Here is a 115,343-nt window from a genome sequence, read left to right on the forward strand (position 1 = left end):
GGTGTCGATGCGCAGGTCGGACGGGTTGATCTGCACGGCCTGGGCTTCGTCGGGCTCGGGCAGCACGGCCACGGTGCAGGCGCTGGTGTGGATGCGGCCCTGGGTCTCGGTGGCGGGCACGCGCTGCACGCGGTGGCCGCCCGATTCGAACTTGAGCCGCGAATAGACGCCGTCGCCGGCCACGCGCGCGATGATTTCGCGGTAACCGCCGAGGTCGGATTCGCTCGCCGACACGATTTCGACCTTCCAGCGGCAGCGCTCCGCGTGGCGCGAATACATGCGGAACAGGTCGGCTGCGAACAGCGCCGATTCGTCGCCGCCCGTGCCGGCGCGGATTTCGAGGAAAACATTGCGGCCGTCGTCCGGATCCTTCGGCAACAGGGCGCGCTGAAGATCGGCCTCGAGCCGTGCCATGTCGATGGCCGACTGATCGATCTCGGACTGCGCCAGTTCCTTCATGTCAGGGTCGGTCAGCATTGCGCGCGCGGCATCAGCGTCGTCACGCGCCTTGCACCAGGCCTGATACAGCGCGATCACCGGTGTCAATTCCGCATGTTCGCAGGTAAAGCGGCGGTAGCGGTCGATGTCAGACGTCACGTCGGGATCGGACAGCGCGGCGTCGAGGTCGGCCAGACGTTGCGAAAGATGATCAAGCTTGTCGGCGATGCGCGGTTTCATGCGGGATGTTCGGGGATCAGAATGGGGGCGCAGGGGAATCCCAGCGCAGGAACGGGCAGGCGGTGAGCGCCGCTAACCTTCGCGGTCGTGCAGCGGATACAGGCGCTGCACCAGGTCCTCGATCTGGCCGCGCGCTTCCGAAGGGGCTTCGTTTAGCAGGCGGGTCGGGCCGTGCATCAGCTTGTTGGTGAGGTTGCGCGATAGCGTGTCGAGCACGCGGTCAGGCGCCTCGCCGCGGGTCAGGGCGCGCAATGCGCGTTCAAGCTCCAGCATGCGCATGTCTTCAGCGTGACCGCGCAGCGCGCGGATGGCCGGTACCGCTTCGCGTGCCTGTACCCACTGCAGGAAGTTGGCGACCCGCGCATCGATGATGCCCTGCGCCTCGACCACGGCGGCCTGACGCGATTCCAGACCCGAATCGACGATCTGCGCCAGATCATCGACGGTGTAGAGGAACACATCGTTGAGCTTGCCGACTTCGCCTTCGATGTCGCGTGGCACCGCCAGGTCGACCATGACGATGGGGCGGTACTTGCGCGCCTTCAGCGCACGTTCCACCAGACCCAGACCGATGATGGGCAGCGGACTGGCCGTACAGGACAGCACGATGTCGAATTCCGACAGCCGCTCGCCGATCTCGTCAAGCTTGACCGCCGACACCTTCAGATCGGCCCGGGTGAAGCGCTGCGCCAGTGCCTGCGCGCGCTCGATCGTGCGGTTGGCGATCACCATGCTGCGCGGCGTACAGCCCGCAAAATGGGCCGCGCACAGTTCCATCATTTCGCCGGCGCCGATGCACAGCACGCGCTGCGACGACAGGCTGCCGAAAATGCGTTCCGACAGATGCACGGCTGCGGCGGCCATCGACACGATGTTGGCGCCGATCGCGGTCGTCGAGCGCACTTCCTTGGCCACCGCAAAGCTGCGCTGGAACAGCTTGTGCAGCAGCGCCCCCAGCGTGCCCGCATCTTCGGCGACGCGCACCGCCTGTTTCATCTGGCCGAGAATCTGCGGCTCGCCGAGCACCATGGAGTCGAGGCCGCTCGCCACGCGGAAGGCATGGCGCACTGCCTGGGGCTGCTCCAGCCTGTAAACGTAAGGTGCGATGTCGGACGGCGCGATGCGGTGGTACTCCGCCATCCAGTCCAGTGCGCTGTCGGGGTCGTTGGTCGCGCAGTACAGCTCGGTACGATTGCAGGTCGACAGGATCGCCGCTTCCTGCACCGGCCGGCCGCGGGTCAGTTCGCCCAGCGCGTCCGGCAGTGCTTCCGGCAGGAAGGTCATGCGCTCGCGCACCGCAAGTGGAGCGGTGTGGTGATTGAGACCAAGCGCGAACAGGGACATGAACGGGGAGCGACGCCTGCGTGATTGCCGACGGGTCGGGACGACACCATCAGGCGCGCAGATTATAACAGCGGCCGTTGCAGCACCAGACCGGCCGCAGCCTGGCTCGGCTCAGCGTTGCACGGCAATCATGGCGGCCAGGTGAGACGCCGGGATGGCGTAGGTGATTCCGCTCGGTTGCGCCAGCACGCTTTCCTTGCCGGCCTTGACCAGCACCATGTTGATGATGCCGATCACCTCGCCCGTGTCCGGGTCGAATACCGGGCTGCCACTGTTGCCCGGATAGGCCGTGGCATCGAGCTGGAACACCGGAAAGCTGCCGCGTGCAAGCCGATTGCGGTTGGGCGCGTTCAGCTGGCTTACGTTGTCGACCGGAATCACGATGGGGGTGATGGCCGACACGATGCCGCGGTGGGTCACCGGGGTGAAGCCCAGCACACTGCCGATGGGGAAACCGGTGAACGCGATCGACTGGCCTTCACTCACCCGGGATGAATCGCCCAACGCAAGCGCCGGCAACGGCGCGCCCTGGATCAGCAGCAGCGCGAGATCATGTTCGGGGCTGGAGGCCACGATGCGCGCCTCGCGTATCTGCGGCTTGCCGTCGACCTGCGCCAGCACCGACAGGATTTCGAGCTTTTCGTCGTCGAGCTTCACGCTGGCCACATGCGCATTGGTCGCGATCAGTGTGCCGTTGCCGACGACAAAACCTGTGCCTTTCAGCTCGAAAGCCGGCGCTCGCGAGCGCATCAGCGTGCCAACGACGACGATGGACGGCTTGATGCGGACAATGGCGTCGGGCAGTGCAGCATGCACCAGCAGCGGCGCCGACAGCAGCGCCGCGCAGGCGCGACGACGCCCGGCGTCAGCCACGGCGCGACACGATCTTCGGCAACACCGGCGACGGCGTGGTGACGCGATGGTCGTAGGGATGGTCCGGCTTGTTGAACAGGCTGCGGATGCGCTTCACGTATTCGCGGGTTTCGCGGTACGGCGGCACGCCCTTGTAGCGGTCGACCGCACCCTCGCCCGCGTTGTAGCCGGCGGTAGCGAGTTCGACATCACCTTCAAAGTAGGCCAGCAGCCAGCGCAGATAGGCCAGCCCGCCGCGGATGTTCTGCACCGGATCGTAGGCATCGCGCACATTGAAGCGCTGCGCCGTTTCCGGGATGAGCTGCATCAGGCCCTGGGCGTTCTTCGGCGATTTCGCCTTCGGGTTGAAATTCGACTCGGTGCCGATGACCGCCAGCACCAGATGCGGATCGATGTCGAAAGTCGGTGCCAGTTCGCGCACGATTTCGATCACCTTGCGCCGGTCCGGCGTGGTGCCGAAGGCGGCTTCGAGATCGGGAGCGATGCTTGCGATCGCAACCGGCTCGGGCTCCGGCGGGTCGCGCATGCAGTCGGGCAGTTCGCGCGTAGGCTCACCGGTGAAACGCAGCATGCGCTGCGCGTGTTCGTGGCCCTGCCGCGCGGCAAGGTCGAAAAAGGTGGCGGCCAACGCATCGTCGCGCTCGACCCCGCGACCGTTGGCGTACATCCAGGCCAGATTGAATTGCGCTTCCGCTTCGCCGAGCTTGGATGCCTGGCAGTACAGCGCCGCTGCGCGCGCCGGGTCACGACTGACGCCCTCGCCGTGTTCGAACAACCGTGCCTCGGCGAGCAGCGAGCGCGCGGCGGCTACGGGTTCGAGTGCGAACGCAGGTGCTGCCGCGCACAATGCGATGGCGAGTTGAACACTGCGACGCAGCCAGGCGCTCATGATCAGGCGGCCGCAACCGGTGCAAAGCGCGCGATGTACCAGTCCATCGCCTCGGCCAGACCGCGACTGACGTCGTGACTTGGTACGTAACCCAGCAGCGTCTGCGCGCGGCCGATGTCGGCCAGCGAATGACGCACGTCGCCTGCGCGGAAGTCCTGGTGCTGCGCCTTTGCCTTTGCAATGTCGGGAAAGCGAACGACAAGTTCGGCGCGCATGGCGTCGAACAGCTGGTTCAGCGTCGTCTGGCGGTGCGCCGCCACGTTGTAGACGGTGTTCACGGCGTCGGCGCGCGTCGTCAGCGCGGCGAGCAGGTTGGCCTGAACCGTGTTGTCGATGTAACAGAAGTCGCGGCTGGTTTCGCCGTCGCCGTTGATGCGCACGGTGTCACCCAGCAGCAGCGCACGCGCCCATTTCGGAATCACCGCCGCGTAGGCACCCTCCGGATCCTGGCGCGCACCGAACACGTTGAAATAGCGCAGGCCGACGCACTGCAGTCCGTAGCAGCGGCCGAACACATCGGCATACAGTTCATTCACGTATTTGGTGACGGCATACGGCGACAGCGGCCGGCCGATGACATCTTCCACCTTGGGCAGCGTCGGCGAATCGCCGTAGGTGGAACTGGAGGCCGCATAGACGAAGCGCGACACGCCGGCATCGCGTGCGGCCACCAGCATGTTCAGAAAGCCGTTCACATTCGAATCGTGCGTCGCCAGCGGATCGGCCAGGGAACGCGGCACCGAACCTAGCGCGGCCTGATGCAGCACGACATCGACACCGGCACAGACTGCCGCACAGGTGGCCAGATCACGGATGTCGCCACGCACGAACTCGAGCCGGGCACGTTGCGCAGCCGTTACGCCGGCCATGACCTCGTCGAGGTTGCGCTGGTGACCGGTCGAGAAGTTGTCGAGCGCGACGACTTGCTGATCGGCCTGCAGCAGCACTTCGACCAGATGCGAGCCGATGAAGCCGGCGGCACCGGTCACCAACCAGCGTCGCGGTTGCGCCGACAGCGCTGCGACGACGCCTGCGGGGAGTGCGGACAACTGCGTCACGCCGGACTCACAGACGCCACACCGCAACACCCTGCGCACGCAGCGCTTCGGCATCGAACTGGCACTTGATGTCGGCGACAATGCCGCCCGGCTTCAGCTTGGACACGAAATCGCTCAGCGGGCGGGCAGAAAACTCCTTGTGCGACACGGCGGCCACGATGGCTTCGACCTTCGGCAGGTCATCCCATGACTTCAACGAAACGCCGTACTCGTGTTCGGCTTCCTTCGTTTCTGCGACCGGGTCGTGAACCAGCACTTCGATGCCGTAGGTTTCGAGCTCGCGGATCACGTCGATCACGCGCGAATTGCGCAGGTCGGGACAGTTCTCCTTGAAGGTGAGACCGAGCACGATTGCCCGGGCGCCCTTGACCGACGCCCCGCTGCGGATGAGCTGCTTGACGGTCTGCTCGGCGACGTACTTGCCCATGCCGTCGTTGATGCGGCGGCCGGCCAGGATGACCTGCGGGTGGTAGCCCAGCATGTCAGCCTTGTGCGTCAGGTAGTACGGATCGACGCCGATGCAGTGACCGCCGACCAGACCCGGACGGAAGGGCAGGAAATTCCACTTGGTGCCGGCGGCACGCAGCACCTCTTCGGTATCGATGCCCATCTTGCCGAAAATGATGGCCAGCTCGTTCACGAAGGCGATGTTGAGGTCGCGCTGCGTGTTTTCGATCACCTTGGCGGCTTCGGCCACCTTGATGCTGGACGCTTCATACACGCCGGCGGTGATGACGCTCTTGTACAGATCCGACACCTTGCGCAGCGTTTCCGGGCTGTCGCCCGACACCACCTTGACGATCTTGGTGACCGTGCGTTCCTTGTCGCCCGGGTTGATGCGCTCGGGCGAATAGCCGACGTTGAAATCATGCGGCCACTTGAAGCCGGAAAACTTCTCGATCACCGGAATGCACATTTCCTCCGTCGCACCCGGATAGACGGTCGATTCGAACACTACGGTGGCGCCACGCTTCATGTGGCGACCGCAGGTTTCCGAGGCACCCACCAGCGGCGAGAAATCAGGCTGGTGCGCATCATCGACCGGCGTCGGTACGGCGACGATGATGAAATCCGCATCCTTCAGCGCCGCCCCATCGGTACTCACCGTCAGCTGCGTTGCAGCGCGCAGGTCCTCCGGGCTGACCTCGCCGGTCGGATCATAGAATTCCCGGTAGGCCGCAATCTTGGCGGCCGACATGTCCACGCCGATGGTCGGCATCTTCTTCCCGAACTCGACCGCCAGCGGCAGCCCTACATAGCCCAGGCCAATCACAGCAACTGTCGTCATCACTTCTTTCCCCAATTCGCAATCAAAGGTTCTTCATCAGTTCGGACACTTCCGCCGACCGCGCAAACTTGCCACCCAGCGCCACCAGTGGTTCAAGTTCCTTGCGTGCTTCCGATTTCCTGCCTGCCTTGACCAGCCGCTGTGCGAGATTCAGTCGCAGATCGTGCGCAGCGGGTGCTGCGGCGACGGCCTGCTTCAGCATCGTCAGACCACGCTCGATTTCACCGTTGTCGAACAGGATGGTGCCGTACGTGTCGAGCACGGCCGGATTGTCGGGCGACGTCGCATAGGCCCGCTCGGCGTAGTCCATCGCCTTGCTGTCATTGCGCTGTGCAGCCAGCCAGGCCAGGTTGTTCAGCACGATCGGATCGTTCGGCACGCGCTTGAGCAGCGCTTCATAACGCTGGCTTGCCTCGTCATAGCGCTTCTGGGAAAGCGCGTACTCGGCAAGGTAGGCGGGCACGGCGTTGTCTTCCGGTTTGTCCTTCATCCAACCATCGACGACGGTCTTCGCCTCCGCAGCGCCATCGCTCGAACGAATGAGAGCGCCGTGCAGCCTTACGACATTGCGTGCGTTGCGCTCACGCGCAAGCGCCTCGCGATAGGGCTTCACTGCCGCGTCAGCCTTGCCCGACTTGGCAAGCATTTCACCTTCCATCGCATACCCCAACGCCAGATCGGGATTCTGGCGTTGAATATCCCGCGTGACCTTCAACGCATCATCAAGCGCGCCGCGATCGAGGTGGATCGATATGAGCATGTTCTGCGCATCCAGCGACCTGGGCTCCAGTGTCAGCGCCTTGCGTACGTTCTGAAGCGCTTCGGATTCGCGCTTTGCGACCATCTGTGTAGCGGCAAGACGCAGCAGTGGCTGCGCGCTCGAGGGCGAACGCGCGACCAGCTTTTCTTGCGTCAGAATTGCTGCATCGGTCTCTCCGGCCAGCGCCTGGGTCGATGCAAGCAATTCAAGTACTTGCGTGTCGTTCGGCAAGGCCAGCGCGGCGTCGTTTGCAGCCGCCAGCGCTTTCTTCAGCTCTCCCATGACAGACAGCAACTGGACGAGCGCTATACGCGGCGCCACCAGCTTGGCGTTTGCCTTCACCGCCTGATCAAGCAGCTGCAAGGCTTCCGGCGCGCCTTCCTTGGTGCGTGCTTTCAAGCCGGCCAGCGCAAGCAGCGCATCCGGATGCTGTGGCGACTTCGCCAATATGCTGCGGAAGCGGGACTCGGCAGCAGCCGCGTCCTTGTCCAGCAAATCCATCCGGGCAAGGTTGGATGCCGCCGGGAAGAATGACGGTTCTATTTCAAGCGACTTCTCGAAACTTGCGCGGGCCTTGGCGGAGTCCTTCTTCAGCAAGTAGGCCGTCCCCCTCAGATTCGGGGTCATGGGGTCGCCCGGTTTCTTCTTTTCCAGTGCATCGATTGCGACAAGCGCCTTGTCAGCGTCGCGATTGCGCAGATGTGCAACGATCAGAAGGACATCGGGGCGCGTGTCATCCGCCTCCAGGCGTACTGCATTTTCGAGTGCTGCGATGCCGCCCGTGCGATCTCCCGCAGCCAGGCGGCTCAGTCCCAGTCTGGATTGAGCCGCCGAGTCATCCGGCTTGAGCCGGGCTGACGCCGAGAAAGCTTTCTCGGCTTTTTCGGTATCCCCTGCCATCAGAAATACCTGCCCGGCCAGCGCCTGTACTTCGGCGTTCTCGGGGAGCTTCTGCAACAGCGGGTCCAGGGTCTGCTGCGCTTTTGCCACCCGCCCCGTCTGCAGATATGAGCCGATGAGTATCTTGCGGATGAACAGCGAATCGCCACCTGCGGCCAATACCTTTTCGCCGTACTGTTCGGCCTGTGCGTAAGACTTCAGCTCGAATTCGGTCAGGGCCGCAAGTCCGAGTGCCGGAACGTAGTCCGGCGCAATCGACAGCAGCTTGTTCAGCGTTTGCCTTGCCTCGGCGAACTTGCGTTCCTTGACCAGCAGAAAACCATCCAGGTAGAGCGCTTCGGGCGCTTTGGGAGCCGCTTTCTTCAACGCGTCAAGCTCGGTACGGGCTTCGGCGAACTTGTCCTGATTGGCGAGTGCGTGTACGACGATGTAGCGCGCACGAACATTGTCCGGCCTTATTTCATAGACTTTACGGTAGGACGCCATCGCCTCGTCGAACTGCCCCTTTGCGGTCTTCAACTCGGCGTCCAGGAACCAGGCGTTTTCGTCGGCCCGATCAGCAGCAATCACGTTGTCGAGCAATCGACGCGCACCCTCGACGTCCCTGGTGACTGCCGCCAGCCTCGCCTTGCCCAGACTGGCGTAGAGATGCTGATTGTCGATGGCGATCGCCTGATCGAAACTCGCCGCCGCCGCTTCATTGTTTCGGGTTGCCATGTACGCATAGCCGAGCGCCGCCTTCAGATCGGCTTCGGACTGCGGCGTGGGCATTTTCGTCGAAGCAAAATTCGAAATGACGTCGACAAAGCTTCCGCTTTCCACCATGGCACGCGCCAGCAAGGGAACGACCTCGCCCTCGTCGTGATTCAGGTCGCGCGCACGTTGCAGTTCCTTGATCGCCGAAGGCATGTCGCCGAGCTTGAAATTGACGCGTCCGAGCTCGTAGCGCGCAGCGGCGTTGCTGGCGTCCTGCTGCAAGGCGTTCTTGAGCTGAATGGAAGCCGTTTGGTAATCACTGCGCGAGATGGCAGCACGCGCTTCGGCGACGAGTTCTGCAGGCGGCAGGTTCCTGTCGCATGCAGCGAGCAGCGCAACGCAACACAAGGCCGTCGCCAGGCGGCTCATCGGAACGCGTGCGCGCGGTAGAAATCGATTCAAGACAGATACTCCTCGCGCTCTTAGCGCAAACCGAAACGGTTCATCAGGTCATAGAGGGTCGGGCGGCTGACACCGAGCACTTCGGCCGCCTTGACCATGTTTCCATCCACCCGCGCCAGCACGCTGACGACAGCGCGTCGCTCGGCTTCTTCGCGGATCTGCCGCAGATTGAAAAAAGCGTCCTCCTGATCAGCCGGCTTGAGCCCGAGATCGGCCGCCGTGATCTGGCTACCATCGGCCATGATGGTCGCCCGCTTGATGCAATTTTCGAGTTCACGCACGTTGCCGGGCCATTTGTGTGCTTCGATCGCGGCAACCGCCTCGCGTGACAGCGTCAGTGCGCTGCGCCCCTGCTCGCCGGAAAAACGCTTTGCAAAGGAATGTGCAAGCAGCGCGGCATCACCTTCGCGCGCGCGCAACGGCGGTATCGTCACGACGATCTCGGCCAGGCGGTAGTACAGATCTTCGCGGAACCGCGCTTCACCGATCAGTGCCTGCAGATCCTGGTGCGTGGCACAGACCACCCGCACATCGATCGGAATCTCGTCGCGACCGCCGAGACGTTCAATGACGCGTTCCTGCAGAAAGCGCAGCAGCTTCGCCTGGAGCGCACCCGGCAAGTCACCGATTTCGTCGAGGAACAGCGTGCCCTTGTTGGCGACCTCGATCTTGCCAGGCGTCTGCTTGGTGGCACCGGTGAACGCACCCTTCTCGTAGCCGAACAGTTCGCTTTCGAGCAGGTTGTCAGGGATGGCCGCGCAGTTGATCGCCACGAAGCGCTCGTTCGCCCGATCCGAGCGGTCGTGCAGCGTCTTCGCCAGCACTTCCTTGCCGGTACCGCTTTCACCGAGCAGCAGCACGGTGGCACGCGTGGCCGATACTTTCTCGATCGTCCGCAGCACGCGCAGCATGTCCGCATCGCGCGTGATGAATCGCCCCTCGACACCCAGATGCTGATTGGCCAGCCGGATGTTTTCCGACTGCAGATCGTGCAGTCTGAAGGCGCGCTCGATCAGCAGCGATAGCATGTCGGGCTCGAAGGGCTTGGCGTAGAAATCGTAGGCACCCATGCCGATCGCACGCAGCGCATTGGCTCGGTCGTTCTGGCCAGTCAGCACGATGACCTTGGACTGCGGCGCAAGCGCCATGATCTCGCCGAGCAGCGCCATGCCTTCGGTCACGTCGTCGGGCGCTGGCGGCAACCCGAGGTCCATCGTGATCACGGAAGGTTCGTGGCGCCTGATCTGCGCCAGCGCCGATTCGCGGTCGCTGGCCAGTACGACTTCGTAGTCATCGAAACTCCAGCGCATCTGCTTCTGCAGCGCCGGATCGTCTTCGACGATCAACAGTGTCCGCCCCTTGTCTGCCATGTCACTCCCGGTCAAGCAACGGCTGCTTCAGCCGCCTGCAGAGGAAAAACGAGCCGGAAAAGACTGCCCCGACCCGGTTCGCTGGTCACTTCTATCCGCCCGCCCAGATCGTGGACGTAGCGAAAACTTTCGTATGCGCCGATCCCCATTCCGTTCGCCTTGGTTGACTGGAAGGGTTTGAACAACCGCTCGCGCATGAACTCTTCGGTCATGCCGCAACCGGAGTCTTCGACCTCGATCACGACAGCGGCTTCCATGCGGCGCGCACGGATACTGACTTTACCGTTTTGCGGCGTGGCATCCAGTGCATTCTGCACAAGATGCCCCACAACCCTCTCTATACGATCTTCATGGGCGCGCACCATCAGGCCGCTTTCCGCATCGAGTTCGAGTTCGCAGCCGCTGCGTGCCCGGGCGCGGTGCAGTCGCTCGAGCAGAGGTGTCAGCTCGACCGGCGCGGCCTGCTCGATCGGCTGGGTGCCGGAGCGCAACTGCAGCAGCATGCCGTTCATGCGACCGACGGCGTGTTCGATGGTGTCCATCATGTCCTGCTGGAACTCGGGGTTGTCGTGATGCTTTTTCGCATTGCGCAGCAGCAGGGACAGCTGGGCGATGAGGTTTTTCAGGTCGTGCACGACGAAGGCGCTCATCTTGGAAAAGGCCTCGAACTTCTTGGCCTCGATCAGCGCTTCCATGGCCTGGGTCTGATTGAGCACACCGGCCACCTGGCGCCCGGCTGTCTTCAACAGGTCGCGCACCTCCCAATTCAGATCCAGCAGCGCGCGCGGTCGGCACAGCACGACGAAGCCGAGCGGCATGTCTTCGCTGCCGAGCGGGCAGATGAGCCAGACGTCCGGCGTCTGCGCGACCCACTCAGGGAGCCTCAGATTGCCGTACACCCCGGGGCGCGAACGGTGCTCTTCGACGTTGATCACCCACATCTTGCCCAGCAGCAACTGGATCAGCGCGCTGTCCGCCGGCTCCCGCGCATCGATCATGGGTACGTTCAGGCGCGCCGCAGGTGCGTAATGACCGGTTTCGCTGCGCAACCACAACATGCCGCCCGGACTTTCGACCAGATCGGCCATGACGCGGATCGAGGCCTGTCGGAGCGCGTCGACGCTGGACGCGCTGTACAGGGTGTCGGCCAGCTTCAGCCACTCGGCCCGATAGTCGTAGCGCAAGCTGAAGAAGTGCTTGTTGATGAATACGCGCAGCCACGCCCGCACGCTGCCGGAGGCGATCGACGCGAGGAATCCGAGGGCGCCGGCCGCCAGTACAACCGTCTGCATGGCCTGGCCCCACTCGCCGCCAAAGTAGCGCACGTAGTAACCGGCCAGCGCGATGATGAGCAGCGCCCCGCCGGATATGACCAGTGCCGAGGTATGGAATACCGCGTCGCGTGACACATTCAGCCGGATCGACCACTCGCTGACGCGGGCCGATGACACGGCAAACAGCGGAATCGCCAGCGCGTGCACCAGACCGCGCGAGGCCCACAGCGTCGCGTCCTGCTGCCTGAACATCAGCGATTCGGAAAAGAAGTACAGGTCGAACGTGATCGAGAAAGCGAGGCCCAGCGTCATCGGCTTGATGCCCCAGCGCCACTGCTGCGGGGTGTTGCGGTAGAACTGTTCGATCATCACCGCGCCGAGCAGGCTCAGCCCGAGTCCGCACGCCATCAGCCACATCACCGATGCCACACCGGTTGGCACCAGCCAGGACAGCACGACATAGCCCGCGCCGCAGGGCAACGCGGAAATCAGTACAAAACGGAGAAGCCAGGAGGGCCGCTTGAGCAGTGTGGGCAACGGCCGGCGGCCTTCGGGATCGATGACGCACGCCGCGAGGAACAGCAGGAAAAGCAGTGTATGCAGCGCATCAGCCGCATAGACCAGCGTACGCAATACGGCGTAGCCCTTGAGCACGCTGGCCGCCGCAAGTGCGCACCACACGGCGCCCGACAACATGCAGACGGACAAAAGCCGGGCACGCGGCGACTGTCGCGCGCCCATGATCAGCTGCAGCCCGAACAAGGCGAAACCGACCGCTGCCACGCCATAGGCGTACAGCGCAAACGTTACGGGGAAGGATTCCATCGACGGGCCGGTAGCGTGAGGGGTAACCGCTGCATTGTGCCCGCCGGCAGGGGGCGCGTCACCGGAGGCGCCCTACCGAAGACACCCTGCCGAAGGCACCCTGCCGCGCGCCTGGCGACGTGTCGCGTCGATTCAGCGCGCGCCGTCGCCGGTGAGCACGACGCGCACCGTCTGCAGCAGCACCAGCATGTCGAGGAACAGGGTGTGGTTCTTGACGTAATACAGGTCGTACTGCAGCTTCTGCACCGCGTCATCCACCGAAGCACCGTAGGCGTAGCGCACCTGGGCCCAGCCGGTGATGCCCGGCTTGACCGAGTGACGCGCGGCGTAGAACGGGATCTGGTCGGTCAGCTGATCGACGAAGTAAGGACGTTCCGGACGCGGCCCGACAAAACTCATGTCGCCGTGCAGCACGTTGAAGATCTGCGGCAGTTCGTCGATGCGCGTCTTGCGGATGAAGTGGCCGACGCGGGTGACCCGGTCATCGCTGTTGCTTGCCCAGCGCGGCTTGCCGTCCGCTTCCGCATCCAGACGCATGCTGCGGAACTTCAGCACCTTGAACGTACGGCCACCCTGGCCAACACGCTCCTGACGGTAGATGACAGGGAAACCGGATTCCAGCGCGATGGCGATGGCGGCCAGCAACATCACCGGCGCCGTCACGATCAACAGCACCGACGCTGCGAGCACGTCGAACAGCCGCTTCACGACCGTCCGGCCGATCCCCTGGCGGAAGCCGTCGCCGTAGATCAACCAGCTGGCGCGTAACGAATCGAGCCGCACCTGACCGCGCATCCGCTCGAAAAAGCTCGACAGGTCATTGACCGTCACGCCGGCCAGTTTGCAGTCCAGCAATTCACGCAGCGGCAGCACACCGCCCCGACGTTCGCGCACTGCAACAACGATTTCATTTGCGCGGTGATCGCGCGCCAGCTGCATCACGCAACTGCCTTCCGGCATCACCATGGCACTCGGTACTTCCACTGAAGTGTCTGCCCCGACCGACACGAAGCCGACGATGGTGTGCGTCGCACTGGCCGACGTCGAAACACTGGCCCACACCGAAGCGGCCTCGGAGCCCGTGCCGACGACCAGAATGCGGCGCGTAAACATGCCGGCACCGTCGGCCTGCACGAAAGACGCCGCGCGCAGCAGCAGGATGCCGCCAAAGCCGAGACATAGCGAAACATCGAGCGCCGGCATTGCCATGCTGCCCTGCGGCAACAGTCGGAACACCATATAAGCCACCGGGAGGCCCAACAGGAAGGCAAACAGCACGCGCCCGACGAGTTCCGAAAGATTGCGCGGCTGCTCACTCTGATACAGGCCGAGCGTGCTCATCAGCACGGTCATCACGGCAGCGAAGACCGCTGCCGGAACGAGTGCAGGCAACAGCGATTCGAGGCTGCCCGGTGCACTGATCCACGCCGCGCCAAAGCCGGCAATCAACAGGACCAACGCTTCGGCAACAAGTCTCATGAGCGTTACGGACGGAACATAGTGACTGAACAACCTGACCACGGTAGACCCCTTTTCGAGCTGCTCATTTTGATTCGCGTCGTGTCATGCAACGGGTTGCCGGAAGCGACGCGTTGAGCGGTGGAGCGCGAACGATATGTGCGGCGAGGCCTTTCGAGCGTGAATATCATCACGAGACGCAGCCGCACTAAGGGGATGTGATAACTGAAGCACGTTGCGAAGCCGTTTCAGGGCATCACAACGCGGTTCAGGACACAAAAATCCACATAAACAGGGGGTGTTCTGCCACTTTCTGGCTGCGACTGGATGCCTTCAGACGAGCAGTTCGGCAGGTTCCGGATGGGCGAGGAAGGCAGTCGGACTGGCGCTGTAGCCGTAGGCACCCGACTGGAATACAGCGATCAGGTCGCCAGGGCCGGCCTCGGCCAGATCGACCTTGTCCCCAAGCACATCAAGCGGTGTACACAGCGGGCCGACCACGTTGACCTTCTCGTTCGCAACGCCATCAATCCGGTTTGCCACGGCTACGGGAAAGTTGCGGCGGATCACCTGGCCGAAATTTCCCGATGCCGCCAAGTGGTGATGCATGCCGCCGTCGACCACGATAAAGATCTGTCCGCGCGAAACCTTGCGATCGAGCACCCTGCATATATACAACCCGGCCTCACCCACCAAGTAGCGACCAAGTTCGAGCACAAGATCCGCACCGGGCAGCGTCATGCGGGCGTCTGCTACCACGCTGGCCAGTGCAGCGCACACGGGTTCAAGCTCCAGCGGTTGCTCACCCGGGAAATAGGGAATTCCAAAGCCGCCCCCGATGTTCAGAGTTCTTGGAGGTGATGGTGCGTCCGAAGCAAGTCGGAGCATCAGTTCGAAGCTTCGTCGCTGCATGTCAATCAGCGCGTCGGCGTTCAGATTCTGAGATCCTGCGTATATGTGGAAGCCCTCGAACGCAAGACCAAGCGACCCGATGCGCCGAAGCAATTGGGGCACTGCCTCCGCATCGACACCGAAAGGCTTGGCACCTCCCCCCATCCGCATACCCGAAGAACGTATTTCGAAATCCGGGTTGATGCGTACGGCCACACGCGCTGGCCAGCCGGATTCTTCCGACAGGCTGGCCAGCAGTTCAACTTCGCGACTGGACTCGACATTCAGCAGGACACCTGCCGCCAGTGCCTGTCGCAATTCCTCCGCAGTCTTCCCCGGGCCGGCAAAACTGATGCGCGACGGCGCCATGCCGGCGTCCAGTGCAATTCTCAATTCACCGCCGGATGCCACATCAAGCCCATCCACCCGCGGCGCCATGAAACTGACAAGCGCCGGCATCGGATTGGCTTTCATGGCGTAATGCAGTTGCACGCCAGCCGGCAGCAACCGACGCAGCAAGCCCACGCGGGCGTCGATCAGGCTGCGGTCGTACGCGTAAAAAGGAGTGTATCCGGCCATCGCGGCCACTCGGGAAACCTTCTGGCCGTTGATCAACAGTTCGCCGTCAGCGCGCGAAAATGCATTGGCAGGGGCGTACGGCGCAGCATGGATGGCGTTCACGATCAAGGTTTGATTCCAGCGGAAAGATTCAAGCGGCGACAGGCGTCGGCTTCGATGGCGGTCCGATCAAGTTTGCCGTTCGGGTTGCGAGGCAGCGCGTCGTCGAACACGATGAAATGGGTCGGCACCTGGTAGGCGGGCAGCTGCGTTCGACACAGCGCGCGCAGCGCGTCGATATCCGGTGCACCGGAAAAGTACAAGGCGGCGGCGATGACCTGCCCAAGTTCGGCATCTTCGACGCCGAACGCGACGCATTCAGCCACCCAACCGGTCAGCAGCAGCGATTCTTCTATCTCCGTCGGACTTACGCGGTATCCGGACGTCTTGATCATGTCGTCGCGACGGCCCACGAAGTAGAGAAAACCTTCCTCGTCCATACGGACCGTATCTCCGGAAAACACCACGATCTCATCGCGCAGCAGGCCGGGGGGATTCACCTTCGCGGCTGCCGGCAAAGGGCGGAAGCGTTCGGCCGTTCGCGCGGCATCGTTCCAGTAGCCCTGCGCCACCAGCGAACCCCGCTGTACAAGCTCCCCGACTTCCCCAGGCGCACACTGGCGACCGTCCTCCCGCAGCACGAGCACTTCAGCATTCGGAATGGCACGCCCGATGGAATCGGGCCGCAGATCCACCTGCTCGGGCGGCAGATAGGTCGCACGGAAGGCTTCGGTCAGACCGTACATGAGGAATGGCCTGGCGGAAGGCGCACGTGCGCGCAGCGCGTCCAGCGTGACACGCGGCATGCGCCCGCCGGTACTCGCGAAGTAGCGCAGGTGCGAATCGATGGATTCCGGCCACGGCAACTGAACGATCTGCATATATAGAGGAGGCACGGCGGTCAGTCCGGTCACCCGCTCGACAGCCATCGCCTTTACGACGTCGCGGGCCATCAGGTAGTTGATCAGCACCACCCGCGCACCGCTCAGGAATCCGGTGGTCAGTTGCGAAAACCCTGCATCGAAGGATAGCGGCAGCGCCGCCAGAATCGTATCGCCCGCGTGGTTGCCGAGATAGCTCACCACACTGCACGCGCCCGAGACCATGTTCCGGTGCGACAGCACCACGCCTTTCGGCTGTCCCGTGCTTCCGGACGTATACAGGATGGCCGCCATATCGCAGTCGATCACGCGGTGCATTGCACGCGCCGGCGCATCGATGAAGGTCGCCCATGGCAGGGCGCCCGGCGCATCGCCATCGACCAGCACGGTATGCGCCAACTCCGGGCATGCAGGCTGGAGCGTGCCGAGCGCGGCAAGCCGGAAGGTTGACGTAATGAGCACACGAGCACCGCTGTCGCGCAGGATGTGACCGACCTGCGCCGCCTTGAGTAGCGGATTGATGGGCACGAACACGGCACCGCAGGCGGCGGCACCGAAACTGGCCACCACGGCTTCGAAACGCTTTTCGAGGAAGATGCACACCCGGTCGCCGCGGCACACGCCCAGCGCCAGCAGGCCGTTCGCACACGCCTCAACCTGCTGCGCCAGCATGGCGTAGGAAAGATCGACACCATTTGCGCGCAGCGCGCAAGCATCGCCATCGCGGGCGGCTGCATGTTCGACCAGATGGTTCACTAGGGTTGGAACGGGCATGGAGGGCAATCGGCAGGACGCAAAGAAGGCAAAACCTATACTATCGTGCGCCCGGAGCGACGCCCCGGAGTGACAACTTCAAACCACACGCCCTCGAGACGGCGGAATACAGGGAGAGCAGAGTGGATACGCGGCATACCTTGCGCGAACTGCTTCGGCAAGAGCTGGATCTCGGTGCGCGCGCCGACATATTGGCTGACGACACGCCTCTGCTGGGCGCCATTCCCGAACTCGATTCGATGGCTGTCATCGCAGTGATCACGGCACTCGAAGAGCAGTTCGGTGTAACACTGGACGACGCCGATATCGACGGCAGCACCTTCGCGACCTTCGGTGCCCTGCATCAGTTCGTCACCGAACATCTCGCTGACTGAAGCCGCCGGCAGGACGGGTCACACCGGTGCGGCCAACGCAGCGAATGCGGCAGCCAAGGTCAACGCTGCAAGCAGCCCGAAAATCTTGCGCCTGCGTCCTGGACGATCAAGTCGGTAGCGCAGTGCCAGCAGACGTGTCCACAGACGCGGATCGATCAGGTCACCGCCCCTAACGTAGTGTTGAGCCAGTTCCGCCACCGTCACAAACCGCAAGCCGGGCTGCGCGCGCAAGGCTGCCGACACCAGATCGCCGATGGCACGAACGCTTTCCGCGTGCTGCGCCGACGCGCCGACAAAATTCGATCGATGGGTTTCCAGCAACAGTGGCCGTCGCTGTGCCCACTTCGTGGCCAGACCCGCCAGCCCGCGCCCGGTTCGATGCCCACGCACCGGTTCGAAGTAGTCATTGCGCACGATGGCGAGCAGCCCGGATGCGCAGCGCTGACCGTTGCGATAGTAGACACCTGCATCCACCGGCAGGCCGTCCGTGCCGCGCATCTCGTAGCGCTCGCCCGGCGTCACCAGCACGGCGAGGCCCTGCTCCGCCCAAGCACGCTCGACGCATGCGTTCCAGACGAACGTAGGCGGCACCACCACTTCGGGAAGGGCACCAAAACACTGCCTGAACATCGCAACCTCGTCCGCGACGCGGACGAGGATGTCGCCTTTGTCCAACGCCTTCGAAGGCAGCACGGACGCATCGGTCCAGCGGCTTTGCAAGGGTGACGGCAGCTGTTCCGTTTCCACGAACGGCGCGCCGGCCAACCAGACGCCCACCTGCGGATCCATCTGAACCGCGCGCGTCAGCACCGCCGGGTGGTAATGCTCCATGCCGTGCAGCTGCAGATCGAACACCCCGGCACGCACACCCTGCGCCATCGCGTCGCACACCGGCTTCAGCCGAGCATCTTCCAGCGTGACCCGCGCCGCGCCCAGCGCCTCATCGGGCGTCCTGGCCGCCCCCGGACCGGCCAGGATCACGCCGAGCGTCATCACCGGATGTCGTCCGGTCAGATCGCGATGCCGCGCCAGTTCCGCCGCGATGTCGCGCAACGCGTCGGCCTGTTCGAGCGGCCCGTAACCCCAGTCGTCGCCTTCGAACACCACGACCGGATGGCGCAGGCAGGGCTCTGCCCAGGCGGTAGCGATTTCGCGCCGCAAGAAGTAGATCGCCACTGCCCACAAGAAAACCACAGCCAACAAGCCGTACATGATGCGCAACCCTCCGGGCGCAGACTTTCTCACAGATCGAATGTGCGGAATGTGCCGAGCGGGTGCGTTCGTGATTCAGGGCACTACCCGGAGCAGGCTCGTCGCCCTAAGCTTCGGGTTGCCGCAATCCGAATCCGCCTCGCAGCCGATCAGCCGCGCGATCCTGCCGCACGGCGCAGCCGGGTACTGCGCAATCGCAACGAACAACATCATCGTCCGCCCATGTCAGACACTCCGAAGCGCGGTCAGATACTCATCGGCTTGCTGGCGTACTCCGCCCTGATCGCCTACGGCAGTCTGTATCCTTTTTCCGGCTGGACGACCCACGAAAACACGTTTGCCTTTCTGGCCACGTGGAACATAGGCGCGCTTTCGCTTCCCGACCTGGTCGTCAATTCGCTGATCTACCTTCCGTTGGGCGCAGGTATCCGGCTTGCAACCGCACGCTGGCCGCTCGTCGTTTCCGTCCTGTTCGCAACGCTGATCGGCGGAGCGCTGAGCCTGAGCGTCGAGACCTTGCAATCCCATCTGCCGCAGCGCGTATCATCGTTGTCGGACTTCATTCTCAACACCAGTGGCGCGCTCGCCGGCGCCGTGCTCGTCGGGCTGCTGAATCCGCGGGGCCAGTTCTACGCGACAGCGAATGCATGGCGCGTGCGCGGTTTCCAGCCGGGTCACGAAGCCAACCTGGTGCTCGCCGCGTTGTTCGGCTGGTCACTTTCCCAGCTTTCACCTTTCGTGCCATCGCTCGACGTCGGTTCGATCCGGTCCGGGCTTGCGCCCTTGGCATCCGTGTTGACGGACCCGTCGCGCTTCTCTTCTTCGCGTGCGCTGACCACCACGCTGGAAATACTGGCGCTCGCGCTGCTCGTGCGCGATGTGCGCAAGCACCCGGTACCGGTAGGTCGCACGCTGCGCCGGACCATCTTCGGCGTGCTTGCGCTCAAGGTGATCATCGTCAGCCGGCAGCTGTCCGCCGAGGCGCTGGCGGGCGCCGCCATCGGCCTGTTGATCGCGCTTGCCTCACCCCGGGCGCTCAAGCCGCATCGCCCGGCAATCAGTCTGCTGGCCATCCTGATGTCGCTGATCATCAGCGAGCTGGCGCCCGAGAACGGCGCGTTGCGAACGCTCAACTACGTGCCATTCGCGGCACACATGGAGAATGCGATGCTCGGACTGAGCGTCATCGCCGACACCGTGTGGCCCTACCTGCTGATCGTCGCAGCGCTCTGCCGGCTCAGGCCTGCGTCGCACGCCTGGTCGGTGACCGTCGTGGCGCTGTGCGCGATTTTTGCCTTTGCGCTGGAATGGATGCAGCAGTACGTACCCGGCCGCACGCCGGATGTCACCACGGCGGTCATTGCCCTGATCACCGCCGTGGGTGCTGTCCGCTACCTGTGCGGCGGCGCAAAGCCTTCGTATGAAACACGGCCCGGGCGTCTGGAAGCAAAACGCGCTTCAAATCTTGCCGCACACCTTGCCGTGATCGTATTCGCCTTGGGACTGACCACGGCGTGGTCGCTCGGCCGCAGCCCCGACGAGACGGTCATCGCGTCCCAGTCGAAACCCATGCTGCCCGCAGCCGAAACCTTGCGGGAACCGGATCTGCCCGGCTTTCGCACAGGCCATCCACGCCTGCCGCATCCCGATGCACGCGACATCGCCCGCCTGCAGGCAGAAAACCCGGATTACATCCGGGAGGTTCTCAAGCGGGCCGGAGGCGGGCGCGGAAATCTGAATGACGCGATCCTCGCGGAAGCCCTTTCACCCGGCAGTCAGGATGTACGCGCCATCGTCGAACAAGTGCTCCGGCTCCAGCCCGCCTGGCGCGGCCACGAACAGACCAAACCCATCGCCCTGGCCTACGACTGGCTTCACCACCGCATCCCCCCCGATCTGATGCCCAGACTGCGGGACAAGGTGATCGAAGCCTGCAACTACCAGATCAACGTCATCCGCGTCGAGCGCATGTCGCCCTACAATGTTTTCCTCTACAACTCGCCCCTGCAGGCCCTGATGGCCTGCGCACTGTCCATCTACCGGGACGACCCGCGAGCGGCGCCCGTCATGGCCTTCACCCACGATTACTGGATCAACCGCGTGCTGCCGGTATGGCGTCAGGTGGGCGGGAAGAACGGTGGATGGCACGAAGGCGGTGAATATGTGGGCATCGGCATCGGCCAGGCCATCTACCAGTTGCCCGCCATGTGGCGGTCTGCAACGGGCGAGGACTACATCGCCAGGGAGCCCGCAATCCGCGGCTTTCTCGACTTCATCGTCTATCGGCAGCGGCCGGACAAGGCCGCATTCAGTTGGGGAGACATCGCCTTTGTCGATCGCAAGCCACCGGATGCAGTGGCGCTCGCGATCGAATTGCGTCACCCCGCGGCCTATTCGATCTGGGCAGGGCGCAGCGCCCCCCCGCAGCCGACCTCATGGCCCTGGGGCCCCTTGACCGACAACCTCCTGTTCAATCCGGCTGCGGACCGGACGCTGCCGCTGAGCCACCATTTCGACGGGCTCGGCGTACTCGTGGCACGCAGCAGCTGGGAGCCGGATGCGACCTACGTGAGCTTCAAGGCCGGCGACAACTACTGGTCACACTCACATCTGGATCAAGGCGCGTTCATGATCTACAAGGCGGCCGATCTCGCGCTGGACAGCGGTTGCTACTGCGAGTACGGCAGCGATCACCACTTGAACTACACGTACCAGACCATCGCCCACAACACCCTCACCGTCACCGACCCCTCCGACACGGCACCCATGCCTGCGCGCAAGGACAAGCCGCCACGCCCCATCGCGAACGACGGCGGTCAGCGGCGCATCGGCTCCGGCTGGGGCGGCGACGCAGCGCCCCTCGACAGGGGGGAGTGGGAAAGCAAGCGTGAGGCCTATCACACCGGCCGAATCAGCCATTTGTTCGAGCAGGACGGCCTGACCGTTGCCGTTGCTGACATCACACCTGCCTACACGAACCCTTCATCCGGAAAGGGACGATTCGCCGAACGTACCCGACGGGTCGAACGCGCCTGGCGCGTCTTCGCTTATGACCGGCACAGCGACACCGTCGTCGTGTTCGACGACGTGGTTGCGACCCGGGCGGATTTCGTCAAGCGCTGGCTGTTGCACAGCCAGACCCGGCCCGTCGTGTCCGGACAGAACTTCACGATCGAACGCGCAACCCCCGCAGGCCCTAGCCGCCTGATCGGCACCGTTCTTCACCCCGCCGCACCGATGCTCTTGCCGATCGGCGGCCCCGGGTTCGAATTCTTCGTCGATGACCGCAATCACGACAACAGCGGCAAGGTGCTGCTCGACATCGCCAGACGCAAACCGGGCACGCTCGAAGCCGGAAACTGGCGCATCGAGCTGAGCCCGTCACAAGCGAGTACAGGCGACCAGTTTCTGGTAGTGCTGCAGCCAACGCTGGGAGATCAGGTGCCGGCAATGGTGACGTCGGTGAAAGACGGAATTGGCGCCGAAATAAGAACTTCCGAACGTACGCTGCGCTTCACCTTCGAACCAGGGCGCATCGGAACGACGATTGAGATTTCCGCTGACGGCAAGACCACTCGGCAGGAAGTTTTCGGCAGCAGCACCCCTGTTGAATCAACTGGATGGATCGCCGAAGTACTCCGTAGAGTAAGAAGTTTTCACTGAGCGCGGCGGCGAATGCGCTCGATTGTGATCCAGTGCTGAGCGTCCCGTGGCCAAGGTCGAAGACACTCGCGAAGCGGGCACAACGCGCTACCGCGAGAGCAAACCGATCCGGCATGATCCCGAGTTTCTGGCGGATGACGCGACACGCAGACCTTGCACGCTCGTATTCACAGAACGACTGAACAATGAATGGCATCAGAAGAACGTGGCTTCCGTTCGAGCTTGGAGCGACCCCCTGGATCACTCTGGCACTCCTCCTTGTCTTTGAGTTGGTACTCCACAGCGATGCATGGGTACTGCGCTATCGATCTGTCTTTGCCGTCGGGCGCGCCAGCGACAAAGTCGATTTCGTGGCAAGGCAACTACCAGAGGTGCTCTTCGTCGGGAACAGCCGTGCCGACAATGGTCTGTCGCCCCAAGCATTCGTCGCCGGCGCCGGACTGAACAAGCCCACGGAAGTTTTCAATCTTGGCGTGCCCGGCGCGAACACGCTGGTACTGAAGGGCGTCGTGGAGCGCCTGCTCGATGAAGGAATGACTGCCCCTGCACATGTCTTCATCACGCTCGACGAAACACTGTTTCAGGACGAAGACTCGCTTGGCTACTACGGATTCCTTGCCTCGCGCAGCGACATGCTTGAACACGGCTTCTACGGCGCCTTGTTCGGTTCATGGCTTCGCACCTGGTACTACAGCGGCAATCTGCGCCAACTTCGCGAGCCGGAAAAGTTGCTGCGTTTCGTAAGTGCAACGTTCTCGAACATCGACCCCATCGGTGGCAGTGCAGCGCAGACCCGCGGCTATCGCAGGGGCATCAGCGGGGGCTTCCAGACCCGCGCACAGCTCATCGCGCAGGAGGCAGGCACCCGTGCGCCGCCCGACCCGCGAATGGCGAACACCCTTGGCGCTCTCGTAGAACGGCTGGTCAGATCGGGGAGCCGTGTCTATCTTGTTGCCGTACCGATGTTCGAGCGTGCTTCGTCCTTTGGGCCGACTGCCGCGCCCAGTGAGTATTCGAAGGTTCTGTCACTGCTGGAAGCCCGCGGCGCCCGCTGGCTCGAGGTACCCCTTGCCAAACGCCTGGGCCCCGAACATTTCGCCGACCCCGGCCATTTGAACGACGGCGGCGCAGTGCTGTTCAGTTCGGCACTTGGAAGTGCCTGGCAGAAGTTGGCGGACAAGCGATGATCTTCAGCCAGCCAATCTTCTTCGTCTTCCTCGCCGCCCTGCTGTGCGTCTACAGCCTTTGTCGCACGCACACCGAGCGTGCCGTGACACTGCTCGTCGGTAGCCTTATCTTCTACGCGTCGTGGAAGCCTGCCTACCTCATCCTGCTGGTCTTGTCGGTCAGTCTGAATTATCTGTTCTACAGCGCGCTTGCACGCACGCGCAGCAAGCCGCTGCTGGTGATCGCGCTGGTGCTCAACCTCGCCTTGCTCGGGTCGATCAAATATCTGGGCATGTTGATCGACAGCGCCATTTCGATAGCCGCGCTTGTCGATCATACAGACACCGGACTGGACAGCAGCTGGACGCATTGGGCACTGCCGCTGGGCATCAGCTTCTACACCTTCCACATGCTGTCGGTGATGATCGACGTGTATCGGGGCGAGTGGAACACGCGCATTTCCTTCCGTGCCTGGTGGCTTTACATCAGCTTCTTCCCGCACATGGTCGCCGGCCCCATCCTGCGTGCATCGGAACTGGTGGAGCAACTGGAGCGTCTGGGGCCGCTACAAGCGCGCGATCTCAAGCTCGGCGCGCTCATCTTCATGGGCGGGCTGATCAAGAAAGTCCTGTTCGCCGACAACTTCGCCGGCCTCGCCGATGAACTGTGGACCAACCCGGAACGGCTCGACACCGCTACCGCGTGGCTGGCCGTCACTGCGTTTGCGCTGCAGATCTATTTTGACTTCTCGGGCTACAGCGAAATGGCGATCGGCCTCGCACGTGGTTTCGGGGTGACGCTGCCGCGAAACTTCCTGTATCCGTACATCAGTCGCAACCCGCAGGAGTTCTGGCAACGCTGGCACATCACGCTGTCGCGCTGGTTGAGGGATTATCTGTACGTGTCGCTCGGCGGAAACAGGTCTGGTCAAGCACGGACGATCGTGAATCTGATGATCACCATGGTACTCGGTGGCCTGTGGCATGGCGCGGCATGGAACTTTGTGATCTGGGGTTTCCTGCACGGTAGCTGGCTCGCCGCACATCGCATTGCCAAGCCATGGCTTCCCAAGCCGCAGTCGTCATTCGCAAGAACCGCTTACGCGTTCGCCAGTTGGGCAGTCAGCCTGACCATCGTATGGGTGACCTGGGTGTTCTTTCGAGCGGCGGGGACCGACTTGGCATTAACGATGTGCACGCGAATGTTTGGATTATCCTCAAGCGATGGCTCTCCCCCGGAGGTACGCACCTATGTCTGGGCACTGACCGCAATAACAGGGCTTCTGGTGCTGCTCGAGACAAGACTTGTCTCATTCGCCGATACGAAACTGGATCAATGGGCTCAGGTTCCGGCACTTTTTCGCGGCACCCTCTACGCCGCAATCATTCTCGCGGTGATTGTCTTCGGCGGCAGCACCCAACGGTTCATCTATTTCGACTTCTGATAAATCAGCCAGTGCGAGCTCACGCAGCCCGCCCATCCCGATGTCGGAGCCGATCTTTCGAAAGAAGCGTTGCACTGGGGAAACACTGATTTAACCCTGTCCCCGTAGAATGCCCAAGTCATCCCGATACGCGCAACCGTCCCGATGAAACAGCAGACCAGCTTCGCCGACCTCGAGTACTCGGCGCGTCGCAAGCCGACGCGGCGCGAGAAGTTTCTGACCGACCTGGATCGTCTGGTGCCGTGGCCGCAGTTGGTGGCATTGATCGAGCCGCACTACTACCGCGGCGAGCGCGGTCGTCCGCCGGTCGGGCTGGAGACGATGCTGCGCATGTACCTGTGCCAGAACTGCCTGGGCCTGTCGGACGAAGGGATTGAAGACGCCATCGTCGACAGCATCGCGGTGCGTCGCTTCGTGGGCATCGACCTGATCGAGCGTCAGGCGCCGGATGCCACCACGCTGCTGAAGTTTCGCCGCCTGCTCGAACGTCACGACATGCCGGTGCGCATCTTTGCGCTGATTCGCGAACAGCTCGGTCAGCAGGGGCTGATCCTGCGAGAAGGCACCATCGTCGATGCCACCTTGATTGCCGCGCCGCCCTCGACGAAGAACAAGGAGGGCGAGCGCGACCCCGACATGCACCAGACGAAGAAGGGCAACCAGTGGTACTTCGGCATGAAGGCGCACATCGGTGTGGATGCGCACACCTGGGTGGTCCATTCGATCGCCACCACCGCGGCGAACGAGTCCGATGTGAGCCAGACGCACAAGCTGCTGCACGGTGAAGAGAAGCATGTGCATGCCGACGCCGGTTACCAGGGCGCGAAGAAACGCGAGGCACTGAAAGATTGCTTAGCCGAGTTTGTCATCGCACGCCGCCGTTCGACTTACAAGAAGCTGGACAAGGCTGACCCGAGACGCCAGCTCATCGAGAAGGCGGAGCATGCCAAGGCGAGCATCCGCTCGAAGGTCGAGCACGTGTTCCACGTCGTGAAGAACCTGTTCCGGCATCGCAAGTGTCGCTACAAGGGACTGGCGAAGAACACGGCGCAGTTGCAGGTGCTGTTCGCGATGGCGAATCTGGTGCTGTCGCAGCGAACGCTGTGCGCGCCGTACAGGACAGGTGCGTCCTGAAGGCGAGAAATCGGGGCGATGAGCCCAGAAAGGGCCCCGGATCGGTGATTCGGGAGTGAAAAACGGGTGAAATCCGATGTCATGACGACGCGAATTTTGCGAACACGACTTCCGGAATGGAGAATCCCGGAAGGGTGGCTTTGATCAGTGTTTCCCTGGCGCCTCGTGCAACACGACGCCAACGTCACGCCCGGACCCTGCGAAAAGGAAGAACCGATCTGCTACTGGACCACCCGCTTACCTGAAGCGCCAGAGGCACACTGCAGCCACCAGCCGGAAGAGAAGGCGCGCTCCGTATGGACTCATACCGTATCACGCGAGCGGCTAGCCCGCTCCCAACGTGACGCGCTAGGCGGACCTCGAAGTGGGCTCGTGGCATCATGAAAGCAGTCGGTTGCATGCGCCACAGCCCGGATCTCGCACTCCTGACCAACCGCCCCAGCGCATTGATTTTGAAACAAGACTTCTTCAAACGAAGAAATCACCCTTATACAAGTGATCCGCCGGCACCAGCCGCTAAATTCCACTTGATTGGCTTCCAAACAGGAATCTCAGCTTTTATGCGACCAGTCTGATGAGAACGCAATCAAACCTATTGGCACTGTCGATTGCCTGCATTCTGTTCATTATTTTTTTTTCGGCGTCCCGGCCCACTTGGGCACAGGCCGGACTTTCCGAAGCATATGTTCTAACGGAAGACGACCTGGCATTCATGCCACAATTCTGTCGCGCAAAAGTCACCAAAAAACTACCAAAAAATGTATATGAGGGTTGGAGCAATAAGTTCGGCCCCGAAAATTGGTTGCATATGCACCACTACTGCTTCGGACTGAAGGCACTCCAGCTTTCCTATTCGAATTTCCGGGACTTGACATCTCGCACATACCAGGCACGCGTCGCCGAAACTGAATTCAACTATGTGCTCAGGCATTCCGAGGAAGATTTTTACATGCGACCGGAGATATTGGTGCACCGAGGTCGGGCTCAAACACTCGCTCGCGCATATGAGCCTGCAAAGAAAAGCTTTGAAGAAGCATTGAAAATCAACCCGAAATCAGTGGACGCGTGGGTTGCCCTCGGAGATCTCTACAGCTTGATCGGGCGTAAGAACGACGCCATAAAAACACTTGAGCAAGCAATCGAAGTCACTGGCGAGGAGCAAAACAAAAAAATTCTTCTCAGATTGAACGATTTACGCTCTACCAACAGCCAAAGTAAAAAACCAAGCCTTCCCGCCGAATAACATGAGCCTGAAACAATCAATACGAAACAGCTCCAAGTGGCTGGTCGGAAGCAATCTCATATCCCAGATAATACAATTCTTGTTCGGGATAATTCTGGCGCGCCTTCTGGTACCCGCCGATTTCGGAATGATCGTAACGATTCAAATATTCACCGGATTCGTAAGCTTGGTTGCATCGGGTGGGTTAGGCCAGGCTCTGATCAGATCAAAAGAAGCTGGAGAGCGCGATTTTCAAGTAGTTTTCAGCGTACAACTGGCGGTAGGAATAGCAATCTATGCGGGATTTTTCCTGATCGCACCGTGGTTTGCGAAGTGGTTCGGATCACCGCTGTACGAAGACTTGCTCCGCATATCGGCGATAAGCTTCCTGATGCGCCCGTTTCTCAATCTGCACAATGTCTGGTTGCACAGAGAAATGCAATTCAAGGCAACCTCAACCATCAGCCTGGCTGCCAATCTATTGAGCGGTGTTTCAAGCATAGCGATGGCGATGGCAGGTTTCGGCGTCTGGAGCCTTGTTCTGAGCGGTTTGCTGGGAAGCGTGTTGAACTGCGCCCTGCTCATGCGCATTACTCCAATGCGAACAAAATTTATTTTTGATCGCGGCATTGCCCGACGGCACAGTGGATTCGGGATCAAAATAACGCTAAATGATTTCATCAGCTACATGCGCCATCAGACCAGCAACTTCATTCTGACGAAACTGGCTGGCCCAACGACGGTAGGGCTATTCAACAAGGGCGACAGCCTGGCCAAGCTTCCTTTCAACACAATAAGCGGGCCGATTTATCAGCCTGTTTTCCGATCAATGGCTGCGGAACAGGATAACCCTGACAGAATCAAGTATCTGTATTTCCGGATGGTTTCCCTGCTTCTGCTGTACACGATGCCGATCTATGTTGGGATGTGGTGGCTGGCGGAACCTCTCATCGTCACTCTGTACGGAACTCAATGGGCAGGCGCCGCCATTCCGCTCGAGATCCTCTCGCCACTCGGATTTCTCTATTGCATCGGCCATCCCTGTGGCGCGGTGCTCGGCGCGACCAATCGAGTAGGCCGCGAAGTCGTCGTGCAAACAATTACGTGGATTATCGTTGGCGTAGGTTGCTACGTTGGATTGCAATGGGGCCTGGCGGGAGTTTCATTCGGGATCGTCTTGAGCCAGGTGTATTCGACTACGCATATGTACCTGCTTTCGAACGCGGTGATCAAGGCGACCCCGCGCGAGCTGATCTCTGCACTTGCACCCGGGATCATGCTTAATTCAGTTCTGGTGGGCACCATCATCCTGATCGATGCTGTCTTGCCGGCTGGGTTCCGGTCTGATTCGACGGCGTTATATATCCTTGTAACAGCAGTACTCGGCGGCCTGGTGTATGCAGCGGTCTTTCTTTTCTTTCCGATGAATGCCCTGCGTGACGAAGCGAATCGCTGGAAAAGAATGCTTCGAATCGCGGCTTGAAGCAGCGTTCGAAACCGAATAGATCCGCCTTGAAAGTCAGCTGAAACAAGAATAAAGCATGCCCTCAATTGATTTGACATCGCTTTTCGCCGGACAGATGGAATTCGCCTCGGACCGAGACTGGAAATCTTCTGACTTCAATCGCCTAGATTACGCCACAGATTCAGACGTATATTTTCTGATTGACAGTTTCTCGGACAGCCCGGCTGTCTGCGCATTCATCCGCTGTACTTCAAGTGGAACGTTTCGCTTGTCTCTGGAGGGTGAGTACTGCCTCGCCAAGTGCGCGGCTGGCGGCTGGATTCTGAAACCGTACCGGGTCACAGATGATTTTTTCTGGCTTCCAGCGCCCCCCATGAGCCGTAGCCTGGACCAACAAGGACATATTCTTTCTCACAAGCCGGCACTTGTCAGCGGCGCGGAAGTCAGTCCGAAATCTGTGTCACTGGAGTTTGAGAACACTGACACGAACGTCGTTGACATCGTGGCGTGGAAGTTACCCGAATATTTATTGGCCGATCTTCAGCAACTTGATCACATGGAGCGTCGTTCGTATTTCCTCTGGAGCTCACACACTGCATACAAGATCCCTGCGGATGTGTATCTCCATCTGGTTAACGGGCATGTGTATGAAAATCACGAAGTCTGGCCAAAATACTGGCGCGTATGCTCGGAACTTGATGCCTACGCGCTTTACGTGACGCTGTCTGGCCTGTTGCGCGGAACCGGGAAAAAAATATACGAGCTCATGCGGCGGCAGATTGTTTTTTCCGTCGTTGCCCGTCAAAACAGCGACGGCGGCTGGTATCACGGCGAATGGACCGATGAAATGGAGTCGCACTATCGACTCCATGCGGCCGGAATGCTCCTGCTTGCTGCGTATTTCGAAGAAATACAGGATCCCGTCGTAGGGGAAGCCATCAAGCGAGCATGCGCATTTGCGGCGACGAGAATTGATCGCATCAATGCGGGTGTCTGGTACTTGCATGATTCGCTCGAGGAGACCGAGGAGACCCTCAAACGCTATCCGTTCCGCTACGAGATCAGTCGTGCTCTTGGAAAGTCACCCAGCAATCTGATGGTTCTCAACACGCACCTGGACACGAATGTTGCGATGGAGCGATGCCGGCGGGTCACCGGTGACGCGGAGTTCTCTTCATTGATCGAATCGGCACGTGAAACATCCGTTGCCGTATGCGCCATGAAACCGGCTGAATGGTTGTACCGGCCGCTTTTCCGCGCGATTGGACTTACCCTGCTTCCCCCAAGTGCCGGTGCAGCTTTGCCCTTGCCGCTTCGCGCGATCAAGAGAATGACGTGGAAATACATCATTCCCCTGTTGCCGCGGATCAAGGCGCGCTTTCCGCGGTTTGTCATGCCCGGGGGATTCATCGAACGTGATCTTGCCCAGCATTCTTTTTCGGTTCGTTATCAACCTGTTAATCTCATGGATCTCGTTCGCACGCGGCGGATTTTCGGTGAAGAGGCGCTTGATCCGTTGCTGGAGGAAAGTTTTGCCTTCACGCAGCACAGCGGCATCAAGGAGCGCTGGAAGGAATTTGCAGGCAAGGAGGATGATTCCCTCGGTTTTTGGGCTGAGGCGCTCTATCACATGTGCCTCCTTGAAGACGACCGTCGCTATCGCGCGTGGCTTGCCGATGCAGTGATCTATCTCGACGACGCCCGGCTTGGGCTTTCGCCTTCGTTGCTTGGCTGCAATGCAGAAGCGGTTGCGCCAAAACTGCAGACCCTGTGCCCACGCCCCTCCGACCCGCGGCTTTGCGTGACCAATCTGAGCAAGAGCCCACAACTTCTTGAGTATCTTGTTATCAACCCCAGCCGCGAAGACGTCGTTCTCGAGTGGGAGCTCGCCCCTGTTGGACCGGTCGAGTGGCTCGACAGTGGAGATACTCGTCGCGAAGAGAAACGCATCATGGTGCCCGCGCGTGGCTGGGTGCAGGGTGTCACGGCTTCTCAGGTTGAAGTCGAGCGATGACCCGGTCGTAAACCCGCTGTTGCGAAAGTATGTGATGCCGGCTCGGCTCACTTTTCCTGGACAGGTTTGGTGCCGCCATTCCCTTAACGAATCTGAATCGATCGATGCCATCAAATACCCAAGCTGACACGTCGCAGCGCGCACGCCTCATCGCCTTTCACCTTCCCCAATTTCACCCCACGCCCGAAAACGACGAGTGGTGGGGCAAAGGGTTCACGGAATGGACCAACACGGCAAAGGCGGCTCCGCTCTTCCCCGGGCACTATCAACCGCACATTCCTGCTGATCTTGGTTTCTACGACCTGCGCCTGCCCGAGGCGCGTCATGCGCAGGCCGAGCTTGCCAAAGAGTACGGCATCGGGGGGTTTTGCTATTACCACTACTGGTTCGGTGGGCGCCGGATACTCGAGCGGCCCGTCAATGAAATACTTCTTTCGTCGGAACCCGATTTTCCGTTCTGTCTGTGCTGGGCAAACCACAGCTGGAATACAGTCTGGCAGGGTACGAATTCGATGCTGGTCGAGCAGGTCTACCCCGGCATGGAGGATCATGCTGCCCATTTCGACTGGCTGTTGAAGGCGTTCACCGACCGCCGGTATCTGACCGTCGATGGCAAACCGATCTTCCTGATCTACAAGCCGGACGACATTCCCGATATTGTGCGCATCACCGATTTCTGGCGCGAGCGGGCCCTTCAGGCAGGTCTTCCTGGACTGTTCCTGATCGGCGTGTCACATCGCAACGAGAAGTGGGATCCACGCACCCGCGGCCTCGATGCCTCGACGATGCAGGCGTTGCCCGCACGCGACGGACGGATTCCCCGCCGGTATCTCAGCACGAAGATGAAGCTCGCAATGCAGGGCAACAAGCACGAACTCACGATCTGGGACTACGAAGAAATACTGCCCAGCCTGCTTCGCTCGAACAAGCCGGAGTGGAGGGACTTTCCCCTGGTACTGCCGAATTGGGACAACACACCACGCATGGGCATGCGGGGACTCGTGTTCCACGATGCGACGCCCGAGCTTTTCCGGGGTCACCTTCGGGAAGCCCTCGACCGCGTATCCCCTCATCCGGACAGCGAGAAGATCGTATTCCTGAAGGCCTGGAATGAGTGGGCCGAAGGCAACCACGTCGAGCCCGATCAGAAATGGGGACGTGCCTGGCTGGAAGTCATCCGCGACGAACTTCGCGCATGAGCGGTTCGGTCGCGGAGCGCCCGCTGATTTCGGTCGTCATGCCCTGCTACAACGCCGGGCCCTATCTTGAGCAAGCGGTGTCGTCGGCGCTCGACCAGATCAACGTCAGGACCGAAGTTGTGCTTGTGGACGACGGTTCAACCGACGATTCGCTCACTGTGGCCGAGTCGCTTGATGCGCGATATCCGGGGCGCGTCACAGTGCTGCGCTCGGATCGGCGTGGCCCCTATCCTGCACGCAACCTTGCGCTGAAGCAGGCGCGGGGAACCTTCGTTGCCTTTCTGGATGCCGATGACTGGTGGGAGCCGGATGCGCTTTCAAAGCTTCTGGATGCAATCAGGGCTGCCGATGTCGATCTGGCCTACTGCGGCTGGCAGAACGTGGGAGAGGGCGTGGAATCTAAACCCTACATACCCGCAGCCTACGAACAGGAAGACATGGCCGCCCATTTCGTGCGCACTTGCCCATGGCCCATTCACGCAGCCCTCCTCAAGCGAGAGGTGGTCGATGCATTGGGAGGCTTCTGCGAAGAACGCTTCTCGTCGATGGATTACCACTTCTGGCTACGCGTGTACGGTCGCACCGAGCGCATCGTACGGGTACCCGAAGTGCTGGCTTATTACCGTTGGCATGGCAGCGGACAGGTGTCGGCAGTCAAATGGCGGCAAGTTCTTGATGCGCTTTGGGCACAGAAGGACTTCCTGGCAAGCTACCCGGGCCGCGTCGCTCATCTGACACCCGAGAAACTACTGGATTTGACGGAAGGTCGCATACTCCGGGAAGCGTATCGCGCACTCTGGAAGCGGGACCTGGCTTCGGCTCACACACTGTTCCGTCACGCGAGCCAGTCGGGGATCGGGAAAATGGCCGACATGCGGTACATCCTCACTGCAAAGCTGCCGCTCTCCCTGTACAAAGCCATATTTTCGCTGCGCGACAAATTCGGAAGTGGCACACACGGCAGTCAGTGAGGCACGGCCTGACCTTGGCGCCGCTTGGATGGAACGCACAAAGGAACAGCCGTGACAGCACGGAAGCAGACCGCAGAACGCATCCCCGTACTGATGTACCACCGCGTTGGCGACACAAGCAACGCATGGGAAGCACGCTACGGAATCCGCCCGGAAGACTTCCGCGCCCACATGCAGGCACTGGCCGATGTTGGCTACCGTGCAGTCACAATAGATGACATGGTCAAGTGGCTTGAGGGCGACCTCACGCTGCCGGAGGGTGCATTCCTGCTTACGTTCGACGACGGCTTCAAGGGCGTCATGGATCACGCCATGCCGGTGCTGCAGCAACTTGGCTGGCCGGCGACCGTCTTCCTGGTCAGCGATCTCATCGGAAGCCGGGACGAATGGACACGGACATCCAACCCTTCGGGCCAGACGCACCCCCTGCTCGACGCGGACGATATCCGCACGATGAGCGCAGCCGGGTTCAGCTTCCATTCGCACACGCGCAGCCACGCCAGCCTTCCAACGCTGGACGATGATGCCCTGGCCGACCAGCTGGCCGGATCGCGGCGCGCGCTGCAGAACCTGCTCGGTCATGATGTGGATTACATCGCCTACCCGTTCGGTCATCTGGACGAGCGGGTCGAGGTCGCAACGCGCGCTGCCGGCTACAGGGTAGCGTTTTCGACACAACCCGGATTCAACCGCAACGACGTGAACCGCCTGCGCATCCGCCGCCTCGACGTGTTCGGTACCGACACGCCCGCGATGCTGCTGCGAAAGGTCAGGCTCGGCAGCAACGATGGCACGCTCGGCAATGCGGTGCGCTATTACTTCCGGCAAATCACCCGACGCCTGCCCGGCGCGAGCCGATAAGGGGCCGCGCGACATGACCCAGCCCCGCTACTCCGTTGCACTGTGCACGCACAACCATGCAGACCGTCTTGAATGGACGCTTGCAGAGCTTGCGTTGATGCGGTTGCCGCAGGCCCCGATCGAGTTTCTGGTCATCGACAACGGATGCCGCGACGACACGCCTCGGCTTCTTGCCGCGCACCGCTGGCCCCCGGGATTCAATGCGCGCATCGTCCGCGAGGACAAGCTCGGTCTATCGAATGCGCGCAACCGCGCTATTGCCGAAGCGCGAGGCGAATACATCATCTTCATGGACGATGACGAAACCGCCGATCCGGACTGGCTGTGTGCTTTTGAACGATTGATCGATGCCCATGCACCTGATGCCTTCGGCGGCCGCATCAAGGTGCTGTTCGAGGACTCTCGGCCGCCCTGGCTGAGTGACGAACTGCTGGGTTTTCTGGGCGAATTGAACAGATCGGACTCGATCGTGCCACTGACATCTCCCGATACGTCTTTCTATGGCGGCAACTTCGGGTTCAGAAAGACCGTGTGCGAAACGGTCGGCGGATTCGATTCGATGCTCGGACGCAAAGGTGGCGACAACACCGGCGGCGAAGAAGTCGACTTCTACCGCCGGCTTCTGGCAGCAGGATTCGGCGTGTGGTGGACGCCCGATGCGGTCATCCATCACCGCATCCAGGCAGCAAAGCTGAATCGCGGCTACTTTCTCGACTTGCACTACAAGCAGGGGCGAGTCGACGGCACGCGCAGCCGCCGGACAGAATCGCGCTGGCCGCCAATCTATATCTACGGTCAGTTGTGGCGTGCGTTTTCCGTGGCCATGCGTCAGGCGCTGTCGCAAGGACGTGACTCCAGCCTGCGCAAGGAAATGAATGTGGCTTACTTCATCGGTACGCTGTCGGGCTGGATCCGCCCGCGAGATGCAGGCCGCTGACATGGAAACGCGACCTGCATGCGACGTAACGGTCGTCATCTGTACGCATAACCGGATGTCGCTGCTGCGGCAGGCGCTTGACGCGCTGCGTGTCGCGCCCCCTCCGGACGACCTGACCGTGGATCTTCTGATCGTCGCGAACGCCTGCAACGAAAGCACGCTGCGCGAACTGCACGATATCGAGGCGCAGTGGGCGCCTCACTCACTCGGGCTACGTGTTCTCGAAGAGCCGGTAGCCGGGAAGTCGCATGCGCTCAACTCGGCACTCGCGACGCCGCTTGCCCGGCACGTGTGCTTCATCGATGACGACCAGGTGGTCGCACCGGACTACTTTCACGCGCTGTCGGCGTTGATCCGGCGAAATCTTGACTACGGCATGTACTGCGGCTGGATTCTGCCTGCGTGGGACGGGTCCGAACCTTCCTGGGTGCACCTGCGCGACGAGTACAGGATTCCGGTGCGCCCTTTCCCAGAGTACGACTTCGGCGAGACGGAGACGGAAATCACCGGGGAAATGAAGATACCGAGCGGTGGAAACATCATCATCCGGCGCGATGTAATCGAACGCACGGGCCGCTTCTCTGCTGAGCTGGGTCCGACCGGACACAACCTGATGGGCGGCGAGGACATCGATTACATCCGGCGCGCCCTGCAGGACGGATGTCGCCTGCTCTATGTACCTGGCTTGCGACAACGCCATCTGCTGGAACCGGAACGGATGACCACCCGATACATGATGCGGAAATGCTTCCTGCGCTCTTATTCATCCATCCTGATACACGGCGGAGCAGAAGGGATTCGCATGGTGCCATCGCTGCTGCGCAAAGGCGTTACCTATGCATTGCATGCGGCATTCAGCACGAACAGTGACCGTCGCTTCTACTGGCTGATGAGACTGGCAGCCACAGCAGGCGAAATGAGGGCGCAATTCGGATGATGACCGGCGTGAATAAGGAAATCGCCCCGAAGCGCCCGGGACCGCACGCATCCGACTCGTCGCTGCTCTTCTTCACGCCGTCCTACCGCAACGATATCGACCGGCTGGTGCTGCTTCGTCGCAGCATGCGCAAGTTCTATCGCGGCTCCGCCCAACATGTGGTGGCCGTTCCGGAATCCGATCTGGCCTTGTTCCGAACTGCGTTGCGCGATGACGACTGCACGCTGGTGTCGCAACAGAGTCTCGTCGACCGTCGTTTCTTTCCGACAGCCCTCTACAGTCTGATCGATCGTTACGCGCACGGTCAGGCGTGGCGCTTCGCGAAGCACGCGGGCAAGGGCGGCTGGATCATTCAGCAGATTGCAAAACTGAACGCAAAAAGCCTGAAGGAACGCGGGCCCATCCTCGTACTCGATTCTGACCTGTTTTTCTTCCGGTCATTCGACGACGCCGATCTGCTGGCCGATCGCGGCCGAGTGCTGGTGCGCATCACGCCGACGACGGAATCGGGCAGACACCGCAAGCACATCGCCGGTGCACGCAAGTTGCTGCGTCTGCCCGAAGGAAGCACCGAGCACCACTACATGTCCTGCCCGGCCATCCTGCAAGCGGAGTGGCTGCACGAACTGGCCCGCCATCTGGAACAGCTCCATGACAAACCTTGGCAAGATGTGCTGCTGGCCGAAGACACGATGTCCGAATATTCGATCTACGGCGTGTTCGTCGAAGAGACACTGAAGCCGTCCGACCTCGTCATCCATGACCGAAGTTTCAATCACATGCTTTGGGATACCCCTTCTTACGCACGTTTCTTCGCGGACCCTCAATCGGTGCTGACCGAAGATCCATCAAAGGTCTGTGTCGTTGTTCAGTCTGCGTTGAAAGTACCCGCCGACGAGTACGCTCAGGCACTCGAAAAAATACTCGGGAATCAATGAATCGACCCGCATGCGCTCGTGCGTAATTCGCCGACCAAGTGGTGGACGAACATCGCAGCATCGACGTTTTCAAGGAAAGAAGTGAGACGACATCGGACATGACACATTTCGCTGTCTGCGCAGTTCGTGAACGGGGTGCCGAAGCCGCTGGTTCGCGGGTACCGATGAAAGTGATCGCCCGGATGAACTACCGCTGTGGCGAGCTCGAGATATTTATCTGCAGAGCTGGTGATCCGCTCTCGAGACCCTGGTTTAAGGTCGGTAGTCACCCGAGTCATCGTCGGACTTGACCGGCACTGAATGGATTTATTGGCTTTGGGCATCCGGATGGAAATCGTGATCTACCGACCGAAAAGCTCGCTGGCGCAGCGCGCCATAGCCCGGACAGAAACATGAACCGCATAACCATTTCAAAACTTCTCAAGGTCACCGATCCTGAAATCGTCCGAAAGAACCTCGTTCATCTGAAGCGCGAGATGGCCGGGCTGTATTGGGACCTTACCCGGCCGACGCCGCGCCCGCCCGTATTTCTGGTCGGCTGTTCGCGCTCGGGCACCACAGTCACCTTCGAAACCATCGGCGCGTCGTCGGATCTGGTCAATCTCGGCTTCGAAATCCCGCAGTTCTGGAATGACCTCTACGGGCCGCTGAACAACGGCTGGCATTCCGAAGCAGCGGGCCCGGAACACGCCCGACCAGAACATCGCGATGCCGCACTGCGCTTTTTCTATCGCCGGTTGGGCGGCGGGCGAATCCTCGACAAGACCTGCATAAACGTCATGCGCGTCGGCTACCTGCATGCTCTGTTTCCGGAGGCAAAGTTCGTTTTCATTCAGCGTGACGGACGCGACAATATCAGTTCGATGATCGACGGCTGGCGTCTCGGCCGTACCGACGGTGATTTCCACCTCTCGCAGTTTCTCGGCGATTTCCCCGAACCGGTGGCGATCAACCATGGCGAGTACACCGACTGGGCTTTCTTCCTCGCGCCCGGATGGCGAACCTACAACCAGGCGCCGATTGAAGAGGTTTGCGCCTTTCAGTGGATCAGCGCCAACCAGCTCGCGCTTGATGCGGCGGCGCTGCTTCCTCCCGACCGCTGGATACATCTGCGCTACGAAGATCTGTTCGAACGCCCTGTCGACATGTTCCGCGACGTCTACGCGCGGCTTGACCTCGCATTCACATCGGACATCGAGCAGCGCTGCCGCACCCTGGATCAGCGCCCGACCAGCATCGTCAAGGGCAAGCCTGCGAAGGCGAAGTGGAAGCAGCAAAACCCGGAATTGATCGAGCGCATACTTGATCGTATCGAGCCGATGCAGCAACGTCTCGGCTACGACACTGGAGCATGAACACACCTCACATCAGCGTCGTCATCCCCGCCTACAATGCAGCATGGTGCGTGGCACGGGCAATCGACTCAGTACTCAGCCAAACCTGGAACGATTACGAGGTCATCGTCATCAATGACGGATCGACCGACGAGACCGCTGCAGTCCTCTCTGGCTACCGCGATCGCATCAACGTACTGACGCAGAAGAATGCCGGCCTCTCCGCCGCGCGCAACGCAGGCATTGCTGCCGCGCGAGGAGAGTGGATAGCGTTTCTCGACGCCGACGACTGGTGGCTACCCGCCAAGCTTGACGCGCAGGTGGAGTTGGTCAGGACCTGCCCGAATATCGGTTTCTGCTCGACTGCGGCGCTCATCGTTTCTCCTGAAGGGAAGACACTTGAGCGCTGGGATGACGCAGGTGCCAACGGTGAAATCCTCCGTAACATCTTCGTGACAAACGCGACCGTCGCTGGCAGCGGTTCGGCCGTGATGGCACGACGTAGCCTGTTCGATCAGATCGGTGGCTTTGATACCGCGCTGCGCAGCCTTGAAGACATCGACATGTGGATGAGGCTTGCCGCCGTCGCCCGCTATGCCTGCGTGCGCGAGCCGATGACCTGCATCGTTCGCTCACCCGGCAGCATGAGCCGCAACCGCGAAGTGATGCGCAGCAGCGCCGTGAATGTGATGACCAAGAACCGTGATCTGCTGGGGGCGCGCGATCGCGGTGCCTTCTGGCGCATGGCCATGGCCGGAGTACTGGCCGACTACGCCAAATGGCGCTATCGCGACGGGGAGCGCGCGGCAGCATTGTTCGATCTGGCCGAAGCGTTCGCTCTTGCACCCGTTTCACGCGGTCGCCTGCTGGTATCGCTGGCGCTGGCGATGCTGGGTGGCCGCAAGGTCTGACGAACGCATGCTCAGCGTCGTCATACCCGCGCACAACGCTGCCCGATGGATTGTTGAAGCGATCGTCAGCGTCAAGGCGCAGTCGTTTGCGCCACTGCCGGACATCATCGTTGTCACCAGCAACTGCACCGACAATACGGCGGATCTGGCGCGCGCGGCCGGCGCTCGCGTCATCGACAGCCCTGCCCCGGGCCCGGCCGCAGCGCGCAATGCAGGCGTCGCTGCCAGTAGCGGTGAATTCATCGCCTTTCTTGATGCGGACGATCTTTGGCCACCGAACAGCCTTGCTTCCAGAGTCTCGCTGCTGAATGACAAGGCGGACGCAGCGATGGTGTTCGGCGACTGTCGCCAGTTCGACGATATCGACGGCCAGTATCTTCTGCGTCCCGAAACCCTGTTTGCAGAAAGCGGACTGGACGCGGACTTCTTCGGAGATACGGCGTATATGACCGATCCGCTCGACAAGCTGCTCGACGCGGGTTTCGTGACCACTGGCTCAGTCGTGATGAGACGGCAGGCTTTCGACGCACTAGGCGGTTTCGATGAATCGCTGCAGCACGTAGAGGATCTCGACCTGTGGTTGCGCGCTGCCGCGCGTTTCCCCCTACTGTGGCACCCCGATCTGGCACTGCTGCGGCGCCGGCACGACGCCAACTTGTCTCATGACACGCCCAGCATGCAAATCGCCTACATCCGTGTGCTGACGAGGCTGGCGAACACGCTGCCGGCTGGTCACCTCACGGTCCGCATCCGCGCGCTGCGTCAGCGTGAGCACCGTGCCCTGGCGCGACAAGCGCTCACCAGCGGGCATGCACTGAGGGCCATGAAGCATTGCTGGCTGGCTGTCACACGATGAACGACGGGGCCTACGGCTGTTTCGATCCAAGCACCGGCTCGCTGTCCCCGGCCACGGGCTGGGTGTCGCTTGGCGGTGCGTTACCGAACCTGATGATCGCGGGCGTGCTTTTCTGCTCGGACCGCATGGCCGATCCGCTCAGGTCCGGAATGGCAACGGACGCCGACGGTCACTACGCGCTGGCCGCCATTGATGGATTGCGACGCACACTGGTTCTGGCGCGTGATGCAGCAGGGGCGATGTCGCTGTTCCATCATCGAGACGCATCGGGTTGCATACATTTCGCCACCCGGCTCGATGCGCTGCTAATCCGGCTGCGGACTGCCCCGACGCTGTCGCAGCGCGGGCTCGACGAATACCTGCGCTTCCTCGACATCGCTGCACCCAACACCCTCTACGAAGGCGTTTTTGCACTTGAAGCCGGCCAGACTCTGGAATTCACGGCGAGCGGACATCGCGAACTCAATGCAGCATTACCTGAGGTCACGCCCCCGGCCACTTACGATGCGGCGTGCGATGAGGTCGATCGACGCCTGCAAGCTGCGATAGATCGCCGCCTCGCCGGCAGCGTCGCACCCGCGGCGTTTCTCAGCGGTGGCCTCGACTCGGCGCTGCTTTGTGCTCTGGCCAGCAAAGCCGGTCATCGCGTCTCTGCGTTCACGGTCGGCTTCGATACACCGTCACTCGACGAATCGGCGACGGCGGCAGCCATTGCAGGTCATCTGGGCCTTGAACACCACGTACTTCGACCTGATGGCGACGCGCTCGAAGCCGTGTTCGAACGTGCGCATGCTCAAGCCGAACAGCCCTATTGCGACCCAGCAGGCATGCCGACACGGCTGCTGTTCGAAGCCTGCGCCCGGCAGTCCGATTGCGTGCTGGACGGCACCGGCGCCGAAGCGCTGCCCGGCATGATGCCGGCGCGCTGGCGGCGCATCGCACATGACTGGGTGGCTTACCTTCCCCCGGCTTCGCGGCACGCGATTGCGCGTGCGCTTGGCCGGCTGCCGGCAATAGCCGGCTACGCGCGACTGTTCGAATTCAACGTTCGGCAGGATCTTTTCATACGCTGGAGCGGCTTTACCGCGGATGACATCACCCGCCTGACCGGCCGTACCCCCGATTTTTCCCTGACGCGCTTCTACACCGCTCATGCCGCACTGCGCGGCGCGTCGCACCTGAAGCGGCTGTCGGTTCTGCAGGGAACGGCAACACCAGACGATCGTATCCACCAGGCTTCCATCGCAACGGGCTTGCGTGTCGAGCACCCCTTTGGCGCGCCCGATGTCACGCACCTGCTGCAGGCACTGCCCGAGGACTGGTGCTGGCGCCCCGACAGACCGAAGCGACTGCTGCGCGACCTGCTAGCGCGTCACGTACCTGAAACCATCTGGAATACACCGAAGCGTGGCTTCAACATCGACCTGACCGGATTGCTGCGCAGCAATGACCACCGTCTGCTGCGTCGTCATCTGGGAGATCCCGCGGTCATCGCACAGATGCCGCTTGACGCGACTGAGGTCGTTCGATGGCGCGATCGGTTCATCGAAGGCGACGATGCGGTGACTCACCGTGTGTGGGCGCTGTTGAATCTGTCTGCGTGGCTGTCAAGCCGCCGCACTGCGGCATCCTCCCTCGTCGGCGACGCTTTGTCTCGGCTACAGTAGTGCCCAGTCAAGTACCCGTCCGCCCCCGGCCTGCATGAGCCTGCCCAGCGCATCGACCACCCGCCATCTGCAACACAGCACGCCGGTTGCAGAAGAACCGGCACGCCCACTGCGCGTGCTCATGTACTCGACCTACTTCCCGCCGGAATTCAGTGGTGCGGCGCAACAGGCGCTGATGCTGGCACGGCAGCTTCGGCGACTGGGCCACCATGTCGAGTTCGTCACCGTGCGCTGGCGCGACCTGCCGGAGCAGGATGTCGTGGATGGCTTTCCGGTCACACGCCTCTATGCAGGGCGAGGCAGCAAACATCGCGAGCTGCGGCTGTGGGCTAACCTGTGCGCCTACGTATGGCGGCGACGGAAGGATTTCGACCTGCTGCACAGCCACGGCGCCTATTACACGAATGCCATCGTCGGGCCGCTCGCCCGTGCCGCCGGTCTCAAGTCCATCGTCAAGGCGAGTCTGGCCAGCGATGACCTGCACAGCGTGGGTCATTCACTGTCCGGTCGGCTGCACCTCGCGCTGCTGCGGCAAGTGGACGCCTGCGTGGCGATCAGCGGCGATCTGACCCGCGAATTCCGGGACTGCGGCGTTCGCCGCGAACGCATTCACTATCTGCCCAACGGTGTCGACACGACGCTGTTCCATCCAGCCGGCGATGACGTCCGATCAGCCTTGCGCGCGCAGCTCGACCTTCCGCTCGATCAACCACTGGCGCTTTACGCCGGAGTCATGGACGGACGCAAGAACATCGAGTGGCTGGCCACACAATGGGTGGAGCACGATGCGTTCGGCACCGAAGCGCTGCTGGTGGCGATCGGCCCGCAAAGTCGCGAAGATCCGGAAGGCAAATTGCTGGCGCGCCTGCAGGCCCTGCAGGACAGCGCGCCTCGTCGCTTCCGTCTGCGCCCCTACAGCGCGGGCATCGACACCTATCTGAGAGCGGCCGACCTGCTGGTGCTGCCGTCGCGCCGCGAAGGCCTGCCTAACGTCGTGCTTGAAGCGATGGCGTGCGGCCTTCCCTGCGTCGCCGCCGACGTGAGCGGAACGCGCGAACTGATCAAGCCCGGGGAAACGGGTTTTACCTATCCGCCGGGTGACGTCGCTGCACTGGCGACCGCCGTGACCGATGCCTTGTCCCCCGATGGCCGCAGACTCGGCGCCAACGGCCGGCGCGTCACCGAACAGTTGTTCTCGCTGGAGGCCGTCGCGGGCAACTACTGCCGGCTTTACGCCGATCTGCTTGGAACAAAACAATGAAGATGCGCCGTGGCACCACAGTCACCGGCAGCGTCCGGCTTGAAAAGGAACAATGATGAGCAAGATTTGCGGCTGGCTTGAAGCCACGCGTGCCGGCTCGCCACGGATGTCCGATCCGTCGGCTGGCATCCGCCTCATGGGCGATCGGCTCGGCGGTCTGTCGTCGTCTGCGCTGCAATACCGGCTCGGCACAGGGTGCGCGACTGCCGTGCGCGCGACGCCCGGTGAAACTGAAGTGTGCAAGGACGGCGGGCTGTTGCTCGCGCTGGCCGGACGCCCCACCTGGTCTGACGCAGCGTTGCGCGAGCGCGCCGCGCACACCGGCATGGCCCAGTCGGTGCTGCATGCATGGCGCGAACGCGGACATTCGCTGCTTGAACACCTGCACGGAAGCTTTTCGATTGCCCTGCTCGACAGTGACCGCGGCGAGGCATTGCTGGCAATCGACCGCGTCGGCACGCACACGCTCTGCTACGCGCGGCGCAGCTCGACGCTGGTGTTCGGCGCCACCGCCGATGCCGTGACGGCACACCCCGAAGTCGCGGCCGACGTCGACCCGCAGTCGGTCTATGACTATCTCTACAGTCACATGGTCCCGGCGCCTGCGACGATCTACCGCGACGTGTGGAAACTGTTGCCTGCGCAATACCTGCACCTGAGGGGCACGACGGCAGAAACCGGCTTCTACTGGAGCATGCCTTACGACGAAGCGGCAGGCGACGACTACGAACGCCACGCGGCGCGCTTCCGCGAACTTCTTGAACAGTCCGTTCGAGGCATCGGCACCGGAGAAGAGGTCGGCGCCTTCCTGAGCGGCGGGACCGACAGTTCGACCGTCGCTGGCGTCATGGCACGCGTAGCCGGACACGGCCCGCACACCTACTCCATCGGCTTCGATGCGGACGGCTTCGATGAAATGGAGTACGCCCGAATCGCGTCCACCCATTTCGGCTGCAGGCCCCATGAATACTATGTGACGTCAGCCGACGTCACACAGGCGATCCCGAAGATCGCAGCACACTATGATGAGCCTTTCGGGAATGCGTCGGCCGTGCCGACCTTCTTGTGCGCGCGCATGGCTCGCGACAGCGGTCGCACGCTGATGCTCGCCGGCGACGGCGGTGACGAAATCTTCGGGGGCAACGCCCGCTACGCCGACCAGGAGGTTTTCGAACGTTACGGGCGCCTGCCAGGCCCGCTGCGCGGCGTACTGGGCGGCGTGTTCGGCAATCTGCCCGATGCGCTGGCGATCGGCGTATTCCGCCGCGCGCGCAACTATGTCAATCGCGCCCGAATACCTCTGCCCGATCGCATGGAAGTGTTCAATCACGTCGAACGCGAAGGTGCGAGCCGGATATTGCAGGATCGCCTGCTGTCCGGACTCAATCCGCACAGACCCCAGGAATTCGCACGCGAGGTGTACGGGCGCACACGTTCGACCGCGATGGTCGACCGCATGATGCATCTCGATCTGAAACAAACACTGGCGGACAGCGATCTGCGCAAGGTGTCGCGCATGTGCGAACTGGCAGACATCGACGTGCGCTATCCGCTGCTCGATGAACGGCTCATGGCGTTCTCGGCCCCATTACCCGCGAACTACAAGGTACGCGACGGTCAGTTGCGCTGGTTCTTCAAGGATGCGCTGAAGGACTTCCTGCCGCAGGCGGTCCTCACGAAATCGAAGCACGGCTTCGGGCTGCCGTTCGGATTGTGGATGCAGCAGGATGCACAACTCGGCCGCCTGGCAAAGGATTCGCTCGATGCACTGGTAGAGCGCCGCGTGGTGAAACCCGAGTTCGTGCAACATCTTCTGGAACGACACCGCAGCGAGCATGCCTCGTATTACGGCGTGATGATCTGGGTGCTGATGATGCTCGAACAATGGCTGCAGTCGCATCCGCAGGCCCGACTGGACACCTGAGTCATGACAGCGACCGACCCTTCCGCGAAAGCGCCCGACGCGCGCTATCTGGTGATCACCGAGCTGTTCCAGCCGACCAAGGGCGGAACAGCTGTGTGGTTCGACGAGGTCTATCGCCGCATGGGCGGCGCCGGCACCCACATCCTGACGGCAGACGTCGAAGGTGCGGACGAACATGACCGCTCGAGTCCGAACACCATCCATCGGCTCGGACTGAAACGCTACGAATGGATGCGCCCGGAATCCCTGCCGGTCTATGCGGAGTTCTTCCTCAAGGCCGTGTCGGTCGGATTGCGCAATCCGGTCACGCAGATTCACGCCGGGCGTGTGCTGCCGGAGGGACTCGTGGCCGTGCACGCCGGACGCCTGCTGCGCGTGCCGGTCGTCATCTACGCCCACGGAGAGGAAATCACGACCTGGCGGCATCCGCGCCGGGTAAAGGCGATGACCAAGGCCTACACCTCCGCGCAACTGGTCATCGCCAACGGCGAATTCACACGCAACCTGCTGCTCGACATGGGCGTAGCGCCCGACCGTGTGGTCATCATCAATCCGGGGGCAGACACCCTGCGTTTCCGACCCGGACTCGATGGCAGCGCGCTGCGCGCCTCAATCGGGTTGCAGCCGTCATCCCGGCTGGTGCTGTCGGTCGGGCGATTGTCGCGCCGCAAGGGCTTCGACCATGTCATGCAGGCCATCCCCGACCTGGTCAGGCGCGGACTCGATGCTCATCACGCAATCATCGGCAAGGGCGAGGATCAGCAGTATCTCGAGGACATGCGCGCCAACTCGCCGATGCCGGAGCGCATTCACCTCCTGGGCGGCGTCAGCGCAGACGATCTGCCGCTCTGGTACGCCGCGAGTGATCTTTTTGCGATGCCCAACCGCGACGTGGGCAACGACACCGAAGGTTTCGGCATGGTCTACATCGAAGCCGCCGCCTGCGGCCGGGCCTCGCTCGCCGGCAATGCAGGCGGTACCGGCTCGGCGGTGCTTCATGGTGCAACCGGCTTGCGCTGCGACGGCGAATCGGTCGCCGCGATCAGCGAGGCACTGTTCGCCCTGCTCGATCCCGCGAGCGATTTCGGCGCGCAATGCGCCGCGCGTGCGCAGGAGCGGGCACATCGCGAATTTTCATGGCAGGCGGTGATGGAAAAGACACGCATCGTCTGTGACCAGTTACGTCGCTGAGCCGCCGGGCCGTTCAACCCATCGACGTCCTTAGCACAACTCTAATAGTTCTGACGGGCAAGCGCTGACCCGCGCTTTTTCCAGGGCCACGGAAGATCAAGGCGACCTCCCTTCAGGAAGCCTTCGGGACGGGTTCTGGACCATTCGTCGTCGGAAAGGCCTGCGAGGCGCCGCTTGATGAGCCAGGTTGTCGAGGCGACTGCCACGATCAGCATGTAGTAGTAATCGAAGTATGCGAGACCGAGAAACTGGCCGGCTGTCGCATAGGCGATGAGACTGACCTGCACCATACGCATCATGTCGGCCACCCACGAGATGTCCGGCATGCGACGTGCCTGTCGGGCGGACCAGCCGGCACTGAGCCAGGTAAACAATCCCAGGGTGAAGAACAGCGTCAAACCAATGAAGCCGTGTTCTCCCAGGACTTCGAAGGTAATGCTGTGGACGTCCCGGACATTCGATGGATCGGGCGCGTACATGGAGAACGTCAATGACTGCCAGCAATCGAAGCCTCCGCCGAATATTCGGTCCTTGGCCATGTTGAAACTTGTCCACCACGCATTCACACGGCCAATAGCCGATGCATCCTCGTCGTGCGTCTTGATGGTACCCATGCGCTCATACCATGACTCAGGCATGAAGGCCGCTATCGAAAGCCCCGTCAACGCGATCAGGAATCCACTGAACAACTTGTTCCGGCTGTTGATCCAGACGAACGCCGTCATTGCCGCCATGCCCAGCAGGGCGCCGCGCGATTGCGTACCTATCGCAGCGAACGCGGTCAGTACAGTCCATACCGTCATGAAGAGCTTGAGCGGTGGATTGACGACACGCGAACGAACGAAGAACAGCAGAGGCACGGTCATCGCCATGGCCAGACCGATTTCGTTGTTGCCCTCGATGAACGTTCCAGGTGGTCCCTGGACACGATTCGAGCCACCTTTCAAGATCGTGAAAATACCGCCCTTGAAACCGTAGAAGCCGATGGATGCTGCGCACATGCAGATCAAGGCTTCGATGCGGTCGAAGCTGCGCATCAGGATGAGCGCCACGAAGATCATCAACTGAATCTTCAGCACTTTTTCCAGTTGTGCGACAGCCACCACTGGATACATTGAAAAGATGGTTGTGACGCACATCCACAGCACGAAAATCAGCAGGACCACCGTTTCCCGGGTCCAGATTATCTTTTTGATTTCCTTGGAAAAAAGCAGCGCCACGAGCGTGGTCAGCGCGACGATCATCGCGAACGGCAGGTTCAGTGCAAAGCCATAGGCCATGCGGTGCGGATTCATCAGGCTGAGCCAGGTGAACAGCAATATGCCCAACCATGGGAAGCGCAGCACGAAAGGCAACACGCCGAAGACGGCGAGCGTGACGACGATGTCACGCATGTCCCACCACCGCGATCACGTCTTCACCTTGCTGATGACATAGCGGAACTTCCCCGATCCCTCGGCCGGAATCTGGTCGACGTGTTCGACAACGACATCCACCGCACTTCCGAGACGCGCCTGCATACCCGCGCGTATCCGTTCATCACCGTCCTGCGGAAAGTCGTCATCGGTGACGATGCGTACGCGCGTGAGTTCGAGACTTTCCTGCTCGATGCGGAAAGCGCTCACGCCGGGCATGTCGCGCACCACGTAGATGAGCGCCAACCCGTGCATCACGGTACCGTCCTGCGCGACGATGAAGTCCGTGCTGCGGCCTTCGATTTTCTGCAGTACCGGCAGCGTGCGGCCGCAGCCGCAGAGCTGTTCGCCCAGCGTGCCGACATCGCCGGTGCGATAGCGGATGAAGGGAAAATCGCCGGTTGCGAGGTGGGTCACCACTATTTCTCCGGACTGGCCGGGCGGCAACACGCGCCCGTGCGCATCCACGATTTCGACAATAATGTCTTCGGCGGTGATGTGCATCGATCCATGCGGGCACTGGTGCGCGATGAACCCTGCGTCGCGACCGCCGTAACCGTTCGCCACAGGGGCGCCGAATACCTGCTCGATCAGTGCCCGCTGATGGTCGTACAGCCGCTCGGACGTCACGAACACCACCTTGATGCCCAGATCGTCCAGCCGCTCTCCGGTGCGTTGCGCGTAGCGGGCAATGTGCGCGAAAGCCGACGGATAGCCGAACAGCATGCGCGGACGCATCGCGCGAAACTGCTCAATGAAATCGGCCACTTTCCGGTCCGACATTTCGAAGGCGGGGAACAGTCGGGTACGCATCAGGGCATCGCGCCAGCGGCGGATCCGGTCCTGCGAGCCAAGCTCGATCGGACTGCCCCACAGCACCACTTCCGGATCACCGATATCGACGCCCCACCAGCGCGTCGCCCGCCACTTGGCGGCGACATCGCGACTGACACGCTCGGAACCGATGAAGAAGATCAGCGGTACGCCGCTTGAGCCACCCGTGTTGAAGCGCACCAGTCCGCGCGCGTCATCGGCCTTGAGCGCCTCCGTGTGCTCGCGGATCAGCGGCTTGTCGAGAAACGGGAGCCGCTGCAGATCGGCGGTCGACGCGACACTTGCCGGATCGAACCCGATCCGGGCGAACAGATCCCGGTAATACGGCACATGGGAAGCGGCGCGGACAAGCAGGGACCGCAGCCGCTCGACGCGATGCGCTTCGAGCCTTTCGGGCGACCACCATTGCGACTGCTCAAGCGCGCGCCGATCAGCCACTGTGGTGTGTCCCTTCAGCTTTTCCTGCAGCGGAAAAATGACCGAAGAGATTAAATTCGGGAAGCGCCGCGCCTGTGCCATCAATGAGGAAATGTGGATTGTTCGGGCCCGCTGCCGGGCGGAGAAAAACCGCCGCACCGGGAGGACGAAGACTACCTTTTGTCGGGCCTGCGGTCTGTGGCTGGCAGCACGGTGCTGTAGGTATCGGCCAGGCGCCGGCGCACCGCTGGCCAGGAAAACTGTGCGACGTGCGCCAGCCCGGCTTCGTGCAGTCGATGGACCAGCCCGTCGGTGGTGAACAGCCGGATCAGCGCGTCGGACATGGCCTGCGGATCACCGGACGGCACCAGAAGCGCAGTTCGACCATCTTCCACGAGGAAGGGCACGCCGCCGACATCGGTGCTGACGACAGGTACGCCGCAAGCGAGGGCTTCGAGCACCGAGTTGGGCGTGTTGTCCACACGGGACGGATTGATCATCACGTCCGCACTTCCATACAGGGCGACCACGCGATCCCGGTCGAGACGGCCGGCGAAAACGATGGATTCACGCAGTCCGAGTTCGAGTGCAAGCGCTTCGAGCCGTGATCTTTCCGGTCCTTCACCCGCGAGCGTCAGATGCGCCCCGGGGAATTGCCGGCGAAACAGAGCGAGTGCACGAATGGCTGTTTCGTTATCGTAGATCGCTTCGAGATTGCGGGTGACCACCAGGTGCGGAGCGGTACCGCTCGGACGGGGCGGTGTCGACAAGAAGCGCTCGACATCAACGGCGTTCGGCAGGATGGTGGCCGTCATGCCGAAACGCCCGAAAACACCCTGCAGGAATCCGGATGGCACGGCCAGAAGGGCCGCCTTTGCCATGGTCAGTCTGACCAGGGCGGCGTGCTTCATGAGAAAGGGTTCAGCCTCGCCGCCGCGATAATTCACGATGACAGGGCAAGCACGCAGCCAGCCGATCCAGATGGCGGGTGCCGCGAAAAGGTGCCACGACCAACCGGAGTTGGCCATGACATGCATGACGTCGTTGCGAGCGGCAGCGCGCCACAACGCAGCGAGGTAGGGCAGCAAACGCGCGATGGCGCGGACGCCCGGCAGGCCGCCGAGCCAGGCCGGCCGGTAGGGCGCGTTGGTCTGGACCAGTTCGACCTTTGCGCCCTCCAGGGCAAGCTTGTCGGCCAGCTGACGTGTCTGGTTTGCCATGCCGCCCGCCGGTGGGGGCAACGGCCCGACCAGCATCAGCCGCAGACCGTCGAAGCTCATGCGGCGGCAGCTCTCCGCAGGGCGCCGTATACATCGCTATAGCGCGCAACGGAAGCCTTCCATGTGCGCTCGTTCTCGACGAATCGTCGGCCGGCCGCCCGCAGCTGGGGCCAGCTTTCGTGCATGCCGAGCAGCCGCAGCACGCTGCGTGCGAGATCGTCGGCGTCACCGGCCCGAAACAGGATGCCGGTCTCGCCGTCGCGAATGAGTTCGCGGTGGCCACCGACATCGGATGCCACCAGCAGCCGTCCCTGGGCCATCGCCTCGAGCGGCTTGAGCGGTGTGACGAGCTCGGTCAGGCGCATCGAATGGCGCGGATAGACCAGCACATCGACCAGGTTGTAGTAGCGCTGCACATCGGCGTGCGGTACCCGGCCGGTGAAGATCACGTGTTTCTGCAGACCGAGGTCCCGGGCGAGTTGCTTCAGGTTGGCTTCCTGCGGGCCGCCGCCAGTCAGCAGCAGGGCGACATCGGGTGCCATTTCGAGGATGGCCGGCAGCGCGCGCAGCAGCAGGTCCAGCCCCTCGTAGGCGTAGAAGGAGCCGATGAAGCCAAGCACGCGTTTGCCGACCACCCCGAGTTCGGCGCGCAGCGCCTCGTCGCCCGGGACGCCGAAAGCGAAATTCTCGACATCGACCGCATTGGGAATGACGGTGATCTTCGATGCGGGTATGCCCCGCCCGGCGAGATCGAGCCGCAAGCCCTCGCAGATGGTCGTGACCGCATCGACTGCACGCACGGCACGCGTTTCCATCGCGCGGGTGGCGCGATAACGCAGGCTGCCTTCGGTGGTGGTGCCGTGATCGACAGCCGCATCTTCCCAGAAGGCGCGTATTTCGTAGACCACGGGGATGCCCAGTTGCCGGCCGACGCGCAGTGCCGGAAAGGCATTCAGCACCGGTGAGTGCGCGTGCAGCACATCGGGCCTGATGTCGCTCGCGACCTCGAGCAGACGCTGTTCCAGCGCACGCATCTGTGCGCGCTCGCGCAGCACCGGTACGCGTTCGAGCGTGCCTGGCGACCACGGTGTGCGGTGAAAGATCAATCCGTCGACGTCTTCCACCAGCGGCCCGGGCGCTGTGTGCTTGACGCCGGTGACGTGGTGCGTATCCCAGCCCAGTTTGCGCTGCTCGCGCAGGATGGCGGCGGTACGGAACGTGTAGCCGCTGTGCAGCGGAATGGAGTGATCAAGCACGTGCAGGATGCGCATCTCGGTGGAGTCCTCAGGCGGCGTCGCGCAGGGTTTGACGCTCCTGATTGCGCAGGAAGGCGTCGAACATCAGCAGGGTCCACAGCGACGCACTGTAGTCGCTGCGTCCGGACTGATGCGCGTCCACCAGATGTTCCAGATACGGGCGATTGAACCAGCCGGTATCGGCCAGCCGGCTGCCGAGCACCGCGTCACGCACCCGCTGCTTCAGCGGACCGCGGAACCAGCGCGCGAGAGGCACCGAAAAGCCCATCTTCGGGCGATACATGATGTCGTGCGGCAGATGCGGTTCAAGCGACTTCTTCAGCAGGTACTTGCCTTCCTGTCCGCGGATCTTCAGCGATGCAGGCAGCGTGGCCAGCCATTCCACCAGCGGGTGATCCATCAGCGGTTCGCGCACTTCGAGCGAATGCGCCATGCTCGCGCGGTCGACCTTGGTGTTGATGTCGCCCACCAGATAGGTGTTCAGATCAAGGTACTGCACCAGCGACAGCGGCTCGTCAGATCGGTGGCGCGCCGCGTGGCGGTGGAATACCTCCACGGCGTTGTAGCCGCCGAGTTCCGACTTCATGCGCGCACTGAACAGTTGCCTGCGCATCGGATCGCGCAGGATGGAAACAGAGTGGAAATAGGCTTCGACGGACGTGCGGGCCAGCGATTCAAAGGTGCTCTTGGCGCGGAACACGCGCGGCGCCCAGTCGGCCTTCGGATAGAGCTGGCCGAGCGTGCCGAAAAGCGGGCGGCGCACGCCCAGCGGCAGCCGCGAGCGCAGCTGTTCTTCCATCATGTGCAGCCGGTAGCGGCGATAGCCACCGAAGCTTTCGTCACCGCCATCGCCTGAAAGTGCAACAGTCACGTGCTTGCGTGCAAGCTGACAAACGCGATAGGTCGGCAGCGCCGAACTGTCGGCGTACGGCTCGTCATAGAGCCAGGCCAGCGTGTCGATGAGATCGAAGTCGTCGGATGCGACCATTTCGACGCGATGATTGGTGTGGTAGCGGTCAGCCACCTGCTGGGCGAAGCGCGATTCGTCGAACGCCGGATCGTCGAAGGCGATGGCACAGGTATTGACGGGCGCGTCCGACGCCTGGGCCATCATCGCGACCACGGCACTCGAATCGACACCACCCGACAGGAATGCACCGAGCGGCACTTCGGAAATCATGCGCAGGCCGACCGACTCGCGCAGGCGGCGGATCAGTTCTTCCTCCGCTTCCACCGCGTCGATCGCAATGACCGAGCCGAAATCCACGTCCCAGTAGCGACGCGGCGCCGGCGCCACTTCACCGCGCCGGATGCACAGACTGTGTGCCGGTTCCAGCTTGAACGCCTGGCGATAGATGGTGCGCGGATCGGCGACATAGCCGAGTGCGAAGTATTCCTCGACCGCATGCGGATCGAGCGCGAGCGACAGACCGCCATGCGCGGTCAGGGCCTTCAGCTCCGATCCGAAGATGAGCTGGCCGTCCGGCAGCAAGGCATAGAAGAGCGGCTTGACGCCGAGCCGGTCGCGCGCCAGGAAAAGCGTACCGGTGTTGCGGTCGAACAGCGCAAACGCGAACATGCCGCGAAAGCGCTGCACGCAGTCTTCGCCCCACTGTTCCCACGCATGCACGATCACTTCGGTATCGCTGCGCGTGCGGAAGGTATGTCCCAGCGCCGTCAGTTCGGGTATCAGCGACTGGAAATTGTAGATCTCGCCGTTGAACACGACGATGACCGATCCGTCTTCGTTGGCCAGCGGCTGCTGGCCGCTCGCGACGTCGATGATGGACAGGCGGCGATGCCCGAGCCCGACACCGGGCTCGATGTGCAGGTCGCCTTCGTCCGGGCCGCGGTGATGCTGCGACTCGTTCATCCGGTGCAGTACATCACGCGCAATGTCGCGACGGTTGCGCGTGTCGAAAATGCCAACGAAACCGCACATGCAGGAAGGTCCGATCAGAGAGTGGATGCGTCAGGGCAACTTTGGCTGCCCGACAGCGTGAGATAGGTATTACGGTAAGCCGCAACCATCGCTTCAATGCTAAAGGACGACTCGATTCGCTGCCGTGATGCACTGCCGTGAGCGGCGAGCAGCGAGGGTTTGGCCGCGTAATCGATAATGATCGAAGAAAGGGTGGCAATGTCGCCGGGGGCGAACAGACGTCCGTTGACGGTCTCGTCAACCAGTTCCGGCGTGCCGCCAACCCGGGTCGACACGATGGGCAGGCCACACGCCATGGCTTCGAGAATCGTGTTCGAAATGCCTTCGCCCAGCGAGGGCAGCACGAACAGATCGAAGCACGTCATCAGTGCAGGAATATCGCTGCGTTCGCCGGGAAACCACACCTGTGCAGCCAGTCCGGCTTCGTCGACCATCCGTTGGCAGGGCTCTCGGGCAACGCCGTCGCCGATGATCACCAGCCGCAGCGCATCGCCGCCCGGCTGCGCACAGGCGCTGATGAAGGCAGACACCAGCGTTGGATAATCCTTCACGCCGACCATGCGTCCCACGCTGCCGATGACGAAGCAGTCCTGCCGGAAGCTATCCGGCAAAAGGTCCCGCACTTTGACGGTGGGCGGGCAGAAGCGCTGCTTGTCGACGCCGTTGTAGATCTGCGTCACACGTGTTGCATCGACGCCGATGACGTCAACGAGCCAGTGCTGCAGATCGCGACTGACTGTCAGATAGCGGTGGACGAAGGGGCGGGCGATGCGGCGCAGGCGGTTGTAGCGCGCATTGCTGCCATCGAGGTCGAACACGTCGCGGCCATGCTCGCCATGCACTCGTATCGGCACCCCGGCCAGCCAGCCCACAAGCACACCTTCGATCGCAGACAGGTTGCGGGTGTGCAGGATATCGGGGCGAAGCGCGCGCAGCGTGCGCCACAGGCGGAAGTAATGTGCCGGATCCTTGCCCGGCTTTTTCTTCACGTCGTGGAAGATCACGCGACCTGGACGGATGCGCTCCGCAAAATGGGAATGCCCCTGCAGGCACACCACATGGTGCTCGAAGTCGCCCTCGGGGAAATTGTTGAGCAGGTTGACCATGCCGTTCTCGAGGCCACCTGTGCCGAAATGATGAACGACATGGACGATTCGCATCACGGCGATACGGCCTTGTCGATCGTCGGTTCGAGCAAGGCCGCGAATTCGCGCAGCAGCGCCTGGGACTTTGCCCGGTCTCCGGATTGCGGCGTGTAGAGCACGACCCCGTAGCCCGAATCATCACGGGTCAGCAACAGGTTGCGTGCGAAAAGCAGCTTTGCGATGACGCCGTTCGCAGTCGGCGTGTCGCCCACCACGTACCAGTCGTGGATGAGCAAGCGCAGGCGTGACGAGCGCAGTTCCGTCTCACGCAGCGCATGCGGCGAATTCGAAACGATGCGCTCGCCGACGTTCGACCACACGTCATGCTCCTGTTCGATCATGTAATTGCCGGAGTTGATCAGTTCGGCATCCTGACGCTGCCGTCCGTACCACGCGAGATGGACGACGATCACTTCGTCGTTGCGGCGGTACTGCAGCGTGTTTTCACGGTCGGGATTCTGGAACGTCGGACGCCAGTCGGTCAGCGCCGCCCCCTCATCCAGCGTCCAGCCCGCACCCGGCTCGACCGGCAGAGCCAATCCGGGCAGCGGCGGCAGCGGACGCTGCGCGAGTTGAGCCACATAGAGCAGCGGACCCGCCAACAGTGCTGCAGCGGCGATGCCGACTGCCGCTGTCCGGAGCGTCGACACCGGTCGCCACGCGGCCGAACCGGCTTGCGGCGGAACATCCTCTGCCTCGCGTTCCTGCCAGAAGGATCCGACCCAGAACAACAGCAGCATGATTACGCCGAAGAACACCCAGCCGTAGATGATGTGATCGACGCCGGTGGCGATCTTCATGTCGGAGTAGTGGGCGAGCAGCACGATCATCAGCGCCCGGAAACCGTTGGCGATCACCGGAACGACAAAGGACGCAACGATGAAGGCTGCGCGCCGCCAAATGGAGCGATAACTCACATAGGCGAACAGCGCGCCGACGGTGACCGACGAAATGAGGTATCGCAGGCCGCTGCACGCCTCGACCACAGACCAGCTGCCTGAGGGCAGTTCGAAGAAGGTGCCTTCGCGGTAGACCGGGAAGTTCAGCAGCTGCAGCGCACCCACGGTGAAGTCCGCCGTGAAATTCATCAGCGGCAGCATCAGGTTCTCGCCCATCGGCACGCCGAGGAACAGGAAGGCCAGCGGATAGGCGATCACCCACGCAATGCGCCAGCCCAGCACGGCGATGACCAGAGCCGGAATCGACGCAACGAAAGCAAGCTGGCGCACCACCTGCACACCAGCGACCTCCGCTGCCAGCCAGCCTGCGAGACTGAGCGCGAGTGCGGCCAGCCCCCAGAAACACGGCTGCGGCGACACGTTCGACAGCGCCACCCGTTTGCGCCAGACCAGCCAGGCAAAGATGGGCACCACCAGAAGGCCATGCGCGAAGGTTTCGGATCGCAGCCAGATTTCGGCCATGGAACTGGCCGTGTCCCAGTACAGGGCAAGCAGAACCGCGAGCAGCAGCACAAACAGCGGGCCCGCGCTGCGCCACGCACCGGTGACCGGGCGCACTTCAGCCACGGGATTGGAGGATGCCGGGTTCAGCATTGACATGACTTTCCTTGATGAATGACTGCAGACCTGCGTCGCGCGCGGGCGCATCGAGGCAAGTATCCAGCGCAGCCAGTGCGCTGTCCCAGCGATAGACCTGTTCGATGCGCACACGGGCGTGCGCGCCGATGGCGCCGGCATGCACCGGATCAAAAAGAGAAAGCACTGCATCGGCGAACGAGCGGGCATCCGACGCGACGGCGAAATCGCGCCCGGCCTCGGCATCAAGGCTGCCGGCGCAGGTCATCGACACGACGACCGGCCGGGCCATGGCCATGGCTTCGAGCACCTTGTTCTGGATGCCGCGTGCCACGCGCAGCGGCGCCACGGCGCACGCCGCATGGGCGACCCACGGCCGCACATCGTCCACCCGCCCGGTCACGGTGACGTAACCCAGCCGCTCCAGATCGCGTACCTCGGCCGACGGATTCATGCCGACGATGTAGAAACGCGCCGCCGGTCGGGCGGCCCGGATGTGCGGCATCACGTCGGTGGCGAACCAGCTCGCGGCGTCGATGTTGGGCCAGTAGTCCATTGCGCCGGTGAACACGATCGCCTGCTCCGACGCCGGATAAGGATTCGCGCCTGCCTGGCACGGATGGAAGAAATCCACGTCGACCCCATTCGGCAGGGGCGTCACGCGTCCTTTGAGTGCAGGCGAAAGCGACTCGAACAACGCGACCTCTGCCGGTGTCACCAGCAGACTCATGTCCGACGCATCGACCACGCGCATTTCATACTGCAGAAGGGTGCGCGCCTCCCGGCGGTAAAGCCAGGACATCAGCCAGCGATGACGCGCGGCGTACTCGGACCACTTTTCCGAGTCGACATCGACCAGATCGACGATGCGCCGCACGTGCGGATGACGATCAAGGTATTGCGCCATGGTCGAACAGAACACGACCACCTTGCGGATGTCGTGTCGGGCAATGGTGTCGTCGACCCAGCGTTGCATGGCCGCCGATCGATAGTAGGCAACGCTCAGCGATTCGCCGGTCGCCAGCGCGCGCAGGGATGCGAACTTCCGGCTGCGCGGATGAATGCGCTCGGTGTGCAGCTGTGCGCATGTCGCGGCCAGCGTCGATACGTGCGGAAGGTCCGCCGCGTCGTCGACGAACGTTCCCGCATGGATTTCGTAGCGCCGGGCCAGATGCTTCAGCAGGTGATACGAGCGGATTTTGTCGCCCTTGTTGGGCGGATACGGCAACCTGTGCGCGAGGAAAAGCAGCGGTTCCAACCGGGTCAGCCCAGGTTGCGGACGATCAGCGGCCCGAGCGTGTTGGCAAAACTGCGCGGCATGCGGCGCCAGACTTCGATCATCAGCTTGTACTTGGGGTTGGACGGGTTGTTGCGCGGCAGGCTGTCGCGCTTGTACAGGCAGTATTCGTAGTGCAGCGGTGTCGGCTCGAAACCCCAGTTCTTCTTGAACGAATAGGAACCGGTACCCTGCTTGCTGCGGCCGTAGTCGAACACCCGGATGCCGCGCTCGCAGGCGTGGCGCATCAGTTCCCAGTACTTGAAATCGTTCGCCGCCAGATCGCGCGCCGCTTCGGCGTCGCCCGCGTAGTAGGGCAGGATTTCGTCGCGGAAGTAGAAGCTCATGACGCTGCTGAGCAGCGCGCCGTCCGGGCCTTCGACCGTCATGACCGAACAGCGCTCGCCGAAGGTGGCGCGCAGCGTGTCGAAGTAGCGACGCGACATCGCGGGCGTGCCATGACGATGCACGTTGTCCGAATACAGCTCGAAGAAGCGGGCATTGTCGGCGTCGAATTTCGCGACCAGACCGTTCTTGATGCCCTTGCGCACCATGGCGCGCTGCTTGCGCGGAATGGCGTTCATGTTCGCCTCGACGTCAGGCGACAATTCCTTCCGGAAGGTCACGTAAAGGTCTTCGGTCGGCCAGTCGGTGTGACGGGCGGTGACGTTGCGGAATTCGAGATGGTCGACGCCGAGCAACCGTGCGATGCGCTGCGCTTCGGTCTCCAACGCCAGCGCAGCGGATTCGTTGTCGGCCGCCACGCCGCCATAGACGCCGAAGGGCAGCGACACCAGAGAGTGTCCGAACAGCCGGCTCTTGACCTGCGCCAGCGGCAGTACGCCGCAGACGCGTCCGGCCTGTTCGGCCAGCAGGTAGTGCGTGCGGTGGCCGAACACATCACGCATGATGTCGCGCCACTCGAACAGGTGGAAGAAGCTTGCCGCCGGGCTCGCTTCGACGAAGGCGTTCCAGTTCGCGCGGTCCGCATCGGTGGCGGCGCGCACGCCCACGCTCGCAGCTGTCATGAATTCCGCCTCAGGTCGCACGGGCTATCTCCGGAAACACCTCGTCCATCCGGCCCCAGCGGAAATCGCGCATCAGGCGCGCCAGCCGGCCTTCGGTGCGGTCGAGGTTGATGTAGTGACGAAAGCGCGACTTCGCATCCACGCCGGCGACACGCGGCTGCGCGGCGTCGATTTCCCACGGGTGGCAATAGAACATGGCCGGTCGGCCGTCGCGCCGGTTCACCTGCTGCAGCAGCCAGCGCGACGCCACGTAGGGCAGCAACCTGAAATAGCCGCCGCCCCCGGCGGGCAGATTGCGGCTGCCGACACGCACGGTGGTGACCGGCACTTCCATCAGGCCTTCGCGCGAGGCGAACGGGAAGCGCGGCGCATCCGGCATACCGTAGTGATCGTGCTTGACCGGATAGATGCTTGAGCTGTAGCGGTAGCCCGCTTTGGCCACGCAGTCGAGCGCCCACGGATTGGCGTGGCCGATCGAAAAGCTCGGTGCGCGGTAGCCGCGCACTTCGCCGCCGGTAATGTCTTCAAGCAGCTTCTTGGCACGCGAAATGTCGTCGAGAAAATCGGCCGGGGTCTGGTCGGTGGCGCGCAGGTGCGCACTGCCGTGGCTGGCAATTTCGTGCCCGGCGCGGGCGATGCGTTGAACCATGGCCGGGTAGCGCTGCGCAATCCAGCCCAGTGTGAAAAAGGTGGCGCGGTTGCCGGACGCGTCGAGCAACGCAAGAATGCGATCCACATTGCGTTCGACGCGGCACTCGATGCGGTCCCAGTCTGCGCGTGCAATGTAGGGCGCGAGCGCCGACACCTGGAAGTAATCTTCCACGTCGACGGTGAAGGCGTTGCGGATGGCCGTCACGACGTCCGGCTCACGGTGCGGCGCGCGCCTGCAGCCAGGCGTACAGATCGGCTGCGATGCGCGGGGCGGCTGCACCGTCCCAGTATTCGGGGACGCGACCGCGCTTGCCACCGGTCGCGAGCGTGTCATCGAGGCAGCGCGCGAACAAGGTTTCGTCCGACCCCACCACGGTGTTGGTGCCCTGCTCCGCCGTGATCGGCCGCTCGGTGTTTTCGCGCAGTGTGATGCACGGCACCGATAGCGCCGTCGTCTCTTCCTGCAGACCACCGGAGTCGGTGATCATGACCGTCGCCCCATCCATCAGACCGAGCATTTCCAGGTAACCCAGCGGCGGAAGCAGCGCGATGCGCGGATTGTCCAGCAAGGCGCCCAGACCGAACCTTTCGAGATTGCTGCGGGTGCGCGGATGAATGGCGAACACCAGCGGCAGCCGTTCCGCTGCCTTGGCGAGCATGCCGGCGAGGCGCTTGAGCTGTTCCGGATCATCGACATTGCTCGGGCGGTGCAGCGTAACAACGCCGTAGCAACCATCGGCGATCAGCGCAGGGTCGATGCCGTGCTCGGTCAAGGTCGCCGCAGGGGGCACCGCCAGCGAGCGACTCGACAGCAGCGAGTCGATCATCACGTTGCCGGCGAAATGCACCCAGGATGCGTCGACGCCCTCGCCCGTCAGATTGGCCAGTGCGCTGCGTTCGGTCGTGTAAAGCCGGTCGGAAATGCGGTCGACCAGAATGCGGTTGATTTCTTCCGGCATCGCACGGTCGCCGCTGCGCAGGCCGGCTTCGACATGCACCACGGCGATGTGCTTCTTCACCGCGACCAGCGCACACGCCAGCGTGGAATTCACGTCGCCGACAACCAGCACGCACGACGGCTTGATGTCGTCGACCAGGGGTTCAAAGCGCTTCATGATTTCGGCCGTCTGCACGGCATGCGTACCCGAACCCACTTCGAGATTGTGCTGCGGCGTCGGCAGACGCAGTCCGCTGAACAGGCGCTCGTTCATCGCGTGGTCGTAGTGCTGACCGGTATGCACCAGCACCCACGGAATCGCCGGCGCATGTTCATCGAAGGCGCGCAGGATGGGCGCCATCTTCATGTAGTTCGGGCGGGCGCCGACGATGCACAGCACCGGCGCAAGCGACGTGGCATCAGTCACTCTGACTCCCTCGAGGATGCATCAAGCGAGCGGTCAGCCAGTTCTCCGAGCATTGCGATGGTTTGCTCGAGCGTACGTTCGATACGTGACAAGCGGTCTTCGAGGTAGCCGGCCTGCTGCGCGTTGACGAAATCGCGCACCCGTTGCGCGGATGGTGCATCGAGCTTGAACTGCGACAGATCCATGTCGAACAGGGCCGGCGCGCCCACCATGTGCGAACCGCCGAAGGCAGCGCGCCCGGTCGCAGCTGCCCCCCCCGAATCGCCATGCTTGGCCACTGCCGCAGCAGCGGCGGCGTCACCCGCTTCATCGCGGATTTCACTGACCACCACGGCCACTTCGTCCGTCGAGAATGCGGTCGCGCCAGTGAGGAAGCCGGCCAGCATGAGCCGGTCGCACAGCGTGTTGATGCGCCGTGGCACGCCATCGGTCGCCTTGAAGATGGCTTCATGCGTCCCCGCCAGGAAAGCCGGCGATCCGCGCCAGCCCACATGCTTGAGCCGGTGTTCGATGTAGGCTTCGGTTTCGGCCGGGTCCATCGGTCCGAGGTGATAGGACGCAATGACCCGTTGCCTCAACTGCTGCATGTCCGGGCTCTGCATCGTTTCGCGAAACTCGGGCTGACCGACCAGGAAACTCTGCAGCAGCGCATGCTCGCCAAGCTGGAAATTCGAAAGCATGCGCAGTTCCTCGATCGCTCGCGGCGTCAGGTTCTGCGCCTCATCGACGATGAGCAGTGCGCGCTTGCCGGCCGCGGTCAGCGACAGCAGGAACATTTCGATCGACAGCAGCAGGTCCGCCTTTTTCAGCTGCTTGTTCGGCAGGCCGAAAGCGGCAGCGACCAGACGCAGCGTGTCTTCGGCATCGAGATGGGTGCTGACCAGCTGCGCCGCCACGACTTTCTTGACGTCGAGCTTCTGCAGCAGGCTGCGCACGAGCGTGGTCTTTCCGGCACCTATTTCACCGGTGATGACGATGAAGCCTTCACTCTGGTGCAGCCCATACTCAAGGTAGGCCAACGCGCGGCGATGCCCCTTGCTACCGAAGAAGAAGGACGGATCGGGGTTGAGCTGGAAAGGCTTGCCAGAGAGGCCGTAGAAGGATTCGTACATTGAACAGGGATTGTGAAGTGAAGGCCACCTGCCCGCCCGCGCAACTTCGTCTGGCTAGCGCCAGCCGATCAGTTGAATCGAGTAGTCAGGGTTGCAATGACAGCATTTTCATCCACATCCCCGCTGATGACTGTGGCACGTGTCATGCGCAAGCCGATCGAGCCGTTCGTACGCGCTCCGAGAGCGGTCGACAAAGTGGCGTTCAGAACATCCCTGTTGCTGCTCAGTCCGGAAAGCGATGTTGAGCGTCCATTCGACTGCGTCGAAGAGTAGCTGAACGCGAGCGACGATCTCGACCCGATACGGTGTGAATAAGAGGCATTCCAGCCGTGCTGCCGGATGACGCTGGCACGCGAGAAATCGTCACCAGTCGCTGCCAGGGGCGACCCGACACCGCTGTCACTTTCAGTGAGAAACAGACTCAGCGACATCGTGTTGCGCGCGCCAGCGCGGCTGAGTGATATCTGGGATCGGGTTTGCAGAAATTCGCTGTCGGTCAGAATGGGACTGAGTCCGACGATGTATCGGCTGATGCCTTGACTGTCGAGGAACGCAGTCATGAGTTGCTCACGCTGGATCGGATCGGTCAGGCTCGCAAACGGTTCCAGCAGGCTAAGGCTGTCAAAGCGATCGACTACGCCCGACGGCTGGAGCAACTGCTGTGCGCGATTGGTAAGCGTACGCGCGTGCGTGGCGCTGAAAGACATGCGCGCCATACGGTGCGTCGCACTCAGCGAACTGGTGTTGGCGAAAGGCCGGTTGTCGATATCAGCCCTGACCGAGGTCCGCGGCGTTGGCGTCCATACGATGCCTGCACCGTAAGTACCCTGGAAACCCTGGTCACCAGGACTTCGCCCACTGTTGAACACATTGCCCTTCTCGAAGCCGTATCGAACGGATAACTGAAACGAAACATCAGGTCGATAAATCAGCGATCCGGTAATACGCTCTCGCTTTGTGCTCCCACGATCCGATTCGGTGGAGGTAGAGCTTACATCGACGCGCCAGCCGAGTTTTGCAGGTAAGCCTTCCAGCGCTCCGTTGAACGTCTCGGAACTCACGCTGCCAAGATTACCTGTCGATTCCGTTCGCACTGTCGAAAGGCTGGAAGACCACGTCGCAACTTCGCCCAACCGCACCTTGCCACGAAATGATGGCGTGATCGAATAGGTGCGTGTGTTGTTGAGCTGGTTCGGTGAGAGTGAATTATCGGTAGGTACGGCGTTGAAAACAGAAGTATTTTGCTGTCCGGCCACAGCACGCACATCCATGAAGAACAGGTCGTCAATGACTTCAAAGCGTCCATTCACATTGAAAGCGTGTGAAACCCTCGAAGAAAACGTCTCATCAACATAATGAAAGTATCGAGGCGTGTAGGCAGCAGTCAGATTGATGCGCGGGCTCACTCTCCTGACACTGACGCCTGGATTGACTTCGATGAGCGTATCCGACGCAGGATCATTAGGCGAAAAATTGATGTTGTCGGACGTGATCGCCCGCGTTGTCAATGTCGGTGTCACCCTCCAGTTCTCGGCGTGCGCATGCCGGGCAGGAACGACAAGCGTCCAGCCAACAATCAAGGCAGTCACGGAGCGACTGCAAAAGGCTGTCTGCTTCTTAGTCAAGGACCTTGTCGCCGGGCACTCGGGGGCGGTCAGCGCCATAGCCGTACCCGTATCCGTAATAACCATAGTAGCCGTCCGTACGTGCGTAGCGCGCCTTGTTGAGAACCACCATCCTGACTGGACAGTTACGAACCTTGTTCAGCGCCTGCTTGACCATTGTGTGCGTCGTGCGACCCGCTTCTACAACCATCAGCACTTGTCCCATTGATTGCGCGAGTACGGGCGCTTCCGTTGTGACCATCAGTGGAGGAGAGTCGAAAATGATGATCCGATCCGAATATCGATGTGCGAGCTCGACCAGCAACATGTGCATTGCACCGCTTGCGAGCAATTCGGTTGCATTCTTGTGAGGCATCCCCGCCGGGAGCAGTGTCAACTTTTCGATATTCGTACGTAACAGAACGTCGGGCAGACTGACGTTCTTGTCCAACAACACATCCATCAAACCCTTGGCAGGCGGCAATCCCAAAAGATTCAGAATGGAAGGTCTCGCAACGTCGGCGTCGACCAGGAGCACCCGATTATCGAGTTCCATTGCAATGCTCATCGCGAGGTTAATGGAATTGAAACTCTTTCCCTCACCCGGAACAGAGCTCGTCACCATTATCAGATTTCCGTTATCGACCGGCGCGGCGCCCTTGCCGTGCGCGTTCGCAAGAATCGGTCTTTTAATAACGCGAAATTCTTCGGCAATCTGGGACCGTGGTGACGAGGGCACCACAATACCCATCGAATCCAGTCGCTTCAGGTCGAGCTCGACACTGCGCGAGGCCGATTCCGGCGCCTGGATCGAAGCCCGCACTTCGGGCTCGGACTGATTCGACGAGACGGGGCTTGCGGGAACGACGGCCGTGGCACTCCCTACCGCACCTGCGGTGGGGAGCGTATTCAATGGCTCAGGCGGCAAGACAGTATCGGTCGAACCAATATCGACCCCTGCCTTCTTCAGCAGGGTGATTCGTTCAACCGCCTGTTCGATGATGCTCATGATTTTCCTTACGCGCTACGCATCACAAGCGACACGAAAGCCAATATGGCGGCGTATGTAGCCACCAAGCCGCTCACACCGCCGAAGAAAAAGACACTTCGCCGGCGTTCGTATTTCTTGCGATCGTCCGAAAGCAGCATGGAGACCGAACCCAGAACCGGCACGCCCGAGATTTCAGAGAGTTTTTGTCCATCATGAAATACGGGGCGCAGTTGAGATACGACAAAGGACGCAGCCACTCCAACAAGCAGTGCAGCGACAATGACCGCAGTAAGGAGAATAAGTCGATTGGGCGCAACAGGTTGTGGAGCAACTCGCGGCGGCTCTATCAGCCGGAACTCCGCAACACCTGTCGCGTCCATCTCCTCAGCCATCGATGCCGATTCTCGACGCGACACAAGATTGTTGTAATTCGTTTTATGAATATCGTAGTCACGATTCAACTGCGCAAATTCCGCTTCCAGCTCCGGCACAAGGCGTGACGATTGACGAAGCTTTTCCAGCCGACCTTGATATTCGGCAACCCGGGCTCCCAGAGAGGCAACAGATGCTTCTGCAGAGGCGAGAGCGATCTTGATCTGCAAGTACACGGGATTTGGAATCTGCTGCGACCCCGCCACTGGTTTTCTGGTAGCCACGGGTTCTTCTTTAGCCGCCAACGCAGCGGCTTCAGCCTCGTATCTATCAACGATCTCCTTACGCTCCGCTTCAAGTGCGCGAATGCGCGCCTTCGAAAGGACAATATCAGGATGGCGGTCTGTGTAACGCTGAAGAAGCGCCTCGATATCATTATTGATCGCTGATATCCGCGCATCAATCTCTGCGGTGGACGGACCACCCTTTGATGACTGCATTCCTTGATATGTCGACTCCGCGGCAATGGTGGGTTCTTCTCCGAGCAATTGTCTTGCCAGAGAGTCGCGTGAGTTCGACGCCTCACGCAACTCCAGCTGAGCCTGGCTCAATTGATTCTGCACCTCTCCGAGGCTTCCGAAATAATCCTTCTGTCCACCGCCTGGGCGTTCAAGATTCTTCAGTCGAAACTCTTTTACCCGATTTTCGGCTTCAAGCAGTTTCGCTTCGTAGGATTTGATCTGTTCTTCAATAAACTTCCTTGCCTGGTCGGAATCCAGCCTCTTGCTACCAAGGCCGGACTCGACGAACAGGGATACCATCGCCTGCACGACTTTTTGTGCGCGCGGTGGTTTTTCATCGCGAAATGAAACAAAGTACAAGTTGTCCCTGCCCGAACTTGACAAGGTGATCTTCGTTATCAATTCGTCAATCAGCTTGTCCTTTTCTGTCTTGGTCTTCGCCTCAAGATCAAGATCTGCCATGCGGATGAGCTTTTCGATATTCGGACGACTGATCAGCGTCCGGCTCAGCATGTTGATTTGCTGGTCAATGTTTGGCTGAACAGCCAAACCTGACATGAGTGGGCGCAAAATCGATTGAGTGTCGACGTAGATCTTTGCAGAAGCCTGATATTGATCAGGAAGGATCAATACAACACCCATTCCGATGACACCGATCAACCAGGCCGTCACCAAGCCAACCCAGCGGTAGCCCCAAGCCTGCCGCGCATACCCCGACAACTGGCCAAGAAGGTCATCCACGAGCGATCAACTCCTTGTTGAAGATGTACATGGGGCTCAGAACCAGCTCTGCGGAATGATCAGGATGTCGCCCGGCTTGACATCAACGTTTGCACTGACGTCGCCGCGGCGGATCAAGTCTTTCAGGCGCACGTTGTATTGCTTGTCGCCTTCGGAGGTGCGCAGGATGGTCGCCGCATTACCGTCGGCGAAGTCGGTGATGCCGCCCACAGCGATCATCACGTCTAGCAAGGTCATCTTCTGCTTGTAGGCCAGAGCCTGCGGTTTGGCCGCCTCGCCGATCACGCGGATCTGTTCGCTGTACGGGCCAATGCCGCCAGCGACGATGACGCTGACGATGGGATCGCGGATGTACTTGGACAGCACCTGCTCGATCTCGCGCGCCAGTGTCGTGGGGTCACGCCCGGCTGCCGGCAGGTCTTCGAACAGCGTGCCGGTGATCTTGCCGTCCGGCCGGATGGTGACCGTCGACGAAATTTCCGGATTGCGCCACACGACGATGCTGACCGAATCGCCCGGGCCGAGAATGTAGTTGTAGCCGTCGCTGTATGCCTGCGTCGGGGCGGCCGGATACGGTGACGAAGAGCACGCCACAAGCGCCAGCGGCGCAAGGAGCAAGGCACACTTGCGCAGTACTGACATCACAAAGATCGAACGAAACATTGCATCCTCCAGAAGGACAGCGGCGAGACAAGCCGCGAATCATAGCCAATGCGCCCGACAGCGCGCTCTATTGCGTCACGGCTCATCAGATGTTGTAGCGCAGCGCATCGACAATCGGCGTGCGCGATACGCGGTGGGCCGGCAAAAGCGCAGCCACCAAAGTGGCGATCAGACCGACTCCGAATGCCAGGAACACCGTGTTGGGCAGCACCCTGACGGTAGCGGTGTAGGCGACATTCGAGTTCGGCGGAGGCGGCATCGGGATACCGACCTCGCTGATCGCCAACGCCGCGAGCGTACCCAGCACGACTCCCACCACGGCGCCGAACAGACCCAACATTGCGTTCTCCACCATGACCAACCTGAACACGTAACCACGCGTGTTGCCCAGCGCCATCAGCGTACCGAATTCTCCCACACGCTCGAAGACGCTCATATTCACCGTGTTGAACACGCTGAGCAGCACCATGATCAATACAATCCATTGCAGCACGCCGAACTGCGTGCGATACAGCTCGACCGTCTTCGCGTAGAAATCAGACAGTTCCACCCAGTCCCGGATATCGAACCCCAGAGACTGCAACCGCGGAACCAGCAGATCCTTTACCAGCGCAGTGTCGGACGTGCGATGAAGCAGCAACACGATCGAATTGGCGCCATCGCGCGCCAGCAGCTCCCTCGCTGCTGCGATGGGAATCCTTACGGCACGCGTATCGAAATCTTTCGAAAAGCTTTGAAAAACGCCCACCACGTTCAGTTCTGTCGTGTTCAGGGCGCCGTCCGCAGTATTCATGATCAGCGTGACCGTGTCGCCCGGCTCAAGCGCAAGCGCCTTCGCCACGCCATCGCCGATCAGCACGCCCGACGCATCTTCGTCCTTCAGCTGCCGGCCCGCAGTGATCCGGACGAATGTACCGAGGTGATTTTCCTTGTCCGGCTCCACGCCCTCGCCGACGATGGCCCAGTCGGCCTTGCCGTTGTTGAGCAGGCCGGCGAACCGGATGCGCTGAAGCACCGTGTCCGCTTCGGGCATCTTGGCCGCAAAGCGCGCGATCTGGTCGGCGTCCTCAATGACGTACTTTTCCGGCGAGCGTGAGCCCTTCTCGTAAAAACCCTGCTTGAAAACCTGTACATGGCCGAGCTGACTGTGAATCGTGGCCTCGCCCAGCTGGGTCAGCACATCCGCCACGAAACCGCCGGTCAGAATGAGACCGGATACGCCGAATACGATGGCAGCCAGCGTCATCGAGGTACGCGATTTCTGACGGAGGATGTTGCGCAGGGCAAGTTTGAACATGGCGGTTCAGCGACTCTGGCGCAAGGCGTCGACGATGTTCATGCGCGACGCTCTCCAGGCGGGATAAAGGCTGGACACGAAGCTGCTGACCACGGCAACCAGCATCGCCTGCGCGACGATATCGAAGGTCAGCATGATCTTGCCGTCAAACCCCTCCTCCATGCCGGGCGGCGGCGGCAATGGAATACCCACCGCGGAAATTCCGACCGCCAGCAGGCAACCCAGCACAACGCCCAATCCGCCGCCCACCACGCCCAGCATCAACCCCTCCGAAACGAAAATCCGCAGGATGCGACTCCGCGTGAGGCCCAGTGCCATACAGGTACCGATTTCGCTGACCCGCTCCATGACGCTCATCGACAGCGTGTTCGAAATGCTCAGCACGATGATCATCAGGATGATCAGCCGCACCACATTGATCTGACTGGAGAACAGGTCGCGCGTCTTGTTGTAGAAGTCGGCCAATTGGTACCACGGCACGAGCTCAAGCTTGTCTGCAGGGAGCACCTTGCGCAACTCGTCGATTTTGCTGTCGGTGTCGTTGGTGCGCTCCAGCAGCACCAGCCACTGCTGTGCGCCCGTCACCTTGACCAACTGCTGTGCCAGCGCGATCGGCATGCGTAGCGCCGAATCGTCGTATTCCTTGCTGACCGAATTGAACAGACCGACGATGGGCGCCTCGATCGCATTGATGCTGCCGCCGGCTGTCGTGGTCAGCAGCACAATGGTGTCGCCGACCTGGGCATCGAGATTGATCGCCAGCCCGCGCCCCATGATCATTTCGCTGGCCCCCTCTGCGGAGAGGTTTCGACCGCGACTGATGCGGATCGAACTCGACAGCACGGCCTCGGCCTGCGGCGACACACCTTGCCCGAGGAATGCGAAGGTATTTTCGCCCTTGCTCGCCAGGCCGTTGAAACTGAGTCTGGGCGCGATCACCTTCACGCCACTGCTGGACTGCACCGCGGAACGCGCCGCATCCTCGCCCTCGATCATGAAGCCGAACGGATCCGAAGTGCCGCGCTCCACGTACCCCGGCCTGACAATCTGGATGTGGCCGAGCTGTGACTTGATCGTCGATTCGCGCATCCCGTCCATCAACCATTCGATGAATCCGGCCGAAAGGATCATGGCGACAACCCCGAAGCTGACCGCTCCGATCGCAATCATCGTGCGCCGCCCCTGCCGCAGCACGCTGCGCATGGCCAGTCGCAGATCAAGCAGCCAAAACTTCATGCGGATTCGAAGGGTAAGATGCTAAGGTATTGCCAGCATAACAGTTTTTTACTTTCCAGCAGCCGTGAGCCTTCAGCGCAAAGTTCCGCTGGAGCGATTGCCGAATGGCAGGACGATGATAAATCACTCCTCGTTTGACTATAACGAAGCATTCAGCAGGAATCTCGGGTGGTTTACCGAAGCTGAACAGCAAAAATTGCGCAGCAGCACCGTAGCGATCGCCGGGCTTGGCGGGGTCGGCGGCATTCATCTGCTGACCCTGGCGAGGCTTGGCGTCGGCCGTTTCCACATCGCAGACTTCGACACCTTCGACGTGGCCAACTTCAACCGGCAGGTGGGCGCCACGATGAGCACACTGGGCCAGCGCAAGCTCGACGTGCTGGCGGCCCAGGCGCGCGACATCAACCCGGAAATAGAGCTGAAGCTGTTTCCTCATGGCGTTTCGGCCGAATCCCCCGACGACTTCCTGCGCGGTGCGGACATATATATAGATGGACTCGATTTTTTCGCCTTTTCGGCGCGCCGCGCGACGTTTTCTGCCTGCCATCGGCTGCGTATTCCAGCCGTGACCGCGGCGCCGCTCGGCATGGGTTCGGCCCTGCTCATCTTTCTGCCCGACGCGATGAGTTTCGAGGAGTACTTCCGGCTTGAAGGATGCGACGAAACCGAACAGGCGCTGCGCTTTCTGGTCGGTCTGGCGCCGGCAGGCCTGCACCGCCCGTATCTGGTCGAGCCCTCGCGCATCAATCTGGCGGCACGGCGCGGCCCCTCGACCATGATCGCGTGCAATCTGTGCGCGGGTTTCGCCGCCGCCGAAGGCATCAAGCTGCTGCTCGGTCGCGGCGACGTGCGCGCCGCGCCCTGGGGTCTGCAGTACGACGCCTTCCGCAACAAGCTGGTGCGTACCTGGCGGCCGGGTGGCAACAACAACCCGCTGCAGCGACTGATCATGTCCATCGGTCGTCGGCAGCTCGCACGCAAACCTTCGGCCTGACACCTCATCCAACGCGAGGCACTCCCCATGCGCGTCATCGAACAGATCCTCGACCTCGCCCGCTGGGCGCCCAGCGGCGACAACACGCAGCCCTGGCGCTTCGAAATCCTGGCCGACGACCATGTACTGATTCACGGCCTCGACACGCGACACGACTGCGTGTACGACCTCGAAGGACATGCAAGCCAGCTGGCGCACGGCGCACTGCTGGAAACGTTGCGCATCGCCGCCACCCGACATGGCGTGCGCGCTGTGTGGGCGCGCAGGGCGGGCACGCCAGACACCCATCTTCTGTACGACGTACGACTGCAGCCGGACCCGACGCTGACGGAAGACCCGCTCCTTGCCTATATAGAGCGACGGAGCGTTCAGCGACGCCCGATGCCTGGTGCGCCTCTGACGAGTGCCGAACGCAGCGCACTCGAAGCCACGGCACATCCGTTCAGGGTGCGCTGGTTCGAATCAAGATCGGAGCGATGGTCAATCGCCCGGCTGAATTTCGCCAATGCCAAGATCCGCCTGACCATCCGCGAGGCGTACGAGGTGCACAAGCGGGTCATCGAATGGGGCGCGCGGTTCAGCGAGGACCGCATACCCGAAGCGGCGGTCGGTGTGGATCCGATGACGGCGAAAATGATGAAGTGGGTCATGCACAGCTGGCCGCGTGTCGAGTTTTTTAACGCGTGGCTCGCTGGCACCTTCGCGCCCCGCGTCCAGCTCGACCTGATTCCCGGCATCGTATGCTCGGCTCATGCCTGCCTGATCGCGCCGGAGCCCATGGAGACAGTCGAGCAGCGGGTGACCGCCGGCGCCGCGGTTCAACGCTTCTGGCTGACCTGCGAACAGCTCGGCCTGCAGCACCAGCCGGAAATGACACCCCTCATTTTCAGCCACTACACGCGCAGCGGGCTGCGCTTCACGACCTCCGACAGCGCTCTGACCAGCGCTCGTACGCTGAGCGATACGCTTGAATCCATGCTCGGCAGGACTGATCTGGATCGCGCGTCCTGGCTATGCCGCGTTGGCCGGTCCCGCAACGCGCCGGGACGTTCCCTGCGCAAATCCGTGCAGCGCCTTCGGCCAGAGTCGAACTGAGCGTTCCGCGCACCGGGCGAACGGGTAGGCCAGCGCTGTCGGAATACTTTACAAAATCCGATCAGCACTTGAACGGGTACGCGGCAATCCCGAATTATTTAAAATAAAACCTTTTTTATTCAAACACCTATACAAGACAGTAAAAACTGGCCCAGCGATTGCTTTAGTAGTTCCGTGGGTTCAGTAACCAACCAGTCGGAGTTAAAAATGATCAAGTTCTCGAAGATTGCGATCGCCGCGGCAATCGCCACTGCATTCTCGGTTTCGGCGCACGCAGCGCCGATCAGTGTCACAACGCCGAACGGCACGGTCAGCGGCATCACGTCGTTTGACTGGGCACCGTCGCCGGTGCTGGCCCAGGGCGGCAATACAGCCTTTGCCCGCCTCGCCAACGGTATCAATGATGGTGTGCTCGGCACCAACCTGACCACCGCAGGCACCCCGCTCGTCGGCAACGCTTTCACGGTCTACTCGCAAGGTCGTCTGAATCTGTTCCAGGACGGAACGGGCGCAGCCACCTCGGGTCTCTGGACCGGTGCCGGCAGCACCGCAGGCAAGTACGAAGTGACGTTTGAACTGGCTTACACGGAAATCGTCGGAGCAGCATCGACGTTCCCGACCAACCAGGCATTCTTCGACTTCGCCGCCGTCCAGACGACGAACTACTTCCGCATCTACGTGCAGGATCTGGATGCAGGCGGTGCAGTGGCTTCCAACTACGCTTCCGGCCTGGGTTTCTCGGACGGCACCATGGTGTTTGAAGGCGTCGTCGCTCCGGCCGCATCGCAAGCCGGCGTATTCTCGAACTTCTCAACCGGCGCTGGTATTGTTCCGCTGGGTAGCGATGGTGACGCGAGCAACGGCGTTTCGCCCTTCTCGGCAAACCCGAGCGTAACCGGCAGCGGCAGCACGCCGATCATCGACCTGCTGACGGTTGTTCCGACGACGTACGATCTGTCGTTCTGGAATGGTCAACTGATCGAGTTCCTGATTTCGAACATCAATCAGAACCTGCCCTTCACGTCGGTCGATCCGTCGGCAACCTTCATCGGCGGCTCCATCGTTCCGAACATCGGCGCGGTGAATGGCGGTACGACGTTCGTTCCGGGCACGGGTCTCGTGGCTGCTGGCCCGGACATCCTGTTCCAGACCGATCCGAACGGCCCGGTGCAACAACGTGTTCCGGAACCCGGCACGCTGGCTCTGGCTGGCCTCGCTCTGGGCGCACTCAGCCTGGCACGTCGCCGCAAGGCCTGATCGGTTAAAGCCGATTGAAAAAAACGGGAGCGAAAGCTCCCGTTTTTTTTCGTCCTGACACAATGAACAATGGCGCTTGAAGCGAGGTTGAAGGCGCCCTTTTCAGGCCTTGAGGATCGTGCCGATCAGATCGTTCAGCCGTTTGCCGGCGACGAAACCTGAAAAATCAGCGCGCACACGCCCGGCTGCAGTGGCGAAACCCGGATCCCGGACCATGCGGTCGACCGCGACCTTCAACTCATCCTGTTTCACCGTGCCCGCACGCAGGCAAATGCCGGCGCCGGCATCCTGCACCCGCGACATGGTAAGGAACTGATCCATGTTCGAACAGATACCGATCACCGGCCGCCCCTCAGACAGCGCCTGATAGACGGTCGCGCTGCCGCCATTGCAGATGACGAAGTCCGCGCGCGCTGCGGCTGAAGCTCCTGGCAGATAATCGGCGACGAAACAGGAAGCACTGCTGGCCGCAACATTCGAACGACCGGCGGTGGCCGTCATGCACTGCACGCCTTGCCGTTCGAGCACGTCGAACAACATCGGCAGCAGGTCGACGCGTCCGGTCGAACCCAGGGTCAGGTAAGCCAGCGGCCCATCGGGAATCTGCGTCCACCACTCGGGCAGCGGCGTATCCGGTGACCAGACGATGGGGCCGATGAAATGATGATTCGACGGACAGTCGGCTGTGACCGGCACCAGAGACGGCGTATCGGCATACAACGTGAAATCGCCGTCGGTATAGGCGTAGCGAACATCCGGAAAGGTCGACAAGCCATGCTTGCGCCGCAGCGCATTCAGCGGTCGTGCATGCAGGCGGAACGCGATGGGCTGCGCCATCCGGAAGATGGGCGTTGCCAGGGTCGGGCCGAGAAGGCGGGTGAGCGTGATGTCGGGGAGAGGAAAGCGCCGATGCACAGACCACGGACTCCAGTGCGCATTGCACAGCGCCATATACGGGATGCCCGCGACCCGCGCGGACACGCTGAGCGAAAGGCGAAAATCCCCCACCACGACATCCGGCTGCTCTCGTTGGAGCAATTCGACGTCCTGTTCGACATATCGCGCAAGTTCGGCCTGGGTGTACAACGGCGCACCTTCGGCGAGACGTTCAAGGAAAAGCGCGGGCGCAATGCTGTCGATGGCGATACGCGACAGACCCGTGCCGCGCAGGCACAGGTCGAACGCCCCGGCCGACGCAATACTGACATCGCACGCGGGCGCGAGCGCCTGCGCGAGAACGACCGGGCGCGCAACATGCGCAAGCGAGACCGCCTCCGCCACGAACAGCACGCGGCGGCGCTCAGCCATCAGGCGCTCCCGGCGCGGCCGAACAAACCGAAACGGGTCAGCTCGGACACCGTCTGTTGATAACGGTCTTCGGACGCCTGCGTACGCGCCCAGGTCTCGAATTCGGCCATGCCGGCATCGAGTGTGCAGGCCGGCGCGTAGCCAAGCTGCGCGCGCGAGGTACTCAGATCTGCAACGCAACCGAAGATGTCGCCCACCCGGAACTCGCCCTTGTCTTCCATCGACACCGGCTTTCCTGCGGCGCGGGCGAGAGCATTCGCAATGTCGGCGATGGTGCTCGACACGCCGGCGCCCACATTGAAGACCGCGCCGGACGCCACGTCCTGCGTCAGCGACAACAGGTTGGCGGCGACCACATCCGATACATGCACGAAGTCTCGCACCGGCAAGCCGCCTTCGTAGACCGAAATCGGCTGACCCGCGCAGATGCGCGAGTAGAAGATCGACACCACCCCGGTGTACGGGTTGCGCAAGGACTGGCGGGAGCCGAACACATTGAAGTAGCGCAGGATGGTGGCCGGGATACCGAAGGTCGAGGCGGCGTAGCCGACGTAGTCTTCCTGCTGCTTCTTGGTGATCGCATAGACCGAAAACGGCTCGGCCAGCTTGTTCTCGGGTGTCGGTACAACATCGAGATCAGCGCCGCACACCGGACAGGGCATGGCGAACCGGCCTGCCTGCAGACGCTCCCGGGCGCGGGCGCCCGGAAACTGTGCGCCATGTTCGGCACACCGATAGGCCCCCTCGCCGTAGATGGCCCGGGACGAAGACAGCAGGAAGCGCTTGATCTTGTGCCCACCCTTGACGATGCCCTCGATCAGGGTCGTCGTGCCGAGGCAATTCACGCGCACGTAGTGGGCCATGTCGTACATGCTTTGCCCCACGCCGGTCAGCGAGGCGAAGTGGAACACGGCATCAACGCCTTCCAGCGCGCGCGCGACATCGGCTGCGTCGCACACGTCCCCGACCATCAACTCGACTTCAGGCGCGAGGTAGACCGGTCGTTGCCGGCCCTCGCCATGTATCTGCGGATCGAGTATGTCGAGCGCACGCACGCTGTGGCCGTGCGCGAGAAGCGCATCGGCGGTATGCGAGCCGATGAAACCAGCACCACCCGTAATCAGTACTCGCATTGACGACCCCGCTTTCGGCTCAGAATGAGTAGCGCATTTCGCCGTAATAGCGATCCGATTCGCCGTAACGACCGAAGAAACCATTCGAGTTGCCGCCGAAAAGGTCGGCGCCGAACATGGCGCGCAAATTCGACTGAACGCGCCAGATGACCTTCGGCCGGAACATGTAGTCGTTGCGCACCAACGACTGCACCCACAGCACCTCGCCTTCCACGCGTTCGCCGAATTTGTGGTGATACAGCAGCGACATGCCGTTCTCGCGCTTGGACGCCAGCAACTCCGGTGCGCGATCGTTGTGATAACGCTCGAAGTACTGGACGTTGAAACGCGCTTCGTTCTCGAGCGGGAAATCGAGGCCAACCGCGTAGTCGACCATGTTCTGCTTGACCAGGCCGTCCGCGCCGGGCAGCGACGTCGGCGCGCGCCGGTCCAGCGTCAGCACCCCTTCGGCGCGCAGCAACACGCGGCCGAAGTCCTTGCTCAGCGTTGAACCGTACTGATGTATCCAGTCATGCTCCGGCGTATACACCGCGGTCGGACCGACGATCTGGCGGGCGAAGGTCGGGTTGACGTCGAGGCTGCGGTAGTAAAAGGCCGACAGGTCCCAACCCTTCATCAGCGTGCTGACGCGCAGACCGTAGTTCGAATTGCTCAACTTGCGATCCGGTCGCACCTGATCGTTGTAGACAGCTGTCAACCCGGAGATTTCGGGCTGGACAGGGTAGTAGTCGCCGCCGAAACGCCCGATGTTGTCGACGCTCACATAAGGTATCCAGACGACTTCCGCATGCACATTGCCGAGGAAGTACTCGGCGCGTGCGGCCCACTGTGGAATACGCAACTGGTCGAATTCGGGGTTGAAGAATTCGCGGGTGTCCTTGGCCGATACGACGTCGGCGAAGAAAAGACCGACCATTTCGCCCCATACGATGTGCTGGCGTCCGAGTCGAAGTTCCATGTTGCCCAGCGGCACATCGACGAACACCTCACGCCACTGGAACTCGCTGCGCTTGTCGTCACGCACATTCGCATTGTAGAAATCGTCTTCCCAGCCATAGGCGAAATCGTAATCGACGCGCCCGAAGGCCTTCCACTTGATGCCCTGCCCGAAGCTGCCGCTGCGCCCCAACTCGTTGCGCCAGCGCGCCTTCGACCAGTGGCTGTCACCGGCCACGGTGCGGGCCAGTTCGAACTGCGTGAATCCCTTCCAGCCGGACGTCGCGGGTGCCGATGCTTCGCCCAGATCCGGCAATGAACCCCCTGCGTCCGACTTCGCCGGTGTGTCGGACGCCGGTGCGTCGAGGAAGAGGTCGTCCAGCGGATCGGCGGCGTGCGCTGGGGGAAATGCGACAAGCAGCGCGATGGCCAACGATGGAATGACCGCATTCCGCTTCATCGGGGGCATGACTCGGGACATCATCACGCCGCCTTGTCGGCAGCCGGCTTCGGCGGCTTGACATATGACCACTCACCCGGCGATTTCTGCACACCCAGTGCGGTCAATTCGCCGTCTTCGATGCGGACCAGACGGTCGGCCATCGACATGACGCGCTTGTCATGAGTGGAAAATATGAAGGTTGTTTTCAAGGTACGGTTGATCTCACGCATCAATTCAAGAATCGCGTCACCCGTCTTGCGATCAAGGTTGGCGGTCGGTTCGTCTGCCAGCACGATAGCGGGCTGTGCGGCCAGCGCCCGGGCGATCGCCACACGCTGGCGCTGGCCGCCGGACAATTCGTTCGGTCGATTATTCATCTTTTTGCCCAGTCCGACCACGTCCAGGAAATAGCGGACGCGCCGGTCTCGTTCTTCCTTGCCGACTTCCGGCAACTGAAGCAACGGATACTCGACGTTTTCGTAGGCGGTGAGTACCGGCAGCAGATTGAAGGTCTGGAATATGAAACCGATGGTGCGAGCGCGCAGCCCGGCCAGTTGATCCGGCGTCTGACCGGACACATCCTGCCCGTTGATCAGTATCTGCCCGCTGGTCGGCGTGTCGATGCAACCGATCAGATTGAGGAGGGTCGACTTGCCGCTGCCGGAGGGACCGGCGATGGCGATGAACACGCCGTCCTCAATATCGAGCGTGATATTCTTCAACGCGGTCACCAGCTGGCCGCCCAGCATGTAACTGCGGCTCACGTTCCGGATCTGGACGACGTTATTCATCAATACGCCCGGCTAGAGTTGAGGGCGGGACGCCCGCCACTGGAGACATCACGAATGGCATTGCTTTCCTGCATCCGTCCGGCTGAACGACGGACCCGCTCATTGCGCGCTGCAGCAGTACCCAATCGCCTGGCATCGCTTGCTCGCTGCGTACTCGCTTCGGTCGCATTGGGTTCGGCATTTCTTGTTGCCCAGCCTGCCTTTGCTCAGGATGCCGCGAGTATAGTGGAAAAGGCCGACACGATCCGCTTCCCGCGCGAGGCCTTCCAGGTCGAAGTCAGCATCACGTCAAACAGCTCGAGCGGTGAAGAATTCCGCAAGTTCAGGATTCTGTCCAAGGGCAGCAGCAACACGATCATCCAGACCATCGAACCGGCGTCCGAGCGCGGGCAGATACTGTTGATGAAAGAACGTGACCTGTGGGCATTCCTGCCGACGGTATCGCAACCGGTACGCCTCTCCCTCGCCCAGCGTCTGACGGGTCAGGTGGCAAACGGTGATCTTGCGCGCGCCAATTTTTCCGGGGATTACACGCCCAGACTGATCGGGGTCGAGAAGATCGATGGCGCCGATCACCATGCACTGGAGCTCACGGCAGTGGATCGCTCGGTGACCTATGCACGCGTGCTCTACTGGGTCCGTGTGAGCAATGGCGCGCCACACAAGGCCGAGTTTTATTCACTTTCGGGAAAACTGCTGAAAACCTGCGTGTACGACGAGTACAAGACCTTGGGCGGAAAATTGCGGCCGACGCGGCTGGTCATGCAGGATGCCCTCAGGGAAGGCGATCAATCTGTGCTTGAATACAGCGCATTGCAGTTGCGCGAACTCCCGGACAAGATATTCACGAAGGAATATCTGAAAAAGGTGGAGTAGCCGCATCCTGCCGTCACGTCGCGGAACGAATCCAGCGTCGTCTATCGTGGTCAGATCATCATGTTTCTGCTCGAAGTCGGAAACCTAAAAGATAATTTTGCCAAGTATTTCTCGGTGGAAGCGGCCGTCACCGACGAACTCAAGCACGAGGTGTTTCGCGTCAGACACGCGGTGTACTGCGAAGAGCTTGGCTACGAAAACACCAATCCGGAACACCAGGAAACCGACAGCTACGACGAGCGGTCATTGCACATCGCGTTGCGCGCACAGGCACACGGCCGCATTGTTGGCTGTGTCCGGCTGGTGCAGTGCGACCCCGATACGCCGGAAAAACTGCTGCCATTCGAAAATCTCTGCGCCGATGCCATAGACCGGTCGATCATCGATCCGGCGAAGGTGGATCGATGCGCCATGGTCGAAATTTCGCGCCTGGCGGTGTTGTCCGATTACCGCAAGCGGAAGGGCGACAGCGGCAGCCCGATGGCGATTTCCGACGAAGACATGGGCACGCGCGATCAGCCGCGTTTCCCGTACATCCCGGTCGGCCTGTATCTGGGCCTGCTCGTGGCGGCGGAACTGCACGGCATCGAACACTTGTTCACGCTTACCGAAGCGCGGCTGGCGCGACACCTGTCGGCGCTGGGGTTTCGCATACACCTGATCGGGCGCGCGATCGAACATCGCGGCAAGCGCGTGCCGTCAGTCATCTACCGCACCGAACTGATGGCCCACCTGCCCGCTTTCATGCAGCCGCTGTACGACCAGATGAAGCAGGACATGTCGCGCCAGTACGCGTGCGAGCCGGCCTGAATCAAGATTGCTTCGCCGGCGGCGGGCCGGCTACTGCCTGATTGCCTCCAGTTCGAAGGTCAGCGCCACTTCATCGCCGACCAGCCCCTTTTCCACGCCGTAGGTCATGCCCCATTCGCTGCGCCGTATCGTCGTGCGCGCCGAAATGCCCAGCGTGTGCTTCTTGTGGCCGAACGGGTAGCTGGCCGCCTTGTTCAGCGTCACGTCGAGCGTGACCGGGCGGGTCTGGCCTAGCAGAGTCAGCTTGCCTGCCAGCTTGCCGGCTGCAGGGCTGGTCGTTTCGAATCCGGTGGCTTCGAACACGATGTCCGGATACTGTTTGGCGTCGAGGAAGTCGTTTTCCCGCACGTGGTTGTCGCGCGCCTTGTGGTTGGTGAACACGCTGTCGGCCGACACGACGACGCGCCCCGAACTGAGTTTGCGCGTCTGTTCGTCGTAGACGAAGCTGCCCTTGCCTTTCAGGAACAGGCCGAGGGTGTCGGCGAAGCCGATGTGGGCGACCCCGAAACCGATCGAAAAGTGATCGGGATCGATGTCGTAGGTGCGCGGCTCGGCGTGCGCAGCAACACCAAACGTGCCGCAGGCCAGTGCGACAAGCAGCGGGCGGTACAGCTGCTGCAGAAGCGGATGCGTCGTTTTCATGGCAAGCCCTCCCGGTTCAGTCGGAAATCCGACAAAGATCAGTGTGCGCCCGCCGGCGGTACAGCCAGCGGATGTCGATGAAGAACGAGGCGGCGAGCGCAAGCAGAGCGACGCCCAGCAGCGCGGCCGTGGTACGCGCATCGACGGCCGGCAGCAGGCACGCCAGCAGGCAGGCCACTTGCACCACACATACCGTCTTGCGGCGCACGCTGTCCGGCAGCGGGTGATCGAGCCAGCGCCAGACCGGCATCGCGGCGACGAAGGCGTAGCGCATCGCCCCGATCGCCAGTACCCAGGGCCCGACCTTGCCGAGCAGTACCGGCGCCAGGCACAGCACCGCGATCAGGAATGCGTCGAGTTCCATGTCGAAGCGCGCACCGAAATCGCTGGCGGCGTCAAAGCGGCGGGCGACCCAGCCATCGACCCCGTCGAGCAGCAACGCGGCAAGCGCCAGCACGGCGAACGGCGTCGCCTGTGCCGCCAGCGAAGATGGGCTCGCCAGCGCGCCGGCCAGCAACGCCACCAGCAACGCGCGAAACAGCGTCACGCGATTGGCCGCGCCCAGCGGCCGACGCCCGTCCGGCCAGCAGCGCAGCAGCAATGCAGCCATCACCATATAAACAAGCAGCGTGGCAACGCCGACCCCCGGCGGCAGATCGAGCGCGTGCGCAAGGGTGGCCGTCAGGATGGCGAGCAGCACGCCACCCGCCAGCAGATCCACCCACATCGGCGGCACCGCGTTCAACGGTCGCGCGTCACCCAGTCCTGCTGCCAAGCCGATCTCCCTGAGTCCTGTCCCGCGGTGTCTGCAATTTCCGACATCGTGCAACCTTCAGTCGTGGCGGCACGTCCATCCACCTGCATACTTCAGCTCGCGTTTCGATCCGTTGAAGCACCGAATCGTTCGCTCACGACGAAAAACCATGCCCACCGATCACACGTCTGCATTCTGGACCGTCCCGCCCGGCGCCGGCGAACTGCGCACCGAAGCGCTGCCTGCGCTGCGCGCCGGTGAGGTGCGCGTGCGCGCGCTGTACAGCGGCATCAGCCGCGGCACCGAAAGTCTCGTATTCCGTGGCGAAGTCCCGGCAAGCGAGTATCAGCGCATGCGCGCCCCATTCCAGCAAGGGGACTTCCCCGGTCCGGTGAAGTACGGCTACATCAGCGTCGGCATCGTCGAGGACGGCATGGGCAAACAGGCGGCAGCGCTGCGCGGCCGCACCGTGTTTTGCCTGCACCCGCACCAGCAGCGCTATGTGGTGCCGGCCGACGCTGTCGTGCCGCTGCCCGAAGGCCTGCCGGCGGCGCGCGCAGTATTGGCCGCCAATATGGAAACCGCGATCAACGCCGTGTGGGATGCCGCGCCATCGGTCGGTGATCGCATTGCGGTCATCGGGGCCGGCGTCGTCGGCACCCTGGTCGCCTGGCTTTGCGCGCGCATCCCGGGCACCCAGGTTTCGCTGATCGACATCGATCCGGGCCGAGCCGCGCCGGCCGCTGCGCTCGGCCTCGCCTTGCGCGTGCCCAACGCGGCCGACTGCCCACAGGAATGCGACCTCGTCATCCATGCCAGCGGCAGCGCCTCCGGCCTGCGCAGCGCGCTGGCGATGGCCGGCTTCGAAGCGACCGTGGTCGAAATGAGCTGGTTCGGCCAGCAGACGGTCGCGCTGCCACTGGGCGAAGCCTTCCACGCAAAGCGCCTCACGCTGCGTTCCAGCCAGGTCGGTCACCTGCCGCCCACGCGACTGCCGCGCTGGACTTATCGGCGGCGTATGGAACTCGCGCTGTCGCTGCTCGTCGACCACAGTCTTGACGCCCTGATCAGCGGTGAAAGCGATTTCGCCGGGCTGCCCGAACTGATGCCCGCGCTGGCTACGGATGGCGCCGGTGTGCTGTGCCACCGCATCCGCTACCCGGGCGCCTGACCTTCTGCCCTGTTTCCCCACACCAAGGACCTTCCATGTACAGCCTCACCGTCCGCGACCACATCATGATTGCGCACAGCTTCCAAGGCGAAATCTTCGGCCCGGCGCAGCGCATGCACGGCGCCACCTACCTGATCGACGTGTGTTTCCAGCGCGCCGAACTCGACGCCGACGGGCTGGTGATCGACATCGGCCTCGCCAGTACCGTGCTGCATGAGGTGCTGGCCGACCTGAACTTCCGCAACCTCGACGAAGAACCCGCCTTCAAGGGCCGGAACACGACGACCGAATTCATGGCGCGCGTGGTGTTCGACCGCATCGCTGCCGCCACGCGCGACGGCCGGCTGGGCGACAGCGGGCGCGGGCTGGATCGGCTGAAGGTGACATTGCACGAATCGCACGTCGCCTGGGCCGGCTACGAAGCGGATCTGTGACGCTGCATTTCATCGTCGCGGGCGACCCGGCGCAGCACACTGGCGGCTACCGCTACGATGCGCGCATCGTGGCCGCGCTGCGCGCACGCGGCTGGGCCGTCGAGGTGACCGGCCTGCCCGGCCGCTTCCCCGACGCCGACGACACGGCGCGCCGTGCGCTGCAGCGCACGCTGGCCGCGTTGCCCGACGGCAGCGCCGTGGTGATCGATGGTCTGGCACTTGGCGGCCTGCCCGACGTCGCGGCGGCGCACGCCGGGCGGCTGCGCCTGATTGCGCTGATCCACCATCCGCTGGCCGACGAAACCGGTCTCGACGCCGACCGGCGCCGTGCCCTGCTGCGCAGCGAATGCGTGGCGCTTTCGCACATGGCCGGCATCGTCACCAGCAGCCATTTCACGGCGCGCCGGCTGGCCGACCATGGTGTTGGAGGCAGACCACTTGCCGTCGTCGAACCGGGCGTCGACGCCGCTCCGCTGGCCGCCGCCGACCACGCACCGCCGCGACTGCTGTGCGTGGCCACCGTCACGCCACGCAAGGGCCACAACGTGCTGATCGCCGCGCTGGAGTCGATCGCCGACCTCGACTGGACCTGCGACTGCATCGGCTCGACCACCCGCACGCCGGAACACGCGGCACAGGTTGCCGAGCAGATTTCCGCCGCCGGCCTCTATGCGCGCATCCGCCTGCACGGCGAATGCAGCGACGCAACGCTGGCCGATGCGTGGCTGGCCGCCGACCTGTTCGTGCTGCCATCGCATTACGAAGGCTATGGCATGGTGATTACCGAAGCGCTGGCGCACGGCCTGCCGGTGCTCACGACGACCGGCGGTGCGCTGGCCGACACCTTGCCGCCGGGCACCGGCGTTGCCGTCGCGCCCGGTGACGCGCCGGCGCTGGCGGCAGCGCTGCGCCACCTGATCGGCGACACCTCCACCCGCCATGCGCTGCGCGCAGGCGCACGCGCCTTGCGCCCCGAGCTGCCGGACTGGACCGTCGCCGGCGACGCCTTCGCCACCGCGCTGCGGAACATGCTCGCCGTGGCGGATCAGACCGCATGAGCGCCCCACTTCTGCGCGCAGACACGCCGCATCCGGACACGCTGTTCGACGCTGGCTGGCTCGCACTGCGCCGTCCGGCCGACACGGCCGCGCGGGTCGACACGCTGAACCGGCTGGCGCACGACTGGCTGCGCGCGCGGGCCGGCCGGCCGCTGCGACTGATCGATCTGGGCAGCGGCAGCGGCGCCAATCCGCGCTACCTCGCGCCCCGGCTGCCCGGACCGCAGCACTGGCAGCTGGTCGACCACGACCCGGCACTGCTCGCGCTGGCACAAGGCAGTTGCGGCCTGCTGTGCGACAGCGACGGCAGGCCGGCCGACGTGAACACGCTGCTGCGGTCGCTGCACATGCTGTCCGAAGACGACTTTGCCGGCAGCGATCTGGTCAGCGCCTCGGCGCTGATCGACCTGGTCGACGAAGGCTGGCTGGTCCGCTTCGCCGACGCCTGTGCCTACGCAGGCTGCGCGGTGCTGATCACGCTCAGTGTCGATGGTCACTGGGTGATCGAAGATGGCGAGGTGGCTGATCCCGACGACGCCTTCGTGCGCACTGCCTTCAATGCACACCAGCAACGAAACAAGGGCGCCGGAGCGGCAAGCGCAGCGAGCGACGGCGTGGACAGAAATGCCGGCCCCGCGCTCGGCGCCCGCGCAGCGCCGCGGCTGGCCACGCTGCTTGAAGCTCAGGGGTTTCGCGTCACGCTGGCCTACAGCCCGTGGCTGCTGCATGCCGCCGACGCCGGCCAGCGTGCGCTCGCCGCCGCCCTGCTCGACGGCTGGCGCGCGGCGGCAGCCGAACAGTGCCCGCATGCGGCTGCTCGCATCGAGGCGTGGCACGTACGCCGGCAACTGGCGCTGGCGCGCGAATCGACCCGTATCGAAGTCGGCCATTTCGATCTGTACGCCGAACCCGGCGTAGAAATATGAGAACAGGCGGCGCCGCATGGCGCTATGCGATCGGTGCCGCATTGCTGATCGGCCTCGCCGTCACGCTGGATAGCGCGTCGATCGGCGCGGCCATCAGCGGCGCATCGCCCGGCTGGCTGATCGCTGCACTGCTGCTCAGCGTGCCGCAGGTGGCGCTGTCGGCCTGGCGCTGGCGCTATACCGCCGCCCGCCTGGGCGCGCCGCTGGGCCGGCGGCAGGCGTACGCCGAGTACTACCTTGCCACCTTTCTGAACCAGGTGCTGCCGGGCGGCGTGGCCGGCGACTTGGCACGTGCCTGGCGACATGCGCGGGACGGGGATGCCGGCCGTGCTGCCTGGCAGGCCGTGGTGATCGAGCGCGCATCCGGCCAGTTCGTGCTGCTGCTCTGCGCTCTGGCGGGGCTGGCCGCATCGGCGCCGCTGCAGGCCGCCCTGGCGCGCGCAATCGACGGTCGGTCCGGCTGGATCTTCGGCGCGCTTCTCGCCGGCACCGTTGCCGTCGTTCTGCTGCTGCGCCGGTGCGCCCGCCCGTCCGGGCGCCTCGTTGAGGTGCTCAGGCGCAGCCTGCTGGCGCGCGAGGTATGGCCGGTGCAACTACTGGCGTCGGCCGGCGTCGTGCTGAGCTACATCACCGTATTCATATGCTGTGCTCGCATGCTCGGCGTGACGCTTCCGACTTCCGAACTGTGGCCGCTGGTGCCCTGGGTGCTGTTCGCAATGGCGATCCCGCTGTCGGTCGCCGGCTGGGGCGTGCGCGAAGGCGCAGCCGCCCTGATCTGGGCCGCCGCCGGGCTTGACCCGGCGCAAGGCGTGGCGATTTCCGTGGCTTACGGTCTGGTGGTGCTGCTGTCCAGCCTGCCCGGCGCACTGGTGCTGCTGCGTCAGCGCACCCGCGTCGCGTCCAGTTCAAGGTCGAACAACGTGTCGCTGCCGCAGGCATAACTGCGACAGCGCGGGCGAAGCGCCTCATCGAGGGTGGCGATCGGCGGCAAGGTCAGACCCGGTCGGCCGGAGCCGATCAGCAGCGGCGCGACCATGACGTGCAGCCGGTCGAGCGCACCGGCCTGCACGAAGCGAGACACGGTCACCCCGCCGCCTTCTATCAGCACGCGGTTCAGGCTGCGCGACGCCAGCAGTGCGAGCACCGCCTGCGGCGCGAATCCGTCTGCATCCGCGGTCAGCTCGATGCATTCGACGTGGGCCGGCGTTGCGACAGTACCCCGACCGGGTGCGACCACATGCAGCGTCGGCGCATCCGCCTGTTCGAACAGCGCCCCGCAGCGCCGCGCCCGCGCGCGCGGATCGAGCACGACGCGCACCGGATGCGGCCCGACGACATGGCGTACCGTCAGTTGCGGTTGATCGGCGTCCGCCGTGCCGACACCGACCACGACCGCATCGACCACGGCACGCAACCGGTGCAGGTGACGACGCGCTTCGTCGCCATTTATATAGTGCGAATGACCGCTGTCGGTCGCGATGCGCCCGTCCAGGCTCTGGCCGATCTGCGCGATGGCGAGCGGCGCATCGCGCGCCACCAGCGGCAGAAAAATGTCGAACAGCGCTGCGGCTGCAGCGCCGGCCGGCGGCGTACTGGTCCACGCGCCGCCCGGCGCCACCTCGAGCGTGACGTGCTCATGACGGAAACTTGTCAGCGTGATTGCGGACCAATCCACGCAACGGGCCTGCAGGACGAGGGGCCAAGCTTCACCTTCGACGACTTCGGTCAGCGACATCCGCAACACATTCCTTCATGGAGTGACTGCCTCGACACGACAGCGGACGGGCAACGGGCCTCTTCAAACAACATCAATATCGAATCCAACATCCGATCGGAAACACGACATGCGCCAAGCCGAACGAGCCCTGTTTGACCTGCGACGCGGCGTCCCGGTGCTGCTGGCCGACCTCGGCAGCGACACACTGGTACTGCCGGTCGAAGCACTGACCGACAATGCACTGGCCGATGCGCAACTGCTGACCGGCAGCTTGCCGCAATTGGTGCTTACGCGTCATCGCATGGCGGCACTCGGTCACCTTATCAGCGATGAGGCGCAGGCGCTCACGCCCTCCGGCCTGACCGACAGTGCGCAGGTGCGCCGTCTGGCCAGTGCGCGCGACGCGCGGCTGCCCGACAGTCTGCGGCGCGCGCCGGCCAGCGCGGGGGCCGCAGCCGCGCTGCGCTTGCTCGGGCGCGCACAGCTGCTGCCGGCAGCGGTCGTCTTCCCGGTGCTGCCCACGCGCGCCGCGCTGGTCGCCGGCGAAATCGCCAGCGGCAACCTGCTGTCGGTCAGTACGGCCGACGTGCTGGCGCTGTGCGACGGCGGTCACGGCGTGCTTACGCGCATCAGCGAGGCACGCATTCCGCTGGCCGACGCCGACAAAGCCCGCTTCGTCCTGTTCCGCGAAGCCGACGGCCTGCGCGAGCACGTCGCCATCGTCATCGGCGATCCGGACGAGTGGGCGGAGCCGGTGCCGGTGCGGCTGCATTCATCCTGTCTGACCGGCGACCTGTTCGGCAGCCTGCGCTGCGACTGCGGCGAACAGCTGCGCCGGGGCGTGGCGGCAATCAACGCGCAGGGCGGCGGCGTGCTGCTCTACCTGTCGCAGGAAGGACGCGGCATCGGGCTGGCGAACAAGCTGCGTGCCTACGCGCTGCAGGACGACGGCCTCGACACGATCGATGCCGACCAGGTCATCGGCTTCGGCGACGACGAGCGCGATTTCCGCATCGCGCGCCAGATCCTCGACCAGCTCGGTGTGTCGCGTGTGCTGCTGCTGACCAACAATCCGGGCAAGATCGACGCGCTGCGCCACGCCGGCATCAATGTGGTGGCGCGGCAGGCGATCTACGGTGACCTCACGTCGCAGAATCAGCGCTACCTGGAAACCAAGGCGCGCCGTCAGGGACACAACCTGGGCGAGTTGCTCGGCATGCGGCCGCTGGCCGACGGCGCCGGTCGTGCCTGAACTCGCGGTGACTCGCTCAGCGCGGCACCGGCTCGAGCTGCGCCAGGTCGAAGTCGTGCGCCTCGTCGATCAGTTGTGCCAGCCGGGCGGCGAAGTGATCGACCAACTGTGCGCCCAGTGCGGCGGTGGCGTTCAGCGCATTACCGGTGGCTCCCGAAACATGCAGGTCCTGCGCCATCCAGCCGAAGCCCGCCTCACCTTCCGGTCCGAGCAGGCAGCCGTCGGCCGCCATCTGCACACCCAGACTGCGAAAGTCGCCGAGCGCCTCGCGGCGCACGGCGTGCGGGGCCAGATGCAGCATCATCGACGTTTCAAGCGCGCCGCCGTGCAGGCCATGCCGAAGCTCGTCTGCGTCGAGCACACCCGGCGGCAGTGCGAAACGGAAGTAATTGGCACGCACCACCAGCATGCCGTGTGCGGCGCGCAGCTTCAGCGCGGCCAGATCGACCAGCGACTTGTTGCCGCCATGGCTGTTGAACAGCACCAGCCGGCGGAAGCCGGCGCGCGCCACGCTGTCGCCCAGGTCGCACAGCGCAGACAGCGCGGTTTCGGGGCCCAGGCTCAGGGTACCGGCAAAGGCGCTGTGTTCCAGACTGAGCCCGACCGCCAGCGGCGGCAGCACGCACACCGGCACACCGGCGCGCACACGCGGCAGCGCTGCCGCGACCAGTCCGTTCGCGATATCGAGATCGGTGCTCAGAGGCAGGTGTTCGCCATGCTGTTCGATCGCGGCCAGCGGAAGCATCGCCACACCATCGCACGCCGCGCGTTGCGCGATAAGCCCTGGTGTCAGATCCTGCCACCATGGGCTGTCGCCCGACTGCCTTTCGCCCACTCCGTCTGCCATGCCGTGTCTCCGTTGAATGCCTTGGCGCTGCCTGTCCGTCCCGATACTACCGGGCTCGCCGACCCGCAGCTGAAACCGCACCGCGCCCGCCGCCCCGACCCCGCAGCCTGAGTCCCGTGATGCCCTGCCCACCCGCGACGCTTCAAAGCGTTGTTCGACTGCTGCTTGCACTGATCGTGCTCAACGCGCTGCTCGCCTTCGGCAATCTGTGGCCGAGCGCCTGGCCGCGACCCGAGGTGCGCCTGTCGGTCGACCTGTTCGCCGGTGTGATCTCGCTGGTGCTGTGGACGCGCTGGCGCGGTGCCGTTTCGGCGCGCGGGATCGGCGTCGTCGCGGCGCTTGCCAGCCTGTGGGTGCTGCTGCACTACATCGACGTGACCATTCCGGCGCTGCTCGGCCGGCCGGTGAACGCCTGGTGGGACGGTCAGCACCTGTGGCAGCTGGCGCGCATGGGTGGCGAGTTCGCCGCCGTCTGGCAAATCGCCGCGGCAGTGCTCGCCGCCTGTGCCGGGCTGGCACTGCTGTTCGCATTGGTGCGCGCCTGCGTGCGCGCAGTCGCCATGGCGGCCGCCACACCACGCTGGCAGGCGCCGCTGGCTGCGCTCGGCACGGCCGTGCTGCTGACGCACGGCGCGGCGTCGTTGACCGGCCATGATGTGAAGCGCCTGTTCGCGCCGCCGGTCGGCACGATGGTGGCTCAACAGGCCAGCCTGCTGAGCCGCGCGCTTTCACGCACCGCGGGCGGGCAGCAGCTCGGTCCCGGACCGGCGTTCGACCGCGACGTCGCTGCGCTCGGTGGCGCCGACGTGCTCGTGCTGTTTGCCGAAGCCTATGGCGCGATCACGCTGGACCGGCCGGAACTGGTCACGGCGTTGGCCGAACGGCGCCGCTCGCTGCAGCGCGCGCTCGACGCCGGCGGCCGGCAGGTCGTGTCAGCGCGCGTCACATCGCCGACGTTCGGCGGCGCCTCCTGGCTGGCCCACGCGGCAATGCTGTCCGGCATCGACACGCAGGATCCGGATGATTACGCGCTGTTGCTGACCACGCAGCGTCCCACGCTGGTCAGCCACTTCGCGCAGCACGGCTACCGCACCATAGGCTGGATGCCCGGCCTGCAGCGCCCCTGGCCCGAGGGTGCCTTCTACGGCTTCGACCGCCTGGCCGACGCCGACAACACCGGCTACGCCGGCCTGCCTTTTGGCTACTGGCGCATTCCGGATCAGGTATCGATCGCGCTGCTGCAGCAACAGGAGCTGCAGGGCGCAACACATGCCGCACGCGACGCCGGCGACGGCCTGCGCAATGTGTCACTGCGCAGCGCTGACGCGACGGCACCGCGCACGCCGCGCTTCATCGTGTTTCCGACGCTCACCACGCATGCGCCGTTCCGGCCGGTGCCGCCGTATCTGGCCGACCCGCAGCGCCTGCTCGCTGCCGATGCGTTCTCCGATGACGATGTCAACCGGGCGCTGACCGCACCGGTGTCGTGGACCGACCCGACGCCGGCCTATATCGACGCGATGCACTATCAGTTCGACTGGCTGACCCGCTGGCTGCGCGAGGAGGCGCCGCACAACATGCTGCTCATCGTGATCGGCGACCACCAGCCGATCGGCGGCGTCACCGGGCCGGATGCGTCATGGGATGTGCCGGTGCATGTGATCGGCACCGATGAGGCCGTACTGGCACGTCTTGAAGCGGCCGGATTCCGTCGCGGACTGCAGCCCGACGCGACGGCGCTGGGGCCGATGCACGGCTTGACGCAAATGCTGATCGACGCGTTTGCCGGCGATCTCAGCCGGCGGAGCGCCCTGATGCCCTGAGCTTTGCCGGCGTGAGACCGAGCCGCGCGTGCAGCACGCGGGTCAGGTGCGCCTGATCGGAAAAGCCGCACGAGGCCGCAATTTCCTTCACCGCCAGATCGCCTATCGTCAGCAGTTCGCGGGCGCGCTTCACGCGCTGATCGATCACGAAGGCGTGCGGCGCTCGCCCCTGGGTTTCGCGGAACCGGCGACTGAAGGTGCACACGCCCAGCCCCGCCGCTTCGGCCATGTCTTCCAGCGTCAGTGCCTCGTGCAACCGTGATTCGATCAGATCGAGCACGCGCCGCAACTGGGCGGAGGACAGTCGCCCCGGGTCATGCGATGAACGGAAGCGCACGTCGGCGTAGTTGCGCAGCAGGTGCACCGCAAGCTGGGTGCCGAGCGCCTCGACGTACAGCGGGCCGCCCATGCCTTGCTGCTTCGCCTCACCGGTGATGGCGTCGGTGATGGCGACCAGCGTCGGGTCTTGTGCGCACAGAACATCCCGCAACCTCACCTCGGCCACCGAGCGTTCGGTGACTTCACCGGCCACGCGGTCCATCAGGGTGTTCGACAGATAGACGTGCGAAACGTCGACGTCCTGCGTCCAGTGCCAGTGCGACGCCTGCGACATGGTCAGCAGCGACGCGTCGCCCGGCGCGCAGTGAGCGCGCGACCAGTGATCATCGAAGCAGCGATCCATCGGGGTCTGGCCGGCGCTGTAGCGCACGACCATGAAATGATCGAGTGGCGGAATGGCGACGTCCAGCCCGGTGTAGTGATAGGCCCGGTGGGAGATGCCCTTCCAGCCGAGCTTGTCGCTCGAAGACAATACGGTTCCGGGTACCCAGTCAAGCAGCTCTTCCGGTGTGATGGCGCGTCCCATCGGTTTTCTCCTCCTGCCGGTCCGGTGCGGCCGATCGCCTGCCCTGAACGGTTTTGTCGGGGCGGCTCTCGCGTTCGACACATGCCGACGCCGTGCATTCCCCGCAATGAGCTTACCAGAGCGTCGCCGGCCTGGCTGAGACCGGGTCGCGAACGGTGTCGTGCCGCGGCCGACATGAAAACGGGGACCCGAAGGCCCCCGTCTTGCGCGTCCGCGACCGGCGACGACTTACTGCAGCTTGAAGCCGGCGTAGTTCGACGCCGTGACCTCGTCGCACTTCTGGCGATAGGTACCGACACCGCCGATATAGGACAGCAGACGACGCGGTTTGCCTTCGACGTTCGAGCCCATGTACCAGGAGTCGGTCTTGGTCACCAGCGTTGCGTTGGCAATTTCGTCGTGGTGCTCGACCCACTTGTCTTCCATCTCCCTGGTCGGCTCGATCACCTTCAGGTCATGGCTTTCCATGTACTTGATGCAGTCGGTCACCCAGTCAACCTGCTGCTGCAGGCACGTGGTCATGTTGCACAACGCAGCCGACGGCGCCAGTGGCGCGGCGGTGGTGAACAGGTTGGGATAGCCGTTCACCATCAGGCCCATGGTGCTGCGGATATCCTTGTTCCAGTCTTCGGTCAGCGAGCGGCCGCCACGACCCCGGATGTCCATGCGGGTCAGCGCGCCGGTGCCGGCGTCGAAACCGGTGGCCAGGATGAGCACATCCAGTTCGTGGATCTTGCCATCGGCCGTCTTCACGCCTTCCGGTGTCACGCAAACAATCGGCGAGGCCTTCACGTCGACGATTTCGACGTTCGGACGCATGAAGGCTTCAAGGAACTGCGTTTCCAGCGGCACGCGGTGGGTGCCGAAACCGTAGCTGGTCGGGATCAGCTTTTCGGCCAGCACCGGGTCCTTGATGCGTTCGCGCATTTTCTCGCGCACGAATTCGGACACTTCGTCATTCACCTTCTGGTCGGTGAACATTTCCGGGTACAGCGTGAGCCAGAAACTCAGCGAGCCGTCGGCCCACACCTTTTCCATCAGTTCGCGGCGCGCCTCGGGCGTCATGTCGTAGAAGCTGTCGCCGGCGAAGTCGTAGTCGAAACCGGCGAAGGTGCCCTGCACGCGCTTGCGCATGTCGTGGAAACCTTCCTTCTGCGCCGCGCGGTCGCTGTCGCCGTACTTCGGGTTGCGCATCGGAATGATGTATTGCGGCGTGCGCAGGAACACCTTCATGTGGCCGACCTGGCTGGCAATGGTCTGGATGACCTGGATGCCGGTCGCGCCCGTGCCGACGACGCCGACGCGCTTGCCGGCAAGCTGCACCGGCTCCTTTGGCCAGCGCGCCGTGTGAAAGATCGGGCCCTTGAAGGTTTCCTGCCCCGGAAAGGTGGAGGTCAGCGGGGCCGACAGCATGCCGGCGCACGACACGAAGTACTTGGCGTCGAGCACTTCACCGGCATCGGTGCGGATCTGCCAGCGGTTCGTTGCTTCGTCGAAACGGGCACTCACGACACGGGTGTTGAAGCGGATGTCCTTGCGCAGGTCGCAGCGGTCGGCGATGAAGTTCAGGTAAGCCTCGGTTTCCGGCTGGGCCGGGAAGCGCTCGCTCCAGTTCCACTCCTTCGCCAGTTCTTCCGAAAACCAGTACTGGTAGATGTAGGCCTGCGAATCAACGCGCGCGCCGGGGTAGCGGTTCCAGTACCAGGTGCCGCCCACGGCCGAGCCGGCTTCGATGGCCACCACGTTCAGGCCCTGCTGGCGCAGCCGGTACAACTGGTACATGCCGGCCACGCCGGCGCCGATCACCACCGCATCGAAAGTCGTCACCTTGCCCTGCATGTCGGCTGCCTTGGCAGCCACGGTAGATGTTGTCATTTTTCCTCCTCCTTATGAGTCTGTGTGCCGGTTCCTGGCGCGCCGCGGTGTCGGAAGACCAACCGGCCCTCCGCACGAACGCCATTGGAGCCCGACTGTAGAGACAGGCGTGCCGCGTGGCTTGAACAAAAGCAGCGATTGTTTGAACGAACCGGGCGATGTCGGCAGCCGCCGATCTCGATACCGCGCTCGCCTCCCTGTGGCGATCCACGGCCGGATCCGACCTCGCCTTCGCCGCGATCGTCGACAACCGCCCGACCGCCCGGTACCGGAACCCGACCGGCTGTTGCTGCGGGCGACTTCGCGGGCGGCCGGGCTGTGGGCTGTGGGCTGCGCAACGGCGGCGGGATGCCGCGCTTCGTCGCCATTGAGGGTGGGGGATCCTGCAGATTGCCACGGCTCAAGAACAGTCAAGCCGACGAAACAGGATCCATCAACGGCAGGCCCGGGCGGCGATACGACGATCGGGCTCAGGCAGTCCGGAGCATCCCTGTACATGTCGTGGCGGTGACCTACACTGCAGTCAGACAGCCTGAGGAGTCGCCAGCATGCGAATCGCCATTGCAAGCTCATCGGCCGTGGTCCTCTTCGCGTTTGCCGGCCCGACCGCGCACGCCGCAACCGCCTCCGTGTATGCGCACGTCGAGACGAGATACGAGCCGAACGTCATCGGTCCCAACACCTCGTCCTGCAACACCAACAACGACACGCGCGAGTGCAATCGCTTGCTCGACCAGCCGCTGCTGGTCACCGACCAGAATGGCGTGTCGACCGCCAGCCAGCTGCGGCGCGAAGTGTTTGCACCGACCAACACCGGCGGCGTTCCGAACTTCCTGCTGACCGGCAATGCCCATGCGCTTGCGCTGCCGGGTTCGCTGCACGCCTCGGTCACGGTCGCAGTCAGCGGCACGGGTGGCGCCTTCGTGCCGGGCATCAGCGGCTACGGCTACGCGGCGGTCGAAGACCGCATCCGGATCCGGTCTTCGACACTCGCCGACGGAACGGCCGTCACGCTGAGCACCGTATTCAACATCACCGGCATCGGCGAAGGCACGCTGTATGTGAACGTGGCCGGCAGACGCAACGGCATCGAGACGGTCCTGTTCGGCGATACCGAATCGTCGAACAGCGCCCTGAGAAGCATTGCGGGCATGGGTGGCTCGTTCATCGCCTACATCGGCGAAACGCTGGGTGTCGACTACAGCCTGCGCGCGTCGACCGGTGTCAGTACTGCGGCCTGGCGGGCGGACGAAGTGGCGAACGGGCGCATGTCGCAGTCGACCTACGGCAACTCCGCGTACCTGTATTTCGCTTCAGCCGACCCTGCCGTGGATGTCTATATCGACGGCGTGGGTGGCTACGACTACGTGCTGCCACCCGCTATTCCAGAACCGCACACGGCGCTGCTCATGCTGCTGGGCCTGACCGTCGTCGGCGCGGGCGCGCGGCGGCGGCGGCACGACAGCCCTGGTTCCGGAGGGGCGGCGGTATTCGTGAAAAGGAAGGCTTCTGGTTCTCGCCCCATTGAAGAACCGTGGCTCAAGACACTCATGCAGGTCTCCGGGCACTGAACCAGCAAACAGCGTGCTGAACCGACGGGCCGGTCGGCTGTCTGCGCAATTCGAACGGTCGGGAGCTGAAGTGGGCAGTCGAGGCGGCAATAGGCATCCTGGCCGACCGATGCCATGCTTTCACCCTGCACACATCCGAACTTCCTTTCATGAGCGTAGCCGCACAGGACACGGAGGTCGTCGTTTTCGACGGTCAGCCACTTGACGTAGAAGCCATTGATGCCATTGCGCGCGGCCGGCGGCGCGCATGCTTGTCCAGTGATCAACGGTTCCGCGACCGCATCGATGCCGGCGCACGGGCGGTGCTGCAATTGCTCGCCGACGAGGGCGTGATCTACGGCGTCACCACCGGCTACGGCGCATCGTGTACGGTACCGGTGCCCCCCTCCCAGATCGTCGAACTGCCGCATCACCTGTATGCGTATCACGGTGTGGGCATGGGACGCCTGCTCGACGCCGAAGAAACGCGTGCCGTGCTGGCGGCGCGCCTTGCCTCGCTGTGCCAGGGCATGTCCGGTGTGCGCCATGCGCTGCTGCAGCAGATCGAGGTGTTTCTGCGCCACGACATCCTGCCGTGCATTCCGGCCGAAGGTTCGGTCGGTGCCAGCGGCGATTTGACGCCGCTGTCTTACGTGGCGGCGGCGCTGTGCGGCGAGCGCGACGTGCTGTGGCAGGGCCGGAGAATGCCGGCCATAGAGGCGCTGCAACAGGCCGGTGTCGAGCCGCTGGCGCTGCAGCCGAAGGAAGGTCTGGCAATCATGAACGGCACAGCCGTCATGACCGCACTGGCCTGCCTCGCCTGGCAGCGGGCACAGCGGTGCAGCCGCATCGCCACCCGTCTGACCGCGCTCAACGTGTTCGCGACGGCGGGCAATCCGCACCACTTCGACGCGCTGCTGTTCGACGCCAAACCGCATCCGGGCCCGCGTGCGGTCGCGCGCTGGCTGCGCCGCGATCTGGCCTGCGCCGACGCCGCCGGCCGCAATCCCGCGCGACTGCAGGACCGGTATTCGCTGCGCTGCGCACCGCACGTGATCGGCGTGCTGGAAGACGCACTGCCTTTCACCCGGTCCTTGATCGAAAACGAACTGAACAGCGCCAACGACAATCCGCTGATCGACGCGGTATCGGGCCGTGTGCTGCACGGCGGCCATTTCTACGGCGGTCATGTGGCGTTCGCGATGGACAGCCTGAAGATCGCCATCGCCAATGTGCTCGACCTGCTCGACCGGCAACTGGCTCTGTTGGTGGACAGCCGCTTCAGCCATGGCCTGCCCGACAATCTGTCGGCCGCCACCGCGGATCGGAGCGCCATCAACCACGGGCTGAAGGCGTTGCAGATCGCGGTGTCCGCGTGGACCGCCGAAGCGCTGAAGGCGACCGTGCCTGCATCGGTGTTCTCGCGCTCGACCGAGTGCCACAACCAGGACAAGGTGAGCATGGGCACAATCGCGGCGCGCGACTGCCAGCGCATCCTCGATCTGGGCGATCAGGTGCTGGCCGCCCTGCTGATCGCGGCCCGGCAGGCCGTCACGCTGCGGCTGCGCATCGACGGCGGCACATTGCCGCCGGTGCTGGCCGAAACGCAGGCCTGGCTCGAGACGCAGATTCCGCTGGTGGTCGAGGACCGCGCACTCGATCGGGAACTGATCAGCCTGGTCAATGCACTGCGCGACAGCAGCGCATGCAGCGTGCTGGAGTCGGGCGGATGACGGCGCCCTGGTACGCCGACCAGGCGGCGCTCGCCCGGGTGCTGGCCGACCTGATCGCCGATGAAATCCGGCGTCTCCGGCCGGGCGGCTCCGCGCCTCCGCCACCGCCCTGGCCGCACGACCTGTCGCTGGGCGACACCGGCTTCGGCCTCGACTCGCTCGAACGCTACACGGTGGCCGCGGCAATCGCCGAAATGCTGCAGCTTCACGAATCTTCGGTGATCGATGAACTGCCTGCTGCGGGGCAGTTCGGCCAGTGGTGCGCCCTGGCCGGACAAGGTCTTGCGCAGGCGGGCACGCACCTGACCTTCCGTACGTCCGGCAGCACCGGAACGCCAAAGCCGTGCCCGCACGCACTGCACCGGCTCGAAGCCGAGGCCGACGCGCTGGCGGACTACATCGGACCGCGCCGACGGGTGCTGGTGGCGGTGCCGGTACATCACATCTATGGCTTCATTTTCGGGGTGCTGCTTCCGCCTCGGCTGGGCGCTCGCCGCACCGAGGACATCCGCCAACTGTCGCCGCTTGCGCTGGAAGGCCGGCTGCAAGCGGGCGATCTGATCGTGAGCCATCCGGCACACTGGGCGCTGGTCGCCCGATTCTGCCCGCGACTGCCGGCCGACGTCGTCGGGATCACATCCACGGCGCCCTGCCCCGACACCCTGGCCGACGAACTGATTGCGAAAGGTCTGGCACGCCTGATCCAGATCTACGGCAGTTCGGAAACGGCCGGCATCGGCTGGCGCGATGGCGCAGGCGCGACCTACGAATTGATGCCGCACTGGCAGCGCACGCAAGGCGATACGCACACCGGCGACACGGTACTCACGCAGACATCGGCGGACGGCGCGCCCGTTCAGGCCGTGCTGCAGGACGCCCTCGAATGGCTGCCTGACCACCACCGTCAGTTCCGGCTTGCCGGCCGACGGGACGAGGCGGTGCAGGTGGCCGGCGTGAATGTGTTTCCGGCCCGGGTGCGCGCCGTGCTGCTGGAACACCCGCTGGTCGAGGCATGCGCCGTGCGACGCATGTCGGCACGGGAGGGCGAGCGGTTGAAGGCCTTCATCGTACCGCGCGCAGGCACAGCCCTCGCTGCATTGCTTCCCGAGCTCGAGGCGTGGGCACAAGGGCGATTGCCAGCCCCTGAATGCCCGCGCGGGTGGACCTTCGGAGACCGGCTACCGACCGACGAACGCGGCAAGGCTGCCGACTGGCCCCTTGCACCTCAGGTGCGATGAAACACGCGCCGGCAGGCCACCCGGCGCCGCAACGTCCGCTCAAGTCTGGCAACAAAATGCCGACATACAGAACGCTAACTAAAGTAGCCACCGCCTTTGCATTGCCGTCCGGCGCACGTCGATGTGGCCGGAGATTCAGACCCAAGGAGCACCATGAACACTGAACGTACCGTGGCCTTTGCCGACGCCGCCGTCTTCGACTTTCTTGAGCGCGCCAGCGATGCCGAACTGGACGGACTGGATTTCGGCGTCATCGGCATGGATGACGCTTCACACGTCACGCGCTACAACCGCTTCGAGTCGGTGGCCGCGGGCCTGTCGCCCGAACGCGTGCTCGGCCATGCGCTGTTCACGGTCGTCGCGCCGTGCATGAACAACTTCATGATCGCCCAGCGCTTCGAGGACGCGCTGGAAGGTGGCAGCACGCTCGACGACACCATCGATTACGTACTGACGCTGCGCATGCGGCCAGTCAAGGTGAAGCTCAGATTGCTCGCCCGAACCGGCAGCGCCCTGCGCTATGTGCTGGTTCACCGTCAGGCCTGAGACGGAGCCCCGCATGAGCGCACCCGTAGAAGAGGAATACGAAGCGCTGTTGCAGTTCATGTACATGGCCCCGATCGGCCTGGTGCAGACGCTGGCAGACGGCGAGATCACCATGGTCAATCCGCTCTGTGCACAGTTGCTGATGCCGCTCTCTCCGGATGGCCAGCTGTCCAACCTGTTTACGGCACTTGAGGCCGTCGTGCCCGACCTGCGCCAGCGCGTGCGGGAATTCACCCAGATGCACGGCACCATCTGCGATGCGCAGCAAGTGCCGATCTCGACCGGTCAGACCGGCCGCCGGCAGCACCAGGTGCTGTCGCTGACCTTGCTCAAGCTGGACGCCGAACGTTTGATGGCCGTGCTTTCGGATGTGACGCAATCGGTCCGCCGCGAGCGCGAGCTGCGCCAGAGCCAGGCCTGGATCAATACGCTGGCCATTGGCCTGAGCGACTACGCGCTGGTGTCACTCGACCACCGCGGTTGCGTGCAGGACTGGAACCCGAGCATCAGCCGGATCACCGGCTTCAACCGGGAGCAGGTCGAAGGCCGGAGCCTGTCGCTGTTCTACCCGGCCGATGCCATGTCCGACCAGCGGGTGCTCGATCGCCTGCACGAAGCTGATCTGACAGGCTGGAGTCTTGATGAAGGCTGGTGCCTGCGCGCCGACGGCGGCCGCTACTGGGGCAGCTGCCTCATTGCCCCACTGCACGACAGTGATGGCGACCCGTCGGACGAACATGCCTACAGCCTCATCATCCGCGACGTGTCGGATCGGCGCGAGGCGGCCGAAGCGATGCTGAAGGCCGTGTCCTGCGATCACCTCACCGGGCTGTTCAATCGCCGCGCCTTCGTCGAGGCGGTCGAACTGGAAATGCAGCGCTGGGCCCGCTCGCCGCGACCGTTGTCGCTGGTCATGATCGACGCCGATCACTTCAAGCGGATCAACGACCAGTACGGGCACGTCACCGGCGACGGCGTGCTGCGCCATCTGGCCGCCAGCATGACCGCGACCTTCCGTGCGATGGATGTGCTGGCGCGCTTCGGTGGCGAGGAATTCATCGTGCTGCTGCCAGACACGTCGCTTGAGGGCGCCGAGCTGGTCGCACAGCGACTGTGTTGCCTGATCGAAGCCACGCCGGCAGTGGTCGGCGAGCACACGGTGCGTTACACCGTCAGCGCCGGTGCTGCGATCATGGACGCCGACGCGACCGATTTCGACGTCCTGGTGCAGCGCGCCGACGAGGCGCTCTACGCCGCAAAGGCCAAAGGTCGCAACCGGGTCGAACGCTGGCACCCTGCCACCCAGCCGGCCGCCCTGCCATGAGCGCAGAGATCAATGCGGAGGATCTCCAGCCGCCCAATCTCGAGGCGCTGATCCAGTTCCTCTACCAGGCTCCGACCGGCCTGCTGCAGATCCGGCCCGACGGCACGGTGACGATGATGAATCCGCGCTCGGCTCAGCTTCTGATGCCGCTCGCGCGACAGGGCAATCTTGACAACCTGTTCGAGGTGCTGGCCGAGGTCGCACCCGATCTGCGTGCAATGGTCGCCGCCGCAGCCGAACCGGGCGCGCTGGTGTGCGAAGGACTGCGCATGCCCGTGCTCACGCCGACCCGCAGCAGGCGCGTGCTCGGCCTCAGCCTGCTGCGACTCGAAGTCCACACCCTCATGGGCTGCGTCAATGACGTGACGCATGAGGTGGAACTGGAGCAGCAGCGTCTGGCATCGCGGATGCGCGACGCGTCTCGCACCGACGGCCTCACCCAGATGCCGAACCGTGCCGCCGTGCTCGAGCGCTTACAACAGGCGCTCGAGCGTTTGGAAGGCTCGGGCCCGCCGGACTTCGCCGTGCTGTTCATCAACTTCGACCGCTTCAACCGGGTCAATCTGACGCTCGGGCAGGAGGGCGGCGACCGGCTGCTGCGCATGGTGGCCGAGCGGCTGAACAGCACCGTCCGGCAGCGCGATGCGGTCGGCTCGCCGCACGAAGCCCTGCATACGACGGCCCGGCTCGGCGGCGATGAATTCGTGCTGCTGCTCGACGGGCTGCGCGACAGCGAAGATGTGCATAGCGTCGCGCAACGGCTGATCGACACGCTGTCGCGCCCATATCTGATCAACGGCACCGAAGTCCATATTTCAGCCAGCATCGGCGTCGTGGCCGGCGTGCATACCGCATCGCTCGCCAACACGGTGCTGCAGGACGCAAGCCTCGCCATGCAGGAAGCCAAACGTGCGGGCGGCGGACGCCATGTGCTGTTCACCCCGTCGATCAAGGACCGGGCGACCCGACGCGGCGTCATGGAGCACGAGCTCAGGCACGCACTCGAACAGAAGGAACTGTTCGTCGTCTACCAGCCCATCGTCGAACTGCCCGAAGCCCGCGTCGCGGGTTTCGAGGCGCTGGTTCGCTGGCAGCACCCGGAACGCGGCGTCGTGTCGCCGATCGAGTTCATCGAGATCGCCGAGGAGTGCGGCCTGATTGGCGCACTTGGCGAATTCGTCCTCGATTCGGCGTGCCGCCAGCTCATGGCCTGGCAGCGACAGTTCGGCAGCACAATGCCGCGCATGATTTCGGTCAATCTTTCGCGCGCCCAGCTCAATGACGCCGAGATCGCCAAGCAGGTCGAACGCGTTCTGCACGCGACCCGCATGCCGGCCGCGTCGCTGCAACTCGAAGTGACCGAAAGCATGGCCGCCCAGGGCGATGACATCCGCACCCGCCTGCTCGAACTGAAGGCGCTTGGCATCGCCCTGGCGCTGGACGATTTCGGCACCGGCTACTCATCGCTCGCCTGCCTCGGCCAGCTGCCGATCGACGTCGTCAAGATCGACCGTTCATTCGTCGCCGACGCCGAAACCAATCTGCACAAGCGCGTGCTGATCGAAGCCACCGTGCGCGTCGCCCGCAGCCTCGGCATGCGCACCACCGCCGAGGGCGTCGAAACCGACGGTCAGGCGGCCCTGCTCACCACGCTGGGGTGCGACAAGGGCCAGGGCTACCTGTGGTCCCGCCCCATGACGGCCCGCGCCGCCACGCAATGGCTGGCTGCACAGAGCGAAGCGAGCCGGCCGGTTGAAGCGGTGCCGGCTTCGGTGCGGTGAGGGGTTTGCGCGGATCGGGACGCTGCACGCTCGACAGAACCGTAGCAGGATGTCCGCAAGGAATGAATCGACGGCTGCACTGAGCCGCTCGACTTGGCCCCTGTCCGCCAGCGTCGGCAGCACAAAGTGACAGGAATCATCAATTCCGGGCACAAAAAAAGGGCCTTTCGGCCCTTTTCTTTTTCAGCTCTCTGCGCAAGTGATTGACGCAGAAGGCTTAATTTCTGGTGGCCTGGGGCGGAATCGAACCACCGACACGCGGATTTTCAATCCGTTTGGCGGAGTACGACGATTGACTACGCAGAATTAATCGAAACTTTCCATAAATCCCGCAAGGTCGCCGTCGACGTTTCGGGCCTGCGCACGATGTGCGCCGGGCTGCAGATGCGCATAGCGGCGAACCATGATTCGCGTTTTCCAGCCGCCCAGATCCTGCACGACATCGAGCGACGTGCCGGCTAACACGTGCCAGGTCGCCCACGTGTGCCGCAGATCGTGCCAACGAAGATGCGCCAGGCCGGCACGACGCTTAGCCTTGTACCAGGCAGAGTTCGACGCGCGGGCCATCACCCTGCCCTTGTACGTGAAGACGTAGCGCGGGTGCTTGCCGAACTGGTGACGAAGCACTTCAAGTGCGGAGTCATTCAGCGCGGGCGCGAAGGGATCGCCGCTCTTCATGTCGTCCCCGTCGAACAACAGAATCCCGCGCCGAATGAGGACCTGGTCCCACGTCAGGCGAATCACGTTCGACATTCTCAATCCGGTCGCCAGCGAAAACACAAACGGCGCCCTGAGGTGCTCGGGCAGCTCGGCAAACAATGCCCTCGCCTGCTCCTGCTGAAGCCACGTAGTGCGCCCCCGCGGTTCGGGTCGAAGCCTGACAGGTGGCGGCTTTTCTATCCAATCCCAATCAAAAGCAGCACGCCGAAGGATCGCGCGCACAAGTGCGAGGTATCGATTCACCGTGCTGACACCAGAGCCTTCGGCACGCCTGGCTGCTGCGAGTGCACGGATCACGTCGGCGGTTACCGCCTTGAGCGGCAGGGCGTCGAGGTGCAAGCCGATCCATTGGAGCTTTCTTGCGTCCTCGTGCGCAGTCTTCTTGTGCTCGGTTTCTTGTTGCCAGCGCTCGGCGGCTTCTTTCCAAGTATGCATCCGGTCTTGATCGGACGAACCGGCTATGACTTGATCATCCATAAGGATGATGAACGCAGTAAGGGCGAAAGTCCCGGCCGTGCTGCGCACCGCCGAAGTCAAAGGCGACGACGTGTGCGGGCACACCTCGTCCAGCTCGAGGCCGGACCCGGGCCGTTGGCCCGCTTGGTGTTTGCGGGCGTTGCCCGGAGCCGGCTGCGCCGGGTTTCGGTTGCCCTCCGCTTGACCGCATGCACTGCCGTCCCATCCGCTGATTTCCTCGCACATCGCTACCAAGGTTTGAAAGCAGGCAAGAACTCGCGCCAGCGATGAAGCCGCTGGCACGCCTTCTTGCGTGCTTTTTTGGTGGTGGACGCTTCGCGTGCGTTCGCGACCCTTTCGGGCGAGGAACTCAGCGGATGGGACGGCAGGAGGCTCCGCAGCCTGTCTATCGGAAGACACCCGAAACGTACGCGGGGCTCCGAATCTAGCGGCTAGGTCGGCTTACAAACGAAAGGACAAAGACATGCGTTACACACTCACTGTGAATTATAGCGGCACGGATGAAGGCCACAGCGACGCCTTCGAGAACCTGGGAGAAGCGATGGATCGTCTGACGGTCGAACTGCGTTCGCCGGATACGCGGAGTCATAAGCAGGTCCTGCTTGTACGCGACGGCGAAGGTCTGCCGACGATGACGCTTTGGGCAGCTACCGTGCCTTCGATGGCGTCGCAGGTCGAACAGATGATGGAGGCCTGAGCCATGACGACGACTAAGGAGAAGAAGGCAACGGTTCGCATCAATGCCAAAGCGAAGGAACTGCTTGCCGAGATCGCCGCGTTTCACGACACAACGCAAACGGAATACCTGGAGGCGCTGCTGCACTACGCGATATCGCAGCACAAGCGGCCCGGATCTTGGGAGGCGGTGTCCGAATTTGACTTCGCCAATTACGACAGACGCAACGAGCACGCTTTTGCGGACATGTGGTTCTAAGGGGACATGATCATGACGACGACTACCGAGAAGAAAGCAACGCCGGTCAAGGCGGTGAAGAAGGCGCCTGCGAAGGCGAAGCGGCCGGAACTGGCGAGCGTGGCCAGCGTGGTGTTGGTGCCGCTCGATGACCTGGTCGAGGTATCGAACATCCGCGAGGCGATGGACGAAGAAGGGATCGCGGAGCTCGCGCGCGACATCGAGGCGCGCGGGCTGTTGCAGCCGATCATTGTGACGCCGGCCAAGGGGAACAAGTACCAGATTGTCGCGGGGCACCGACGCACGGCTGCAGTGCGGCGTACCGCCGCAACCGCTGTGCCGGCCGTGGTGATCAAGCTCAACACTGCGGAGACGACTGCGGCGCAGCTGGCGGAGAACGTCCAGCGGGAGAACCTTTCGACGCTGGACGAGGGGCGTGCGCTGCTGGCGTTGAAGAAGGAAGGTATGAACCTGGCGCAGCTGGCCGAGCTCGTGAACAAGTCGCGGTCCTGGGTGTGCAAGCGGATTGCGTGCGTCGAGGGGTTGCCGTGGCCGATCGAGGAGCTCATCCGCGAGGGCGTGACGGAAGATCCGGAAATCATTCTAGCGCTGAAGGAACTGACGGCGCTGGACTGGTGGGCGACGCGCCAGGCGATCGAACGGCTCAAGGCCGGCGAGGAGAACCGGGACTCGCTGCGCGAGCTGGTGAGGAAGACGAAGGAGCCGAAAGCTGACCTGGTTACGCAGATGGACGGCGCAGGTGACAGCAACGCAACTGACGGGGCGCTGCAGACATCTAAGCAGGCCTCGCCGGAAGAGATAGCAAAGCGAGAAGCCGAGTACGAGGAATATCGGCGGTCACGGGCGGAGGTAGCGCGACAGTCACGGGCGGAACGACAGTGCGCAATGTGGCAGCTGCTGAGCCTGGCCACGCTGGACGAGGAGCCGACGGATGAACAGTTCGAGATCTATGCCGAGCTCGAACCGGAGGCGCGGGCTTACTGGTGCGCAGTGATCAACGATGCCCTGGGCGGTGATCTGTTCGAGAAGATGATGGAGCGGGCGGCGGTCGCGGCGCTGGAGGAAGAACCGGATGTGCTGCCGGTGATGCTGTGGGTGGCGATGCAGCCGAAGCCGTTGCCGGAGCGGGAAGAGGAGGTGTTGAAGGAATTTTTGACGGGGTTCAGGAAGGTTTGCGTTTCGCATGCGAAACGAGATTTACGTTTGACATGAGGGGCAGCCGACGGCGCTAGCCGTTGGACGCCCCATCGATGGAACGGTTAGGCGTTGCCGCCTTGCCGGGAGCCGAATGCAGCCAAAGCTCGATTGGCGGCAACTCGCCGAGCTGCTCTGCGACACGCTGAACTCGCTCGGCGGCGGCCTCCGCCTCGAACCCGAACAGGAGGTACACGGCGCGCTCGTAGCCAACCTTTGTACGAAAGAGCGCCAGGGTCCTTAGATCCTTCTCGATTCCGGCAGACGGGGCCCGCGATGACTTGACCTCAATGATTGTGTTGTTACCGCTCATGTAGCCTGGGCGATGAACGAGCAAATCGGGTTTCGCGTAGTCAGCGCCGAGCTCTCGAAGAATTGGGTGGGCCGCCTTGTCGAGTTCACCGTTCAACGAAAAGTCGCACTCGGTAGGCCACAGGCAACGAAGCTGATGGTAGAGCTCGTAGCAGTACACGCGCTCACGGTAGATGGGATCACCACCGTCGAGCTCGACTTGGAAGTACTTGCACTCAATTCGAGCGGTTGCATCGACTAGCAGATCGGTGAGTTGCTTCACGGTATTCCTAGTGACGCCTCGCGTTCGAGCTAAGCTGGCCTTGGCGCCACGCCGTTAGGGCTCAGCTTGGGCGAGGGGTTAGGCCCCAGAGCACCTCACTCGATGCGGCGAAGCTTGATGTACTGACGAAGGACGGGGTTGACGAATTCATACGTTCCCTGCCGCTCGGGTACGCGCTCTAGAATTGGTCCATACTTCTTCTCAACCAAGCGCGGTATGAGTTGGTCGATGAATTGGATATCAAGCTCTTCCGCCACTTGACGTGACTGCTTCAGTATCACGCGTCCGATTTCATCAGTGAACAGTGACTGTTCTGTCGGCTGCTCAGCGAGCAAGTGAAGCAGCATTTGACGACCCTCTGATTCGCCGATAGCACGTTGATACGCTGACTCAAGCGTCGGAAAGGCTTTACCAGATCTCAGGTCTTCCAGCACCTTGTCAAGGATGTCTGAGTCTATCGTTGTGGTGGACTTGGAGTTTGCTTCATTGACGCACTGCTTGCCAATCAACTGCACAAAGTATGGATAGCCTTGTCCCAACTCAGCGATGCGCGTAGCGATACCGGGTTCGAATTTGACTGTCCCACCAAATAGTTCTGCTGCACGAAAGATGATTGCCTCTGATTCCGGCAGAGGCATTGGCTTTACCGGAAGAACCCCTTGTTCGATGAGTCGTTCAACTGAAGCATGGTCGTGGATGAGGTCAGATAGGTCACGACCGACACCGCAGACTGCAAACTTCACCTGAGGTGTTGTTAGCGACTTGATGAGGGAGCCAAGACCTTCCTTGTTGTCGATGACATCAAACTCGTCAAGAATGATCAACAGCCCATCGCGATTCATGCGCTTTTGAACTTGGTGCACGACGATTGCATCGACGAAGTTACGAAATGTTTGAACTATGTCGTTCGGAACGACTTTCGCGTACTTAGAGCTCTCGATCCCCTTCGCACCCCAGCTCACAACCTTCAGGTCCGCTCCCGCTGAAACTTCTTTGGAGCGGGTGAACTCGATGATTTCCTTCCCGTCATTTGGAACCAATCGCAGGAGACTGTCTTCAGCGCCCTGGTCATTGCAAAGCCTTGACAGAAGATCCTTGCCGTCCTTGATGAGAGAGTCGCAGGAATAGTACACAGTAAGGTAGGTACGTGGCCTGGCGGGTATCAGATGTGTAAGGCCCGCTTTCTTCGCGAGGGCGTACTCGCCAAGAGCCATTTGTTGAATCTGGCGAAGCAATGACGACTTACCGACTCCACGTTTCCCGAACACCGAGATGAGGCCTGTGGCTGCGTTCAGTGCTGATATGCAGTCCCGGATCAGGTCGGTCCGGCCGACGAAGCGGCTAGGGTCGCGGATAACGTCTGCGGTGAAGCCAATTTCGGGATCGATGAGCATAGTAGCTTTAGTCTAGCGCAGCCGGGCCGTAGCGCTGGTTCCTCTGGGGCCTACCTTTGTTTTCTAGAGCAGTTCTGCTGGAAAACTCCTGCGAGTAAAAGGGGACAGACCACGAGTACTGGTTCAAACCCACCGTCGTTCGATGAAATCGTGGTCTGTCCCCTATCGCTTCTATTAATCATCAGCGTCCCATTGCCACTGCTACTTACGTAACTTCCTAACCACTGGCCCCTCATTACAGCTCCCTAATTTTTTCGGCGTAACACTGAAGTTAAACTGCGGAAAGAACTGAGCACGGCTGCAATGTAGACAGTCGGATGCAACACCGCACTACAGGGTGACCAACTCTGCGAGCTTGGCCGCGATATCTGCCATTGGCTCCTCTGCAGTGCTCAGTCCACTTCGCGAGCCTAACAAGGGACTGACTTCGCGGAGCGCTTCATATGTTGTGTCGTGCACAATGGGAACGAGCAGATCACGCGCCAAGAGAGCCGAAAGCTCTTTTTCAGCGATTCCTTCTGACGCGACGCGACGCAGCAGCGCAGGGGTCACCAGCACGATGCCGACTCGCGACCTCGCCAATCCCTTATCAATTTCGCGAAGCAGCGTGGCGCCGAGGGGAACGTCCTTCTCGCTGAACCAAACGGAGACACCGCGCGACTCGAGTAGATCATTCAGGTCCTTCGCAGCTCCTTTCCGATCGTCCCACGCGTGGCAAAGAAAAACATCCCGAAGGTCAGGCACAGATGCGCGCTTCTCGAAGTTTTCGCGCACCGGCGTTAGCGTCCGCACCTCAGCGGGGGTGTACACGACCGATGACCCTGCTCGCGACCAACGTGGCCTTGCGGAGATGCTGGACCGGCCACCACCGCTCTGGCCGCCCGAACTGCTCCCACTGCTCCCACTGCTCCCGCTGTTCCCGCTTCCCCCCAACGAGGAATAGGGCGAAGAGTAAGAAGAAAATGACCCGTAGCCTCGAGAGCGACCGCCACACGCGGGACATGCCGCTGCCCCGCTCGCTGTGCGATGTCCTTCTACCGGTGCTGTGCATCTAGCCATGTCGAAGACCTCCTATTTGTGATCGCTTTTTCAAGAGTTGTGTATCTGCATCGATGAGTTGATGCGCTCCGCGATGGCTAAATCAGGCATCGCATCGCCGGCAAAAGCAGCAGCTCGCAGAAAGCATACTTGTCACCACCCCTTACGTCTATTGAGTAGCGCGATCGGGTATGCGTGCGTATATCTTTGGTGTTATGCCGCGATGGCCTGGGCGAGCTCGGCCGAGCGCGTGAGGTGCTCTGCGGCGACGATGAGGACGATGGCCAGCAGGTGGCCAGCGTAGAAGGCGAGTGACCACGGATGCCGCGTTGTGTGGCGTGGTGCTCTGGATCTCGCGTACTGCGAAGCGGCGATGATGGCCGCGATCGCAGCTGCGATGAGCGCGTTGGCGATCGGCATGCCGGGGTTCAGCATGAAGAAGGCGACGAGTGCAGCAACTGGCCAGGCTGCGGTGCTGTCGGGTTGTGAGTTGAAGAACCTGTGCAGCGCATACAGCCAGACGATGCCGGCCAGGCCGAAGGATGACGGCGACTGGATGAGCGCGACGGCGGCGATGACGATGAGCGATCTTGCGATCGCAACGGGTGTCGGGTTCTTCGCTTGTTCCACCAGGTAGGCAACGGCGGCGAAGCTGAAGAGGATGTTGCCGGCCCACCATGGGCTAAAGCCGGTGTTTGCAAAGGCGATCGCGTAGATCGGCTGTATCGCTGCGCCGGCGATCGCCAGGCGCCTGGCGGTCTGCAGTGGTGCCTTGTCTGGATTGAGCGTGAGTGCGAAGGCCAGCCCGAACAGCGGGAAGGCGAGCCGGCCGACGAGGTAGGCCAGCACCGAGGCACGATCAAACAGGCAGGTGTTGATGTGATCCACCAGCATGCAGACGCAGGCGATGGCTTTGAGCACGTCGATCTGCAGCGGGTGACGCGGCAGCAGGGTTGCCCGCAGGGCGTTGGTGATGGCGGCGGTCTGCGCCTGGGCGTGCTCGATGAGGCTGCTTAGGGCGCGCGCCATGGTGAGTTCGCCGGCACACGTGGCTGATAGGGCTGCTGCGTCGTTTGCGGTGCGGCTTCGCTGGTGCTCGTGCTCAGGCCTTCACGCGGAGCGGGTGCGCCGATGACCAGGTCGGAGGGCGTGGCGGTGCTGGCGCTGGCCAGCAGCGGGGCGTTTCTGTTCGCTTCTTGTCTGCGGTCGCGCTGCTCCGGTGTTCTCGCGTCCCAGGCGAGGAAGAAGCCGTCCTGGACGATCTTGTCGCACAGGCTCTTCTCTACGGCCAGGCGCGTGCCTTGCTGACTGTAGCAGCGGCATTCATTGCGCAGTGTGAGGCACGCGGCGGGGTACGGTGCCTGGGTCGGGCGGGTGACTTCGTCGTACACCGGGGCGGTGTAGGCCAGCCCCTGAATGCGCGGCTGCTGATCCTGCAGGTACTGCGCGGTCGTGAGCTTGCCTTCTCGGGTGCGGCCGGCTGAACTGGTGGCCTGTGCGCCGGTACCGGCCTGCTGTGCCGTGGGCTGGGTGCCACCGATCGGCACGCCTTGCGTGCGATCGTAGAACCAACTCACGGTGAAGCCGATCAGCGCGATCGCCACAACAGGAACGACAAACATCGCATACACGCGCGCGGGAATCTTCTTCTTGTGCGTGTGGACTTCCGCCGACTTGTAATAGTCGAAGATTTCCTTCGGGTATTTGAAGTTGTGCTCGATCGCGGTCGACCGCGCGGCGATCGGGTTCTCCTTCACGGACTCGAACTCGAAGACGCGGGCCTTCTGCTGGCCGAAGGTGCGAACCGAGTGATAGTGCTTGCCGACCAGGCGGCGCACGTTGCTGTCGACCAGCATCGGGTGTTGCGTGATGAACACCAGGTCAATGCCAAGGTGTCGATGCGTCTCCAGCTTGGCGACGTGCTCGGGCACGTTTGAGCCGTTGCCGCGCGGACGGAACACGCGCTGGCATTCGTCGATGACGATGATGCTGTTGGCCGGGCACTCGTACCACTTGGTCGGATCTTCGAGCTCGATCCACGGAAGCTTGAGGTCCGAGATCCCGGAGTAATAGACCGGCCGGCCTTCTAGCTCCGACTTCTGCTTGATGCGCCAGATCGAGTACAGCGTTTTACCTGCGCCCGGCAGGCCGGTCTGCAGGTCGATCATTTAACGACCCAACGTTTTACGGCCCCCTGCACGGCGGACATGGCGAGCTTGGTGGCCAGAGCGGCGAAGATGATCTGCACTGCGTCGCCCAACTTGAGCAGGCCGACGAAGCCGGAAATGTCTGCGGGCAGGCCGGACAGTTGGCTGAAGTAGCTGGATCGAAACTGATCGAGCAGCGGGTCGAGTGCCGTGTAAGTCACCAGTCCGAGGCCGAGCGCCAGAAGGACACGACCAACCAGCGAGGACACGAGGGTGAGCAGGACACCGCCGATCGAGCTGGCGGCGATGACGGGAATCAACGGAAGTGCCATGGCGGGCTCCTCAGGCGGTCGGGTTGCGCAGCACGATCAGTGCGGCGGACAGGTAGGCGAAGGCCTGGACGAAGAAGCCGAGATAGCCGGCGAACTCGCATGCCTTCTCGAAGGACACGTCGACGGTGTATCCACCCGGCAAGCCAATTGATCGCGACGCGGGGCACGTCGCGGCGATCGGCGAGGACTGCAGGCTTTCGGAGAACTTCGCCTGGGCGCTGATCGCCGCTGTGCTCTTCTCGGACTGGATGTAGTTGGCGCCGGTGTCGGTGCCGGCTCCCGCTGCATCGGCCAGATCCGTGAAGCTGTTCGAGGCGGTGGATTCGCAGTTGCGCTGATAGACCTCGCGGGCCAGTGCGCACTGAACGGCATCACCCGAGCATGTGAAGCCACCACATCCGCCCGCCCACGAGCCTTTGCCGTCGTTCGTATTCGTGCAACGCGGGTCTGCGGGATTCTTCTTGCAGAACTCGGTTTGATTCTCCGTCTCGCTCTTCGTCTCCGTGCTGTCGGTCTTGGGGGTGCCGTTGGCGTTGGTGCCGCCGGTCGTGGTGGTTGTGGTGGACGTGCATTTGCCGTCCTTGCATTCGGTCGAGGTGGTTTCCGACTTCGTCGTGGTGCCGCCCGAGCCGTCCGGCGTTGTTGCCGACTTCGTCGTTCCAGTGTCCTTGCCGCTGGTCTGCACATTGGTCTGGCCGGCACCCGGTTTGATGCAGACGTTCTGTCCATTGACCTGGCCCCATGCACCGCCCGATTTGGCGCAATCGCTCGGACCCTTGCCGGCATCCCACCAGGGCTTTGACGGATCGGTTTCAACGGTGTCGACGTCGGAGATCCCGCCGCCGTAGCTCGCGCAGTTGCGTCCGTTGAATGAGAACGGGCCTTGACCTTCGCAGTGCCCGCCGATGCGCACGACATCGTCACCGCCCGAGGGGGCATCCGACCAGTAGCACTTGACGCCACCTTGAGCGGTCGCGGCACATCCTTCGACGCAGAAGGACGCGTTGCCGTTGTAGCTCGAAGGGTCGGAGACGCTGAGGATGGCGTGATTGGCGGCGGTACCGGCAACGCGGCCGGCGACGTCGCTGCAGTCCTTCTCGCACAGGTTTGTGATCGGGTTCTTGATCTCACCCGGCGCGCATGCAACGTCCTTGCAGCTGGCCGTCGCGGTGTCGAACTGCTGACCCGCGGGACAGGTGGGGTTGCCCGAGCACACGCCGGCGTTTAACGCGCCACCGTACAAGCAGACTTGACGCGAGCTCACGAGACCCAGAAAGCCCGGGTAGGTGGGGTCGGTAGGAGTGCTGCTGTAACACCCCGGCCCCTGCCAGCCGTTGTAGAGGTAGGTGTTGTTCGGGTACTGCGCGCACACCTCGGCACCGGACCAGCCGACGCGCCCACCTTCCATGTTTGCGTAGTACTCCGTACGCGGCTGATAGGCGGCGAGTGCTGGAAGCGAGACGGCTGCGAGAAGAACGCCGAGAAGGAAGGCGAGGACAGCGCGAGTGAGCCGCAGGGGGCTCAGTAGTTGAAGATGATCCATGCGGCCCCCAGCAAAGCGATCATGACGTATGCGCCCATGATTTGAATCCCCCAGGTGAATGCCGGGACCGACCGCAGCCCCCCGGGTTACTACGCTTGAAACGGTTGATGCGAGCTGATCAGCTCGCGGTGATTACAGCGCGCGACGGATCCACTTGTAGACCGCAACACCCACCAGCACGACCAGCACGGCAGCGCCGATCGCAGCGATCGGGGCACTGGCGCCAGCGATGGCCGTGGTGACTGCGGACACATCGATGCCACCGCCACCGGCGTGCGACGGTGCCGATACCAGAGCCAGCGGAGCGGCCGAAACGAGGACACCCGCAACCTTACGCAGACGATTCATCATTGGTACTTCCTTTCAAGAACAGGGTTTGAATTGCGGCACGGCAGCCAAAGGCGACAGCCCATACCGTGATGATTGCGACCGCAATGGCCGCACCTGCTTCCGAGCTCAGGGCGAAGGGGTTACCCATCGCTTCCGAGCCCGAGAGCACCACCATCCCGCATTCACTGAGGTTTGCGGGCTGAGGGTTCTGTACGACGAGGGCACCGCCCTCGCCAGTTGTGACGCACAACATGTCCGATCCTTTCTGCTGCGGGTAATCCGGCAGCGATGAAAACTCGTTTGATCCACCCTTGATCGAGGCGACCTTGGGGCCGGTGTAGGCCGGCCCTGGGGTGACGTCCGCCAGATGGAAGGCGTACGTGTCGAACGGTCCGTTCGCGGCATCGAAGCACATGACACGGAAGGTGCCGCCGGCTTCGTATTGCAGCGTGACGCATTGGGTGTGCTCGACATCAAGCCAGCCGGACAGGGTTGCCGCTTCGCTGACCGTGTCGACGTAGCTCTGGTGGCAGCCGGTGAAATACGTCTGTCCGCCGATTTCCACACCGAACTCGTCGTACTGCGGCACATAGACGTCCGACTGGTAGCAGCTCACGATGCGCGTTCCACTCTGAGCCAGCGCGGGTACAGGCGACCGGACTGCACGCCCAGGGTGACGGACATCACTGCGGTGTCGTCCTTCTTGAGTCCGTCACCGGCAGGCGCTTCGCCGAAGGTGCCGTCCGGCAGTTCGACGATCGCGATCCGCATGCCGTTGTTCGCGCGCTTGAGCGAGCGAACGGTGCAGTGCGTGGAGAGGTTCATTGGATTCTCCGCAGCTGCAGGCGAGCTTCGACGCGGCCGTTCTTGACCTGGACGCGGCCGTAAAGTCCGACGGTGTCGGATTTGGTGACGTCGGCATCGCAGGGCACATCGCCGAACCGGCCGTTCTCCAGCTGGATGTGCGCGAGGTGAAATGCGCCCTTGATCTGGCTCACGGAGATCACGGACACCGCGCGAGACAGAAGCTGTTCGCCGGTCAGTGTGGCCGGAGCGGGCACCAGGTGCGGGTGAGACATCATCGAAATCCCTTTCGGCGGGGCTTGCCCGCAAACAGGTTTAGTTAAATGTACTTCTTAGTTAGTACTAGACAGCATTACTTGCGTTTATCAATCTTTCGGACTCGGAAGACCGGAACGAACTCGATGTACGTTTCGTACGAATTCTCGGTGTACTCCGTGTGCTCGAGTAGATGACCGTCGACCAGCTGCTCCCGCGTCGCGTGAAAAAGCATCTCCGATTGCAGGAAGCGCAAAGCAGATTCCCTGTCATCGAATTCATGCTGCTGCACGCAACTGGAGTTAACAGAATCAAAGATCAACACCCGAAACTGAGGGAAGTACTCCGAGACACCTACCTTTGCACTGCGGAAGGCGCCGGACTCCGTAGTCAGCGATAAAGTGATCAACTTGTCACCGACACGAACGTGATACATACTGACTTTTTTCATATCTCTTCCTTTCAAGCGGGTAAACCCCGTCGAAAAGGACTTCCCGGCCGCTAATTGCGGCCGTTCTTTTTTGCGGCTTGCGTGATCGGCAAGCGACGAATGCATTCGAAGTGCGGTCGCCTTGCCCAGTCCGGAACGGTCGCGCCATGACGCTCGAGAAGCGCAATCTTTTCGGACGAAAGACCTTCGGGGTACCAGGCAATACGCCGCTTCGGATAGCGCAGCTGAAGAAGGGCACCGCCGATTTCCGGAAGGCCGGCACGACCCAACGTGTTGCAGAACCACATGCCGAACTTGCCCGGCGCGGTAAGCAGCGCGTCGAACAGCAGGAACACGAACAAGAAAGGGGCGGCAAGCAGCGCCAGCGCGGTTTGCCACCACGTCGCCGGCTGACCATTGACGGTAAAGCCGGATCGGTTCAGTTGAATCTTCATGTCGTACTCCCTTCAGGTGGATGAGCGTTTCGCATGCGAAACGCGGGTTAGCCCTTCTGCGATGCTGCGCCGGACTGCTGAGTGGCCTTGTCCTGGCCTAGCATCTTGATCGGCTTCACCGATATGACCTCTTTCTTGACGTCCTTGCCAGCGGAATATTCCCGGATCTGGATTTCGGCGAGGTAGGCGTCCGCCTGCTTGAGCGAGATGGCATTTTTGCTGCCGGGCATCTTGAGGACTTCGACGCCGAGGCCCCACGCCATAGGCGCGGGGTCGTCGGCACGCTGCAGCGGGACGGTCAGGAACAGTTCGGTGTAATCGAATTGCGTGCCGTCGATGTTGAACATGCGACCACGGGCACCGAGGAGCACCCGGCGTTCGGTTCGGACTTGTTCGGCTTCAGCCATATCAAACAGAATCGACATCATCATTTCCTTTATGGCCTGTTAAGTCGTGATCCGATTCGGCCAGTTCGGCGACTAGGTGTAACGGAAGGTCCATGCCACGCTTGACCATCTGACGATGGATGTCGTCTTGCGTGACGTCGGCGACAAGATCTTCAATGCCCTGGGTGCCAATGACGGCGAGCGCCACGGCGAGCGCCGGACCGGCTGCATGACGGATGTACTTGAGCATCGATAGCCAGCCTTGCTTGACGGTGTGGCGTACCGTGGCTATGCGGGCTTGTTCAGTGTTCAGGAATTCGAGCGCCGGGTAGGCAGCAGCGAGATAGGCACCGGGACGGGTGAGCACGTCGAACGGAATCACTCGGTCTTCGGCTTTCAGTTCGAGCTCAATCCGTGTCCAGGGTGACTTCGGGTCGCCCAACTGGCGGCCCTTCTCATAGACGCGCAGGTATTTGCCGGAGAGACGACGGCCGATTGCGACTGTTCGACCCCTGCCGTCAGGCTTGGCCCAGTTGCCGAACTGCGCCATCGCAGGCGACTGCGGCGCTTTAGGCAGTTTGAAACGGTCAGCAAACCAGTCATCGAACGCGCGATCGACGTTGTAATCGCCGGCGTGATCGTCGTGCGTCAGATCGACGCGGGTGATCTTGGGAAGCTTCAGATCGCCGGATGCGAGGAAGTCGTACATATCGGCTTCCCATCCCGGCTTTGCGTGCATGCAGCCTTCGCCGGTGAGCTCGAAAAGGATCGTTCCATTCTGGCCGCCGACCCCGATAAAGCCTAAGCGACCGTCTGCGCCAAGGCTCCATGAATGTTCATAAAACTTGTGGCGGCTCTTCCGCTTCTCGAAGATGCCAAAGCCGACGATTTCTTCCAGGCGCTTCGCCAGTGCTACTGCGAAGTCTTCATCCACGACCGGGACCAGGCACTTCCACCCGTTTTTCGGGTGGATGGCGACATCGGGGAAGGTGACGGTGAGCCAGTCGATGAAGGCTTTGCCGTCACCACGGGCCGAGGTTTCAAGAAGAACGGATTCTTCTCCCCGATGGTTCAGCACGTAGCGTTCGCCGTTGCGATTGCGCGGCCAATGGGATTCAGTGGTTCGGAACATATCGGTTCCTCCCGTAACGAGATCTGGACTTGGTGGATGTCCCCCCCCTGTTAGTCAGGGGGGGCGCGGCCGCAGCCGCCGTGCCCTGCGGTCCCGGCTTGCTGCGCCCGCGCTCGAAACTGCTGATCGAGCCGCAGTCGATGCAGATGCCGGACAGGTCGGGACGGACTTCACGACGGCCGGTGGACAAGCAGGCTTCCCGCCACAGGAAGCCGCAGTCGTAACAGCGCATGAAGATCCAAAGGAAAACGGTGACGATCATTTGAGCCCCCGGCCGCGACGTTGGGCGGCGAGGATGGCGTCGGCCGAGATGCCGGCGCGCCTGGCGCGGTCGAGCTCTTTCTTGCGGTGACGCTCTTTGGAGCGGCGGATGCCGGCGGGCATCGGCGCGGCGAGCTGGCGCTCGAGGTCTTCGATGACGGTGAGGAAGCCGGGGTGGGTCACGCCAAGAGCTCCGCGAGCTTCGACTTAAGGCGAGTGACACGGCGCACCAGATCGGCTTCCAACTGCTGGAAACGAGCCAATTCAGAATGACCGCAGATCGCCAGTTCGGCGCGCACATCGGCGAGTTCGCAGCCCAGCTTTTCTAGTTGGATGCGGTCAAGCGTTGCGGTGGAGGAATTCGCGGCTGTCATGTTCATAGGCGTTAAGCACTCTGAACACAAAATTAGTTTCGCGGTCGCAACTTGTCAAGGGGTCTTAATCTCCCTAGATTCAAGCAAAGGAGATCGCAATGCGCACAGTCGAATACTTGGATGAGGCGAAGAAGAAGCTCGGAGTCGAGAGCGATTACGCACTTGCAAAGGCTCTGAAGTGGTCCCGGCCGAAGATGAGCCAGTACCGGAACAACGTGCACAGCATGGACCCTTACCATGCGGCACAACTCGCTGTTTTATTGGGGAAAAATCCGCTTGAACTGATTGCGGTGAGTAGCGCCGAACGGGCTAAGAGCGACGACGAAAAACAGTTCTGGGACAGCCTGAGGCAGGCGCTGGAAACAGAAACGGCCCGCCAAGGCGAGCCGTCGAATAAGTGGTGGCCTGGGGCGGAATCGAACCACCGACACGCGGATTTTCAATCCGCTGCTCTACCAACTGAGCTACCAGGCCACGCGAGGCCGCGATGGTAATGCGTCGGGCAGGCAGTGTCAAAGAGTTTGGCGTATTCAGGCGGCGGAGCGGGTCTGCAGTTCGAGCACGAGGCTGATCTTGGCGATGATGAGCAGCAGTTCGGCGAGCAGCAGCCAGAACAGTGCGATCGCCGGCAGGTGGCGGTCCGGCACGAAGCCGGGGGTGATGCGGCGGGTGATGGCGAGGATGCGCGCGCCGACCAGGTTGAAGGCGTTGTAGATGAGGTTGTGCTGGCGCTGGCTGCCGGCGAGCAGCCACAGCGCGCCCTGGGCAATGAAGGTGAGCAGCAGCAGCTCGTTGAGCCCCTTCAGGACGACAACGACGCGCAGGGCGAGTTCGAGCGTATCGGCGCCGGCGGTCATGCCGGGCGTCCGGCACCGGCGGGGGCTGAGTGCCAGCTCGGTGCGTCGTCGTCGCGCGGCGCCTGGCTTTCGGGCATGACGCGCGGGAAGGACACGCGCACCAGCAGGCCCGACACGCTGCGCGCGTCGAGCAGTTCGACGTCGGCGCGGTGCAGTTCGGCAATTTCGCGCACGATGGGCAGCCCGA

Annotated in this window: 103 protein-coding genes and 1 tRNA gene (1 of these 104 running past the window's edge); 42 read left to right on the forward strand and 62 right to left on the reverse strand. The window is 62.6% G+C overall.

What is annotated here, in order from left to right; all coding sequences use genetic code 11:
* The 12 genes from Q8R75_RS04070 to Q8R75_RS04125 form a co-directional block, all read right to left on the reverse strand.
* Positions 1–678 (reverse strand): PCRF domain-containing protein (locus Q8R75_RS04070; protein WP_305663522.1); only part of this gene is annotated, 678 nt, incomplete at its 3' end.
* Between the two features lie 72 nt (positions 679–750).
* Complete coding sequence (hemA, locus tag Q8R75_RS04075; protein ID WP_305611702.1) at positions 751–2,022, reverse strand: glutamyl-tRNA reductase; 1,272 nt, start codon at positions 2,020–2,022, stop codon at positions 751–753.
* Positions 2,023–2,133: 111 nt separating this feature from the next.
* Positions 2,134–2,895 carry a serine protease gene (locus Q8R75_RS04080; RefSeq protein ID WP_305611704.1) on the reverse strand — a complete coding sequence of 254 codons (762 nt, stop codon included), beginning with the start codon at positions 2,893–2,895 and terminating at the stop codon, positions 2,134–2,136.
* Positions 2,888–3,784, reverse strand: coding sequence for a transglycosylase SLT domain-containing protein (locus Q8R75_RS04085; protein ID WP_305611706.1), 897 nt, complete (start codon positions 3,782–3,784; stop codon positions 2,888–2,890). The genes Q8R75_RS04080 and Q8R75_RS04085 overlap by 8 nt, the downstream gene beginning before the upstream one ends.
* 2 nt (positions 3,785–3,786) lie before the next feature.
* A complete protein-coding gene (locus Q8R75_RS04090; RefSeq protein WP_305611708.1) occupies positions 3,787–4,842 on the reverse strand; it encodes an SDR family oxidoreductase in 1,056 nt (351 codons plus the stop codon).
* Between the two features lie 7 nt (positions 4,843–4,849).
* Positions 4,850–6,130: a nucleotide sugar dehydrogenase gene (locus tag Q8R75_RS04095; protein ID WP_305611709.1), complete on the reverse strand. Its 1,281-nt coding sequence runs from the start codon at positions 6,128–6,130 to the stop codon at positions 4,850–4,852.
* Between the two features lie 22 nt (positions 6,131–6,152).
* Positions 6,153–8,948, reverse strand: a complete 2,796-nt coding sequence (gene prsT / locus Q8R75_RS04100) for an XrtA/PEP-CTERM system TPR-repeat protein PrsT (protein WP_305626456.1) — start codon at positions 8,946–8,948, stop codon at positions 6,153–6,155.
* Positions 8,949–8,968: 20 nt separating this feature from the next.
* Positions 8,969–10,318: a PEP-CTERM-box response regulator transcription factor gene (gene prsR / locus Q8R75_RS04105; RefSeq protein ID WP_305611711.1), complete on the reverse strand. Its 1,350-nt coding sequence runs from the start codon at positions 10,316–10,318 to the stop codon at positions 8,969–8,971.
* Between the two features lie 11 nt (positions 10,319–10,329).
* Positions 10,330–12,417 (reverse strand): XrtA/PEP-CTERM system histidine kinase PrsK, encoded by a 2,088-nt coding sequence (gene prsK / locus Q8R75_RS04110; RefSeq protein ID WP_305611712.1) that lies wholly within the window; start codon positions 12,415–12,417, stop codon positions 10,330–10,332.
* A gap of 132 nt (positions 12,418–12,549) precedes the next feature.
* Positions 12,550–13,896 carry a TIGR03013 family XrtA/PEP-CTERM system glycosyltransferase gene (locus Q8R75_RS04115; protein WP_305611713.1) on the reverse strand — a complete coding sequence of 449 codons (1,347 nt, stop codon included), beginning with the start codon at positions 13,894–13,896 and terminating at the stop codon, positions 12,550–12,552.
* Positions 13,897–14,208: 312 nt separating this feature from the next.
* Positions 14,209–15,447, reverse strand: a complete 1,239-nt coding sequence (locus Q8R75_RS04120) for a pyridoxal-dependent decarboxylase, exosortase A system-associated (RefSeq protein ID WP_305611765.1) — start codon at positions 15,445–15,447, stop codon at positions 14,209–14,211.
* Between the two features lie 2 nt (positions 15,448–15,449).
* On the reverse strand, positions 15,450–17,039 hold the full coding sequence (locus tag Q8R75_RS04125) for an acyl-CoA ligase (AMP-forming), exosortase A system-associated (protein ID WP_305611714.1): 1,590 nt from the start codon (positions 17,037–17,039) through the stop codon (positions 15,450–15,452).
* Between the two features lie 122 nt (positions 17,040–17,161).
* Between Q8R75_RS04125 and Q8R75_RS04130 the strand changes: the two genes are divergently transcribed.
* On the forward strand, positions 17,162–17,413 hold the full coding sequence (locus Q8R75_RS04130) for a phosphopantetheine-binding protein (protein ID WP_305611715.1): 252 nt from the start codon (positions 17,162–17,164) through the stop codon (positions 17,411–17,413).
* A gap of 18 nt (positions 17,414–17,431) precedes the next feature.
* Here the strand turns inward: Q8R75_RS04130 and Q8R75_RS04135 are convergent, their stop codons facing one another.
* The gene (locus Q8R75_RS04135; RefSeq protein ID WP_305663523.1) at positions 17,432–18,574 is read right to left on the reverse strand and encodes a hypothetical protein; all 1,143 of its coding nucleotides are present in this window, start codon (positions 18,572–18,574) and stop codon (positions 17,432–17,434) included.
* Here Q8R75_RS04135 and Q8R75_RS04140 point away from each other — a divergent pair.
* The 20 genes from Q8R75_RS04140 to Q8R75_RS04235 all read left to right on the forward strand — a co-directional run bounded on the left by Q8R75_RS04140 (position 18,527) and on the right by Q8R75_RS04235 (position 45,721).
* A complete protein-coding gene (locus Q8R75_RS04140) occupies positions 18,527–22,288 on the forward strand; it encodes a VanZ family protein (protein WP_305663524.1) in 3,762 nt (1,253 codons plus the stop codon). The two genes, Q8R75_RS04135 and Q8R75_RS04140, sit on opposite strands and share 48 nt — an antisense overlap.
* Positions 22,289–22,473: 185 nt before the next feature.
* Positions 22,474–23,475: a hypothetical protein gene (locus tag Q8R75_RS04145; protein WP_305611718.1), complete on the forward strand. Its 1,002-nt coding sequence runs from the start codon at positions 22,474–22,476 to the stop codon at positions 23,473–23,475.
* Positions 23,472–24,899, forward strand: a complete 1,428-nt coding sequence (locus Q8R75_RS04150) for an MBOAT family O-acyltransferase (protein ID WP_305611719.1) — start codon at positions 23,472–23,474, stop codon at positions 24,897–24,899. The genes Q8R75_RS04145 and Q8R75_RS04150 overlap by 4 nt, the downstream gene beginning before the upstream one ends.
* Positions 24,900–25,043: 144 nt before the next feature.
* Positions 25,044–26,033: an IS5 family transposase gene (locus Q8R75_RS04155; protein WP_305611720.1), complete on the forward strand. Its 990-nt coding sequence runs from the start codon at positions 25,044–25,046 to the stop codon at positions 26,031–26,033.
* 574 nt (positions 26,034–26,607) lie between these two features.
* The gene (locus Q8R75_RS04160; RefSeq protein ID WP_305626903.1) at positions 26,608–27,276 is read left to right on the forward strand and encodes a tetratricopeptide repeat protein; all 669 of its coding nucleotides are present in this window, start codon (positions 26,608–26,610) and stop codon (positions 27,274–27,276) included.
* Between the two features lies 1 nt (position 27,277).
* The gene (locus Q8R75_RS04165; protein ID WP_305611722.1) at positions 27,278–28,738 is read left to right on the forward strand and encodes a lipopolysaccharide biosynthesis protein; all 1,461 of its coding nucleotides are present in this window, start codon (positions 27,278–27,280) and stop codon (positions 28,736–28,738) included.
* A gap of 58 nt (positions 28,739–28,796) precedes the next feature.
* Positions 28,797–30,734: a hypothetical protein gene (locus tag Q8R75_RS04170; protein WP_305611723.1), complete on the forward strand. Its 1,938-nt coding sequence runs from the start codon at positions 28,797–28,799 to the stop codon at positions 30,732–30,734.
* Positions 30,735–30,838: 104 nt separating this feature from the next.
* On the forward strand, positions 30,839–31,933 hold the full coding sequence (locus Q8R75_RS04175) for a glycoside hydrolase family 99-like domain-containing protein (protein ID WP_305611724.1): 1,095 nt from the start codon (positions 30,839–30,841) through the stop codon (positions 31,931–31,933).
* The gene (locus Q8R75_RS04180; protein WP_305611726.1) at positions 31,930–32,904 is read left to right on the forward strand and encodes a glycosyltransferase; all 975 of its coding nucleotides are present in this window, start codon (positions 31,930–31,932) and stop codon (positions 32,902–32,904) included. Before Q8R75_RS04175 ends, Q8R75_RS04180 begins: the two co-directional genes overlap by 4 nt.
* A gap of 51 nt (positions 32,905–32,955) precedes the next feature.
* Complete coding sequence (locus Q8R75_RS04185; RefSeq protein WP_305611727.1) at positions 32,956–33,765, forward strand: polysaccharide deacetylase family protein; 810 nt, start codon at positions 32,956–32,958, stop codon at positions 33,763–33,765.
* A 13-nt stretch (positions 33,766–33,778) separates the two neighbouring features.
* Positions 33,779–34,702: a glycosyltransferase family A protein gene (locus Q8R75_RS04190; RefSeq protein ID WP_305611728.1), complete on the forward strand. Its 924-nt coding sequence runs from the start codon at positions 33,779–33,781 to the stop codon at positions 34,700–34,702.
* A gap of 1 nt (position 34,703) precedes the next feature.
* A complete protein-coding gene (locus Q8R75_RS04195) occupies positions 34,704–35,639 on the forward strand; it encodes a glycosyltransferase (protein ID WP_305611729.1) in 936 nt (311 codons plus the stop codon).
* Between the two features lie 8 nt (positions 35,640–35,647).
* Positions 35,648–36,577 (forward strand): DUF6492 family protein, encoded by a 930-nt coding sequence (locus Q8R75_RS04200; protein ID WP_305611730.1) that lies wholly within the window; start codon positions 35,648–35,650, stop codon positions 36,575–36,577.
* 392 nt (positions 36,578–36,969) lie between these two features.
* Complete coding sequence (locus Q8R75_RS04205; protein WP_305611731.1) at positions 36,970–37,932, forward strand: sulfotransferase; 963 nt, start codon at positions 36,970–36,972, stop codon at positions 37,930–37,932.
* Entirely contained in the window at positions 37,929–38,822 is an 894-nt protein-coding gene (locus tag Q8R75_RS04210; protein WP_305611732.1) for a glycosyltransferase, read from the forward strand. The genes Q8R75_RS04205 and Q8R75_RS04210 overlap by 4 nt, the downstream gene beginning before the upstream one ends.
* Positions 38,823–38,829: 7 nt before the next feature.
* Entirely contained in the window at positions 38,830–39,678 is an 849-nt protein-coding gene (locus Q8R75_RS04215) for a glycosyltransferase family A protein (RefSeq protein WP_305611767.1), read from the forward strand.
* Positions 39,675–41,345 (forward strand): asparagine synthetase B family protein, encoded by a 1,671-nt coding sequence (locus Q8R75_RS04220; protein WP_305611733.1) that lies wholly within the window; start codon positions 39,675–39,677, stop codon positions 41,343–41,345. Before Q8R75_RS04215 ends, Q8R75_RS04220 begins: the two co-directional genes overlap by 4 nt.
* Before the next feature lie 34 nt (positions 41,346–41,379).
* Positions 41,380–42,606, forward strand: a complete 1,227-nt coding sequence (locus Q8R75_RS04225) for a glycosyltransferase family 4 protein (protein ID WP_305611734.1) — start codon at positions 41,380–41,382, stop codon at positions 42,604–42,606.
* A 55-nt stretch (positions 42,607–42,661) separates the two neighbouring features.
* Positions 42,662–44,530: an asparagine synthase-related protein gene (locus Q8R75_RS04230; RefSeq protein ID WP_305611736.1), complete on the forward strand. Its 1,869-nt coding sequence runs from the start codon at positions 42,662–42,664 to the stop codon at positions 44,528–44,530.
* A 3-nt stretch (positions 44,531–44,533) separates the two neighbouring features.
* Positions 44,534–45,721 carry a glycosyltransferase family 4 protein gene (locus Q8R75_RS04235; RefSeq protein WP_305611738.1) on the forward strand — a complete coding sequence of 396 codons (1,188 nt, stop codon included), beginning with the start codon at positions 44,534–44,536 and terminating at the stop codon, positions 45,719–45,721.
* A 41-nt stretch (positions 45,722–45,762) separates the two neighbouring features.
* On the opposite strand, the gene Q8R75_RS04240 is transcribed toward Q8R75_RS04235, so the two are convergent.
* The 18 genes from Q8R75_RS04240 to Q8R75_RS04325 form a co-directional block, all read right to left on the reverse strand.
* Positions 45,763–47,115 (reverse strand): putative O-glycosylation ligase, exosortase A system-associated, encoded by a 1,353-nt coding sequence (locus tag Q8R75_RS04240; protein ID WP_305611739.1) that lies wholly within the window; start codon positions 47,113–47,115, stop codon positions 45,763–45,765.
* A 15-nt stretch (positions 47,116–47,130) separates the two neighbouring features.
* Entirely contained in the window at positions 47,131–48,489 is a 1,359-nt protein-coding gene (locus Q8R75_RS04245; RefSeq protein WP_305611741.1) for an AMP-binding protein, read from the reverse strand.
* 71 nt (positions 48,490–48,560) lie between these two features.
* Positions 48,561–49,667, reverse strand: a complete 1,107-nt coding sequence (locus tag Q8R75_RS04250; protein ID WP_305611742.1) for a glycosyltransferase family 4 protein — start codon at positions 49,665–49,667, stop codon at positions 48,561–48,563.
* Positions 49,664–50,878, reverse strand: coding sequence for a TIGR04063 family PEP-CTERM/XrtA system glycosyltransferase (locus tag Q8R75_RS04255; protein ID WP_305611743.1), 1,215 nt, complete (start codon positions 50,876–50,878; stop codon positions 49,664–49,666). Before Q8R75_RS04255 ends, Q8R75_RS04250 begins: the two co-directional genes overlap by 4 nt.
* A 13-nt stretch (positions 50,879–50,891) precedes the next feature.
* Complete coding sequence (locus Q8R75_RS04260; RefSeq protein ID WP_305611745.1) at positions 50,892–52,805, reverse strand: XrtA/PEP-CTERM system amidotransferase; 1,914 nt, start codon at positions 52,803–52,805, stop codon at positions 50,892–50,894.
* Between the two features lie 14 nt (positions 52,806–52,819).
* Positions 52,820–53,968, reverse strand: coding sequence for a TIGR03088 family PEP-CTERM/XrtA system glycosyltransferase (locus tag Q8R75_RS04265; RefSeq protein ID WP_305611746.1), 1,149 nt, complete (start codon positions 53,966–53,968; stop codon positions 52,820–52,822).
* Complete coding sequence (gene xrtA / locus Q8R75_RS04270; RefSeq protein WP_305611747.1) at positions 53,965–55,509, reverse strand: exosortase A; 1,545 nt, start codon at positions 55,507–55,509, stop codon at positions 53,965–53,967. Before xrtA ends, Q8R75_RS04265 begins: the two co-directional genes overlap by 4 nt.
* On the reverse strand, positions 55,469–56,743 hold the full coding sequence (locus Q8R75_RS04275; protein ID WP_305611748.1) for a TIGR03087 family PEP-CTERM/XrtA system glycosyltransferase: 1,275 nt from the start codon (positions 56,741–56,743) through the stop codon (positions 55,469–55,471). The genes xrtA and Q8R75_RS04275 overlap by 41 nt, the downstream gene beginning before the upstream one ends.
* A gap of 5 nt (positions 56,744–56,748) precedes the next feature.
* On the reverse strand, positions 56,749–57,810 hold the full coding sequence (locus Q8R75_RS04280) for a FemAB family XrtA/PEP-CTERM system-associated protein (RefSeq protein WP_336623614.1): 1,062 nt from the start codon (positions 57,808–57,810) through the stop codon (positions 56,749–56,751).
* Complete coding sequence (locus Q8R75_RS04285; RefSeq protein ID WP_305611769.1) at positions 57,800–58,636, reverse strand: XrtA system polysaccharide deacetylase; 837 nt, start codon at positions 58,634–58,636, stop codon at positions 57,800–57,802. The genes Q8R75_RS04280 and Q8R75_RS04285 overlap by 11 nt, the downstream gene beginning before the upstream one ends.
* A 19-nt stretch (positions 58,637–58,655) precedes the next feature.
* Positions 58,656–59,804, reverse strand: a complete 1,149-nt coding sequence (gene wecB / locus Q8R75_RS04290; protein WP_305611750.1) for a UDP-N-acetylglucosamine 2-epimerase (non-hydrolyzing) — start codon at positions 59,802–59,804, stop codon at positions 58,656–58,658.
* Positions 59,801–60,916 (reverse strand): XrtA/PEP-CTERM system-associated ATPase, encoded by a 1,116-nt coding sequence (locus Q8R75_RS04295; protein WP_305611751.1) that lies wholly within the window; start codon positions 60,914–60,916, stop codon positions 59,801–59,803. The genes wecB and Q8R75_RS04295 overlap by 4 nt, the downstream gene beginning before the upstream one ends.
* A gap of 68 nt (positions 60,917–60,984) precedes the next feature.
* The gene (locus Q8R75_RS04300) at positions 60,985–62,505 is read right to left on the reverse strand and encodes a TIGR03016 family PEP-CTERM system-associated outer membrane protein (protein WP_305611752.1); all 1,521 of its coding nucleotides are present in this window, start codon (positions 62,503–62,505) and stop codon (positions 60,985–60,987) included.
* Positions 62,506–62,533: 28 nt separating this feature from the next.
* Positions 62,534–63,529 (reverse strand): XrtA-associated tyrosine autokinase, encoded by a 996-nt coding sequence (locus Q8R75_RS04305; RefSeq protein WP_305611754.1) that lies wholly within the window; start codon positions 63,527–63,529, stop codon positions 62,534–62,536.
* Between the two features lie 8 nt (positions 63,530–63,537).
* Positions 63,538–65,145, reverse strand: a complete 1,608-nt coding sequence (locus tag Q8R75_RS04310) for an XrtA system polysaccharide chain length determinant (protein WP_305611755.1) — start codon at positions 65,143–65,145, stop codon at positions 63,538–63,540.
* A 36-nt stretch (positions 65,146–65,181) separates the two neighbouring features.
* Positions 65,182–65,787, reverse strand: a complete 606-nt coding sequence (locus tag Q8R75_RS04315) for an XrtA/PEP-CTERM system exopolysaccharide export protein (RefSeq protein ID WP_305626896.1) — start codon at positions 65,785–65,787, stop codon at positions 65,182–65,184.
* 106 nt (positions 65,788–65,893) lie between these two features.
* Positions 65,894–67,105 carry an ABC transporter permease gene (locus tag Q8R75_RS04320; RefSeq protein ID WP_305611759.1) on the reverse strand — a complete coding sequence of 404 codons (1,212 nt, stop codon included), beginning with the start codon at positions 67,103–67,105 and terminating at the stop codon, positions 65,894–65,896.
* Positions 67,106–67,111: 6 nt separating this feature from the next.
* On the reverse strand, positions 67,112–68,341 hold the full coding sequence (locus Q8R75_RS04325; RefSeq protein WP_305611761.1) for an FtsX-like permease family protein: 1,230 nt from the start codon (positions 68,339–68,341) through the stop codon (positions 67,112–67,114).
* Between the two features lie 115 nt (positions 68,342–68,456).
* On the opposite strand from Q8R75_RS04325, the gene Q8R75_RS04330 reads away from it, so the two are divergent.
* From Q8R75_RS04330 to Q8R75_RS04340, 3 genes are all read left to right on the forward strand, one after another.
* Entirely contained in the window at positions 68,457–69,335 is an 879-nt protein-coding gene (locus Q8R75_RS04330; protein WP_305626894.1) for a ThiF family adenylyltransferase, read from the forward strand.
* A gap of 27 nt (positions 69,336–69,362) precedes the next feature.
* Entirely contained in the window at positions 69,363–70,430 is a 1,068-nt protein-coding gene (locus Q8R75_RS04335; protein WP_305626892.1) for a nitroreductase family protein, read from the forward strand.
* 207 nt (positions 70,431–70,637) lie between these two features.
* The gene (locus Q8R75_RS04340; protein WP_305615494.1) at positions 70,638–71,687 is read left to right on the forward strand and encodes a PEP-CTERM sorting domain-containing protein; all 1,050 of its coding nucleotides are present in this window, start codon (positions 70,638–70,640) and stop codon (positions 71,685–71,687) included.
* A gap of 102 nt (positions 71,688–71,789) precedes the next feature.
* Here the strand turns inward: Q8R75_RS04340 and Q8R75_RS04345 are convergent, their stop codons facing one another.
* The 4 genes from Q8R75_RS04345 to Q8R75_RS04360 are packed head-to-tail and all read right to left on the reverse strand — an operon-like array spanning position 71,790 to position 76,297.
* A complete protein-coding gene (locus Q8R75_RS04345) occupies positions 71,790–72,995 on the reverse strand; it encodes a nucleotide disphospho-sugar-binding domain-containing protein (protein WP_305615492.1) in 1,206 nt (401 codons plus the stop codon).
* Positions 72,995–74,128: an NAD-dependent epimerase/dehydratase family protein gene (locus Q8R75_RS04350; RefSeq protein ID WP_305615490.1), complete on the reverse strand. Its 1,134-nt coding sequence runs from the start codon at positions 74,126–74,128 to the stop codon at positions 72,995–72,997. The genes Q8R75_RS04345 and Q8R75_RS04350 overlap by 1 nt, the downstream gene beginning before the upstream one ends.
* 19 nt (positions 74,129–74,147) lie before the next feature.
* The gene (locus Q8R75_RS04355; RefSeq protein WP_305626890.1) at positions 74,148–75,524 is read right to left on the reverse strand and encodes a DUF1302 family protein; all 1,377 of its coding nucleotides are present in this window, start codon (positions 75,522–75,524) and stop codon (positions 74,148–74,150) included.
* A 23-nt stretch (positions 75,525–75,547) separates the two neighbouring features.
* Positions 75,548–76,297: an ABC transporter ATP-binding protein gene (locus Q8R75_RS04360; RefSeq protein WP_305613216.1), complete on the reverse strand. Its 750-nt coding sequence runs from the start codon at positions 76,295–76,297 to the stop codon at positions 75,548–75,550.
* A 54-nt stretch (positions 76,298–76,351) separates the two neighbouring features.
* Between Q8R75_RS04360 and Q8R75_RS04365 the strand changes: the two genes are divergently transcribed.
* Together Q8R75_RS04365 and Q8R75_RS04370 are read left to right on the forward strand one after the other, a co-directional pair.
* Positions 76,352–77,173 (forward strand): outer membrane lipoprotein-sorting protein, encoded by an 822-nt coding sequence (locus Q8R75_RS04365; protein WP_305613217.1) that lies wholly within the window; start codon positions 76,352–76,354, stop codon positions 77,171–77,173.
* Positions 77,174–77,233: 60 nt separating this feature from the next.
* On the forward strand, positions 77,234–77,983 hold the full coding sequence (locus Q8R75_RS04370) for a PEP-CTERM/exosortase system-associated acyltransferase (protein ID WP_305613218.1): 750 nt from the start codon (positions 77,234–77,236) through the stop codon (positions 77,981–77,983).
* A gap of 30 nt (positions 77,984–78,013) precedes the next feature.
* Here Q8R75_RS04370 and Q8R75_RS04375 read toward each other — a convergent pair whose 3' ends face one another.
* Both Q8R75_RS04375 and Q8R75_RS04380 read right to left on the reverse strand, forming a co-directional pair.
* Positions 78,014–78,625, reverse strand: a complete 612-nt coding sequence (locus Q8R75_RS04375; RefSeq protein ID WP_305613219.1) for a YceI family protein — start codon at positions 78,623–78,625, stop codon at positions 78,014–78,016.
* A gap of 16 nt (positions 78,626–78,641) precedes the next feature.
* A complete protein-coding gene (locus tag Q8R75_RS04380) occupies positions 78,642–79,400 on the reverse strand; it encodes a CDP-alcohol phosphatidyltransferase family protein (protein ID WP_305613220.1) in 759 nt (252 codons plus the stop codon).
* A gap of 148 nt (positions 79,401–79,548) precedes the next feature.
* Between Q8R75_RS04380 and Q8R75_RS04385 the strand changes: the two genes are divergently transcribed.
* From Q8R75_RS04385 to Q8R75_RS04405, 5 genes are read left to right on the forward strand one after another with little or no spacing between them, the layout of a single operon-like run.
* Positions 79,549–80,550 carry a zinc-binding alcohol dehydrogenase gene (locus Q8R75_RS04385; protein ID WP_305613221.1) on the forward strand — a complete coding sequence of 334 codons (1,002 nt, stop codon included), beginning with the start codon at positions 79,549–79,551 and terminating at the stop codon, positions 80,548–80,550.
* Between the two features lie 35 nt (positions 80,551–80,585).
* Positions 80,586–80,984: a 6-carboxytetrahydropterin synthase gene (locus Q8R75_RS04390; protein WP_305613222.1), complete on the forward strand. Its 399-nt coding sequence runs from the start codon at positions 80,586–80,588 to the stop codon at positions 80,982–80,984.
* Positions 80,981–82,042, forward strand: coding sequence for a glycosyltransferase family 4 protein (locus Q8R75_RS04395; RefSeq protein ID WP_305663525.1), 1,062 nt, complete (start codon positions 80,981–80,983; stop codon positions 82,040–82,042). Before Q8R75_RS04390 ends, Q8R75_RS04395 begins: the two co-directional genes overlap by 4 nt.
* Entirely contained in the window at positions 82,039–82,968 is a 930-nt protein-coding gene (locus Q8R75_RS04400; protein ID WP_305613224.1) for a hypothetical protein, read from the forward strand. Before Q8R75_RS04395 ends, Q8R75_RS04400 begins: the two co-directional genes overlap by 4 nt.
* Positions 82,965–83,909: a lysylphosphatidylglycerol synthase transmembrane domain-containing protein gene (locus tag Q8R75_RS04405; protein WP_305613225.1), complete on the forward strand. Its 945-nt coding sequence runs from the start codon at positions 82,965–82,967 to the stop codon at positions 83,907–83,909. Before Q8R75_RS04400 ends, Q8R75_RS04405 begins: the two co-directional genes overlap by 4 nt.
* On the opposite strand, the gene Q8R75_RS04410 is transcribed toward Q8R75_RS04405, so the two are convergent.
* On the reverse strand, positions 83,849–84,643 hold the full coding sequence (locus tag Q8R75_RS04410; protein WP_305663526.1) for a RibD family protein: 795 nt from the start codon (positions 84,641–84,643) through the stop codon (positions 83,849–83,851). The genes Q8R75_RS04405 and Q8R75_RS04410 overlap by 61 nt on opposite strands.
* Before the next feature lie 169 nt (positions 84,644–84,812).
* Here Q8R75_RS04410 and Q8R75_RS04415 point away from each other — a divergent pair, with 169 nt between their 5' ends.
* On the forward strand, positions 84,813–85,937 hold the full coding sequence (locus Q8R75_RS04415; protein ID WP_305626093.1) for a GTP cyclohydrolase II: 1,125 nt from the start codon (positions 84,813–84,815) through the stop codon (positions 85,935–85,937).
* A gap of 16 nt (positions 85,938–85,953) precedes the next feature.
* Here the strand turns inward: Q8R75_RS04415 and Q8R75_RS04420 are convergent, their stop codons facing one another.
* A complete protein-coding gene (locus Q8R75_RS04420; RefSeq protein WP_305626094.1) occupies positions 85,954–86,784 on the reverse strand; it encodes a creatininase family protein in 831 nt (276 codons plus the stop codon).
* A 119-nt stretch (positions 86,785–86,903) separates the two neighbouring features.
* On the opposite strand from Q8R75_RS04420, the gene Q8R75_RS04425 reads away from it, so the two are divergent.
* The gene (locus Q8R75_RS04425) at positions 86,904–88,607 is read left to right on the forward strand and encodes a sulfatase-like hydrolase/transferase (protein ID WP_305663527.1); all 1,704 of its coding nucleotides are present in this window, start codon (positions 86,904–86,906) and stop codon (positions 88,605–88,607) included.
* Here the strand turns inward: Q8R75_RS04425 and Q8R75_RS04430 are convergent.
* Positions 88,579–89,472, reverse strand: a complete 894-nt coding sequence (locus Q8R75_RS04430; protein ID WP_305626175.1) for a helix-turn-helix domain-containing protein — start codon at positions 89,470–89,472, stop codon at positions 88,579–88,581. The genes Q8R75_RS04425 and Q8R75_RS04430 overlap by 29 nt on opposite strands.
* Positions 89,473–89,700: 228 nt before the next feature.
* Positions 89,701–91,347 (reverse strand): NAD(P)/FAD-dependent oxidoreductase, encoded by a 1,647-nt coding sequence (locus Q8R75_RS04435; RefSeq protein WP_305626174.1) that lies wholly within the window; start codon positions 91,345–91,347, stop codon positions 89,701–89,703.
* Positions 91,348–92,072: 725 nt separating this feature from the next.
* On the opposite strand from Q8R75_RS04435, the gene Q8R75_RS04440 reads away from it, so the two are divergent.
* From Q8R75_RS04440 to Q8R75_RS04465, 6 genes are all read left to right on the forward strand, one after another.
* On the forward strand, positions 92,073–92,918 hold the full coding sequence (locus Q8R75_RS04440; RefSeq protein WP_305663528.1) for a PEP-CTERM sorting domain-containing protein: 846 nt from the start codon (positions 92,073–92,075) through the stop codon (positions 92,916–92,918).
* 149 nt (positions 92,919–93,067) lie between these two features.
* Positions 93,068–94,630, forward strand: a complete 1,563-nt coding sequence (locus tag Q8R75_RS04445) for an aromatic amino acid ammonia-lyase (protein WP_305626172.1) — start codon at positions 93,068–93,070, stop codon at positions 94,628–94,630.
* A complete protein-coding gene (locus tag Q8R75_RS04450) occupies positions 94,627–95,868 on the forward strand; it encodes an AMP-binding protein (RefSeq protein ID WP_305626171.1) in 1,242 nt (413 codons plus the stop codon). The genes Q8R75_RS04445 and Q8R75_RS04450 overlap by 4 nt, the downstream gene beginning before the upstream one ends.
* Positions 95,869–96,021: 153 nt before the next feature.
* Positions 96,022–96,414, forward strand: a complete 393-nt coding sequence (locus Q8R75_RS04455) for a phosphonate transporter (protein WP_305626170.1) — start codon at positions 96,022–96,024, stop codon at positions 96,412–96,414.
* A 13-nt stretch (positions 96,415–96,427) separates the two neighbouring features.
* Positions 96,428–97,738, forward strand: a complete 1,311-nt coding sequence (locus tag Q8R75_RS04460; protein ID WP_305626169.1) for a sensor domain-containing diguanylate cyclase — start codon at positions 96,428–96,430, stop codon at positions 97,736–97,738.
* Positions 97,735–99,519 carry a GGDEF domain-containing phosphodiesterase gene (locus tag Q8R75_RS04465; RefSeq protein ID WP_305626168.1) on the forward strand — a complete coding sequence of 595 codons (1,785 nt, stop codon included), beginning with the start codon at positions 97,735–97,737 and terminating at the stop codon, positions 99,517–99,519. Before Q8R75_RS04460 ends, Q8R75_RS04465 begins: the two co-directional genes overlap by 4 nt.
* A 306-nt stretch (positions 99,520–99,825) precedes the next feature.
* Here the strand turns inward: Q8R75_RS04465 and Q8R75_RS04470 are convergent, their stop codons facing one another.
* Positions 99,826–100,998 carry a site-specific integrase gene (locus Q8R75_RS04470; protein WP_305626167.1) on the reverse strand — a complete coding sequence of 391 codons (1,173 nt, stop codon included), beginning with the start codon at positions 100,996–100,998 and terminating at the stop codon, positions 99,826–99,828.
* A gap of 181 nt (positions 100,999–101,179) precedes the next feature.
* Here Q8R75_RS04470 and Q8R75_RS04475 point away from each other — a divergent pair, with 181 nt between their 5' ends.
* From Q8R75_RS04475 to Q8R75_RS04485, 3 genes are read left to right on the forward strand one after another with little or no spacing between them, the layout of a single operon-like run.
* Positions 101,180–101,413: a hypothetical protein gene (locus Q8R75_RS04475; protein WP_305626166.1), complete on the forward strand. Its 234-nt coding sequence runs from the start codon at positions 101,180–101,182 to the stop codon at positions 101,411–101,413.
* A 3-nt stretch (positions 101,414–101,416) separates the two neighbouring features.
* Positions 101,417–101,650, forward strand: a complete 234-nt coding sequence (locus Q8R75_RS04480) for a hypothetical protein (protein ID WP_305626165.1) — start codon at positions 101,417–101,419, stop codon at positions 101,648–101,650.
* Positions 101,651–101,662: 12 nt separating this feature from the next.
* Positions 101,663–102,862 (forward strand): ParB/RepB/Spo0J family partition protein, encoded by a 1,200-nt coding sequence (locus Q8R75_RS04485; RefSeq protein WP_305626164.1) that lies wholly within the window; start codon positions 101,663–101,665, stop codon positions 102,860–102,862.
* A gap of 16 nt (positions 102,863–102,878) precedes the next feature.
* Here Q8R75_RS04485 and Q8R75_RS04490 read toward each other — a convergent pair whose 3' ends face one another.
* The 20 genes from Q8R75_RS04490 to Q8R75_RS04585 all read right to left on the reverse strand — a co-directional run.
* On the reverse strand, positions 102,879–103,418 hold the full coding sequence (locus tag Q8R75_RS04490) for a hypothetical protein (protein WP_305626163.1): 540 nt from the start codon (positions 103,416–103,418) through the stop codon (positions 102,879–102,881).
* A 95-nt stretch (positions 103,419–103,513) separates the two neighbouring features.
* On the reverse strand, positions 103,514–104,812 hold the full coding sequence (locus Q8R75_RS04495) for an AAA family ATPase (protein WP_305626162.1): 1,299 nt from the start codon (positions 104,810–104,812) through the stop codon (positions 103,514–103,516).
* Between the two features lie 330 nt (positions 104,813–105,142).
* Positions 105,143–105,586 carry a toll/interleukin-1 receptor domain-containing protein gene (locus Q8R75_RS04500; protein WP_305626161.1) on the reverse strand — a complete coding sequence of 148 codons (444 nt, stop codon included), beginning with the start codon at positions 105,584–105,586 and terminating at the stop codon, positions 105,143–105,145.
* 477 nt (positions 105,587–106,063) lie between these two features.
* The gene (locus Q8R75_RS04505) at positions 106,064–106,879 is read right to left on the reverse strand and encodes a TraX family protein (RefSeq protein WP_305663529.1); all 816 of its coding nucleotides are present in this window, start codon (positions 106,877–106,879) and stop codon (positions 106,064–106,066) included.
* The gene (locus tag Q8R75_RS04510) at positions 106,864–108,018 is read right to left on the reverse strand and encodes a zonular occludens toxin domain-containing protein (RefSeq protein WP_305626159.1); all 1,155 of its coding nucleotides are present in this window, start codon (positions 108,016–108,018) and stop codon (positions 106,864–106,866) included. Before Q8R75_RS04510 ends, Q8R75_RS04505 begins: the two co-directional genes overlap by 16 nt.
* Positions 108,015–108,329, reverse strand: coding sequence for a DUF2523 domain-containing protein (locus Q8R75_RS04515; RefSeq protein ID WP_257092701.1), 315 nt, complete (start codon positions 108,327–108,329; stop codon positions 108,015–108,017). The genes Q8R75_RS04510 and Q8R75_RS04515 overlap by 4 nt, the downstream gene beginning before the upstream one ends.
* A gap of 10 nt (positions 108,330–108,339) precedes the next feature.
* Entirely contained in the window at positions 108,340–109,737 is a 1,398-nt protein-coding gene (locus Q8R75_RS04520) for a virulence factor TspB C-terminal domain-related protein (RefSeq protein ID WP_305626158.1), read from the reverse strand.
* A gap of 267 nt (positions 109,738–110,004) precedes the next feature.
* The gene (locus tag Q8R75_RS04525; RefSeq protein WP_305611910.1) at positions 110,005–110,220 is read right to left on the reverse strand and encodes a major capsid protein; all 216 of its coding nucleotides are present in this window, start codon (positions 110,218–110,220) and stop codon (positions 110,005–110,007) included.
* Positions 110,204–110,818 carry a hypothetical protein gene (locus tag Q8R75_RS04530; protein ID WP_305611912.1) on the reverse strand — a complete coding sequence of 205 codons (615 nt, stop codon included), beginning with the start codon at positions 110,816–110,818 and terminating at the stop codon, positions 110,204–110,206. The genes Q8R75_RS04525 and Q8R75_RS04530 overlap by 17 nt, the downstream gene beginning before the upstream one ends.
* Positions 110,815–111,027, reverse strand: a complete 213-nt coding sequence (locus Q8R75_RS04535) for a hypothetical protein (RefSeq protein ID WP_305611913.1) — start codon at positions 111,025–111,027, stop codon at positions 110,815–110,817. Before Q8R75_RS04535 ends, Q8R75_RS04530 begins: the two co-directional genes overlap by 4 nt.
* Positions 111,024–111,200: a hypothetical protein gene (locus Q8R75_RS04540; protein WP_305626157.1), complete on the reverse strand. Its 177-nt coding sequence runs from the start codon at positions 111,198–111,200 to the stop codon at positions 111,024–111,026. The genes Q8R75_RS04535 and Q8R75_RS04540 overlap by 4 nt, the downstream gene beginning before the upstream one ends.
* Before the next feature lie 158 nt (positions 111,201–111,358).
* A complete protein-coding gene (locus Q8R75_RS04545; protein ID WP_305611922.1) occupies positions 111,359–111,712 on the reverse strand; it encodes a hypothetical protein in 354 nt (117 codons plus the stop codon).
* A 50-nt stretch (positions 111,713–111,762) separates the two neighbouring features.
* Positions 111,763–112,146, reverse strand: coding sequence for a hypothetical protein (locus Q8R75_RS04550; RefSeq protein WP_305611923.1), 384 nt, complete (start codon positions 112,144–112,146; stop codon positions 111,763–111,765).
* A gap of 47 nt (positions 112,147–112,193) precedes the next feature.
* Complete coding sequence (locus Q8R75_RS04555) at positions 112,194–112,571, reverse strand: hypothetical protein (protein WP_305611924.1); 378 nt, start codon at positions 112,569–112,571, stop codon at positions 112,194–112,196.
* Positions 112,555–113,664, reverse strand: coding sequence for a replication initiation factor domain-containing protein (locus Q8R75_RS04560; protein ID WP_305611926.1), 1,110 nt, complete (start codon positions 113,662–113,664; stop codon positions 112,555–112,557). The genes Q8R75_RS04555 and Q8R75_RS04560 overlap by 17 nt, the downstream gene beginning before the upstream one ends.
* 258 nt (positions 113,665–113,922) lie before the next feature.
* Entirely contained in the window at positions 113,923–114,108 is a 186-nt protein-coding gene (locus Q8R75_RS04565) for a hypothetical protein (protein WP_305611927.1), read from the reverse strand.
* Positions 114,105–114,305, reverse strand: a complete 201-nt coding sequence (locus Q8R75_RS04570) for a hypothetical protein (protein WP_305611928.1) — start codon at positions 114,303–114,305, stop codon at positions 114,105–114,107. Before Q8R75_RS04570 ends, Q8R75_RS04565 begins: the two co-directional genes overlap by 4 nt.
* 392 nt (positions 114,306–114,697) lie before the next feature.
* Positions 114,698–114,773: transfer RNA gene (locus tag Q8R75_RS04575), tRNA-Phe, on the reverse strand.
* A 56-nt stretch (positions 114,774–114,829) separates the two neighbouring features.
* Positions 114,830–115,156 (reverse strand): hypothetical protein, encoded by a 327-nt coding sequence (locus tag Q8R75_RS04580; protein ID WP_305611929.1) that lies wholly within the window; start codon positions 115,154–115,156, stop codon positions 114,830–114,832.
* Positions 115,153–115,343, reverse strand: partial view of a sensor histidine kinase N-terminal domain-containing protein gene (locus Q8R75_RS04585; RefSeq protein WP_305611931.1) — the 3' end only. The gene runs 1,324 nt beyond the window's last position; 191 of the gene's 1,515 nt are visible here — the last part of the coding sequence; its start codon lies off the right edge, out of view — the gene reads right to left on this strand; its stop codon occupies positions 115,153–115,155. Before Q8R75_RS04585 ends, Q8R75_RS04580 begins: the two co-directional genes overlap by 4 nt.

Source organism: Methyloversatilis sp. (genome assembly GCF_030696805.1).
Lineage (GTDB): Bacteria > Pseudomonadota > Gammaproteobacteria > Burkholderiales > Rhodocyclaceae > Methyloversatilis.

What these genes read in the sequence shown, in the direction of transcription:
- Q8R75_RS04360 (WP_305613216.1), bottom strand. Translation starts at nt 76,297, where the DNA reads ATGAATAACGTCGTCCAGATCCGGAACGTGAGCCGCAGTTACATGCTG.
- Q8R75_RS04555 (WP_305611924.1), bottom strand. Translation starts at nt 112,571, where the DNA reads ATGTCGATTCTGTTTGATATGGCTGAAGCCGAACAAGTCCGAACCGAA.
- Q8R75_RS04445 (WP_305626172.1), top strand. Translation starts at nt 93,068, where the DNA reads ATGAGCGTAGCCGCACAGGACACGGAGGTCGTCGTTTTCGACGGTCAG.
- Q8R75_RS04455 (WP_305626170.1), top strand. Translation starts at nt 96,022, where the DNA reads ATGAACACTGAACGTACCGTGGCCTTTGCCGACGCCGCCGTCTTCGAC.
- Q8R75_RS04580 (WP_305611929.1), bottom strand. Translation starts at nt 115,156, where the DNA reads ATGACCGCCGGCGCCGATACGCTCGAACTCGCCCTGCGCGTCGTTGTC.
- Q8R75_RS04400 (WP_305613224.1), top strand. Translation starts at nt 82,039, where the DNA reads ATGAGCGCCCCACTTCTGCGCGCAGACACGCCGCATCCGGACACGCTG.
- Q8R75_RS04305 (WP_305611754.1), bottom strand. Translation starts at nt 63,529, where the DNA reads ATGAGCATCATCGAACAGGCGGTTGAACGAATCACCCTGCTGAAGAAG.
- Q8R75_RS04225 (WP_305611734.1), top strand. Translation starts at nt 41,380, where the DNA reads ATGAGCCTGCCCAGCGCATCGACCACCCGCCATCTGCAACACAGCACG.
- Q8R75_RS04220 (WP_305611733.1), top strand. Translation starts at nt 39,675, where the DNA reads ATGAACGACGGGGCCTACGGCTGTTTCGATCCAAGCACCGGCTCGCTG.
- Q8R75_RS04340 (WP_305615494.1), top strand. Translation starts at nt 70,638, where the DNA reads ATGATCAAGTTCTCGAAGATTGCGATCGCCGCGGCAATCGCCACTGCA.
- Q8R75_RS04415 (WP_305626093.1), top strand. Translation starts at nt 84,813, where the DNA reads ATGCGCCAAGCCGAACGAGCCCTGTTTGACCTGCGACGCGGCGTCCCG.
- Q8R75_RS04350 (WP_305615490.1), bottom strand. Translation starts at nt 74,128, where the DNA reads ATGCGAGTACTGATTACGGGTGGTGCTGGTTTCATCGGCTCGCATACC.
- Q8R75_RS04345 (WP_305615492.1), bottom strand. Translation starts at nt 72,995, where the DNA reads ATGGCTGAGCGCCGCCGCGTGCTGTTCGTGGCGGAGGCGGTCTCGCTT.
- Q8R75_RS04570 (WP_305611928.1), bottom strand. Translation starts at nt 114,305, where the DNA reads ATGAACATGACAGCCGCGAATTCCTCCACCGCAACGCTTGACCGCATC.
- Q8R75_RS04240 (WP_305611739.1), bottom strand. Translation starts at nt 47,115, where the DNA reads ATGCGTGACATCGTCGTCACGCTCGCCGTCTTCGGCGTGTTGCCTTTC.
- Q8R75_RS04475 (WP_305626166.1), top strand. Translation starts at nt 101,180, where the DNA reads ATGCGTTACACACTCACTGTGAATTATAGCGGCACGGATGAAGGCCAC.
- Q8R75_RS04260 (WP_305611745.1), bottom strand. Translation starts at nt 52,805, where the DNA reads ATGTGCGGTTTCGTTGGCATTTTCGACACGCGCAACCGTCGCGACATT.
- Q8R75_RS04495 (WP_305626162.1), bottom strand. Translation starts at nt 104,812, where the DNA reads ATGCTCATCGATCCCGAAATTGGCTTCACCGCAGACGTTATCCGCGAC.
- Q8R75_RS04255 (WP_305611743.1), bottom strand. Translation starts at nt 50,878, where the DNA reads ATGCGCATCCTGCACGTGCTTGATCACTCCATTCCGCTGCACAGCGGC.
- Q8R75_RS04510 (WP_305626159.1), bottom strand. Translation starts at nt 108,018, where the DNA reads ATGATCGACCTGCAGACCGGCCTGCCGGGCGCAGGTAAAACGCTGTAC.
- Q8R75_RS04125 (WP_305611714.1), bottom strand. Translation starts at nt 17,039, where the DNA reads ATGCCCGTTCCAACCCTAGTGAACCATCTGGTCGAACATGCAGCCGCC.
- Q8R75_RS04115 (WP_305611713.1), bottom strand. Translation starts at nt 13,896, where the DNA reads ATGAGACTTGTTGCCGAAGCGTTGGTCCTGTTGATTGCCGGCTTTGGC.
- Q8R75_RS04175 (WP_305611724.1), top strand. Translation starts at nt 30,839, where the DNA reads ATGCCATCAAATACCCAAGCTGACACGTCGCAGCGCGCACGCCTCATC.
- Q8R75_RS04335 (WP_305626892.1), top strand. Translation starts at nt 69,363, where the DNA reads ATGCGCGTCATCGAACAGATCCTCGACCTCGCCCGCTGGGCGCCCAGC.
- Q8R75_RS04560 (WP_305611926.1), bottom strand. Translation starts at nt 113,664, where the DNA reads ATGTTCCGAACCACTGAATCCCATTGGCCGCGCAATCGCAACGGCGAA.
- Q8R75_RS04430 (WP_305626175.1), bottom strand. Translation starts at nt 89,472, where the DNA reads ATGGGACGCGCCATCACACCGGAAGAGCTGCTTGACTGGGTACCCGGA.
- Q8R75_RS04230 (WP_305611736.1), top strand. Translation starts at nt 42,662, where the DNA reads ATGAGCAAGATTTGCGGCTGGCTTGAAGCCACGCGTGCCGGCTCGCCA.
- Q8R75_RS04235 (WP_305611738.1), top strand. Translation starts at nt 44,534, where the DNA reads ATGACAGCGACCGACCCTTCCGCGAAAGCGCCCGACGCGCGCTATCTG.
- Q8R75_RS04385 (WP_305613221.1), top strand. Translation starts at nt 79,549, where the DNA reads ATGCCCACCGATCACACGTCTGCATTCTGGACCGTCCCGCCCGGCGCC.
- Q8R75_RS04165 (WP_305611722.1), top strand. Translation starts at nt 27,278, where the DNA reads ATGAGCCTGAAACAATCAATACGAAACAGCTCCAAGTGGCTGGTCGGA.
- Q8R75_RS04205 (WP_305611731.1), top strand. Translation starts at nt 36,970, where the DNA reads ATGAACCGCATAACCATTTCAAAACTTCTCAAGGTCACCGATCCTGAA.
- Q8R75_RS04480 (WP_305626165.1), top strand. Translation starts at nt 101,417, where the DNA reads ATGACGACGACTAAGGAGAAGAAGGCAACGGTTCGCATCAATGCCAAA.
- Q8R75_RS04140 (WP_305663524.1), top strand. Translation starts at nt 18,527, where the DNA reads ATGGCGCAGGCAGGGCTCTGCCCAGGCGGTAGCGATTTCGCGCCGCAA.
- Q8R75_RS04370 (WP_305613218.1), top strand. Translation starts at nt 77,234, where the DNA reads ATGTTTCTGCTCGAAGTCGGAAACCTAAAAGATAATTTTGCCAAGTAT.
- Q8R75_RS04145 (WP_305611718.1), top strand. Translation starts at nt 22,474, where the DNA reads ATGAATGGCATCAGAAGAACGTGGCTTCCGTTCGAGCTTGGAGCGACC.
- Q8R75_RS04460 (WP_305626169.1), top strand. Translation starts at nt 96,428, where the DNA reads ATGAGCGCACCCGTAGAAGAGGAATACGAAGCGCTGTTGCAGTTCATG.
- Q8R75_RS04550 (WP_305611923.1), bottom strand. Translation starts at nt 112,146, where the DNA reads ATGAAGATTCAACTGAACCGATCCGGCTTTACCGTCAATGGTCAGCCG.
- Q8R75_RS04355 (WP_305626890.1), bottom strand. Translation starts at nt 75,524, where the DNA reads ATGAAGCGGAATGCGGTCATTCCATCGTTGGCCATCGCGCTGCTTGTC.
- Q8R75_RS04525 (WP_305611910.1), bottom strand. Translation starts at nt 110,220, where the DNA reads ATGAATCGTCTGCGTAAGGTTGCGGGTGTCCTCGTTTCGGCCGCTCCG.
- Q8R75_RS04315 (WP_305626896.1), bottom strand. Translation starts at nt 65,787, where the DNA reads ATGTCAGTACTGCGCAAGTGTGCCTTGCTCCTTGCGCCGCTGGCGCTT.
- Q8R75_RS04250 (WP_305611742.1), bottom strand. Translation starts at nt 49,667, where the DNA reads ATGAGCTTCGACGGTCTGCGGCTGATGCTGGTCGGGCCGTTGCCCCCA.
- Q8R75_RS04180 (WP_305611726.1), top strand. Translation starts at nt 31,930, where the DNA reads ATGAGCGGTTCGGTCGCGGAGCGCCCGCTGATTTCGGTCGTCATGCCC.
- Q8R75_RS04195 (WP_305611729.1), top strand. Translation starts at nt 34,704, where the DNA reads ATGGAAACGCGACCTGCATGCGACGTAACGGTCGTCATCTGTACGCAT.
- Q8R75_RS04325 (WP_305611761.1), bottom strand. Translation starts at nt 68,341, where the DNA reads ATGAAGTTTTGGCTGCTTGATCTGCGACTGGCCATGCGCAGCGTGCTG.
- Q8R75_RS04150 (WP_305611719.1), top strand. Translation starts at nt 23,472, where the DNA reads ATGATCTTCAGCCAGCCAATCTTCTTCGTCTTCCTCGCCGCCCTGCTG.
- Q8R75_RS04210 (WP_305611732.1), top strand. Translation starts at nt 37,929, where the DNA reads ATGAACACACCTCACATCAGCGTCGTCATCCCCGCCTACAATGCAGCA.
- Q8R75_RS04245 (WP_305611741.1), bottom strand. Translation starts at nt 48,489, where the DNA reads ATGGCACAGGCGCGGCGCTTCCCGAATTTAATCTCTTCGGTCATTTTT.
- Q8R75_RS04520 (WP_305626158.1), bottom strand. Translation starts at nt 109,737, where the DNA reads ATGGAAGGTGGGCGCGTCGGCTGGTCCGGTGCCGAGGTGTGCGCGCAG.
- Q8R75_RS04215 (WP_305611767.1), top strand. Translation starts at nt 38,830, where the DNA reads ATGCTCAGCGTCGTCATACCCGCGCACAACGCTGCCCGATGGATTGTT.
- Q8R75_RS04515 (WP_257092701.1), bottom strand. Translation starts at nt 108,329, where the DNA reads ATGGCACTTCCGTTGATTCCCGTCATCGCCGCCAGCTCGATCGGCGGT.
- Q8R75_RS04155 (WP_305611720.1), top strand. Translation starts at nt 25,044, where the DNA reads ATGAAACAGCAGACCAGCTTCGCCGACCTCGAGTACTCGGCGCGTCGC.
- Q8R75_RS04160 (WP_305626903.1), top strand. Translation starts at nt 26,608, where the DNA reads ATGAGAACGCAATCAAACCTATTGGCACTGTCGATTGCCTGCATTCTG.
- Q8R75_RS04405 (WP_305613225.1), top strand. Translation starts at nt 82,965, where the DNA reads ATGAGAACAGGCGGCGCCGCATGGCGCTATGCGATCGGTGCCGCATTG.
- Q8R75_RS04295 (WP_305611751.1), bottom strand. Translation starts at nt 60,916, where the DNA reads ATGTACGAATCCTTCTACGGCCTCTCTGGCAAGCCTTTCCAGCTCAAC.
- prsR (WP_305611711.1), bottom strand. Translation starts at nt 10,318, where the DNA reads ATGGCAGACAAGGGGCGGACACTGTTGATCGTCGAAGACGATCCGGCG.
- Q8R75_RS04435 (WP_305626174.1), bottom strand. Translation starts at nt 91,347, where the DNA reads ATGACAACATCTACCGTGGCTGCCAAGGCAGCCGACATGCAGGGCAAG.
- Q8R75_RS04190 (WP_305611728.1), top strand. Translation starts at nt 33,779, where the DNA reads ATGACCCAGCCCCGCTACTCCGTTGCACTGTGCACGCACAACCATGCA.
- Q8R75_RS04365 (WP_305613217.1), top strand. Translation starts at nt 76,352, where the DNA reads ATGGCATTGCTTTCCTGCATCCGTCCGGCTGAACGACGGACCCGCTCA.
- hemA (WP_305611702.1), bottom strand. Translation starts at nt 2,022, where the DNA reads ATGTCCCTGTTCGCGCTTGGTCTCAATCACCACACCGCTCCACTTGCG.
- xrtA (WP_305611747.1), bottom strand. Translation starts at nt 55,509, where the DNA reads ATGTCAATGCTGAACCCGGCATCCTCCAATCCCGTGGCTGAAGTGCGC.
- prsK (WP_305611712.1), bottom strand. Translation starts at nt 12,417, where the DNA reads ATGGAATCCTTCCCCGTAACGTTTGCGCTGTACGCCTATGGCGTGGCA.
- Q8R75_RS04320 (WP_305611759.1), bottom strand. Translation starts at nt 67,105, where the DNA reads ATGTTCAAACTTGCCCTGCGCAACATCCTCCGTCAGAAATCGCGTACC.
- Q8R75_RS04465 (WP_305626168.1), top strand. Translation starts at nt 97,735, where the DNA reads ATGAGCGCAGAGATCAATGCGGAGGATCTCCAGCCGCCCAATCTCGAG.
- Q8R75_RS04390 (WP_305613222.1), top strand. Translation starts at nt 80,586, where the DNA reads ATGTACAGCCTCACCGTCCGCGACCACATCATGATTGCGCACAGCTTC.
- Q8R75_RS04170 (WP_305611723.1), top strand. Translation starts at nt 28,797, where the DNA reads ATGCCCTCAATTGATTTGACATCGCTTTTCGCCGGACAGATGGAATTC.
- Q8R75_RS04535 (WP_305611913.1), bottom strand. Translation starts at nt 111,027, where the DNA reads ATGAACCTCTCCACGCACTGCACCGTTCGCTCGCTCAAGCGCGCGAAC.
- Q8R75_RS04085 (WP_305611706.1), bottom strand. Translation starts at nt 3,784, where the DNA reads ATGAGCGCCTGGCTGCGTCGCAGTGTTCAACTCGCCATCGCATTGTGC.
- Q8R75_RS04375 (WP_305613219.1), bottom strand. Translation starts at nt 78,625, where the DNA reads ATGAAAACGACGCATCCGCTTCTGCAGCAGCTGTACCGCCCGCTGCTT.
- Q8R75_RS04095 (WP_305611709.1), bottom strand. Translation starts at nt 6,130, where the DNA reads ATGACGACAGTTGCTGTGATTGGCCTGGGCTATGTAGGGCTGCCGCTG.
- Q8R75_RS04420 (WP_305626094.1), bottom strand. Translation starts at nt 86,784, where the DNA reads ATGGCAGACGGAGTGGGCGAAAGGCAGTCGGGCGACAGCCCATGGTGG.
- Q8R75_RS04485 (WP_305626164.1), top strand. Translation starts at nt 101,663, where the DNA reads ATGACGACGACTACCGAGAAGAAAGCAACGCCGGTCAAGGCGGTGAAG.
- Q8R75_RS04425 (WP_305663527.1), top strand. Translation starts at nt 86,904, where the DNA reads ATGCCCTGCCCACCCGCGACGCTTCAAAGCGTTGTTCGACTGCTGCTT.
- Q8R75_RS04330 (WP_305626894.1), top strand. Translation starts at nt 68,457, where the DNA reads ATGATAAATCACTCCTCGTTTGACTATAACGAAGCATTCAGCAGGAAT.
- Q8R75_RS04545 (WP_305611922.1), bottom strand. Translation starts at nt 111,712, where the DNA reads ATGAAAAAAGTCAGTATGTATCACGTTCGTGTCGGTGACAAGTTGATC.
- Q8R75_RS04450 (WP_305626171.1), top strand. Translation starts at nt 94,627, where the DNA reads ATGACGGCGCCCTGGTACGCCGACCAGGCGGCGCTCGCCCGGGTGCTG.
- Q8R75_RS04505 (WP_305663529.1), bottom strand. Translation starts at nt 106,879, where the DNA reads ATGGCGCGCGCCCTAAGCAGCCTCATCGAGCACGCCCAGGCGCAGACC.